Raw genomic sequence first — 115,343 nt, forward strand, 5'->3', positions numbered from 1 at the left:
CGAGATGCCCACCGCCGAGGCGATCCGCGGTCGGGGGCTGGCGATCGTCGCCCGGATCTGCGACGAGGTCGCCGTCGAGCCCACCCCGGCCGGCACGGTGGTGCGCCTCCGGTTCCGCCTCTGAGGACGGTCAGCGCAGCACCCGCACGGCCAGGGTGCAGGTGTCGTCCTCCGGGCTGGGCTGGTGCAGCACGTCGCGCAGCCGCGGCAGGGTCCGTGCGTCGGGGTCACGGGAGATGTCGGACAGCGTCCGCATCACCGGGCCGAGCAGGTCGACCGTGTCGCCGACCCGGCGTTCCACCAGCCCGTCGGTGTAGAAGAGCAGCAGGTCGTCGCCGCGCAGCCGAGGGGTGACGACCGGGTAGGTCGAGTCGGCGTCGGCGCCCAGCAGCATTCCCGCGGGCCGGTCGAGTTCGGCGGTCGTCCCGCCGCGCGCCAGCAACGGGGCCAGGTGGCCCGCCTGCGCCCAGGAGAGCGACCGGGTCGCCGGGTCGTAGACGGCGACCACCGCGGTCGCGGTGATCTTCAGCTGCCCGCAGAGCCGGTTCATGTGCCCGAGCAGCGCTCCGGGGTCCCGGATGCCGATCGAGAGCCAGGCGACCAGCGCGAACCGCAGGTGCGCCATCCCGCTGGCCGCCTCCAGGCCGTGCCCGGCGACGTCGCCGACGGCGAGCGCGACCAGCCCGTCGGGCAACGTCTGCGCGTGGTACCAGTCCCCGCCGACCTGCGCGGCGCTCTCCGCCGGCAGGTAGCCGACCAGCACCTCGAGGCCGGCCAACGGGACCGGCTCGCGGGGCACCGGCTGGATCAGGTTCTGCAACTGCCGGGCCAGGCGGTGCTCCGCCAGCGCCGTCAGCTCCCGGGTGTGCAGCTGGTCGCTGAGCCGCTCGATGGCGGTACGCGAGTCGACCCGGGCCGTCACGTCCTGCACCACGGCGTAGATCTTCACCGGAGCACCGTCGGCGTCCCGGGCGACGTCGGAGAGGATGCGGAGGTACTTCACCGACGAGCCCGCCCGGAAGCGCACCGTGACGTCCGACGCCGCACCGCTGTCCAACGTCTGCCAGGCGGCCTCCCGCAGCCCATGGTCGTCGGGGATGATCGCCGCGGACTGCTCGGCCCGCGACAGCGGGCCCAGCGAAGGATCACGCTCGAAGATCCGGTACATGCCGGGCGACCACTCGCTGAGGCCGGTGATCAGGTCGTACTCCGCCCAGCCGAGGCTGCCCAGCAGCTCGGTACGCTCCATCCGACGCTGATGCTCGTCGAGCCGCTCCCACCACACCAGCAGGCCGCCCAGCACCGGCTGCACGCTGATGTCGAACAGCGAGTCGGCGACCACGCCGGCCTGCTTGCCCTCGTACCGGAAGTCCGGCACCCGGGTCGGCACGCCGCTGGCCAGCACCCGGTGGTACGCCTGCCACAGCACGCCGCCGACCATGCCGGGATAGAGGGCGCTGAGCAGCCCGCCGACCCGCCCGGCTCCCCGGCCGTAGACGTCGCGGCCCTGTTCGCTGGTGGCGGCGACGCGGAAGTCGACGACCTCACCGTCCTGGGTCACCGGCAGCAGCCAGGTGCACCCGGACGGCATCGCCGCCAGCACCTGCCGCACCGCCGCCACGATCGGGTCGTCCACCGACCATGTCACCGCCTCGGCATGCCCGGTCCGCACGCCCTCGTCTGCCATGCGAGCAGCGTAACGATGCCTCCCCGGGGACAGCGGTCCCGGCGACCCCGCGAGCCCTCGACAGCCCACCTCGCGGTAACTAACGTCTGGGCTATGACTCCTTACCAACTTGACGTGCGGGCATGGCAGGAGAGCTGGGACCGGCAGCAGGAGGCGTACCTGCCGGACCGGGAACATCGCTTCGCGGCGCTGCTCGACGCCGCCGACGCCGTCGCCGGTGACGGACCGCTGCGGCTGCTCGATCTCGCCGGCGGCACCGGCTCCATCAGCCTGCGCGCCCTCGCCCGCCACCCGGACGCGCAGGTCACCCTGGTCGACCTCGACCCGGTCCTGCTGACGATCGCCGAGGCCTCCCTGGCCGGCCGCGCCACCGTCGTCACCGCCGACCTCAACCGTCCCGACTGGACGGCCGCGCTCCCCCACCACGGGTACGACGCGGTGCTCACCGCCACCGCCCTGCACTGGCTCGACGGCCCCCGCCTGGCCACCCTCTACGGCGAGATCCGCGCCGCGCTGCGCCCCGGCGGCGTGTTCGTCAACGCCGACCACCTGCCCGACGACGCCCTGCCCACGCTGACCGCCCGGCTGACCGACCGCGCCCGGCAGCGGCGTACGGCCCGCCACGCCGCCGGGGCGGCCCAGTCGTGGAGCGGGTGGTGGGAGCAGGCCGCCGAGGATCCGGCCCTCGGGCCACTGGTGGAGAAGCGGCGACAGATCTACCCGACCGGGCACAGTCCGGAGTGGAACCCGCCGACGGACTGGCACCTGGCGGCGCTGCGAGACGCCGGCTTCAGCGAGGTCGGCGTGCTGTGGCGCAACGGCGCGGACGCCGCCGTGGCCGCCCTGGCCTGACCGGCCGCGCAGGGGCCGGGCCACCTCACCCGGCACCGATGACGACCACCCGCGCCCAGTCCGGCGGCGAGTCCGGCACGTAGTCGGGATCCTCCTCGTTGACCGGCCGGGCGCGGGGAAACAGCCCCACCACCGTCCGGCACGACGGCCGCGAGGTCGGCCAGGGCGTCTGCCCGTCCGTCAGCACCACGACGACGTCCGGTCGGGGCCGGCTCCGCAGGGCCCGGGCGAAACCCGTCCGCAGGTCCGTTCCCCCGCCACCGACCAGCGGGATGTCCTCGGCGCGGCACAGCGGATGCACGACCCGGGCCGCCGCGTCGCACGGCAGCACGCTGACCAGGTCCCGCCGCCCACCCACGGCCCGGGAGATCGCGGCGACTTCCAGCAGCGCGCTGCCCAGTTCGGCGTCACTGACCGACCCCGACGTGTCGATCACCACGCAGACCCGAGGGGGCGTGCGCCGCAGGCTCGGCAGGATGGCGCCGGGCACGCCGGCGGAGCGCCGCGACGGGCGTCCGTAGGTGTAGTCCTCCCCCACCCCCGGGGCGGAGGCCGCCGAACGGACCGCCGCGCCCAGCAGTTCCCGCCACGGCTGCGGTGGGTGGAACGCCTCCTCCGCCCACCGCCGCCAGCCCGCCGGCGTGGTCCCGGGCCGGGCGGTGATGCCCTCGGCCACCCGGAACCGGACCGCGTCCCGCTCCTGCGCGGTGAGCCCGTGCGCGCCGTCGGGTCCCAGGTCCCACCCGCGCTCCAGCCCGTCGGCCCCGCTGCCGCAGTCCAACCAGGCCAGATCATGGGTACGCGGCCCGAGCCGGAACTGGCGCAGGTAGTCCTCCATCAGCTCGCCCTCGGGCAGTCCCAGGTGGCCTGGATCGACGGCCCCGTCGGGCCGGGCCAGGCCGGCACCGAACACGTCGTCGTTGATCTCGAAGTCGGCGGCGATGTTCATCCGCAGCCGTTCCCCCGGCCCGGTCAGGCCGCGTTCGCGGGCCACCCGGTCGCTGCGCCCGTGGTGGTCGCGCAGCAGGTGCGAGACCTCGTGGACCCACACCCCGGCGAGTTCCTCGACCGGGGTCCGGTCCACGAACGCCGGTGCGACGTAGCACCGCCAGTGCGGGTCCACGGCCATCGTCGGCACCTGCCGCGACGGCACCACGTGCAGGGCGAACAGCGCCGTCGCCAGGTAGGGCCGGACCCGGGCGGCGTGCAGCCGGGCGGCGAAGAGCTTGTCGAGGTCCAGCACGCCGGTGCGGTCCGCGGTCACCGGCCGGCCCCCGCGGCGGCGGCCATCCGGGCCGCCGCCTGGTCGGCCCGCCGGGACAGCGACACCGCGCCGGCGAGCCGCTCGATCGACGCCGGAACGTCCCAGTCCTCGCGGCGCAGCGCGGCGAGGGTGGACGCGGGGACGACCACCAGGTCCGGGGCTCCCGTGTCGAGCGCCCGGACCAGCAGCGTCCACGCCGCGTCCCAGCGGGACTTCTCCGGACGCCGGCGGACCGCCTCCACCACGCCGTCCAGCACAGCCTGGCGCAGGTCACCCCGCTCCGGCAGGACGGCGGCGGCCGGATCGGCCAGCAGCACCTCCGGGTCCGGCAGGTCCATCCGGTCCATGCTGGCCAGCAACTCCAGCCCCGGGCCGTCCCCGACGGCGCCCCGGACCAGCATCGACAGCACGTCCCGGGAGGTGCCCGCCGCGGTCGCGAAGGCGATCAGGCGCAGCGTCATCTCCCAGCTCCGCGGCGACGGCCAGGGGCCGCCCCGGCGGCCTTCGGTGGTGGGCAGCCGGTGCACGAGCGTCGGCCGGGCCGACAGCAGCCCGCACACCGCGCGGCGGGCGAAGGCGACGGCCGGCGACAGCCGCCGCGGGTCGAGCCGGGGCAGGGCCGCCCTGGGCCAGGTTCCGCCGAGGCCGCGTACGACGACCTCGTGGTCGTGGGTCCACTGGAGATGGACGAAGCGGTTGGCCAGCGGCGGGCTCAGCTCCCAGCCGTCCGCGGCCGAGGAGCGCGGATTCGCGGCGGCCACGATCCGCACGCCGGACGGCAGTCGGAGGGCGCCGATGCGGCGTTCGAGCACCAGGCGGAGCAGGGCGGCCTGCACGGCCGGCGGCGCGGTGGACAACTCGTCGAGGAAGAGCAGCCCCCGGCCGGCGCGGACCAGGCGCACCGCCCAGTCCGGCGGGGCCATCGGCACACCCTGCACGGCCGGGTCGTCGCCGACGACCGGCAGCCCGGAGAAGTCGGACGGCTCGTGGACGCTGGCGATCACCGTGGTCAGCGGCAGGTCCAGGGACGCGGCGAGCTGGGTCAGGGCCGCGGTCTTGCCGATCCCCGGCTCGCCCCAGAGCAGCACCGGCAGGTCGGCGGCGACGGCCAGCGTCAGGGCCTCCAACTGGGTGTCGGGGCGCGGTTCGGTGGTGGTGTCGCCCAGCAGGGCGAGCAACTCGGCGGCGACGTCGAGCTGGGCGGCTTCGACGGAGATGTCGGTCGACATGGGCATGTGTGATCACCTTTGGGTTCGTGACGGGTGGGGACAGCGCGGCGGGCTCGGGCCCGCTGGGTCAGCGCGAGATGCCGTGGCGCGGGCGGGAGCGGCGGTCACGGGTACGGCGACGGTCCGAGCGGGCGGGGCCGGGCCCGCTTCCGGCCAGCCCCGCCCGGAACAGCCCGTACGTGACCCGCCGCGACGCGGCCGTCTCCAGTTCGTCGCGCAGCGCACCGGCGCGCAGCAGCGCGTCGGGTCCGAGCAGCGCCTCGACGGCGGCCAGCGCGCCGGCGGTGTCGCCGTGGTCCAGGCGGGCGCGGACGTCGTCGAGGCATTCCGGGTGGCGGTGCGCCTCGTCGATCGCCCGCAGGCAGGCGAGCGGGGTGCCGGTCAGCGCGGCCAGCATTTCCTCCCGGCGGATCTCGGCCGGGCCGTGGTCCAGCGCGACGAGCACCCCGTCGACCAGGCCGATCCGGTGCTGGGCGCCCCGGCACCGCACGAGCCGTGGCTGACCGGCCCGCTGCGGGACCCGCGGCACGCCGGCCGCCCGACGCTCGGGTGCCAGCGCCGAGGCCACCAGCGGGTGCAGCCGGTCGACCTCGATCAGCCCGGCGCGGAGCAGTGCCAGGTCCGGTAGCACCCAGGTCGCCGCGTCCGGAAGCACCGGCAGTTCCTCGGCGCCCCGCCGGGCGGCCAGCGCGGGCGACCGGAGGATGCCCCCGTCCGGAGCCAGCTCCAGGACGAGCCGACGCCGGCCGCCGAGTCGTACGGCGACGGCGTCCCCAATCCGGCCCTCGGCGCGGAGCAGGATCGCGGCCTCGGCCGCCCACCTGTCCACCGCGCAGTCGAGCCCTGGCGGCGCCGCCAGCGGATCGGCGTCCACTGTGGCGCGCCGGTCGGCGGGCAACCGGCCCGCTCCCGACCGCGTCCTCAGCTCGTCGGCCCGGCGCGCGTCCCAGAGGTGACGGTGCAGGTCGAGACGGAACCGACGGTCGGGGTGTGGATGGGGGTGACGGCCGTCCCGGTGGCCGTCCCAGAGCGCCAGGCTGAATCGCTGACCGGCGTCCGCCCAGGCCGGTGGCGTGCGGACCACCAGGTGCACGGCGGCGCCGTCGCGTCCGGCCTCTTCGTACCGGGCGAGCGCGATGGTCAGGCCGGGGCGTAGCAGCCCGTCAGGGGCGATCCTCGGCAGGTGCCAGCGCAACAGGTCGGGCGCCAGCTGGCGAAGGTCGGCCCGGACCCGGGCCGCGAGTTCCCGACCGTGGGTGCGGGCCACCGCGCGCAAGCTCGGGTCGACGTCGACGCGCGCGGCGGCGCACGCCCCGGCCCAGTCGCCGGCGCGGCGACGGGTGGTCGCAGTGTCGATCATGGACGGCGGCACGGCGAACTCGCGCATGCGCCGCCAGAGGGAAAGGCGAGAATCCGCATCCGCGGCCCGGGAGTGCATCAGCACTCACCTTGCGCGGACGGGACCCCCAATCTGCCACGAGGGGTCATCATCGCGAGGGAGCATACCGCTCCGCACGCCAGCCCTGCCAGGGTTTCGCACCGGCCCGGATGCCAGGCGCGCCCCCTTCGCCGTCACCCCGCCCGACCACGCCGTCCGCGCCCCCTCCGACTTTTATTGCGCCGTAATATTGACGCGCCCTGATGGGATTGGGAAGGATTCCTTACCGGGACGAGGGCGGTCCCGCACCGAGAGGGTGCGGGCGGCCGACTCCCGTAGGGAGGCACCACATGAGTTCATGCTGGCGCAGCCGCGTCGCACTCGTCGGAACCGTCGTCCTGGCCGCATCGCTGCTGCCGGCGTCGTCCGCTTCGGCCGCGAGCACCCAGACCGTCACCGTCGCCGCGGACCGGTCGGTCCAGACCGTCGCCGAGGGTGGCCGGGCGGAGTTCACCGTCTCGGTGACCACGTCGGACGGACACCCGTTGGCGGCCCCGACGACCGTCCGCTACACCACGGGCAGCGGCACCGCCACCGCCGGCGCCGACTACGCCCCCGTCGCCGGCGCACTGACCTTTCCGGCCGGCAGCCGGTCCGGCACCGCCCGACCGATCACCGTCACCGTCCACAACGACCGGACGGCCGAGACCGCCGAGACCATCCCACTGACGCTCGCCACGGCCTCCATCGGCGCCACCGTCGGCGGCCAGCCGGTTTTGGTGGTCAACGCGCACGGCCTGCCGTACCTCGACCGGAGACTGCCGGTCGACCGGCGCGTCGCCGACCTGCTCGGCCGGATGACGGTCGAGGAGAAGATCGGCCAGATGACCCAGGCCGAGCGGGCCGCCGTCGCGGCCGATCCCACGCTGGTCGCGCAGTGGCGGCTCGGTTCCGTGCTCTCCGGCGGCGGCTCGACGCCCGCCACCAACACGCCCGCCGCCTGGGTCGACATGGTCAACGAGTTCCAGGCCCAGGCGCTGAGCACCCGGCTGCAGATCCCGATGATCTACGGCATCGACGCCGTGCACGGGCACGGCAACGTGTACGGGGCCACCGTCTTCCCGCACAACGTCGGCCTCGGGGCCACCCGCGACCCCGCCCTGGTGGAGCGGATCGGGCACGCCACCGCGACCGAGGTGCGCGCGACCGGCATCCCGTGGAACTTCGCTCCGTGCGTGTGCGTCTCCCGCGACGAGCGGTGGGGGCGCAGCTACGAGAGCTTCGGCGAGGATCCCGCGCTGGTCATCCCGATGGAGACCGTCATCGACGGCCTGCAGGGGCGCCGCGCCGGCCAGCTCGACGACGCCGACCGGGTGCTGGCCACCGCCAAGCACTACGCCGGCGACGGCGACACCAACTACGACGAGGCCACCGCGGCCGCCAACGAGGGCAAGCCGTGGTGGGAGCAGCGGTACCCCATCGACCAGGGCGTGACGGTGACCGACCGGGCCCACTTCGCCCGGACCGACCTCTCGCCCTACGGTCCCGCCCTGTGGCGACACCACGTCGGCAGCGTGATGCCCTCCTTCTCCAGTGTGGACTGGGCCGAAGACGGGCTCGGCAACCCGACCAAGATGCACGCCAACCGGGAGCTGCTCACCGACGTCCTGAAGGGCCGGATGGGCTTCGACGGGTTCCTGATCTCCGACTGGGAGGGCATCCACCAGATTCCCGACCCGGCCGAGCCGACCAACACCGGCCTGACCGCGTACAAGGTCCGGGTCGGCGTGAACGCCGGCACCGACATGTTCATGGAACCGAACACCGCCCCGCAGTTCGAAGAGCTGCTCCTGGCCGAGGTGACCGCCGGCCGGGTCAGCCCGGCCCGTCTCGACGACGCCGTGCGGCGCATCCTGCGCAAGAAGTTCGAGCTCGGGCTCTTCGAGCAGCCGTACGCCTCGGCGGCGAACGTCGACCAGGTCGGCAGCGCGAAGCACCGGGCGATCGCCCGGGACGCGGTGGCGAAGTCGCAGGTGCTGCTGAAGAACGCCGTGCGGGCGCTGCCGCTGCGCCGCGACGCCAACCTGTACGTCGCCGGTCGCAACGCCGACGACATCGGCAACCAGGCCGGCGGCTGGACGATCACCTGGCAGGGCCAGTCGGGCGACCTCATCCCCGGCACCACGATTCTGGAGGGCATCCGGCAGGTGGCGCCGCAGGCCCGGGTCACCTACAGCGCGGACGCCTCGGCGCCCACGGCCGGCGCCGACGTCGGCGTGGTGGTGGTCGGCGAGACGCCGTACGCCGAGGGGTACGGCGACGTCGGCGGCCCGGAGTGCGGCTGGTGCTCGACGCCTCAGCAGGAGGAGAAGTCGCTACGCCTGCAGCCCGCCGACCAGGCCGTGATCGACAAGGTCTGCGCCGAGATCGAGACGTGCGTCGTCCTCGTGGTCTCCGGACGGCCGCAGATCGTGACGGACCAGCTCGGCAAGATCGACGCCCTGGTGGCGTCATGGCTGCCCGGCAGCGAGGGCGCGGGTGTCGCCGACGTCCTCTTCGGCCGGCGGCCGTTCACCGGCCGCCTCCCGGTGACCTGGCCGCGCAGCGAGGCCCAGGTGCCGATCAACGTCGGCGACCGGGACTACCAACCGCTGTACCCGTTCGGCTGGGGACTGCGCACCGACCACGGCCGGTCCGGACTGGCGGACGTGGCGGACCAGCGGCCGGAGCTGCGCGCGGCACTGGCGCCGGGCAACTGGAACGCCGACGGCTCACTTGACAACGCGCCGGAGGTGCTGCGGCCGCTCGGCCGGCAGCTCGGCACGGGTCACGGTTCCGCCGCGCGGAACGACGCGATCCTCGCGGTGGCCCGCGAGGCCGCCCAGGCCGCGGTCGTCCGGGGAAGCGCGCCGGCGGACTGGGCGACGCTGATCGCCGAGGCCGACCGCGCCCAGCTCGCCGACGATCCGGTCCGGGCGTTCACACTGTTGGTCCGCGTCGCCACCTGACCGGGCCGACCGCGCCGGTGACCGGCGAACTCCGGGTGCCGCCCACACGGCACCCGGGGTTCGCCGGGCGGCCCGAGCGCCCCGACGTGCGGCCGCCGGGGACGGCGCAGCGCTTCAGCGCGAGGGCGGGTACGACGCGCCCACCCGCCCCTCGGGGCGGGCCCGCCTGGCCAGCCGCGCCCGCCGCCGGGTGCCGGTGATCCTAGTAGGCCGCGGCCGGCGCAGCTCCCGGCGCAGCTCCCGGCGCAGCGGCGGACGGACCTCGGCCGCCCCGGCCTGCGCCGCCTGGCGCACCATCCGGTTGGCGTCGTCCGGATGGCACCCCGTTCCCCGCAGCAGGTCACTGGCGGCGGTACGAAGATCGGTGACGAGGGCGTCCCCGTACGACCGCACCCCCTCCGCCGAGGCTCGGCCGGCGAGGTGGGCGCTTTCCCGGACCAGCTGCCGGGTCCGCTCGGGCTCCTGATCCGCCCGGCTCTCCCGGCGCAGCTCCGCGATGCCGTCACCCAGCCGACGAACCGCCCGGGGCAGGTGCGCCGGGACGGGTTCACCGTACTGGAGGGCGGTCGCGCTCCAGCGGGCCAACGCCCGGCTGGTGAGGATCAGGCGCTCCAGATGTTCCGCGCTGCGGGCGTAGCGGTGGAACCGCGCCCGGCGGTGCCAGCGGGCCGGCGCCAGCGTCACCACCTCCTCCGCCCCGCTGAGCGACTCGTTCAGCCGCCCGATGTCCGCGTCCAGCCCGCGCAGCCGGTCCAGCGCCCGGATCACGGCGTCGGCGTCCCGGCGGGACAGGGCGTCCGCCACCGCGTACAGCTGCTCGGTGACGGCGGCGAAGAGCGGCGCGGCCGCCCGGTCCAGCACCCGCAGCGGATTGATCGGCAGCAGCAGCGCCACCACCAGCAGGCCCACCACGCCGCCGACCAGCGCGTCGAAGACGCGGGGCAGCTCCAGGCCCCGTTGCATCGGGGCGAGCGTCGCGATCAGGACGGCGGTACCGCCCGCCTGCCCGACCAGGGCCCCGCCCCGGCCGGCCACCAGCAACGCGCTGGCGATCGCCAGCGCGACCACCGCCCCGGTCTGCCAGGGCCCGGAGCCGAGCAGGAACCGCAGGCCGTCACCGATCATGATGCCGATCCCGACCCCGCCCAGCAGTTCGAAGGTACGGCGGGCGCGCTGCCCGATGGCGGTGGCGATGGTGCCGACCGCCGCGGCCGGGGCGAAGACGTGCGCACCCGGGCCGAGCAGGTACTCGGCGAGCAGGGCCGCGAGCGCCGCGGCCAGTCCGGCCTGCACCGCGATGACCACGGTCACCTCGAGCTGGCGCAGCCGTACCCGACCGCCCGCGCCGCCGCGCCGGCGGGCCTCGGTCACCGACCGGCCGGTCCGCTCGGCGACCGCGTGGAGCGCTGAGCGCACGGAACCGTCGCCCGGACCACGATGGGCCATGGCGGCGTTTACCCGGCAGGCGCCTCGCCAACCTCCCACCGCCGCACGCGCCCGTCACGAGGGCGGGGCGTCCCGATCACGCCGGTTTGGGCGGTGTCGCCGCTCGGGATGGGCGGGCCGGACCCGGTTCAGGCCCCGGGATCACCGCTCAGACGGGTACGGCGGGCCTTGGACCCGGCCTCGTACGCGGCCCGGGCGGCCCGCGTCCGCGCGGTGGTGGAGACGGCGGCGACCGGCACGTCCCACCAGGCGCCGCCGTCCGGGCCGGCCTCGAACGGGTCGGTCTCGACGTGGACGACCGTGGTGCGCTCCGCCGCCCGGGCGGTGGCCAGCGCAGCCCGCAGCTGCGCCGTGGTGGTCACCCGGATCAGGTCCGCGCCGAGGCTCGCCGCGTTCGCGCCCAGGTCGACCGGGAGCCGGCCCCCGGCCCGGTCGCGGTAGGCGGTGCCGAGCCGCTGCGCGCCAACGCTCTCCGAGAGCCGGCCGATCGAGGCGAACCCCTGGTTGTCCACCAGCACGACGACCAGCTTGATCCCTTCCGCCACCGCGGTGGCCAGCTCACTGGGCAGCATGAGGTAGGAGCCGTCACCGATGAGCACGAAGACCTCGCGGTCCGGCGCGGCCAGCCGGACCCCGATCCCGCCGGGGATCTCGTAGCCCATGCAGGAGTAGCCGTACTCGACGTGGTAGCTCTTCGGGTCGGCGCTGCGCCACAGCCGGTGCAGGTCGCCGGGCATGGACCCGGCGGCGCAGACCACCACGTCGCGCGGCCCGGCGGCGTCGTTGACCGCGCCGATCACGGCGGTCTGGGTGGGCCGCGCCTCGGGGTCGGCGTGCCGGGCCCGGTCCGCCACGGCCGTCCACCGCTCGGTCAGCTCCGCCACGGACGCCCGGTACGCCGGCTCGGTGCCCCAGCCCGCGCACGCCGCGTCCAGAGCCGCCAGGCTCTCCCGGGCGTCCCCGACGACCTGCACGCCGGAGAGCTTCGCGGCGTCGAAGCCGGTGATGTTGACGTTGACGAACCGGGCGTTCTCGCCGAAGAGGGTGCCGGAGGCGGTGGTGAAGTCGCTGTACCGGGTACCCACCCCGATCACGAGGTCCGCGCCCGCCGCGATCTCGTTGGCGGCGGTGGTGCCGGTGACCCCGACCGCGCCGAGCGCGAGCGGGTGGCCGTGCGGCAGCGCGCCGGTGCCGGCCTGGGTCTCGGCGACCGGCACCCCGTGCTCCTCGGCGAACCGGCGCAGCGCCTCGCACGCCCCGCTGTAGATCACCCCGCCGCCGGCCACCACCAGCGGCCGCCGCGCCGCGGTAACGGCCCGGGCGGCCCGGGCGACCGCCGAGGAGTCCGGGCGGGGACGCGGCACGTGCCAGACCCGTTCGGCGAACAGCTCCGCCGGCCAGTCGTACGCCTCCGCCTGCACGTCCTGGGGCAGCGCGAGGGTGACCGCGCCGGTCTCCACCGGATCGGTCAACACCCGCATCGCGGCCAGCAGCGCCGCCGGCAACTGTTCCGGCCGGTTGATCCGGTCCCAGTACCGGGAGACCGGCCGCAGCGCGTCGGTGACGCTGACCTCGTAGGACCGGGGGTCCTCCAGCTCCTGCAGCACCGGGTTCGCCACCCGGGTGGCGAAGATGTCGCCGGGGAGCAGCAGCACCGGCAGCCGGTTGACGGTGGCCCCGGCGGCGCCGGTGACCAGGTTCGTCGCGCCCGGACCGATCGAGGTGGTGCAGGCCAGGGTGCTGAGCCGGTCGGTCATCCGGGCGTATGCGGCGGCGGTGTGCACCATGCCCTGCTCGGTGCGGCACAGGTGGTACGGCAGCTCCGCGCCCGCCGGCCCGGCCAGCGCCTCCCCGATCCCGGCGACGTTGCCGTGGCCGAAGATGCCGAAGCAGGCCGGGATCAGCCGCCGCCGCGCCCCGTCGCGTTCGGACCACTGCCGGGCCAGGAACGTCACCAGGGCCTGCGCCACCGTCAGTCTGGGCATCACGCCTCCCGCGTCGTCGGGCCGGTCAGCGGCAGCCGCGGGTCGACCGGCTGGTCCGCCCAGCTGCCGCGGACCCAGTGGTGCCGGGGGTCGTCCACACAGGCCATGCTCCGCTCCGGGCCGGGCCCGGCCAACACGTTGAGGTAGTAGAGGTGGTAGCCGGGCGCGGCCATCGACGGCCCGTGGTAGCCGTACGGGACGAGCACCACGTCCCCGCCGCGCACCTCGGCCAGCACCTCGATCGGCCGTCGGGCGGTGCCGTAGACGCGCTGGTAGCCGACCGGGCCCCCGGCGTCGCCGGGTACGCCGCCGGCCACCTCGAAGTAGTAGATCTCCTCCAGCTCCGCCTCGACCCGGCCGTCGTCGTGGGTCCGGTCCTCCTCGTGCTTGTGCGGCGGGTAGGACGACCAGTTACCGCCCGGGGTGAGCACCTCCACGGCGACCAGCCGGTCGCAGTCGAACGCCTCCGGGGAGCAGAAGTTGTTGACCTGTCGGCTGGCCGGGCCGGCGCCGCGCAGCTCGACCGGCACGTCGCGGGCGGCGCCGTAGCGGGGCGACAGCCGGCGGGTGGCGCGCGTCGACGGCAGGGCGAACCGGCCCTCGCCCCGCACCGTCACCGTGGCGTCGCGCGGCAGGTACGCGAAGTCGGTGACCGCGGCGAAGACCGAGGCGCGGCCCGCCAGGGTCAGGCTCAGCCCGTCGCAGTGCACCGTCGCGGCGCCGGCCAGCGGCACGACCAGCATCTCCTCGTCGCCGGTGTCGAAGCTGACCGCGCCACCGGGGGGCAGGGTCAGCACCCGCAGGCCGGCGTAGCGCCAGCCGGCCCGCTCGGGGGTGACCTCCAGCGCCCACGGCGCCCGGGTGGTCGTGCCCCAGGGCAGGTGCGCCTCGACCGCGCTCACGCCTGCTGCCCGGTGGGCAGCAGCGATCCAGCCAGGTCCACGGCGGCGGCCACGTCGTCGTCCGGCGGGTAGAGCAGCGCCCGGCCGACCACCAGGCCGCGCACACCGGGCAGCCGCAACGCCCGTGCCCACCGCGCGTACACCACGTCCGGCGCCTCCACCGGGTCGCCGCCGAGCAGCAGCACCGGCAGGGTGGTCGCGGCGATCACCCGCTCCATCTCGTCGATCGCCGGCAGCTTCAACCAGGTGTACGCGGAGGTGGCGCCGAGAGCCTGGCCGACGCTGACGCCCTTGATGATCGCCTCGGGGCGCAGATCGGCGTGCACCCGGCCGTCGGTGCGCGCCACCCAGAGCGGCTCGACGAGGGCCACCGTCCGGTGGGCCGCGAGGGCGGTGACCGCCCGGGCGCAGGCCTGCAGGGTCGGTGCGGTGCCCGGGTCGTCCGGGTCGATGCGGCAGAGCATCTTGCCGCCGTCGTAGCGCATGGCGGCGATGCTGTCGGCGTCGTACGCGGTGAACCGGTCGTCGAGCTCGAAGGTGGCGCCGGAGAGGCCGCCGCGGTTCATCGAGCCGATGGCCAGCCGGTCCTCCAGCGCGCCGAGCAGCAGCAGGTCCTCCAGGACGTCCGGGGTGCCGAGCACGCCGTCGACGCCGGGCCGGGACAGCGCCAGGCGCAGCCGGTCGAGCAGGTCGGCGCGCCCGGCCATCGCCATCGGCCGGTCCCGCACGCCGAGGGCGCCGCGGGCGGGGTGGTCGGCGGCGATGATGAACAGCGGCCGGCCGTGGTCGGGCCACGGTCGGCGGGTCCGCCGGGCGGCCGCCTCGGCGATCGCCTGTGGCCGGTGGGCGCGGGTGAGGGTCAGCGCGTCGTACTCGGTGCTCACCGGTCTTCTCCTCCCACGGCGGCGGTCGACGACGCCGGTTCCGACTCGACGGCACGGGCCAGCGCCGCGGTCTCGGCGTGCTCGGGCATGGCGGCGGAGCAGGCCAGGCGGGAGGCGACGATGGCGCCGGCGGCGTTGGCGAAGCGCAGCGTCCGCTCCAGCGGCCAGTCGCGCAGCAGGCCCAGACAGAGCGCGCCGCCGAACGCGTCGCCGGCGCCGAGCCCGTTGACCACCTCCACCGGCACCGGCGGCACCCGGACGGTCTCGGTGCGGGTGCGGGCCAGCACCCCGGCCGGCCCGAGCTTCACCACCGCCAGCCGGGGCCCGCGGTCGAGCAGCAGCCCGGCGGCCCGCTCGGGGTCGCGGGTGCCGACGGCGATCTCCACCTCGTCGAGGTTGCCGACGGCCACGGTGACCCGCGGCAGCACCTCGGCGACCGCGGCGGTGGCCGCCGCCGGGTCGGACCAGAACATCGCCCGGTAGTCCAGGTCGAGCACGGTGTGCGGGCGCCCGTCGCGGGCGACCAGCGCGGCCGCGTGGGCGTCCCGGCTCGGCTGCTGGCACAGGCCGGTGCCGGTGAGCCAGAAGACCCGGGCCGCGGCGATCGCGTCCAGGTCGAGTTCCTCGGGGCGGATCTGCAGGTCGGGGGCGGTCGGTGTGCGGTAGAACCAGAGCGGGAAGTCGTCCGGCGGGAAGATCTCGCAGAAGGTCACCGGGGTGGGTAGCCCGTCGACCGGGTGGACCTGGCTGTCGTCGACGCCGAAGTCGCGCAGCGCCCGGTGCACGTAGTCGCCGAACGCGTCAGCGCCGGTGCGGGTGATCACGCCGGCGCGCAGCCCCTGGCGGCTCGCGGCGACGGCCACATTGGTGGGACTGCCGCCGAGGAACTTGCCGAACGTCTCGACCTCGGCCAGCGGCGTGCCGATCTGCAACGGATAGATGTCCACCCCGACCCGGCCGATGGTGAGCACATCGAGCATGCGGCGTCCTTCCCCGGCCGGCGATGCCGTGCCCGCCGGCCCTGCCCCTGATTGGTAACAGCGCTCTACGAGTTCTGTCAATGTGTTGTCATGACATCCGCGCTCTGCGTTCGGTGACCGCTTCGGTACAGTGGCGCCCATCATCGTGCCCCGAGATCCCGCTCGTGCCCAGCGAGGAGGTGCCGTGACCGGACCCGAGATCGCGGTCGACCGGAGCAGCCCGGTCCCGCTCTACTTCCAGGTCGCGGAGCAGTTCGCCGCGGCGATCCAGCGCGGCGAACTGGCGCCCGGCGACCGGCTGGACAGCGAGTTGCAGCTCGCCGACCGGCTCGGGTTGTCCCGCCCGACCGTGCGCCAGGCGATCCAGCACCTGGTCGACAAGGGACTGATCGTGCGCCGTCGCGGGGTGGGCACCCAGGTGGTGCGCGGCGAGGTGCGCCGGGCGGTGGAGCTGACCAGCCTCCACGACGACCTGCTGCGCGCCGGCCAGCAGCCGTCCACCTCGGTGCTCGAACTGGCCACCGTGGCCTGCCCGGCCGAGGTCGCCGCCGCGCTCGGCGTACCGGCCGGCAGCGAGGTGCAGCACCTGCGCCGGCTGCGGTTCTCCGACTCCGAACCCCTCGCGGTGATGGAGAACTGGCTCCCGCCCGACCTGGTGCGGCTCAGCATGGACGCGTTGCAGGCCAAGGGCCTGTACGCGATCCTGCGCGCCGGCGGCATGCGCATCCGCGGCGCCCACCAGCGGATCGGCGCGCGGGCGGCGACCGCCGCCGAGGCGCAGATGCTCGGCGAGCGGCGCGGCGCGCCCCTGCTCACCATGACCCGCACCGCCTACGACGACCAGGGCCGGTACGTGGAACACGGCGCGCACCTCTACCGGGCCAGCCGCTACTCCCTTGAGGTGACCGTCGCCGAGCGGTGACGGTGGATGTTTCGGGCTCATTTCAGTGACAGGTATTTACGTCGTCAGGCTGTCATGACATTGTGGCCGCAAACACCGCCGGCGGCGGACGTGCGGCCGGCGGGCGACCCGCGAGTCTCTTCGAAGTCTCCTTGCGAAGGGAAGCAGCCCATGACATCCAAGCCGAGACGCGCAGCGGGCGTGCTCGCCGCGTTCACCACCCTTGCCCTGGGCCTCACGGCCTGCGGCGACTCGTCCGAGCCCGCTGGTAAGGACGCCAAGAACATCACCCTCACGATCTCCGCCAACTCCATCGTGGGCGGCAAGAACTCCGCCGGCGCGGAGTGGATCGAGAAGTGGGTCATCCCCCGGTTCGTCGAGGCGCAGAAGGCCAAGGGCGTCACCGCCAAGGTGACGTTCGTGCCCAGCGGCGTCGACGACGAGCAGTACAAGACCAAGCTGGCCCTGGACCTGCGCTCCAAGGGCGGCGCCGACGTGATCGCGGTGGACGGCATCTGGGTGGGCGAGTTCGTCCAGGCCGGCTACCTCAAGCCGCTGTCCGAGGTGGCCGGCGGCCAGGCCGACTCCTGGGAGGGCTGGTCGCAGATCCCGGAGACCGTGCAGGGCCTCGGCAGCTTCGAGGACAAGCGCTACGGCATCCCGCTCGGCACCGACGGCCGGGTCCTCTACTACAACAAGAAGCTCTTCGCCCAGGCCGGCCTGCCCGCCGACTGGCAGCCGAAGAGCTGGCAGGAGATCCTCGACGCCGGCGCCAAGCTCAAGGCGCTGCCCGGGGTGACCCCGATCCAGATGAACGCCGGCACCGCGATGGGCGAGGCGACCTCCATGCAGGGCGCGTTGCCGCTGCTGGTCGGCGCCGGCGGCGAGATCTACAAGGACGGCAAGTGGGCCGGAGCCAGCCAGCCGGTCAAGGACATGCTCGACTTCTACACGAAGATCTACGGCGGCGGCCTGGGCGATCCCAAGCTGCAACAGGAGGCGAAGGGACGCGACAAGTCCTTCGCGGAGTTCGCCGCCGGCAAGATCGGCATCCTGGCCGAGGGTGACTACTTCTGGCGCAGCGTCATCAACCCGAGCACCGGCATCGCCAAGATGGCCGACCGGAACACCGCCGTCGGGTACGCGATGATCCCCGCCAAGCAGCCCGGCGCGGGCATCCGCGGGCAGGACTTCGTCAGCATGTCCGGCGGCGGCGTACGGGTGCTGAACCCGAACTCCAAGTTCCCGTCCCAGGCCTGGGAGCTGCTGTCGTTCATGCACTCGGCGGAGGCGGTCAAGGCCGAACTCGCCGGCGAGGCACGGATCACCGCGCGGATGGACGTCAACAAGGAGGTCCTCGCGGGCGACCCGATGCTGAGCTTCGTCACCGAGAAGGTGCTGCCGGTGACCGCGTACCGGCCGCCGCTGGCGGTGTACCCGCAGGTGTCGGTGGCGCTGCAGGAGGCGACCGCCGCCGCCGCGTCGGGCCGGAGCGCCGACGAGGCCGCCGGGGCGTACCAGAAGAAGCTGGAAGGGATTGTCGGTGGCGCAGGTAACGTCACCTCCTGACCAGGTGGTGGAGGGGAGGCGCCCGGAAACGGGCGCCTCCCCGGCCCCCGACGCCGCTGGCCTGGGCCGGGCCCGGGCCACCGGGTTCCTCGTGCCCAGCATGGTGCTGATCCTGCTCTTCCTCGTGGTGCCGGCCGCCTGGACGATCTACCTGGGCGTCACCAACTACCGGCTGACCGGCCTGGCCGCCGCCAACCCGGAGATCGTCGGCCTGGACAACTACACCCGGGCCCTGGGCGACGAACGGTTCCGCTCCTCGCTGGTGCTGACCCTGCAGTTCGTGCTCGGCTCGGCGGTCATCGGCCAGGCCGGGCTCGGCTTCGCCATCGCCTTCGCGCTGCGCGACCGGCGCGGCCCGCTGCGCCGGGTGGTCGAGGCGTTCGTCCTGCTCTCCTGGATCCTGCCCAGCTCGGTGGTGGCCTTCCTCTGGATCGCCCTGCTCGACCGGGACGGCGGCACCCTCAACACGCTGCTCGGCATCCCGGGCACGGCCTGGCTGCTCGACCACCCGATGCTGTCGATCATCGTGTTCAACACCTGGCGCGGCACCGCGTTCTCGATGATGCTCTACGCCGCCGCGCTGGAGAACGTGCCCCGGTCGCACCTGGAGACCGCCCGGCTGGCCGGCGCGTCCACCTGGCAGCAACTGCGCGACGTGGTCTTCCCCCGCATCCGCGGGCACGTGCTGACCAATCTCCTGCTGATCAGCCTCTGGACGTTCAACGACTTCGCGCCGTTCCTCATCACCGCCGGCGGCCCCGAGCAGCGCTCGGAGATCCTCCCGGTCTACGTCTACAAGGTGGCGCTCTCCGGCGGTGAACTCGGCTTCGGCGCCGCGATCTCGTTCATCATGCTGCTGATCAACCTGGTCATCGCGCTGGTCTACCTGCGCATGCTGGGCCGGCGGAAGGAGACGGCGTGAGCAGCGCGACCAGCACGGCGCCCGCGCCGACCACCGACCCGAAGGCCGGCACGGAAGCCGCTCGGCACCTGCTCGGCCGGGTCGCCCGCTACACCTTCCTCTGCGCCGTCCTCGGGTTCTTCGCGCTGCCGCTGCTCTGGCTGGCCACCGCCCCGTTCGACGACAATCCGACGATCACCGCGTCGCTGCCGCGGTTCACCCTGGACAACTTCCGCGCGCTGCTCGACAACCCGTACGCGCTCAGCTCGCTGCTCAACTCCGTCTACCTGGCCGCCGGCACTGCGGCGCTGGTGGTGACGTTCGGGGCGTTGGCCGCGTACGCGCTGAGCCGGGTCCGGGTGCCCGGCCGCGACGCGCTGCTCTACGGGCTGCTGCTGCTCTCGTCGATCGTCACCGGCACGGCCACCATGGTGCCGCTGTTCGAATTGGCGTTCCGGCTCAACCTGATCGACTCCCGGCTCGGGGTCATCCTGATCCTCACCGGCGGGCTGCTGCCCGCGGCGATCTTCATCCTCAAGGACTTCATGGACGCCACCCCGACGTCCTACGAGGAGTCCGCCCGGGTCTTCGGCGCCAGCCCGCTGCAGATCATGCGGCACATCGTGGTACCACTGGTCCGCCCCGGCCTGGCCACCGTCGGGGTGTGGGCGGTCGCCAACGTCTGGGGCAACTTCCTGGTGCCGTTCCTGCTGCTGCGCGGGCCGGAGAAGGCCCCCGCCGCGGTGATCATGTACACCCTCTACACCGAGGGCGGCCAGGCCGACCTGCGGTTGCTCTCCACGTTCTCGCTGCTCTACTCGCTGCCGGTGGCGCTCATGTTCGTCTTCGTCAGCAGCCGGTACGGATTCCGCTTCCACGGAGGGATCAAGCGCTGATGTCCGCCATCACCATGCGCGACCTGACCAAGGTCTACCCCAACGGGGTGCGGGCCCTGGACGCCCTCGACCTGGAGATCGCCGACGGCGAGTTCTTCGCGCTGCTCGGGCCGTCCGGCTGCGGCAAGACCACCCTGCTGCGCACCATCGCCGGGCTGGAGGTCGCCTCCGGCGGCAGTGTGCACATCGGCGACCGCGCCGTGACCAACCTGCCGCCCGGCAAGCGGGACGTGGCGATGGTCTTCCAGGACTACGCGCTCTTCCCGCACATGACGGTGCAGGAGAACATCGCCTACCCGCTGCGGATCAAGAAGATGGACCGTCGGGGCCGCGCGGAGAAGGCGGCGGAGACCGCCGACGAGCTGGGCCTGTCCGCCCTGCTGCAACGCCGCCCGGGGCAGCTGTCCGGCGGGCAGCAGCAGCGGGTCGCGCTCGCCCGGGCGATGGCCTGCCACCCGCAGGTCTTCCTCCTCGACGAACCGCTGTCCAACCTCGACGCCCGGCTGCGGCTGGAGGCGCGCACCTTCCTCAAGCGGCTGCAACGCGAACTGGGCGTCACCACCGTCTTCGTCACCCACGACCAGGCCGAGGCGCTCGCCCTCGCCGACCGGATCGCCGTCATGGAGGGCGGCCGGATCCGGCAGGTCGGCACCCCGACCGAGGTGTTCCGCCGCCCCGCCAACACCTTCGTCGCCGGCTTCATCGGCTCCACCCCGATGAACCTCATCGACGCCGAGGCGCACGACGGCGAACTGGCCGTCGCCGGCACCCGGCTGCCGATGCCGGACGACGTCCGGGACCAGGTCAGCGCCGGCGAGAAGCTCGTCTACGGGGTCCGTCCCGAGTACCTGGACTACTCCGCCGAACCGGTGCCGGGGGCGCTGAGCGGGCAGGTGGTCGTGGTGGAGAATCTCGGCAGCTTCTCGCTGGTCTCCCTCGACATGGCCGGCGGGGACGTCGCCCGGGCCGCGGGGACCAGCGTCCAGGTCGTCGTGCCGGAGGGGCGCGAGCCCGAACCCGGGGACACCGGCTGGGTGGTGCCCCGGCCCGGCCGGTCACTGCTCTACCGGGACGGCGAGTTGGTGAGCGGGGCGGCGGCGGCCGTGCCCGCCGCGCGTACCGGCGCGGAGCGGTGAGCCATGGCGGTGCACCGGGGCAGGTGGACGCTGGCGGACCGCGCCGAGAGTGTGCTGCGGACCCTGCCGGTCACCGTGCCGCCGGGCACCGCCGCGCTCACCGTACGACTCGACTATCCCCGGCAGGCCGGGGTGCTCGACCTGGGCTGCCTCGGGCCGGCCGGCTTCCGGGGCTGGTCCGGCGGTGCCCGCGACGGCTACACCGTGGCCGCCCACTGGGCCACCCCGGGCTACCTGCCCGGTGAGCTGGAACCCGGCGAATGGCAGGTGCTGCTCCGGTTGCACCGCATCCCACCGGAGGGCCTGAGCTACGAGGTCACCGCCACGACCAGCACCACCGGGGCGGACGCCCCGACGCCGCCGGCGGCGCCACCGCGCCCGGACCGCCCGCCGCGCCGCGCGCTGCCCGGGGTGGACGGCCGGCGCTGGATCGCCGGGGACCTGCACGCGCACACCGTGCACAGCGACGGCGCGGCCACCATCGACGAACTGGCCGCCCTCGCCGCCGCCCGGGGCCTGGACTTCCTCGCCGTCACCGACCACAACACCGTCAGCCACCACCCGTGGCTGCCCGCCGCCTCGGCCCGGTACGGCCTCACCCTGCTGCCCGGGCAGGAGGTGACCACCGACCGGGGACACGCCAACGTGTTCGGCCCGGTCGGTTGGGTCGACTTCCGGCAGCCGCCCGACGAGTGGCTGGCCGGCGCGGAGCGGGCCGGCGGGCTGATGTCGGTCAACCATCCCCTCGGCGGCGACTGCGCCTGGCGGCAGCCGCTGACCACGCGTACCCGGCTGGCCGAGGTGTGGCACTCCGGCTGGTGGGACCGCACCTGGGGCGCCCCGCTGGCGTGGGCGCGGGCCTGGCGCCCGGACGTGGTCCCCGTCGGGGGCAGCGACTTCCACCGCCCCGGCGACGACGCGCCGCCCGGCTCCCCCACCACCTGGCTGCTGGTCGACGACGACCGCGAGCCGCAGGCCGCCGTGCTCGACGCGCTGCGGGCCGGTCGTACCGCCGTGTCCGCCGGCCCCGACGCGCCGCTGCTGCTGCGCCTCGGCGACGAACTGTTCGCCCTCGACGCGGACGGCATGCTGCTCGGCTACCCCGACGGCAGCCACCGCGTCGTCCACGGCGACCGGTGCCGGCTCCCGGCCGGCGACGGCCTGCACGTCCTGGAATCGCACCGCATGGAGGTGATCGCACTGTGCAGCTGAGCGGACGCACCCGGGTGGCCGGCGCACCGGTCAACCACGGCATCTACCAGCACGACGACACGCTCCTCGACCCGGACAAGCTGCTCGCGGCCCTGTCCCGCGACGGGTACGACGGGGTGGACTCCGGGCCGATCGGCTACCTCGGCACCGGCGAGGTGTTGGCCGACCGGCTCGCGGCGAACCGCATCGGGCTCGCCGGCGGCTGGGTCGACCTGCGCTACGCCGACCCGGACGGCTTCGGCGCGGACCTGGTCCAGCTCGACGCGGCGCTCGACGCGTTCACCGCCGTACCGGCCGACGACCCCCGGTTCGCCCCCCGGCCCACGCTGGCCTGCCCCGGCAACCCCGGCCGGATGGCCCGGCCCGGCACCCCGCCCGACCTCACCTCGGCGCTGCCGGCCACCGCCTGGCCGGAGTTCGCCGCCCGGGTGCAGCAGGCCGCCGACCGGTGCCGGGACCGGGGTCTGGAACCGGTGTTCCACTACCACCTCGGCACCGACGTGGAGACCGAGGCCGAGGCCGACCGGCTGCTCGAACTCACCGACATCGCGGTCTGCCTGGACACCGGGCACCTGCTGCTGGCCGGCGGAGACCCGGTCGCGGCGGTCCGCCGGTGGGCCGGCCGGATCGGGCAGGTGCACCTCAAGGACGCCGACCTGGCCGTCCACGAGCGGGTCCGGGCGGCCGGCGGTGGCCTCGCCGACGTGGTCGCCGCCGGTGGCTTCTGCGCCCTGGGGACCGGCGACGTCGACTTCGCCGGGGTGCTCGCCGGCCTCGACGCCATCGGCTACACCGGCTGGCTGGTGATCGAACAGGACGCGCCGGCGCATGGGCGCGACCTCGACCGGACGCTGGCCGACCAGCGCGCCAACCGGCGCTGGCTCGAGGAGGCGCTGCGATGACCGAACCGGGCAAGCGGATCCGGATCGCGGTCGCCGGGCTGGGCATCATCGCCCGTACGGTGCACCTGCCGCTGCTGCAACGCCGCAGCGACCTGTTCGAGATCGTCGCGCTCGGCGACCTCTCCCCCACCCGGGTGGCCGAGCTGGGCGGCCGGTACGGCGTCGAGCCGGGCCGCCGGTACACCGACGCCGCCGCGATGCTGGCCGACGGCGGGTACGACGCGCTGCTGCTGGCGACCTCCGGCTCGCACGGTGAGCTGGCCGCGTCGGCGCTGCGCGCGGGCCTGCCGGTGCTCTGCGAGAAGCCGCTGGCCTACACCCTGGCGGAGGCGGCCCGGCTGACCGAGCTGAGCGGCGGCGCGCCGGCGCTGATGGTCGGCTACATGAAGCAGTACGACCCGGCGGTGGCCGAGGCCGTCCGGCTGCTCGACGAGTGGGGCGGGGCCGAGCGGATCCACGCCGTGGAGGTGACCGTGCTGCACGCCGGCGGCGATCGGCAGCTCGTCTTCGCCAACCTGCCGCCGGCCCCCGCCGACGTGCCGCCCGCCGAGGTGGCCCGGCTGCGCGCCGTCGACGCCGCGCTGCTCGACGCGGCGGTCGGCGGTGACCCGGGCGCGCGCACCCTCTACCAGATCCTGATCAACAGCATCTCCCACGACCTGTCCCTGCTGCGGCTCTTCACCGGCGCGCCGGCCACCGTGGAGCACGTCGCGACCTGGCCACTGGCGCCCGACGGGCCGGCGGAGCCGTCGGTGGAGATCAGCGGGCGGCTGCCGGGCGGGGCCCGCTACGGCATCCGCTGGCTGAACCTGCCCGACTACCCGGCCTACCGGGAGACGGTGACCCTGCATCACGCCCGGGGCTCGCTGGAGCTGGTCTTCCCGTCGCCGTACCTGCTCAACGCGCCCACCACGTTGACCCTGGTCCAGGCGCACGGCGGCGGTGAGCGGCGGGCGGCGTTCCGGTCGGTGACCGAGGCGTTCGAGCAGGAGCTGGTCGCCTTCCACGCGATGGTCACCGCGGGCGCGCTGCCGCTGACCGGGATCGCCGAGGGCGCGACCGACGTACGGACCAGCCAACAGGTGGTACGCCGCTTCGGTGAGCTGACCGGGGCGGCGATCGGCGGAGAGGCGGCCAGCTCATGACACGACCGACCGACATCATCGTCGTGCCGCACACCCACTGGGACCGGGAGTGGTACGAGCCGTTCCAGCGGTTCCGGCTGCGGCTGGTGGCGCTGCTGGACGACGTGTTCGATCGGATGGAACGCGACGAGCGGCAGCGGTTCACCCTCGACGGGCAGCTCGCCGCGGTCGACGACTACCTGGAGGTGCGTCCGGAGCGGCGCGAGCAGGTGATCGCCCTGGTCCGCGCCGGACGGCTGGCGGTCGGGCCGTGGCAGATCCTGCTCGACGAGTTCCTCTGCTCCGGGGAGAACATCGTCCGCAACCTGGAGCGTGGGCTGACCCGCAGCGCGGAGCTGGGCGGGGCCATGCCGGTGGGCTACCTGCCCGACATGTTCGGCCACATCGCCCAGATGCCGCAGCTGCTGGCCGGGGCCGGGCTGGCCCACGCCTGCGTGTTCCGGGGCGTACCCGACCGGGTGCGCACCCACGCGTTCGCCTGGCAGGCGCCGGACGGCACCACGGTGCGCACCGAGTACCTGCCCGGCGGGTACGGCAACGCGGCCGGCCTGATGGACGACGCCGCCCTGGTCACCCGCCGGGCCAGCGACCTGGCCGACCGGCTCGGCGGCTGGCGACCCGAGGGCGCCGGCGGACCGACGCTGGCCATGTACGGCACCGACCACGCGGCGCCGGCCCCGGACGCCCCCGACCTGCTCGCCGCCGCCGACGTCGACGGCATCCGGTTCCGACTCGGCACGCTCGCCGAGTACTTCGCCGCCCAGCCGACCACCGTGGACGGGCTGCCCACCGTACGCGGGGAGCTGCGCTCGCACGCCCGGGCGAACATCCTGCCCGGCGTGATCTCGGTGCGCGCCCACCTGAAGCAGGCGATGGGTCGCGCCGAGCGTCGGGTGGAGCGGTACGCCGAACCGCTCGCCGCGCTCTGGCACGACCCCTCCGTGCAGCGCTTTCTGGACATGGCGTGGACCCGGCTGATCGACGCGAGCTGCCACGACTCGGTGACCGGGTGCGGCTGCGACGAGACCGCCGAGCAGGTGGCCGCCCGGCTGGCCGAGGCCGACCAGCTCGGCCGCGCGGTCTGCGACCTGGTCGGGGCTCGGCTGGCCGCCGCCGTGCCGCGCGACGGGTACCTGGTCTTCAACCCCAGCCCGACCGCCCGGACCGCGCTGGTGCGCCTCGACGTCGAGGCGCCCGACGGCGCGGCGGCGGGGTTGGCCGGCGCGGACGGTACGACGGTGGCCGCGCAGGTCCTCGACCGGGCCCGGACGCTGCTCGCCGACGACCTGGTGCCGGCCGTCGACCTGCCCTCGGTGCTCACCCGGGTGCACGGCCGGGAGCTCTACGGCCAGGAGGTGACCCGGTGGTCGGTGTCGCCGGCCGACGCCACCCTCACCTTCGAGGTGGCCCGGCACGGCGACCCCGCCTTCGACGTGGAGGACGTCCGGCTGGCGCTGGCCGACGCCGGCCGGCCGGATCACTGGCGGGTCCGCATCGTCGCCGCGCCCCGGCTGACCGTCGCCGCGCTGGTCGACGTGCCCCCGCTCGGCCACACCGCGGTGCGGCCGGTGCCGCTGCCGGCCGGCGCGGCGCCCGGCCCCGACACGGTCACTCCGCTGCCGGCCGGCGCCGCCCCGGTGCCCGCCCCGGTCAGCGTCGCCGACCGGAGCCTGGACAACGGACTGCTGCGCGTCGACGTCGCCGAGGACGGCACGCTGCGATTGTCCACTCCGGACGGTGTCACGGTGGACGGGGTGGGCCGGATCGTCGACGGCGGCGACGTGGGCGACAGCTACAACTACGCCCCGCCGGCCGCCGACGAGTTGGTCGACAAGCCCCGCGCGGTACGCACGGTGGTGCGGCACGCGGGTCCGCTGGTGGCCGTCGTGGACGTGGCGCGGGAGTACCGCTGGCCGGTGGCGGCCGACGTGGACGCCGGCTCCCGGGCGGTGGACCGGGAGGCCGTGGCGGTCACCACCCAGGTCGAGCTGCGCTCCGGCGAGCGGTTCGCCCGGCTGCGGATCGAGTTCGACAACCGCTGCGACGACCACCGGGTGCGGCTGCACCTGCCGCTGCCGTCCCCGGCCCGCGCCTCGTACGCCGAGGGGCAGTTCGCGGTGGTGGAGCGCGGGCTGACCGCGGAGGGCGGCGGCGGTGAGGTGCCGCTGCCGACGTTCCCGGCGTCCGGGTTCGTGGCCGCCGGCGGGTCGGACGGCGCGCTGGCGGTGCTGCTGAACCAGCCCACCGAGTACGAGCTGACCGACTCCGGGCGCGAGCTGGCCGTGACGATGCTGCGGTCGATCGGGATGCTGTCGCGCAACCGGCACGCGCTGCGGGACGAGCCGGCCGGCCCGCAGCTGCCCACCCCGTCGGCGCAGTGCCGGGGCGAGCGGACCGTCGAGCTGGCGGTGCTGCCGTTCCGGGGCGAGTGGCACGGAGCGGGGGTGACCGAGGCGGCCGAGGCGTACCGGCACGAGCCCCTGGCCTTCGCCGGCACGGCGCAACCGTCCGTCGCGCTGCCGGCCCCGGCCACCGGACTGTCGGTGACCGGCCCGGGGGTGGCGCTCACCAGCGTGCGGGACCGGCAGAGCCGGGTCGAGGTGCGGGTGGTGGCCGAGACCCCGACCGACACCGGCGCGGTCATCGGGGCCGGGCGGGGTGTCCGGGGAGCGTGGCGGGCCGACCTGCTCGGCCGGCCGGGCGAGCGGCTGAGCGTCGACGCCGACGGTCTGGTCCGGCTGCCGTTGCGCGCCTGGGAGATCGCCACGGTGCACCTCGACCTGACCTGAGCACCGGACCCGACCCGGACGGGTGCCCCCACCCGGGGGCACCCGTCACCGCTCGCCCCGCCGCGCCGTCACCCGGCGGGCGACGGTCAGCAGGTACTCCTTGCGGTCGGTCGGGTCGTGGTCGGTGCGGGGGCGGGTGGGCGGCTCCCCGTGGACCGGGCGGTGGTGGTCGAAGGTGGACTCGAAGATCCCCTCTCCCCGGGTCAGCGTCGGCAGCCGCTGCTGCACGGCGTGCACCCGCCGCGCCGGGACGTCGCCCTCGACCACGTACGACGAGCCCCGCGTCAGCGTCGCGTGGGGCACCGCGTCCAGCCTGGCCAGCACGGGCAGGACGGCGCTGAGCGCGTCGCCCGGGATCTCCAGCCGGAACCGGTGCATCGGCTCCTCCACCCGGGTGCCGGCGCGCCGCAGCGCCTCGACCAGCACCAGCGGGGTGAGGTTGCGGAAGTCCCCGGCGGTGCTGGACATGCTCTTGTCGAAGGTGCCGTGCGAGTGGCTCTGCCGGGCCCAGTACCCGGCGTGGGTCATCGTCACCTCGCAGTCGAGGACCTGCCAGCCGCGCAGTCCCTGGCGCAGCGTCGCCCGGACGGTCTCCTCGACCGCGGTGAAGAAGGCGGGCGGCATCGAGCCGAGTTCGACGCCGAGCCGGAAACGGAACCCGGTGCCGGTCGCCGTGGGCGCCACGCGCAGACCCACGGTGGCCAGGAACGGGTTGGGCGCCACCCCGATCAGCTCGACCGCCGCTCCGGTGCCGACCAGCCGTTCCACGTAGACCGTCGTCGTCTCCCGGAAGCCGACCGCCACGCCGTACTCCTCGGCGAGCGTCGCCTGGATGACCTCCTTCTGGACCTCGCCGTAGAGCGAGACGGTGATCTCCCGCCGGATCTCGTCCACCCGAACGTTGATCAACGGGTCCTGCTCGGCGAGCTGGCTGAGCGCGGCGTGCAGGGCGCCCCGGTCCGCCTCCCGCTCGGGGACGACGACGGTCTCCAGGGTGGGCAGGGCGAAGTGGTGGCCGCCGCTGGGTCCGATGCGCCGTACCGCCCCGACCGGGTCGCCGATCCGGACGTCGCCGAGGCCGCGCAGCAGCGCGATCCGGCCGGCGCCGACGGCGTCGTCGCGGACGGTCGCGCCGCGGTCGAAGACCTCGATCCCGGTGACCGTGGCGAGGCGTCCCGCGCCGACGGGCAACCGGTCCCGCACCCGTACGGTGCCACCGAACAGCCGGACGTAGGCGATCCGCTCACCCGAGGGGCCCCGCTGCACCTTGAAGACGGTGCCGGAGGGCGGGCCGTCGGCGCCGTCCTCGGCCACCGGCAACAGCTCGGTGAGGCCGGCGATCAGGGGTGCCACGCCCGCGCCGGTGATCGCGGAGCCGGCGAACACCGGGTGAACCAGCGCCTGCCGGGTCTGCGCCGCGAGAGCCCGGCGCAGTCGCCGTCCGGTCAGTCGCCGCTCGTCCTCGACGTACTCGGTCAGCAGCGCGTCGTCGTGCGCGGTGAGCAGGTCGAGCAGCCGCCGATTGAAACTCGGGTCGGTGTCGGGGTGGGGTACGCAGCGCGCCGCCGGCGTACCGGCGTTGTGCACGGCGCCCGTCGCCACCACGGCGGGGGTGAGCCGGGCGGCCAGGTCGCGCAGCACCCGGTCGGGATCGGCACCGGCCCGGTCGATCTTGTTGATGAAGATCAGGGTCGGCAGGCGCAGCCGCTGGAGCGTGCGCATCAGCACCCGGGTCTGTGCCTGCACGCCCTCGACGGCGGAGACCACGAGCACCACACCGTCGAGCAGGTCGAGGACCCGTTCCACCTCGGCGATGAAGTCGGGGTGGCCGGGGGTGTCGATGAGATTGACCGTGACGCCGTCGACGACGAAGGAGGCCACCGCGGATCGGATGGTGATGCCGCGTTGCCGCTCGAGGGCCATCGAGTCGGTGCGGGTGGTGCCGTCGTCCACGCTGCCCAGGTCGTCGATGACGCCGACGGCGTGCAGCAGGCGTTCGGTCAGGCTGGTCTTGCCGGCGTCAACATGCGCGAGGATGCCGATGTTCAAGGTTTTCACGGAGCGTCATGTCCTTAGGGTTGATGATCATTCCCAAGTGGTTGGACATGAACGCAGCTCGCATCTCTGATCCTTCGCGGTCGGTGGCGTGACCCACCCAGTCGACCAGCGCGTCCGGCGGCCGGCAACCGAATAACACCGCCGACCCCGGCCCGAGGCCGGCGCTGGTGAACCGCGAGCCAAATCTCTCCTTTCGGAGCTAAAGGTACGCATCGATCCCCGGCGCGTGTCCTGACGCGGCGCGAGTGGTTGTACTCGACGTGACGGGACACTCACCCACCACCATGCCGGCTCGGGCGCCCCGATGGCGGGTCACCTGGGCGGAGCGCGAGAACGAGCGCCGGCGGCGCGCGTTCGACAGCGCGACCGCGGCCTGGCACCGGCGCAACGACCACCTGGTACGGCTGCGGATCGAGGCCGCCGGCTTCCACGGGTACGCGCACCCGCGGGACAGCCTGCCGATGGACCTTGGCCGCGACGAGGTCGTCTACCGGGTGCTGCCGACCGCGGAGCTGGCCGAGGCCGGGGCGCGGCACATCGCCGGACTGCCCGCGCCGGAGCTGACCGTCACCGTGCCGGGCGCCCACCCGCCCCGGCGCGGGCTGCCGACGGGCCTGCGGGTCGTCGACGCGGGGATGGCCGTGGTGACCAACCACCGGGTCGTCTTCTCGGGCGGCGCGAGCTGCCGGGAGTGGACGTACGCGGACATGGTCGGGCCGGCACACCACCCCGACATCCCCCTGACCCTGCTGCACACCGCCGACGGGAATCCGCTCGCCGGGCTGCGCGTACCGGCCAACGCCACCGTGAACTTCCGCTTCTACCTCACCCTCGCCTTCGCCGCCGCCACCGGACAGCGGGCCGCCGTCGCCGCGCAGGTCGACGCCCTGCTCGCCGGGCACCAGCACACGCGGCCGACGCCACCGGCACCGGCCGACCCGGCCCGGGCCCCGCTGGCCGCGGTGCGCCCCGACCGCCCGGCGGTCGCCGCCGCCGCCGCAGTCGTCACGTTGGCGTACGCGACATTGTCCGCCGGCACGTCGTCGATCGAGCAGGCCGGCCCGCCGTACCGGGCGGCTCTCGGCGGCAGTAGCAACTCCGGCACCGACGCGCCAGCCGCCGAGCGGGGCACCCCCCCGAGCGCCTCCGCCACGCCCGAAGCCCCGGACAGCGGTCCGGCCCCCGCGCCGACCGGCCCGGCGACAACGGTGCCGCCCGACGGCGACACCCCCCGGGTGATGGGACCGATGCCGCGCCGGCCCCGGACGAGCGTGGCCGCCGCCGCGGCCGAGGACGCGCCGACGGACCGAGGTCCCGGCCCCGCCCCCGTGCCGGACCCGACCACCACGCCGCCCCCAACCACGACGCCCGCCCCCACGACGCCGCCCCCGACCGCTGCTCCCAGCCCGACCACCGCGCCACCGACGCCCGAGGCCCCCATGCTCGACCTCTGCCTCGAACCCCTGAAGCTGCCACTGGTGCAGCGGCTGCTGTGCCCACCGACCAGCCGCTGAGCGGGCGGTAACCGCGTCCGCGTCGCCCGCCCGTCGACCGGCAACCGCCATCGGCGCGACGGGCGCGCCCGCCACCCTGATCGCCGGCTCAGCGCCCGCAGCCGCGTCGGCCTACAGTGTGCCCATGTGGGAGTCGATCGCCGCGCCGGCGGTGGGCCTGATGGCCGCCATGGCAGCGGCTGTTCCGACGCCGCCGCCGTCGGTGGACGCCGCGCCGGTGTTGACGTCGACACCGTTCGGCGCGCTGCCCGGGCAACAGGTCACCCACACCGTCACGATCTCCGGCAGCGGCACCCTCACCAAGACGAAGGTCACGTTCACCACGACGGTCGATCTCGACGGTGTCACCGCCCGGGCCGAGCCGGGTCGGTGCGCGGCGTCCCCGCGTACCGTCGTCTGTGACCTCGGTGACCTGCGCCTGGGCACCGCCGGGGCGGCGCCGCGGATCACGATCTCCGGGCGGGTCCGCCCGGGTGCGGCGCCGGGCACGGTGGTCCGCAACCGGGTCGGTGTCACCTCGGTGGAGACCACCGCGACGGGCGCCCGGACCACCAGCAACGCCTACCTGCTCCCGGGGTCCACGGCCACGCCCACCGATCCGCCCCTGGGATCGACGGCCATGGCGAGCGAGGTCCCGCCGTCCGGACGGTCGATGCGGGTGCCGGCCATCGCGGCGGCGGTGGCCGGCGCGGTCGCGGCGGCGGCCTTGCTGGCCCGTCGGCGGCTGCGGCGGCGTCCGGGGGCGCCGCCGGCCGATTCGGCTGTAACGACCGGGCACCCCGACCCGATGTAGCAAGGGGACGACACGAGCCGGCGGCAGGAGTACGGCATGGAGCAACGCTGGTGGAGGCGGGCCACTCTGGCGACCGTCGCCGGGTCCGCCACGCTGATGATGACCGCCCTCTGCCTGGATGCCGGAACCGCGAGCGCCGGGGCACAGAGCGCAGCGCAGGGACCGCTGCCGCTGCCGACCCTGCTGCCCCTGCCGAGCCCGTCGCTGACCGTGTCGCTGCCGCCGATAGAACCGCCGAAGGTGACGCTGCCGCCCCTGAAGCCGCCCCCGGTCAAGCTGCCGACCCTCCCGCCGGCCACCGGGTCGCCCGGACCGACGGCGCCGCCCGCGACCAGCCCGCCAACCGGCGGCACGCCACCGCAGGTGGGTGTCCCGGGCCCGCCCGGCAGCGGCGGGTCGATGGTGGACCCCGGATCGGCCCCCGCGCTCATCGCCGACGACCCCGGCGCCGACCTCTACCCGCAACCGCCGGTGGACGCGGCCGGCACGCCGCAGGCCCGCCAGGTCGCCGCGCTCGGCGACGTCCAGCACCGGATCCAGTACCTGGAGAACACCCTCGCCCGGACCCGCGCCGACCTCGCCAAGGTGCGGCGCGGACCGGATCCGGTGCTGCACCTGCTGACCACCCTGACCGCCGGCGGGGACGCGGATGCGGCCTCGCCGTTGACGGTGACGGACGCCGGGGACGTCGTGGACACCCCCACCGACCGCGCCGTCGCGCTCTCCGGCGCGATCACCGCCGGCCAGGCCGAACTCGTCCGCCGCCGGCAGGAGGAGACGCGGCTCCGGCAGGAGATCGACCGTCGGGTACGCGCCCTGCCCGCCGTGCCCGCCGTGGCGGTACCGGCCCGCACCGTGGCCACGGTCGGTCGCGGCCGGCTCGGCCGACCACTGGCGGGCCGACTCACCAGCCGGTTCGGCACCCGGTTCGACCCGTACTACCGGGTCTGGCAGTTGCACCCCGGTGTGGATCTCGCCGCCCCGACCGGCACCCCGATCCTGGCGGCCGCCGACGGCCGCGTCTCGCGCGTCGGCTGGTACGGCGGCTACGGCAACTACACCTGCATTGCGCACGGCCGGGCGGACGGGCAGCGACTGTCCACGTGCTACGGCCACCAGTCCCGGCTGCTGGTGTCGCCCGGCCAGCGGGTCCGCGCCGGTCAGGTGATCGGACTGGTCGGGTCGACCGGCGCCTCCACCGGCCCGCACCTGCACTTCGAGGTTCGTCTCGGCGGCCGTCCGGTCGACCCGCTGCCCTGGCTCTGAGCCGCGCCCGTCCTACAGGTGGGACGGGCGCGATCACGCGCCGACTCGGCGTTCCCCAGCCGGCCGGACCGTGCGGGTCGGCCCGGGAATCCCGTTCGCCGGTACCAGTTCCCGCGCCTACCATCGGCGGTCATGAACGACATGAGCTGGGCGGACGGCGTGACCAGGGTGGCGGTGCTCACCGGGGCCGGCATCTCGACCGACTCCGGCATCCCCGACTACCGGGGCCCGTCCGGGGTGTGGACCCGCGATCCGGCCCTGGCCGACGCGTTCACCCACCGCTCGTTCCTGGCGGACCCGGCGGTGCGGGCGAGGTTCTGGCAGACCTATCTCGGGCATGCCGCGTGGCAGGCCGAGCCCAACCCGGCGCACCACGCGCTCGCGGAGTTGGAGCGGGCCGGGGTGGCGGTACGCGTCCTCACCCAGAACGTCGACGGACTGCACCAGAAGGCCGGCTCCAGCCCGCGCAAGGTGCTCGAACTGCACGGCACGATGCACGAGGTGGTCTGCACCGGCTGCGGCGCGCGCACGCCCAGCGGGCGAACCCTGGCCCGGGTGGCGGCCGGCGACGGGGATCCCCGGTGCCTCGACTGCGGCGCCATCCTCAAGCTGGCCGTGGTGCTCTTCGGCCAGCACCTCGACGCGGCGACGATCGGCCACGCCGAGCGGATCGCCGCGCACAGCCAGCTCATGCTGGCGGTCGGCAGTTCGCTCCAGGTCGAGCCGGTCGCCTCGCTGTGCGCGGTGGCGGTGAACGCGGGTAACCGGCTGGTGGTCGTCAACCGCGACCCGACCCCGTACGACGACCTCGCCGTCGAGGTGATCCGCGACCCGATCGGCACGGCACTCCCCCGGATCTGCGCGGCGCTCGCCGCCCGGGCCGCGTCCGGCGGCGCGACGATCTCGCGGTAGTCGGCCGGTCCACTGGCGACAGGGCGGCCAGGCGGGGGTCAGTGGCCGCGGTAGAGCGCCTCGATGTCAGCGGCGTAGCGCTCCTGGACCGCCTCGCGTTTGATCTTCAGGGTGGGGGTGAGCTCCCCGTCGGCTTCGGTGAGGTCGCGAGGCAGGATCCGGAATTGCTTGACCTGTTCCGCCTTGGACACCGTCTGGTTGGCGTGGTCGACCGCGCTCTGGATGTCCTGGCGCAGCTCGGGGTCGTCCCGCAGGTCGGCCACGTCCGCGTCCGGGTGGCCGTGGGCGGCCCGCCACCGCTGCCAGGCCGGCGGATCGATGGTGACCAGGGCGGTCACGTAGGGGCGGTCGTTGCCGACGAGCATGCACTGGCCGACCAGGGGGTGCGCGCGGACCTGCTCCTCGATCGGAGCGGGGGCGAGGTTCTTCCCCGCCGCCGTCACGATGATCTCCTTGATGCGGCCGGTGATGCGCAGGTAGCCGTCGGGGTCGAGGCTGCCGAGGTCACCGGTGCGCAGCCAGCCGTCGTCGGTGAGGGTCGCCCGGGTGGCGTCGGGGTTGTTCCAGTAACCGCCGAAAACAATCTCGCCGCGGACGAGGACCTCCCCGCCGTCGGCGATGCGGATCTCCACGCCGGGCAGCGGGCGACCGACGGTGCCGATCCGCATCGCCGAGGGCACGTTCGCCGTTACCGCCGGAGCCGTCTCGGTCAGCCCGTACCCCTCCAGGACGGTGATGCCGGCGCCGCGGAAGAAGTGCGCCAGCCGCTGTTCCAGCGGCGCACCGCCGGAGATCGCCAGCCGGCACCGTCCGCCGAGGGCGGCGCGCAACGTCCGGTACGCCAGCACGTCGCACCCGGCGCGCGCCAGCCGCAGCAGGATGTTCGGACCTCGCTCGGTGTCCAGGGCGCGGCTGTACCGCACGGCGACGGCGTCCGCGATGGCGAACAGCCGCCCCCGGTGGGTGTCCTCGGCGTGCCGTCGGGCCTTGGCGTACATCTTTTCGAACACCCGCGGCACCGCGAGGATGAACGTCGGGCGGCACTTCCGCAGCTGCTCGAAGACTCTGCCGGGGTCGGCGCTGTGCACCATCGTCGCCCGGGTGCGCACCACACCGACCTGGATCAGTCGGGCGAACACGTGCGCCAGCGGCAGGAACAACACGGTCGACGCGCCCGGATGCAACACTTCCGGCATCACCGAGGTGGCGTTGGTGACGTCGCAGTAGATGTTGCGGTGGGTCAGCGCGCAGCCCTTCGGCCGGCCGGTCGTGCCGCTGGTGTAGACGATCGTGGCCAGGTCCCCGCCCGACACCCCCCGCCGCCGCGCCTCGACCTGCCCGTCGTCGACGGTGCGGCCCTGCCCCGCCAGGGCGATCAGCCCGCCGCCGTCGATCTGCCACGTCTGGCGCAGCGCCGGCAGGTCGTCGCGCAGGCCGGCCAGCATCACGTCGTGCGCGGCGGTCTCCACCACACACCCCACCGCGCCCGAGTCCGCCAGGATCCACCCCAACTGCTCGGCGCTGGAGGTCTCGTAGACGGGGACGGTGACCGCGCCGACGGACCACAGGGCGTAGTCGACGAGGCTCCACTCGTAGCGGGTGCGGCTCATCAGAGCGACCCGGTCGCCGTGCCCGACACCGGCGGCGATGAACCCGCGCGCGAGGGTGAGCACGTCGTCGCGGAACTGTTCGCACGTCACCGGCAGCGCCCGGCCCTGCACGGACCGGCGCGCCGGCCACGACCGGGAAATCGGATCCGGACGGACGAACTGCACCACGTCGGGCACCTGTCGGGCGTTGTCCCACACCATCTCGGCCAGGCCGGGCACCTGTGCGCCGGTGACCACCGGCTCGACCGTTACGTCCTGCACGACCGCTCCCCCGCTCGCCGTACCGCCGTCCGGACGGCACCCGGTCATCATGACTTGACCAGCAGCTCAACCGGCCGTGAACGGGAGAACTTGCGCCCCGCCTGGACATGGGAAAACGGCGAGCCGGATTCACTCATGCCGGACGGGCACACCTGGGTCAAAACTCCGGGCGGTCATGTCCACTGCGGGACGTAGGAGTCGCGGCCGACCTACTCGTCGGACACCAGCTGCGCACCACCGACGGGGACACCGTCACCGTCACCGCCGTCCGGAACTACACCGGCGGCAAGGACATGCGCGACCTCACCGTCGCCGACATCCACACGTGCTATGTCGTCGCCGCTGGCGTGCCGGTCCTGGTGCCCAACATCGGCTGCGAGATCGACAGCTCTACGCCGAGTCCGGTGACCATCACCATCCGGTGGGAGCAGCGAATGCCGAAGAGCCAGTTCCGATTGAAGGCGGCGGCGATGCAACGGTTGAGCGACGAGGGGGTTTTGTTCAAGGCGCTAATCCCGTCTCCCGCGCCGACGGGCTTACGGGAAAGGTTCACTGACGGGAGGTGGCCGTAGGGAATGGAAATCGACGTAAGGGTGATGCATGAAGACAACTCTGGCAACTACTCGACCTACTCCATAGCGCTCTACGAGGCATGGAGCGAAAGAGCCGACGGGCTTGAGTTCCAGCGTGATCTCCGTGATCACACCGACCCTCGAGCATGGACGCCGCCAGTCTTCTGCACGGTCAACAGCAGGCACGATTCGGTATTCGGAGGAATTCTTCGGGCAACTTGGTACCCTTACCCCTCGGCGTGTTCTCTTCTGTTCACCGAGGAAGCCGTGAAATCGCTCGGCCTGAGCGAAAGGGAACTGACCCTCAACATACATCTGCCTCAAGCCGAGATCGATGTTGTCCAGCCTGGGCTGAGGAGGATTTTCTCCTTTGGAGACGAAAGGTCCCTTCCTCGTCTCGAGGGATTCGAGTGACGGCTTCCTGGGCCGTCGCACTCGAGAGCTCTCGATCCACGTGAACGCCAGTTAGGCTGGCCCATATAAGTAAGGGCACATAGCTTGGTAGGAAGTAGTCAGGGTGGAGGGTGCATATGCTGCGCGGTTGGCAGAGGGCTACCGGGGCTGACCGAGGTCTGAGCCCGTCCGACCGGCGGCACCGGGCACGACGCGGGCTGGTCAAGATTCGGCGGACCGGCCGGAGGGTAGTGGGTGCGGGTGCCTCCTACCGGTAACAACGACAGCGCTGCCCCCGTACCCGGATCGACCGGTGCCCAGCCGGCGCGGAAACGTCGGCGCAAGCGCCTCCTGATCGTCCTGGCCGTGCTCGCACTGCTCGCCGGCTGCGGTCTCACCGCCGGGGCGTACTACGTCGACAGCGTGCCCACGCCCAGCGACCTGGAGCTGCCGGAGTCGACCACGGTCTACTTCGCCGACGGTCGCACACCGATGGCGAAGCTCGGCACGGAGAACCGCACGATCGTGCCCTACCCGGAGATGAACGACGCCGCGAAACAGGCGATCGTGGCGACCGAGGACCGCACGTTCTGGACCAACGAGGGCATCGACTTCAGCGGGGTGCTGCGCGCCGCCTGGTCGAACGTCACCGGCGGCCAGCGCCAGGGCGCGTCGACGATCACCCAGCAGTACGCCCGGGTGGCCGCCGACCTCAAGGGCGTCTCCTACTCGCGCAAGCTCCGCGAGGCGGTCATCGCGTGGAAGCTCGACGACAAGTACAGCAAGGAGGAGATCCTCGGCTTCTACCTGAACACCGTGCCGTTCGGCCGGGGCTCCTACGGCATCGAGGCGGCCGCGCAGGCGTACTTCGGCAAGACGGTGCGCCGTGACGCGCCGGCGGCGAACCAGCTGACCACGGCGGAGGCGATGGTGCTCTGCGCCATGGTGAAGCAGCCGGAGGCCGACCCGGACGACCCCGAGGGGCACCCCGGCTACGATCCGCAGCGCAGTCCGCTGGCGCGGCAGAACTCGATCGACCGGTGGAACTACATTCGCGACGGCATGGTCAAGCTGGGTTACCTGTCGGCGGACGAGGCGGCCAACCTGGCGTACCCGGACACGGTGAAGCCGCTCGATCCCGCCGCCGGCCGGTCCAACCTCGACCGGCCGACCGGCCTGGTGGTCAACCACGTGCTCAGCGAGCTGCGGCAGAGCGAGGCGTTCCAGGGCAAGCCCGCCGACTACATCCGCAACGGCGGCTTCAAGATCGTCACCACCATCGACAAGCGAGTCCAGGACGCCGCCGACGCGGCCGCCGACCTCCGGCGCGACACCGCCCCGGAGGCGGTCCGCGGGCAGCCGAAGAACTGGCAGGCCGCGCTCGTGGCGGTGGAACCCGGCACCGGCCGGGTGCTCGGCTACCACGGCGGCAGCGACGGCTCCGGCGCCGACTACGCCGGCTGGTACCAGGACGAGAACGGCGAGGCCCGCGGCTTCGGCCAGCACCCGCCGGGGTCGTCGTTCAAGGTGTACGACCTGGCCACGGCCGTACAGGAGAAGATCTCGGTGAAGCAGCACTTCGACTCGCCGGAGACCAAGGAGTTCCCCGCCTCCGGCCGGACCAAGGGCAGCCCCGCCGGCCCGATCCGCAACGCCGAGCGGGCACCGTGCCAGCCGGACTGCGCGCTGTGGGAGGCCACCGTCGCCTCGCTCAACGTCACCTACTTCGCACTCACCGAGCAGCTCGGCACCGCGAAGGTGATCGACATGGCCACCAAGGCCGGGGTCGACTCGATGTGGGCCAACGAGAAGGGCAATCCGCGGCCGAAGCGGATCGAACTGCGCGGCCACTCGGGTGAGGAGCTGGCGCGGAACTTCTCCACCGAGGTCGGCATCGGCCAGTACGGCATCACCGTGCAGGACCACGCGAACGGGATGGCGACCTTCGCCGCCGGCGGGAAGCGGGCCGACGCTCACTTCGTCCGCGCGGTGACCAAGGGCGACGACAAGATCCTCGACGAACAGCTGGTGCAGACCGACATCGGGCTCGACCGGGAGGCGGTCAACCAGCTCAACTGGACGCTGAGCCGGGTGAAGGCGGCCAAGCTGGACAACGGCTGGGACTCCGCCGGCAAGACCGGCACCTGGCAGGCCGGGACGAGCACCACCCAGAACGTGCACACCTGGATGGTCGGCTACACGGGCGCCCTGGCCGCCGCGGTCTGGCTCGGCACCGTCGACGGCAAGCCGCTGAAGACCTCCGACGGCAGCTACGACGTCTACGGGTCCACCGGCCCCGGGCCGATCTGGCGGCAGTTCATGGAACAGGCCACCGCCGCCCTCAAGCTGGACCCGGACAAGTACCGGTTCCAGGAGCCGGCGTTCCCGGACGACACCCCGTCGCCCACCGCCCCGGCGACGCCGAAGCCGACCTCGGCGCAGCCGACGCCGACCGCGACCCGGCCGACCTGCGACCCGGGCACGTGCGTCACCGCGAGCCCGACCAGGAAGCCGACGCCGACGCCGACCGGATCGCCCAAGCCGAGCCCGTCGCGGAGCCCGAAGCCGTCGCGGAGCGCGGAGCCGTCGCTCACCCCGCCGGTCTTCGATCGAGCGTTGCGCTGACAACGCCATCCTCGATGCGTCCCCCCGATGCGGGCGGGCGACGAGCCGACGGAGGATAGGGTCGGGGTTCATGCGGACGAAGCAGGAGCTGACCGCGGCCATCCGGCGGGACCGGAGGGCGGCGCTGGTCATCAACGCGGGCTCCCGCCGCGGCCGGGAACACTGCGAGCGGGCCCGGGCCAGGTTGGTCGCCGCCGGCTTCGACCTGCTCGGCACGTACCGGACCGACCGGCCCGGGCAGCTGGAGGAGAGCGTCGCCGCGGCCGCCGACCTCAAGCCGGACGTCCTGGTCGTGGGCGGCGGCGACGGTACGCTCAGCACCGCGGGGCGGCTGCTCGCCCACCGGGACATCGCGCTCGGCCTGCTGCCGCTGGGCACCACCAACAACTTCGCCCGCACCGTCAGCGTCCCGCTGGACCTCGATCACGCGATCGCGGTCCTCACCCAGGGCAAGGTCATCGACGTCGACCTGGGGATCGCCGGCGAAAGGCGATTCACCAACCACGTCGGCGTGGGCCTCTCCGCCGACATCATGCTCCGGACGCCGCCGCGCCTGAAGCGGGTCTCCGGTCGGCTCGCGTACCCGCTGACCGCCCTGGCGCTGCTGGGCCGGCACCGGCCGCTGCGCGCCACCGTCCGCGCCGGTGACACCACGCACGAACTCGTCACCCATCAGCTCTACGTGGCCAACGGCGGGTTCCACGCCGGCCGGCCGATCACCGCGGACGCCGACGCCGACGACCGGCTGCTGGTGGCGTACCCGGTCGGTGGGGCGACGCGGCGGGGGCTGATCCGCGCCACCGTCCGCAACGCCGCCACCGGGCACCGGCGGACGCTGCGCGACGAGCCCTTCCTCGCGGTGGGCGAGCTGTGGCTGGAGACCGACCGGCCGGCGCGGGTCGAGGTGGACGGGGAATTGTGCGGGACGACGCCGATCCGGGTCGGGGTCGATGCGAACGCGTTGCGGGTGATGGCGCCGGCGGACAGCCTGGACCGCTGACTGCGGGCTCAGGCCCACTCGCCCGAAAAGAGCGGAGCGACCGGACGCTCCCGGCGCCCAATCCGCAGATCCCCGAAGATGGTGCTCCGGGCCGCGCGCTCGACCTCCGCGTCCAGGTCGATCTCCAGCTCCTCGGACGCGTCGTGGGCGGCGCCGATGAGCACGAGTTCGGTCCCGGGGTGATCGAGGAAGCCGGGCGGGTCGAGCGGGGCGAAGCGACGACCGTGGAACTTCTTCTGCAGCGCAGCGGGCAGCGTGACCTTCCGGGACCCGCGCAGGCCCACCCCGGGCGGGGAGGGTGCCTGCGGGTTCTTCACCGTGACGATGTAGCTCGGCTCCGGCTCGATACTCAGCTCGCGCTGCGCCTCGCCGAGCCGCAGCGGAAGTTCGAGTTCGTACGCGAGATGGGTGTGGTCGTCGTGCCGGGCGATCACGTACGCGCCCTCCGCCACGGGCCGGGCCGGCGGCTGTTCCCGCTCGCCGCGGGTCCTCGTCCGGTACGTGCGCGCCTGCAGCGCCTCGTGCAGCTGCTCGGGCCGGTCCACCACCGCGTCGACGAACGCCCAGAAGCGGTCGTGCTCCTCGATACCGGGCAGACGTTTCCGCCCGACCACCAGGAGTCGCAGGTGCCGCCCCCGCCACGGGTGCATCACCACCAGCAGCCGCTGCACCTCGTTCAGGGAGTCGACGTGCTCCTCCTCGACCCGGGGACGGTAGAGGAAGTAGATGTCGCCGTCCTCGAGCAGTTCCGCCATCCGCCCCGGGTACCCGAAACCACCGGCGAGGAACGGGCGAGCCGGCCCGGCAGCTGGATGTCCGCGAACCCGCCCTCGCCGCGGTCCGGACTACCCCCCGGCCATCGCGCCCAGGATGATGAACGGTTCCTCGCCGGCGATGACCCGCTCCGGCAGTGGCGCGTCGGGCGAGTCGTTGGAGAGGTCGTCCTCGCAGGCGTAGAAGCGGACGAACGCGCGGCGCTTGCCGCTGTGGCGGTCGCGGATGGTGCCGAGCAACATGGGGTATCGCGCCTCGAGGGTGTCCAACACCAGGCGCTGGGTGACCCGCCCGGCATCCGGACCGGGCACCTCGAGACGTACCTCGCCGGTGACGTGAGCCAGGTTCTTCAGGTGGGCCGGGAGGACGACCCGGATCACGGCAGCACCTGGGCTTCCACGGAGAGCACGGCCGGCAGGTCCCGGACGATCGGCGCCCAGCTGTCGCCGCCGTCCGCCGAGTGGTAGACCTGACCGCCGGTGGTGCCGAAGTAGATCCCGCACGGGTCGAGCGTGTCGACCGCCATCGCGTCGCGGTACACGTTGACGTAGCAGTCGGACTGGGGCAGGCCCCTGGTCAACGGCTCCCAGTCGTTGCCACCGGTACGGCTGCGGTAGACGCGCAGCTTGCCCTCCGGCGGGAAGTGCTCGGAGTCGCTCTTGATCGGCACGACGTAGATCGTCTCCGGCTCGTGCGCGTGCACCGCGATCGGGAACCCGAAGTCCGACGGCAGGTTTCCGCTGATCTCGCGCCAGTTCGCACCTGCGTCGTCGCTGCGCATGACGTCCCAGTGCTTCTGCATGAACAGGGTGTCCGGCCGGCTCGGGTGCTGGGTGATGTGGTGCACGCAGTGGCCGACCTCGGCGTCCTGGTCGGGGATCTCCCCGGACCGCAGACCCTTGTTGATCGGCAGCCAACTCGCGCCGGCGTCGTCGCTGCGGAACGCGCCCGCCGCCGAGATGGCGACGTAGATCCGGTCCTTGTTCGCCGGGTCCAGGATGATCGTGTGCAGACACATGCCGCCGGCACCGGGCTGCCAGGTCGGCCCGGTCGGGTGGGTACGAAGGGCGGTGAGCTCCTTCCACTTCAGACCGCCGTCGCTGGAGACGTAGAGGGCGGCGTCCTCCGCGCCGGCGTACACGGTGTCGGGGTCGTCGCGGGATGGCTCGAGGTGCCAGATGCGCTTGAACTCCCACGGGCGCGGGGTGCCGTCGTACCACAGGTGCTCACCGACCTCGCCGGAGTAGGCGAAGTCGTTGCCGACCGGGTTCCAGGTCCTGCCGCCGTCGTCGGAGCGCTGGATCAGCTGCCCGAACCAGCCGCCGGACTGGGACGCATAGAGCCGGTTCGGGTCCACCGGCGACCCGTTCAGGTGGTAGATCTCCCAGCCGCCGAAATGGGGTCCGTCGACCGTCCAGTCGCCGCGCCTGCCGTCCGACGTCAACGTGAACGCGCCCTTGCGCGTGCCCACCAGCACCCGTACGCCGCTCATATCCTCATCCTTCCCACTCGTTTCCCTTGGGTAGACCGTCCACGAAGCCGATAATCGTCGGTCTCCGTCAGTCGTACTCCCCGGCTACGACGAATCGACGTCTCCGGCCTGTCGGAGGGGCCGGCTAGCGTCGCGCACATGACTGGCCCTGGGGACGTCCCACCCGAGATCCTCCACCGGCTCCGGCCCGTCTGCCTCGGGCTGCCGGAGACCTACGAGGAGCCGGCGTGGGTGGGCACGCGCTGGCGGATCCGCAACCGCACGTTCGCCCACGTGCTCACGGTCGACCCCGACCACCAGGCGGCCTACGCCCGGGCTGCCGCGACCGACCAGCCGATCTGCGTGCTGACGTTCCGGTCGCCCGGCGACGAGATCGCCGGGCTGATCGCCAGCGGCCACCCGTTCTTCAAGCCGGGCTGGGGCGCCGACGTCGTCGGCATGGTGCTCGACGACCGGGTCGACTGGGACGAGGTCGCCGAACTGCTCACGGAGAGCTACTGCGTCCTGGCGCCGAAGCGGCTGGCCGCCCTGGTCGACCGGCCGATCGATCTCGGGTAGCCGAACTCCGGGCGTCCGACGCCCACGAATCGCCAGCATCATCGATCACCGCCGTAGGCTCTCCGCGTCACGCCACGCCGTCGACACCGGTGCTGGCATCACGCTAGCCTTCGGCGTAGACGAGGTCCATGGTGTCGGCGTGTCCCGACCAGTGGAGTTCGAGGTGCCAGCAACCGGCCCGCGGCATGTCGATGATCGACGGGCCGGGGCCGCCGGCGACCTCCCGCGTCACCCGCGTGTCGGTGCCGTCCAGCGTCGCGGTGATCGTCAGGGTGGCGGGCGACGCCGTGTCGGACGACATCGCCGCCGGCGCGGAGACCCAGAGGATCTTGTTGGCGGGCCCCTCGTCCCGGCCCAGCGCCAGCGGGTGACCGAACAGCACCGCGACGATCTCGCCCTTCGCGCCGAAGACGTGTGGGATCCGGGCCTCCCCACTGAACCCGGCGTCCGCCCAGTCCGGCAGGACACCCGTCTCGACCCGTGAGCCGCAGCCCGACGCGGCGCTCGCCGGAGGATTCGCCGGGGCCGTGGTGGCCGGAGCGCCGACCGGCGTGGCTGACCGCCCCGTGGTCGTACAGGCCGCCAGCAGGACCGCCGACCCCAGCAACACCCTGCCCCATGAACCCATCTCGCGCCCTCCGGACAAACGTCGTACCCGCTGACCCCGTTCGTGCCTCGCACCATTCAGGACACCGCTCGGGCCCTCGGGGTTCCCACCCGATCTGCCGGCTCGACTGGCACCACGAAAGCGACCGCCGTCCCTCGCTCAATTCAGCGAGTTGGCGATCTCGATCGCGTCGCCCTTGGTCAGGTCGCCTTCGAGCCGGTAGCTCACGCCGGCCTCCTCCCAGATCAGGGTCGAGGCGGCGAGTCGCGCGCTCTCCACACGGACCGTGCCCGCACGATCCACGTAGGCCAGCGCGTGTGGGCCGCCGATCCAGACCGCGAAGCCTGCGTCGACCTGGACCCATTCCACTCCTGGCCCGGCGGCCTGCTTCTGGAAGACCGGGTCGAGGCGACCGTCGAAGGCATCGACGCGCAACGCACCCCCGCGGTAGAGCAGGGTGACCACCCGGTAGGAGCCGGTGCCGTCGACGTCGGCGACCAGCACCTGCTCGGGCGGACCCAGCTTCGCCGGCAGGCGGATCGGGAAGCGGAGCTTCCTCTGCGCCTCGTGGAGGGAGGCGGGCCGCTGCGACGGCAGCGGCGACGGACTGCCGGTGGGCGAGATCGGCGCCGATGACGTGTCGATGATGATTCCGGAGAAGCGCAGCAGCCCCGCCACGGCGTCGGCGAGGGCGGCCCGCCCCGGCGGCAGCACCGCGACGAGCAGGGCGACGAGCGCCACGGCGAGGTAGTAGCGCCACCGGCGTCGCCTTCGCGCGGGCGCGGCCAGCCGGGCGCGTACGCGGTCGGCCACGTCGGGCACGGCGGGTGTGTCCAGCCACTCGGTGAGGTCACGCAACTCCCGTTCGAGGTCATCCACGGCGCACCTCCTCGCGGTCGAGCAGGGCGCGGAGCTTCGCCAGCGCTCGGGACGTCCGCGACTTCACCGTGCCTCTGGGCCAGCCCAGCATCGTCACGGTCTCCTCCTCGCTGAGATCGAGGAGGAACCGGCACACGATCACCTCGCGGTCCTTCACCGGCAGCTGCCGCAGGGCCCGCACCAGCGTGGCCCGGCGCTCGGCGGCGAGGACGCCGCCCACCGCGCCGTCCTCGGCGATCTGCGACTCCGGGTTCGCCGCCGCGGCCCGCAGGATGAGCCCGTCCCGCCGGCTGCGTGAGCGGTGCATGTTGCGGGTCTCGTTGGCGACGATCGCGAGAAGCCACGCGCGGAAGGACGACTCTCCCCGATAGCGGGACAGCTTGCGGTATGCCTTCACGAACGCCTCCTGGATGACGTCCTCCGCGTCCGAACCCGCGCCGAGCAGCACCGCCGTCCGGTAGGCGGACGCGGTGTGCCGGGCGACCAGGAGGTCGTACGCCCCCAGGTCACCTGCCCGAGCGCCGGTGACGAGCTCGTCGTCGTCCAGTGGAAACCTCCAGTTGGATCACACTCATGACACCGCCCGCACCGGATGGGTTCCAGGGATGGGGATGGAACCTCGGCGGGTGTGACGGTGTCACCGGGGCATGCTGGCAACGACAAGGATCTCGCGTCGCACACTTCTGACCATGCTCGCCGGTGCGGGCACCGCGGCGTTGGTCGGCTGCGATCGAGCTCGGCACCCGGGTCAGGCCCGTGCCGTAACGATCCCTGACCCTCTGCTCGTCGAGGTCGACGGCGGGCTTGGCCTACTGCGTGGTGCGGACCGGCAGACGATCCCGCATTCTCTCGCCACCGCCGACGGGCGGGCGATCTACGCGACCGCACCCGACGGCGCCGACACCGCCCTGTGGCGGATCGACACCGCCACGGGCGGCACCTCCACGCGGGTCAAGCTGCCCGGACGGTGGGTGCCGCAGGCCGTCTCAGCCAACGGTACGGTGGCGCTCACCTCGAACGAGGTGAATGCCACCAAGGGGCGCCCGGAGGGGCGGGACGTGACCCCCGTGCTGATCGCCGACGTCACCGGCGTCCAACACCGGCTGGAGTTGCGGGGCAACTTCGTACCGGAGACGTTCACGGCGGATCTCGCCGGGCTCTTCGTCCTCGAGTGGCTCCCGGCGACGGCGCCGGACCGCTACCGGGTCCGCGTCGTCGACTTCGCCACCGGGACACCCGGTCCGCTTTACACCCGTACCAAGACGCCGGTGCCGCCCGGCGCCGAGGAGGAGATGCGCGGCGACGGACGCCAGGCGGTGCTCTCGCCGGATCGCACCACCCTCTACACGCTCTACACCCACCAGCCCGACCACCAGCACACCCGCAACCTCGTCAGCGGGCGGCCGGGCAACGTGCACGCGTTCGTCCACACGCTGCACCTCAGCGAGCGATGGGCGTACTGCATCGACCTGCCACATCCGTTCGGTGAGGCGGCCGCGATCGGCCACGCCATGACGATCAGCCCCGACGGCGGTCGGCTCTTCGTCGCCGACGTCACGTCGGGCACCATCGCCGAGATCGACACCGGGGAGCTGACCGTACGCCGGACAGACACGCAGCCCAGGGGCGTCGGGACCGCACACGCCGCCGCCGACAGCAACCGCCTCTTCATCGGCGCCGGCACGGTGGTACGGACGATGGATCTCACGCGCCCCGGCCGCGCGGCTGACTGGCGGGTCCGCCAACCCGTTTCCGGCCTCGTGCTGAGCCGCGACGGCAGACGCCTCTACGTGGGCCAGAAGGATGGCGTGAGCTGGCACGATCCCGGCACCGGCACCGAACTGGGCCGGGTCGCTGTCCCCCGCCTCGTCGGCCTGCACGGTCTGGCCTGACGTGGGCAACCTGCGTCCGGGGGTGCCGAGTCAACCGAAAGGTCACCGGCGAAGAACTCGGGCCTGCGTGGCCGGTCGAACGGTGACGAGGAACATGGCCAGGGCGACGACCTGGATGCCGGCGACGGTGACGATCACGGCCGTGATCGAGTAGTCGTAGAGGGCGCCGGTGAGCAGCCCACCGACCAGGGTCGCCCCGCCCAACCCGGCGGCGAAGATGCCGTAGGCGGTGCCCCGCCGAGCGGCGGGGACGATGTCGGCGATGGTCGCACGCATGGTGGATTCCTGGATGCCGAGCACGGCACCCCAGGCCAGGACCCCGGCGACCGCGGTGGCCGGGGTGGTGGTGAAGGCAGCCAGCGGGATCAGGGCGGTCAGCACGGGTACGGCGGCCAGTACCCGGACGCCGGCCCGGTCGTACAGCCACCCGGAGGCCAGCGCGGCGAGCGCGTCGACGCCCATCGCGGCGGCGTACACGACCGGGACCACCGCCACGGGTACGACGTGCCGGGTGGCGAGGTGGAAGCTGAGCACCCCGAAGGTGGCGTAGCCGGCCGTGGTCACCGCCGTGAACGCCAGATAGGTCCAGAACACGCGGGGTAACCGGCCGCCCGGCGGGGCGGGGGGCGCGCCGGGTCGAGGGCCCGGTTCGAAGCGACGCGGGTCGGGCACGCCGGCGCGTAGCCACAGCAGCAGGAGCATCGCCGCCACGGCGGGTACGGCCAGGGCGAGGAACGCGGGCCGGTAGTTGTGGGCGGTGACGGCCAGTACGGCGGCGACCAGCAGCGGCCCCGCCACCCCGCCGGCCTGGTCGAGCGCCTCATGGACGGCGAAGCCCTTGCCGCGGCCGACTGCCGCAGCGGCGTGCGAGAGCATGACGTCCCTCGCCGGGCCGCGGATCGCCTTGCCGGCGCGCTCCGCGACGAACAGCGCCGCTGCCAGCCACAGTGCGGTGGCCAGCCCGAGAGCGGGCACGGCGACCATGGTCACGGCGTAGCCGACCAGGAGGAGCGGCCAGTAGGCGCGGGTCCGGTCCGCGAGGGGTCCGGTGGCCAGCCGCCCGGCCAGGGCGGTCGCCTCGCCGGCGCCGGTGACCAGCCCGACGACGGTCGCGGATGCGCCGAAGGTGGCCAGATAGGGGCCGATGACCGACCGGGCGCCCTCGTACACCACGTCCGACAGCAGGCTGACAACACCGAAGGCGGTCACGAACCGCCACGGCGTCCACCTGATGGTGAGCGCGGTGACTCTCACCCGTGCAGTCTGGCCTACCGGCAAGCTGGCCGGGCGTGGATCGCCGGACTACCGTTTGCCGGGGAGAACCGAGGAGCCGAGCCATGCAGGCAACCACAGTCGTCAACCTGAAGGGCCACCGCGACGACCCGGCGTACGCCGACGTGGTCTACGTCGGGCGCGCCATGTATCGCGGCGGCTGGCAGCTCCCCCGCTCCCCGTTGTCCAGCCCGTACCGCCCCGGCCGGGACGGCACCCGGGACGAGGTCGTCGAGAAGTACCGCGCGTACCTGCTCGACAGCCCCGAACTCCTCGCCCTCCTCCCGGAACTGCGCGGGCGCAGGCTCGGCTGCTGGTGTGCGCCGGAGCGCTGTCACGCCGAGGTGATCGCGGAACTCGCCGACTCGCCGCCGGCGTCGAGCCCGCGGTCGTCGCTGCCGAGCTCGACCTGATCGGAGGCACCTCCGTGGCTTCGAGATGGCCGCTGCGGTGAAGGGGCGCGGTGTCGGCTGAGAAACGGCTACTCCCGGCAGGGCCTCACGGTGCGCTGTTCGCGCCATGGCGGGCAGAACCCGGGGTCGGAATCCCGCCCGCCATAGACGTCGCGAACGCCGGCCTCTAAAGGAACAGGCGTCAATGGTTGGGGTGCTGTTACGGGGTGAGCCGCGGCCGGGACGTCCCGGTCGGCGTCAGGTGCGGGGTGCCGCCACGGCGGCCTGGGCGTCGACGATGCCCCAGCCGTAAGCCGGCGTGTGGACACCGCGCAGGCCGACGACCGGGGTGCGGGACGTCGACATCAGGACCGAGTAGACGTTGTCAAGGCTGCGCTGCTGGGCGAAGAGCAGGGCCGCGACTCCCGACACGTAGGGGGTGGCCATCGACGTGCCGGCGTAGGCGTCGTAGTCGCCCTGCCCGCAGCCGGCCGAGCCGGTGCCCACCGGGACGCTGGACCACACGTCGTCGTCGCAGTTGACAAGGCCGGCGCCACCGGGAGCGGCAACCGCCCTCAGGTCGGCTTTCACGCCGAGGTTGGAGTACCACGCCTTCGCCTCGTTCCGGTCGGTGGCGGCGACGCAGAGAGCTCCAGGTTCCCAGGCCGGGGTGTCGCAGAGCGGTGCCGTCTCGTTGCCGGCGGCGGCGATGACCGCGACGCCCTTCGCCTGCGCGTACGCGATCGCCTCGGTCGCCGCCGACTCCAGGCCGGTGAGGGTGAGCGCCTGGGATCCCGGCAGCGCACCGAGGCTGAGGTTGATCACCTTGGCACCGTGGTCGGCCGCGTAGCGAATGCCCGCGGCGATGTCGGCGAAGCTGCCGCTGCCCGCTTCCAGCACCTTGATCGGCATGATCCGCGCGTCGGGAGCGACGCCTGCGACGCCGACCCCGTTGCCGGTGGCGGCGGCCGCGATGCCCGCGACGTGCGTGCCGTGCTCGTCGCTGGCGTCGGGCTTGCCGTTCGGACCCCGCCAGTCGCCGTTGCCGCAGGAGGTTGAGCCACAGTCGACGAAGGTCGCGCCGGGCACAAGCTTGGACGCCAGATCCGGGTGGTTGAGGTCGACGCCGGTGTCCACGACCGCGATCACCACACCGGCACCCGTGCTGGTCGCCCAGGCCTGTTCGGCGTGGATCTGCCGCAGGCCCCACTGCTTGTCGTACAACGGATCGGTGACGGCTGCCTGGGCGGGTGTCGCGGCGACGACGACGAGCGCGGTGGCCAGGGCGGTGCCAGCGAGTTTTCTGGCGATCGACATGAGACGTCTCCTCAGGATGCGACAGCGCTTCATCTATGAATCGGTGATCGCGCTCGAAACGCAACAGCGGCGGCCGTGTCTCATCGGCGAGGGCGACCTGTGGGGATCGTCGAGAGATAGGCGGTGCCGATGAGTGACATCGGCCGGGCGGGGCGCCCGCGGCCGTTGAGCCCGAGAGGCCGGCGTTGACGAGGCGACCGGTCGGCGGGCCAGCATCCGTAAGCCCCGACGTGGCGGCCAGTCTGCCGCGGCACGGGTTCCGTCCTGCCGGCCAATTTCCTGCGGTGGGGCGATTCTGCTGCTGTGCGGCGCGCTACTCCCCCGCCACCCGAGGCCGACGGGACCACGCAGCGCATCCACGATCTGTTGCGGGAGCAGGTTCGCCTCGCCCGCGGCCGTACCCGCAGCCCGTCGGCGATGGTGGTGGACCCGCCGAGCGTGAAGACCTCCAGCAACGTGGCAGAGTCCAGCCAGGGCATCGACGCGGCAAGAAGAGCAAGGGACGCAAGCGACACATCGCCACGGATACAACACCGCCGTACGCGCCCATGGTGCCCGGGTCGCTGCATTGGTCTTGCTACCGGCGACCGGGCGGTGGGACCGGCACCGGAGCCGGGGTCGGTCGCCCACCCGAGGAGTTCGCGGCGGTCCTGGCCTCCTCGGTTGCTCAGGTGTTCTGTGGGAAGCCGAGGTTCACGCCGCCGTGGGACGGATCGAGCCACCTGCTGGTGACCACCTTGGCCCTGGTGAAGAAGTGCACGCCGTGCGGCCCGTACGCGTGCGAGTCACCGAACAGTGAGTCCTTCCAACCCCCGAACGAGTAGTACGAGACCGGAACCGGGATCGCCACGTTGACGCCGACCATGCCGACCTCGATTTCATTCTGGTACCGCCGCGCGGCGCCGCCGTCGTTGGTGAAGATGGCGGTGCCGTTCCCGTACGGGTTGGCGTTCACCACTTCGACCGCTTCGTCGTAGCTGGGGACCCGTACCACCGAGAGCACCGGACCGAAGATCTCGTCCGTGTAGATGGACATGTCCACGTCGACGTGGTCGAAGAGGGTCGGTCCCAGCCAGAAGCCGGCGTCGTCACCGTCGATCGAATGACCGCGTCCGTCGACCACCAGCTTCGCGCCCGCGGACCGGCCGGCGTCCAGATATGACCGCACCCTGTCGCGGTGCGCCCCGGTGACCAACGGTCCCATCTCGCAGCCCGGGCGGCGACCGTCGCCGACATGCAGTCCGGCGATCCGCTCGCTGATCTTGCCGACCAGCTCATCGCCGACCGGATCCACCGCCACGACGACGGAGATCGCCATGCAGCGCTCACCGGCCGAGCCGAAACCGGCCGAGACGGCGGCGTCCGCGGCGAGGTCGAGGTCGGCGTCGGGCAGCACGACCATGTGGTTCTTCGCGCCGCCGAGCGCCTGCACCCGCTTGCCGTTACGCGTTCCGGTCTGGTAGACGTACCGGGCGATCGGCGTCGACCCGACGAACGAGACCGCCTTGACCTCCGGATGCTCGAGGATCCGGTCGACCGCCTCCTTGTCGCCGTGCACGACGTTGAACACGCCATCCGGTAGCCCGGCCTCGGCGAAGAGCTCCGCCAGGAAATTCGCCGCGGAGGGGTCCTTCTCGCTCGGCTTCAGCACCACGGTGTTGCCGCAGGCGATGGCGTTGGGCACGAACCACAGCGGCACCATCGCCGGGAAGTTGAACGGGGAGATCACCCCGACCACGCCGAGCGGCTGCTGGATCGAGTACACGTCCACCTTGGTCGAGGCGTTCTCGCTGAACCCGCCCTTGAGCAACTGCGGGATGCCGCAGGCGAACTCCACCGCCTCCAGCGCACGCTGTATCTCGCCCGCCGCGTCGGAGAGCACCTTGCCGTGCTCGGCGGTGACGATCTCGGCGAGGTCGGACTTCCGGGCGTTGAGCAGTTCGCGGAACGCGAACATCACGTTCGCGCGTTGGGCGAGGGAGGCGTTGCGCCACCGGGAGAAGGCTTCGCGGGCGGCGGTGACCGCCTCGTCGACGTCCGAGGCGCTGGCGAAGTCGACCTGCCCGCCGACCTGACCCGTCGCGGGGTCGTACACGTCACCCGTGCGCTGGGCGATGCCGGTCCATGCCTTGCCGCCGATCCAGTGCGTGATCCTCATGCCGACACCGCCTCAATTGCCTCGGCGAGGATGCCCAGCGCCTCGTCGGCCTCGTCCTCGGTGAGCGTCATCGGCGGCGCCAGCCGGATCACGTTGCCGTGCAGGCCGCCCTTGCCGACCAGCAGTCCGCGACTGCGCGCTTCCTCCAACAGGGCGGTTGCGGCCCCGGGGTTGGGTTCGCCGGCCGGGCCGACGAGCTCGAGGGCGAGCATCAGACCCTTGCCGCGTACGTCGCCGACCACCGGATGCGTCGCGGCGACCGAGCGAAGGCCATGGATCAGGCGGTTTCCCAGCTTTGCGGCGTTCGCCTGCAGGTCGTGGTCGAGGAGGTAGTTGAGGGTGGCGAGGGCCCCCGCGGTGGAGATCGGGTTGCCACCGAAGGTGGAGATCGAGTTGGCCTGCAGGCAGTCCATGAGTTCCGCGCGCGCGACGACACCGCCGATCGCCAGACCATTGCCGAGTCCTTTGGCGAAGGTCATCGCGTCCGGCACGACGTCGTGCGCCTGGATGCCCCAGAAGTGCTCGCCGGTGCGGCCCCAACCGGTCTGGACCTCGTCGGAGACGAGCAGGATGCCGTACTCGTCGAGCACCTTCTTGAACTCGCGGAACAGGCCGTCGGGCGGGGAGGCGAACCCGCCCACGCCCTGGATCGGCTCGACGATCATGCACGCCACGTCGCCGGCGGTCGCGGTCTCGATCACCTCGCGCAGGTCGGCGACGCACGCCTTGACGTAATCGGCGTCCGACAGGTCCTTGAAGGGGCTGCGGTACCGGTAGCCACCGTGCACCCAGCTCACCCTGATCGGGCTGAGTTCACTGGCCGACCAGCCGCGGATGCCGGTGATCGCGACGGTGGCGAACGCGCGCCCGTGGTACGAGTTGCGCAACGCGAGCACCTGCCCGCTGCGCCGGTACTGCGTGGCGAGCATCAACGCGGTCTCGTTGGCCTCCGTACCCGAGTTCGTGAAGAACACCTTCGCGTCCGGGATCCCGGACCGGTGCGCGATCTTCTCGGCGAGCTCGACCTGCGACTCGATCAGGTACAGCGTCGAGGAGTGCAGCACGCCGGTGTCGATCTGCGAGCGGACCGCGTCGCTGATCTCGGCCACGTCGTAGCCGACCGAGTTGGTGAGAATGCCGCCGAAGAAATCGAGGTACGTGCGGCCCTCGCGATCGGTCACCCGGCGACCGTGCGCGCTGGCGATCTCGATCGGCTCCTCGTAGTAGAGGGCCAGCCACTTCGGCAGCACGGACCGGTGTCGATGCAGCAACTCCCGATGCGCCATCGCGTCCTCCGTATCTCGTGACTGAGCCGAGTGTCGCGATACTTCGGTGCTCGCCGCCACCGACAACCTGTACGGGTCGGCATCGATGGCACTACGTTGTGTGCATCCCCGCACGGGAGGCCGCATGTACCCCTCAGTCGCCGAAGCCATAGCGCTGCCCGTGATCCGGCGCGCCACGCCCCGCGTCGTCGCCGGGTCCGCCGGCTTGCAGGGGCCCGTCCGCTGGGTCCATGCGGCGGAGGTCGCCGACATCGCTCATCTGCTGCGCGGCGGCGAGCTCGTGCTGACCACCGGCATCGCGCTACCGGACGAGGAAACGGCGCTGACGACGTACGTGGACGACCTGGCCGCGGTCGGCGCGGCGGGGCTCGTGGTGGAGCTGGTCCGGCGCTGGAGCGACCACGTGCCGGACGCGCTGGTGGCGGCTGCGGAACGACACCGGCTTCCATTGATCACGCTGGCACGGGAGACCCAGTTCGTGTCCGTCACGGAGGCGGTCGTGGCGTTGATCGTGGACGCGCAGCTCGCCGAGCTACGGGCGGCTGAACAGGTGCACGAGACGTTCACCGCGCTCACGGTCGCCGGGGCGGAGCCGGCCGAGGTGTTACGCGAGGTCGCGAGGATCTCCGGGCTGCCGGTCGTCCTGGAGACGCTGGGGCACGACGTGCTCGCGTACGACGCGGCCGGGCAGGACCCGATCGAGCTGCTGACCGACTGGGGGCAGCGATCCCGGTCCGTGGCGGTGTCCCAACGGACCGCCTACGACGAGGAAGCCGGCTGGCTGATCACCGCGGTCGGCGCGCAGGGCGCCGACTGGGGACGGCTGGTTCTGCTCTCGCCGGCCCCTCCTCCGCACCGGCACGTGGTGGTCGCGGAGCGGGCCGCGTCGGCACTGGCGGTGCACCGGCTCGTGGCGCGGGATCGGGAGAGCCTGGAGCGGCAGACGCACCGGATGTTGCTCGCGCAACTGCTCGGCCAGGCCCTGCCTCCTCCTGATCTGACCACCCGGGCGGCCGCGTTGGGCGTTGCGCTGGAGCGGCGGAAACTGGTCGGGGTGGCGATCCGACCGGGGAGCATCACGCCGCGCGCCCCCGCACTGGCCACGCAGGAGGTGTTGCGGGACCTCGCGGAGGCCACCGCGTTGGCCGCGCGGCGGGTGAGCGTGCCGGCGTTGGTGGGCGTCGTGGACGAGACGAGCGTGCGCGCGTTGTTGTCGTTGCCCGCGCAGGCGGCGGTCGACGCGGTCCTGCGGCGCCTGGCCCGAGAGGTGCACCGCTCGGCCGCCAGTGCTGTGGTGGTGGCCGTCGGGACGACGGTGTCGCAGGTGTCGGACGTGCGGCGCAGTCTGGGGGAGGCTGCTCACGTCGCCGGTGCTGCGCTGCGCTCCCCCGGCACCCAGCTCTACCACCGCTTGGATGACGTGCGACTGCGCGGCCTGCTGCACCTGCTGCGCGAGGACGAGCGCGTCCTGGCCTTCGCTCACCGGGAGCTCGGACCCCTGTTGGCGCGCGATGACAGCCAGGGCACCCGGCTGGTGGAGCTGCTGCGCTGCTTCTGCGAGCAGGGCGGGAACAAGTCGGCGGCGGCCGCCGTGGCGCACCTGTCACGTACGGCCTACTACCAGCAGCTGTCGCGGATCGCGCAGGTGCTCGGGGTGTCGCTGGAGGACCCGGAGTCGATGTTGTCGTTGTACGTGGCGCTGCTGGTGCACGAACTCGACGACGCGTGACGGGTCAAGGGTCCGGCAGGCGGCCCGATTCCATCCACCGCGGCGATTGACAGCTCCGCGCGGGCATGCCCGTGGACAGAGTGTGCCCCGATCATGGCAAGCGTGGACACTTTGCCGCTGCCCGTGGCGGGTCCGGGACACCCACCATTCCGAGATAAAGATCGTGCTGATCCGCCCCCACCCGCAGCACGCGCCGGTTGGACGGCCGCTGTTGCGGCAGCGTGACAGGGAGGTGACCGATGGCCGTTGAACCCCTGCCCCCCGCCGAGACCACCGCGGCCGAGCCGGGCACACAGATCACCCATCCGGATGGCCGAGTCGAGTTGCGTGACTTCTCGACGATCGCCGACAGCCGGTACTTCAACGAGGAACTCGCCCCGGTTCCCATCGAGAAGCGCACCTGGAACACGTACAACTTCGCGGCGCTGTGGATCGGCATGGCGCACAACGTCCCCACCTATCTGCTCGCCGCCGGGCTCATCCAGCTCGGCATGAACTGGGTGCAGGCATTTCTCACGATCACGCTGGGCAATCTGCTCGTCCTGATCCCGATGCTGTTGAACAGCCACGCGGGCACGAAGTACGGGATCCCCTTCCCGGTCTTCGCCCGCGCGTTCTACGGAGTCCGCGGCGCGAACTTCCCGGCCCTGCTCCGCGCCTTCATCGCGTGCGGCTGGTTCGGCATCCAGACCTGGATCGGCGGCGAGGCGATCTATGCGATCGCCGGCAAGCTGCTGGGCTCCTGGTGGGTCGACGCGGCGACGGTGATGGACTACCCGTGGACGCTGTGGGCCTCGTTCTTCCTGTTCTGGGCGATCGAGATGGCGATCATCTGGCGGGGCATGGACACCCTGCGGCGCTTCGAGAACTGGGCCGCACCGTTCGTCATCGTGGTCGCCGTCGCCCTGCTGATCTGGGTGATGGTCGAGGCGGGCGGGCTCGGCCCGATCCTGTCCGAGCCGTCGAAGCTGGGCTGGGGTGCCGACTTCTGGAAGCTGTTCGCGCCGTCACTGATGGGGATGATCGCCTTCTGGGCGACGCTGTCGCTGAACATCCCCGACTTCACCCGGTTCGGCGGCAGTCAGCGGCAGCAGGCGTACGGCCAGATCCTCGGCCTGCCGACCACGATGTCGTTCTTCGCCATCCTGTCGATCATGATCACCTCGGGCACGGCCGTCATCTACGGTGACGCGATCTGGGACCCCATCCAGCTCGCGGCCAAGTTCGAGAACCCGGTGGTCGTAGCGCTCGGCCTGTTCACCGTCGTGGTCGCCACGCTGTCGGTGAACGTCGCGGCGAACACGGTCAGCCCGGCGTACGACTTCTCCAACGCCGCGCCCCGACTGGTGAGTTTCCGGACCGGGGGCCTGATCACCGGCGTGCTCGGCATCCTGATCCAGCCGTGGCGCCTGGTGCAGGACCCCAACATCTACATCTTCGTCTGGCTCGGGTTCTACGGCGGCCTGCTCGGCGCGGTCGCCGGCGTACTCATCGCCGGGTACTGGATCCGCCACCGCACCAGCCTCCAACTGCCGGCCCTCTACCGCCCCGAGGGCAGGTACTGGTTCTCCGGCGGGTGGAACTGGGCCGCCATCGTCGCCACCGTCGTCGGCGCGGTGCTCGCGGTGGGTGGCGCCTACTCCGCACCCGGCAAGGGGCCGTTCCCGTCCGACGGGCTCATCCCGTTCCTCAAGCCGCTCTACGACTACAGCTGGGTGGTCGGTCTGATCGGCGGGTTCCTCGTCTACCTCGCGCTGTCGATGCCGCGCACCGCGCACGCGAAGGGGGAGAAATGAGCAACATCATCCGAGCCGGGCTGGTGCAGCAGAAGTGGACCGGCGACAAGGAGTCGATGATCGCCAACGCGGTCGAGGCCATCCGCAGCGCCGCCTCGCAGGGCGCACAGGTGGTCTGCCTGCAGGAGTTGTTCTACGGCCCGTACTTCTGCCAGATCCAGGACGCGGACTACTACTCGTACACGGAGGCCATCCCGGACGGGCCGACGACCGCGCTGATGCGCGAGGTCGCCGAGCAGCACGGCGTGGTGCTGATCGTGCCGATGTACGAGCAGGAGCAGCCCGGTGTCTACTACAACACCGCCGCGGTGATCGACGCCGACGGCACCTACCTGGGCAAGCACCGGAAGAACCACATTCCGCAGGTGAAGGGGTTCTGGGAGAAGTTCTACTTCCGGCCGGGAAACCTCGGCTATCCGGTGTTCGACACCGCCGTGGGGCGCATCGGCGTCTACATCTGCTACGAGCGGCACTTTCCCGAGGGCTGGCGGGCGCTCGGCCTGGCCGGCGCGAAGATCGTTTTCAACCCGTCGGCGACCAGCCGCGGCCTGTCGGAGTACCTGTGGCGGCTGGAGCAGCCGGCGGCGGCGGTGGCGAACGAGTACTACGTCGGCGCCATCAACCGGGTCGGGGTGGAGCCGCTGGGCGACAACGACTTCTACGGCCAGTCCTACTTCGTCGACCCGCGGGGCCAGTTGGTCGGCGACGCCGCCTCGGACACCGAGGACGAGGTCGTCGTCCGCGACCTCGACATGGACAAGCTGGCCGAGGTCCGCGACCTGTGGGCCTTCTACCGCGACCGCCGTCCCGACACGTACGAATCGCTGGTGAAGCCGTGAGCATCGTCATCCGCAACGGAACAGTCGTCAACGCCACCGGGGCGTACCCGGCGGACGTGCTGGTCGAGGGCGAGCGGATAGCGGCGCTCGCCGCGCCCGACTCGGGTCTGGCCGAGCAGTGGGCGTCTGGTGCCGAGCGCGTGATCGACGCCGCCGGGAAGTACGTGGTGCCCGGCGGCATCGACGGCCACACCCACATGGAGATGCCGTTCGGCGGCACGTTCTCGGCGGACAATTTCGAGACCGGGACGATCGCCGCAGCGTGGGGCGGCACGACGACCATCGTCGACTTCGCCGTACAAGGCAAGGGCACGTCCGTGCTGTCCGCGCTGGACAAGTGGCACAGCAAGGCCGACGGCAACTGCGCGATCGACTACGGGTTCCACATGATCGTCTCGGACGTCAACGACACGTCTCTGAAGGAGATGGAGACCTGCATCGACGCGGGCGTCAACACGTTCAAGATGTTCATGGCCTATCCGGGGGTCTTCTACGCCACCGACGGGGAGATCCTGCGGGCGATGCAGAAGGCCCGGGACACCGGGTCGATGATCATGATGCACGCGGAGAACGGCATCGCCATCGACCAGCTCATCCTCCAGGCGCTGGCCAACGGTCAGACGGACCCGGTGCAGCACGGCCTGACCCGGCCGCCCGAGCTGGAGGGCGAGGCCACCTCGCGGGCGATCGCGCTGGCCAAGGTCACCGGCGCGCCGCTGTACATCGTGCACCTGTCCGCCGCGCACGCCCTGGACGCGGTCACCCAGGCCCGCGACACCGGGCAGAACGTGTTCGCCGAGACCTGCCCGCAGTACCTGTTCCTGTCGCTGGAGGATCTGGCCAAGCCCGACTTCGAGGGCGCGAAGTACGTCGCCTCTCCCCCGCTGCGCCCCAGGGAGCACCAGGCGGAACTGTGGCGGGGCCTGCGCACCAACGACCTGTCGCTGGTGTCCACCGACCACTGCCCCTTCTGCTTCAAGGACCAGAAGGAGCTGGGCCGGGGAGACTTCTCCAAGATCCCGAACGGGATGCCCGGCGTCGAGCACCGGATGGACCTGCTCTATCAGGGCGTCGTGAAAGGCGAGATCACCCTGCCGCGCTGGGTGGAGATCAGCTCGACCACGCCCGCCCGGATGTTCGGCCTCTACCCGCGTAAGGGCGTCATCGCGCCGGGCGCCGACGCGGACATCACGGTGTACGACCCCACGGCCCAGCAGACCATCTCGGCCAGCACGCACCACATGAACGTGGACTATTCCGCGTACGAGGGCATGGAGCTGACCGGAAAGGTCTCCACCGTGCTGTCCCGTGGTCGGGTCGTGGTCGACGACAACGCCTTCCACGGCGCGGCCGGACACGGCAGGTTCCTGAAGCGCGATCTCAGTCAGTACCTGGTCTGAAAAGGAGAAGCGGTGGACTTCGGTGTCGTACTTCAGACCGACCCGCCAGCTCGCGACGTCGTGGCCAGCCTCACCGCCGCCGAGGACAACGGGTTTCGCTACGGGTGGACGTTCGACTCCTGCGTGCTGTGGCAGGAGCCGTTCGTCATCTACTCGCAGGTCCTCGCCGCGACCAAGCACCTGATCGTCGGGCCGATGGTGACCAACCCGAGCACCCGCGACTGGTCGGTCACCGCGTCGCTCTTCGCCACGCTCAACGACATGTTCGGCAACCGCACGGTGTGCGGGATCGGCCGCGGCGACTCTGCCCGGCGGGTCATCGGCCAGCCGCCGGCGAGCCTGGCCACGCTGAAAGAAGCGATGCACGTGATCAAAGAGCTGGCCGAAGGCAACGAGGTCGAACACCACGGCACGCCGGTGCGCATCCCGTGGGTGCGTGACGGCAGGCTGGAGATCTGGATGGCCGCTTACGGCCCGAAAGCGCTGCGGCTGGTCGGCGAGCAGGCCGACGGCTTCATCCTGCAGACGGCCGATCCCGACATCGCCCGCTGGACGATCGGCTCGGTACGCGATGCGGCCACCGCAGCAGGTCGAGATCCCGACTCGATCACGATGTGCGTGGCCGCGCCGGCCTACGTGGGCACCAACCTCGCGCACCAACGGGATCAGCTGCGCTGGTTCGGCGGCATGGTCGGCAACCACGTGGCCGACCTGGTCGCCCGCTACGGCGACTCCGGGGTCGTGCCCAAGGCGCTCACCGACTACATCACGGGCCGCGAGGGCTACGACTACGCACACCATGGCCGCGCCGGCAACCGGTCCACGGACTTCGTCCCCGACGGGATCGTCGACCGGTTCTGTCTGCTCGGACCCGAGTCGGCCCATGTCGACCGGCTGCAGGAGCTCAAGGAGATCGGGGTGGACAACTTCGCCCTCTATCTCATGCACGACGACAAGGAGAAGACCCTGACCTCGTACGGCAAGAACATCATCACGCAGGTGTGAGGTCGGCGCTGCGTACCGCATCGCCCTGGGGAAATTGGCAGGATGGGGCCATGGCCACGGTCGCTGTGATCGGTCTGGGTGGGATGGGTAGCCGGATGGCGGGCCGGCTGCTCGATGCCGGCCATGACCTCGTTGTCTGGAACCGCACGCCGCAGCGGGCCAGCGATCTTGTGGCACGTGGCGCCGTCGCTGCCGACAGTCCGGCGGAGGCTGCCCACCGCACCGACCTGGTCATCACCATGCTGTCCGATCCGGCCGCGCTCCGAGAGGTGACCGAGGGCCCGCGGGGCATCCTCGCGGGTGCCGCCGCGTCGACGACGCTCGTTGAGATGTCGACGGTCGGACCGGCCGCCGTGCGACGGTTGGCAGCGATGCTGCCGGGTAGCGTTGGCCTGCTCGACGCGCCGGTGCTGGGCAGCGTCTCGGAGGCCGAGTCGGGCTCGCTGCGGATATTCGTCGGAGGGCCGCAGCCGCTTGTCCAACGGTGGATGCCGGTGCTGGGCGCGCTTGGCTCGCCGATGCATGTCGGACCGCTCGGTGCCGGCGCGGCCGCCAAACTGGTCGCCAATTCGACCCTCTTCGGGGTGCTCGCGGTCCTCGGTGAGGCGCTCGCTCTCGCGGACGGGCTTGGTCTGCCGCGCGACGTCGCGTTCGAGGTCTTGTCCGCGACGCCCGTCGGCGCGCAAGCGGATCGACGGCGGCCAGCGGTCGAGTCCGGTCAATTCCCGCTGCGGTTCGCGCTGTCACTGGCCCGGAAGGACGTCGATCTGGTCGTGTCGGCCGCCGAGTCGGCAGCTGTCGAACTGCCGGTCGCGGCGGCCGCCCGGCAATGGGTCGTGGCAGCACAGGAAGCCGGCCTCGGCGACCGGGACTACTCGGCCGTGCTCGCGCACATCACCGACACTGCCCGGTCAGCCTGAACCCCGGCCGGGCGGCAGGCCCGTCAGGTGGCCGCTGAACTCATTCCTACACCGCCAGCCCGGACGGAGACGCAACCTGTTCCCCGCCGGCGCGGGCTACCCCCCAACGCTCGCGTCACCCACACGATCGCCAACGGCACCGTCGGCTACGAACGCTCCTGAGGAAGCCGCTACGTCCGCACCCGTAGCTGTGCGGGTCGGAGGATCGCGTGTCTCGCTATCGAGGTGACGGCCGGTGTCAGCCCGCCACCCGACACAGCCGCCGCGCCGGGTGGGCGGCCGTCGCAGCGGCGCGCCTTTGACAAATGCGTTAGCCGTGGCTAACGTGTTTCTGGTGATCGACGCGTTGTCTGCCGCCGCTGAGCCCACCCGGCGACGGATCTTGCAGCTGCTCGCGTCACAGCCCCGCACGGTGAGCAGCATCGCGGCGGAGTTCACGGTCACCCGGTCGGCGATTTCCCAGCATCTGTTGTTGCTGGCGCAAGTCGGCCTGGTGGAGGCCGAGAAGGTCGGCCGGGAGCGCATCTATCGGGTCGTTCCCGAGGGACTCCGTCGGCTGCAGGCCGAGATCGACCGGTTCTGGACCGCCGAGCTCGACCTGTTGGTCGCCGACGCACACGCCCTGAAGGCTCAACGGATCGAGAGAGACCACTGATGTTCACCAAGACCGTCATTCTTCCCGTCGACATCGACGAGGCATTCGCCCTCATCACCGAGCCGGAGCGGCTGCGCCGCTGGCAGACGGTGTCCGCCCGCGTCGACCTCCGCGTGGGTGGTGACTACCGCTGGACCATCACCCCCGGCCATGTGGCGGCGGGCACCTTCCGGGAGGTGGAGCCCGGCAAGCGGGTCGTGTTCGGTTGGGGTTGGGAAGGCAACCCGGGCCTCGCCCCCGACACCTCGACCGTCACGATCACGGTCGAGCCGGTCGCCGGCGGCACCAAGGTCACCCTCACCCATGAGGGGCTGACCGATGAGCAGGCGGCGATGCACGCCGAGGGCTGGAACCACTACCTCGGCCGTCTCGAGAAGGCTGCCGTCGCCGGGGACGCCGGCCCGGACGAATGGTCCGCCGCTCCCGAGCGGCTCGACGAACTGTCCGCCGCCGACGCCACGCTGGCCGTGCTCCAGACGGTCCTGCGCCAGCTGACCCCTGAGGACCGGCCGAAGCAGACCCCGTGCGCGGACTTCACCTGCCACGACCTCGCCGAGCACCTGTTCGGCTCCATGGTCGCCTTCGGCTCGATGGCCGGCGTCGAGGTCGTGAACCCCGAGACGGGTTCGCTGGAGAACCGGGTGGCCACCATGGCGGCGCAGGCCATCGAGGGGTGGCGGGCACGCGGCCTCGACGGCACCGTCCCCGCTCCCGGCGGCGGCGAGATGCCGGCCAGGTTCGCGGCGAGCATCATGCCGGTGGAGTTCCTGCTGCACGCGTGGGACATGGCCCAGGGCAGCGGCACCCCCCTGGTCGTCAGTGACGAGGTCGTGTCCTACGTCCACAAGCTCGCCGAGCAGCTCGTCCCCGGGGCCCGCGGTTCCTCGTTCGCCGACGAGATCACCCCGTCCACCGATGCCGACCCGATGGAGCGGCTGGCCGCTTTCGCCGGCCGTCGCCCGGTCGCTGCGTGACAGGATCCGACCATGCAGATGCCCAAGCCCACCGACGCTGACAAGCAGTTCTTCCGCTCCCTCGTGCCGGAGGCACCGGGAGTCGAGGTCAAGCCGATGTTCGGCAACCTCGGTGCCTTCGTCAACGGCAACATGTTCGCCGGCCTGTTCGGCTCGTCGATCGGCGTGAAGCTCGCCGCCGACGACCTGGCCGAGCTGGCGATGATCGAGGGAGCGGGACCGTTCGGCCCGGCCGAGCGGCCGATGGGTGGATACCTGTCGCTGCCCTCGTCGTTCACCGCCGAACAATCGACCCTGTGGGTCAACAAGGCGCAAGATTACGTCGCGACGCTGCCGCCCAAACACAAGAAGAAATAGCAGTCATCAGGGGCGGCGACACGTCCCAGCGGGCGGGAGTCGCTCGACGATCAGCGGACGTCCACGGCAGGACATCTTCCACGGCGTCATCGTGACCCCGCCCGGGCCGGACCAGTCCCACCGCGAGGCGACGGCGCCGAGCATCGTGGCGACCACGAGGCCGTGATTGTGGCTGGCCACGATGCATCGCGGCGCCGTCCACCGGCGGGCCACTTCGGACGCCACTATCGGGTCACGCCGTACGCAGCCAGCCGAGGGTCTTCATGGTGGAGAGGCTGGTCGCCTTGAGGCCGGCGTCGGAAACGGTCCAGAGGACTCCGTCGACGACCAGTGAGCGACGGATCGGCGCCAGCTCCTCGGAACGGCGCGTGCCCAGCGTGTGGTCGACCGTGCCGACCTCGGTGAACCCGCCGTCGCCGACTCGCAGCGCCAGCGCCACGTTGCTCGGCAGGCCTGTGCCGTAGACGGTCAGTGGGACCACGACCAGGCGTTCGGCTGGCCAGTAGAGGAACGCGTGCGGGTCGAACTCCGCCTCGGAGTGCCCCTGCTCGACGTGATACTGGGCGATCCGGGTCGGCTTGGCCGGATCGGAGACGTCGAAGAGCGAGAGCTGGGTGCCCTGGACACGGCCCCGGTCGGACGCCTCCTGCCCGACACCGAGCAGCCGTCCATCGCCGGCCGGGTGCAGGTACGCCGAGTACCCGTTGATCTTCAGTTCGCCGCTCACCTTCGGCGCCCCCGGATCACGCAGATCGACGGTGTAGAGCGGGTCGGTCTGCCGGAAGGTGACGACGTACCCGGTGCCGCCGACGAACCGTACCGCGTATATCCGTTCCCCCTTGCCCAGTCCGGTGACCTTGCCGACCTGGGTCAGCGCCGTGCCGTCGGCGCGCAGGACGTAGACGGTGGACGTCGAGTTCGGCTTGTCGCCCCAGGTACGGCCACTGGTGGTGGCCACTCTCAGGTGCCCGTCCCACTCGGACATGGCGTACTGGTTGATGAGCCAGCCCGGTACGGACGCGGCGGCGGCGTACCGCGGGGCACCCGCGCCTGAGATGTCGAACTGATAGATCTCGGTGGTCTCGTCCCTGGGATCGGGTGCGATGTTCCGCGCGGTCGCCATCGGCAGCACCCGCCAGCGCTGGTCGTTGGCTACGTACAGCCGGGGTCCGTTGCTGTAGACGGTGTCGCCGTCGGCGATCACGGTGACCGGGTCGCCAGCGCCGAGCGTAGCCGCACCGAGGTCGAAGCTGAGCACGGTCACCAGCGATGTGCCGGAGTAGGCGGCCGGCCGGCTCACCCGTTCGCAGCCGACCCGTCCCGCGCTGGTTCGCCCGCCGGAGGTGACCTCGTACCGGGGCAGCCAGTCGTCGGCGGTGGCGTTGTCGATGATCTCGCGGTTGGCGGTGGTGCGCTGCTCATCGGTGGCCCGTTCCCGGTACGGGAAGTTCAGCCGGGGCGCGGAGCGGACCACGACCCGGACCTTCGTGCCCATCTGGCGGGCGTCCACCAGGTTGCCGTCGATCCGGTATTCGCCGATGATCTTCGGTTCGCCGGACAGGTCGACCATGATCAGCTGGGGGCCGACGATGCCGTCCGGCATCGGGGCGTCTCCCGGGACGGTGCGCGCGCCTCCCCCGGGGACGGCCGGTTTCGCCACCGCGGCCCACCCGTCGCGGCGCAGCACCAGCGCCCGGTCACCGTGCAGCAGCAGGCCGTCCTCGGCCCCGCCGATCCCATCGGCACCCGGTGCCAGTTCCAGCTCTCCGGTCAGCCGGCGGGTGGCCGGGTCGACCACGTACAGCTTGCCGTGGCTCACGGTGACAATCCGCTTGCCGTCGGTCTTGACCAGGTCCGGTTCATCGGCCCCGGCCTCGTGCGTGTTGGTGCCCGAGTAGCCGGGGGCGGCAGCTTTGGACGCCGCATCCGCCCGCCCCGCTGCGGCGGGCGCCTCAGCCTGTTCGGCGCGGCCGAAGGTACGCATGTCCCCGATCGGCCCGAACCCCCAGGGCCCGACGTAGGCCTTGGCAGCCGTCTTCAACTGCCGCAGCGCCTCCGGGCAGGAGTCGAACGCGACGAGCCGGAACCCGCCGGCCGGCACTCCCCGGTCGCGTGGCGGCACGGGGACCGGCTCCGCCGTACAGCCGGTGACCAGCGCCAGGCCGGCGACCAGGGCCAGTCCCATGACGCGAGCTGGAGTCACGACTCGGGGGACGCCGGTGGCGGCCGTTGGCTGGGGTACGTGGGCGCTGCTACCCGTCATGCCCCCTACGACGTGGCTGACCCGGGCTGGGTTCCCACCATGCAGACCCCGCGCCGAGTTGCCGACCGGGGTGCGGGTGTCGGTCGCTCAGCCGGAGGCGGCGCGACCCATCTCGGCGAGGATCCCGGCGCCCTGACCGAACTCGATCAGCCTTGTCGCAAGGATTGAATGGTGGTTCAATCCTTGCGTGGCGTACCGAAGCACCGAGCGGGTGAAGGCTCGGCTGAGCGCCTCCCGGGAACGGATCATCGCCGCGGCGCTGGGAATCATGGCCGAGCACGGGTACGCCGGCTGCTCGGTCGCCGCCGTCGCCGAGCGGGCCGGCGTGGCGACCGGCAGCGTCTACCGCCACTTCCCGACCAAGGCCGACCTGTTCGCCGAGGTGTTCCGCACCGCCTCCCAGCGCGAGGTGGACGCGGTCGCGCGCGCCGCAGCGCTGGAGACCTCCGCCGCCGAGCAGATGGCCGCCGTCGTCGAGACGTTCTCCGGCCGCGCGCTGCAGTCCCCACGGTTGGCGTATGCCCTGCTCGCCGAGCCGGTCGACCCGGCGGTCGACGCCGAGCGGCTCGTCTTCCGCCGCGCGTACGCCGAACTGATCGCCGGGTACGTCGCGGCTGGTGTGGCGAGCGGTGAACTACCCCCGCAAGATCCGGAGCTGACCGCGACCGCGCTGGTCGGCGCCCTGGCCGAGGCCATGGTCGGTCCGCTGGCCGCCGGGGTCGCCGGCCCGGAGACCATCCCCGCCCTGATCGCCTTCATCCACCGCGCGCTGGGAGTATCGCCGTGACGACACACGAGGTCTTCAACCAGGTTCCCCCGCTCGCTGGCTACGACGCGGCGGACGACCCGGCACTGCTCGACGGGCTCGAGCGGGAGGGCGCCGGCTGGGCCGCCGCCGAGCTGCACCAGCTCGGCCGGCTGGGCGGCAGCGAGCAGGCCATCGAGTACGGGCGGCTGGCCAACGAGCATCCGCCGGTCCTCCGCACCCACGACCGCTACGGCCATCGGATCGACGAGGTGGAGTTCCACCCCGCCTGGCACGAGCTGATGCGCACCGCGGTCACGCACGGCCTGCACGCCGCACCGTGGGCGGACGACCGACCGGGCGCCCACGTGGCCCGGGCCGGCAAGTTCTACACGTGGCGGCCCGACGCCGGCCACGGCTGCCCGATCTCGATGACCTACGCGGCAGTGCCGGCGCTGCGGCACAACCCGGAGCTGGCCGCGCGGTACGAGCCGCTGCTCACCGCCACGACGTACGACTTCGGGCTGCGTCCGCCGCTGGCCAAGCAGGGGCTGCTGGCGGGCATGTCGATGACGGAGAAGCAGGGCGGCTCGGACGTGCGCGCCAACACCACCACCGCCCGCCCTGAGCCGGACGGCACCTACCGACTCGTCGGGCACAAGTGGTTCACGTCGGCGCCGATGTGCGACATCTTCCTCACCCTCGCCCAGGCACCGGGCGGAATCACCTGCTTCCTCGTCCCGCGTGTCCTTCCCGACGGCACCCGCAACCCGATGCGGCTGATGCGCCTGAAGGACAAGCTCGGCAACCGGTCCAACGCCTCGGCGGAGGTCGAATACGAGCAGGCGGTCGCCTGGCGCGTCGGAGACGAGGGCCGTGGCGTGCGCACGATCATCGACATGGTCAACCTGACCCGCCTCGACTGCGTCATCGGCGCGGCGGCCGGGATGCGCCAAGGCGTGATCACCGCCGCCCACCACGCCACCCACCGGCAGACCTTCGGCCGGTACCTCATCGACCAGCCACTGATGCGCAACGTGCTCGCCGACCTCGCGGTCGAGTCCGAGGCCGCCACCGTCCTCATGATGCGCCTCGCCGGAGCGACCGACCGATCCGCGCGCGGCGACGCCAACGAGACCGCGTTCAAACGGCTCGCCCTCGCCGTCGGCAAGTACTGGGTCTGCAAGCGCTGGCCGGCACACGCCGCCGAGGCCCTCGAATGCCTGGGCGGCAACGGCTACGTCGAGGAGTCGGGCATGCCGCGGTTGTTCCGCGAGTCGCCGCTGAACTCGATCTGGGAGGGCTCCGGCAACGTCGCCGCACTGGACGTCCTGCGTGCTCTCGTCACGGAACCCCAGGTCATGGAGGCGTTCCAGGCCGAGCTGAGCGCCGCTGCCGGCGCCGACGCACGGCTCGACGCCGCAGTCCGCCAGGTGCGGGCCGACCTGTCCGACCTCGACGACCTCGAACTGCGGGCGCGGCGCGTCGTCGAACGGCTCGCCCTGGTGCTGCAGGGCTCGCTGCTGGTGCGGCACGGCCACCCCGCCGTCGCCGACGCCTTCTGCGCGTCCCGGCTCGGCGGCGACCACGGCCAGGCGTACGGCACCCTGCCGAGCGGCGTCGACTTCGCCGCGATCATCTCCCGCGCCACGCCAAAGGTGGGCTGACAGGAAGCTCCCCCGCCGCCACGACCTCCTCACCAACCGCACGGGCGAAGGCTTGGCTGCTAGAGCCTGTATCGAAGTCGGCTGTGGCGTCTGAGCTGTCATGCCGTGGCGCAGAAGTCCGGCGGGCGGCCGCCCCGACGTGACAACCGCTGCCGACGCCTACCGGACCGGTCCCGACTTGGCTCAAATTAGTGCGCACCTTGGGTGATCGCGGCGCCGGCGGTGCGGAGGTCGTCGGGTAGTAGGTCGGTGGCGGTGATGGTGTGGTTGCCGGCCTGAATTTCGATGACGCGGTAGCGGCCGGCGGTGCGGACGAGTCGTCTGATCGACCAGGCATTGCGGTCGGCGATCCAGCGGCGGGATAGCCTACCTGCGGTGCCTCGAACCGCGTGACCGGAGGAGTCGATGCTGGGATGACGGTAGGGCGACCGATGCCCACACAGGACGACGTGCTCGGGTACTTCAACACGCTGTCGAACTGGGGACGGTGGGGCGACGAAGACGAGCTCGGAACTCTGAACCACATCACCGACGACGTCCGGCTGGCGGCGGCGCGGGCCGTGCGCCACGGCAGGAGCGTGTCCTGCGCATGGGAGGTTGCCGTACCGGAAGACATGGAGCGGTCGACGACGACGTGCCCGTGCGCCGCCGACATGCCGGGTGCCGAGAACATGCCGGTGCCAGGCTTCCACGCCGACCGGCGCTGGGGCTTTTCGTCCGAGCGGCTCGGCATCACGTTCCACGGCAACACCCTCACCCACGTCGACTCGCCGTGCCACATCTTCTGGGACGGCACGATGTACAACGGGCGGTCGCACTCGTTGGTCGACGCCGCAACGGGATCGGCGTGGGCGGCCGTCACGGCGGCGGCGAACGGGATCATCACGCGTGGTGTCCTGCTGGACATTGCGAGGGCCCGCGATGTGCCGTGGTTGGAACCGGGGCAGGGTGTGTTTCCCGACGATCTCGAGGAGGCCGAGCGTCGCCAGGGTGTACGGGTGCGATCCGGCGATGCGGTACTCCTGCGGACCGGCTATGGCCGCGTCCGGCACGAGGCCGGTGAGGCCAGCGGTTTCACCCAGGCCGGCTGGCACGCGTCCTGCCTGCCGTGGCTACATGAACGCGACGTCGCGCTGATCGGCGCTGACACCCCCCAGGACGTTCAGCCGTCGGGGTACGAAGACGTGTTGATGCCGGTTCACGCCGTGAGTCTCGTCGCGATGGGTCTGTGGCTGCTCGACAACTGCGACCTGGAGGTGTGCGCGACAACGGCTGCCGAGCTCGGCCAGTGGGACTTCCACCTCGCAGTCGCGCCGGTCCGCTTCGCCGGTACGTCCGGCAGCCCGGTCAACCCGATCGCCACATTCTGACCGCGGTCGCACCAGATGCGGGTCTTCACCGTCCGCACGTACGGGGCCACCCGGCCACCTACGACCCACGATTAGTGCACACACCCGACCCCAGCGAGCCAAGAATCTGCTGGTCAGCCGAACAAGGCCACACGGAACCCATAATCGTGAGCCACGTCAGGTCTGAGCTGTCATGCCGTAGCGCAGAAGCCCGGCGGGCGGCCGCCCCGACGTGACAACCGCTGCCGACGCCTACCGGACCGGTGGCTAGAGAATCAGGAATGCCCTTGATCGACTCCGTCCGTCGACTCGCGGCGGTTCTGGCGCGGCTTGCGCCGCCGTATGGGCCGCTGGAGCTGCCACCGCCGGTCCCCCCGGACGAGCCACTCGACGACATCGCCCCCGGTTATGCCGAGTTCCTCCGCCTCGCCGACGGGGCTACCTGTGGAAGCACCGGCGACATCCGGCTGTGGTCGGCAGCATCCGTGCGCCAGACGCCGTGGATGGCTGAAGACCTGCCGGGCGGTGCTGCGCGCTGGTGCGCGGTCGCGGACGTCCTGCAGAACCCCGTCTTCGTTGAGCGTGCAACCGGCGAGGTGTGGTGGTTCTCCGACCTGAACATCGTCTGGTACACCGACACCGAGCTTGCCAGTTTCGCCAAGCTGGCCGACGACGTTGCCGGGTTCATCGACTACCTCATCCTCGGTCCTGGGTACGTCCAGCACCTCTCCCAGCGGGCGAGACGACCCGTGGCTGGAAGCGCTGTCAAGCAGTGAGTGAGGTGCGCCCAGCACGACTGACTTTGACACAGTCCCTAATGGGCCGGAGCGCTGGCACGCCGAGGTGATCGCGGAACTCGCCGACTCGCTGCCAACGTCGAGCCTTCGGTAGGAAGCCCGGCGGAGATCTGCCTAGTGGACGTGGTCTGCGTCGGGCACGGTGTCGAGATAGAGGAAGTCGGTCACGCCGATCACCCCGACGAGCTGGCGGACGACCGGCGGCATGCCCCGCCGGGTGGGGTCGTGCACGAGGCGGGGACGGGTGAGAGGCACTCGCCGGCCGCGGATCTCCAGCTCACAGCCGCCGGCCGCCATCACGTTTCTCGCCCAGTCGGTGACCCCGTAGGTCAGCGCGGCGACGTAACCGTCGGACGTCCGGAAGATATTGATCGGCGTCCGGTACTCCCGACCGGAGCGGCGGCCCCGGTGGATGATGACGCCGAAGCCCGGCAGCCGCCCGGCCAGCGGACCGGTCACGCGGTTGGTGACGACCCGGTTGAACCGCGCCAAGCGTCTGGGCAACACCATGGCCACCATGTTCCCCCGAGCGTGATCGAAGCGTCGGCCGACACTTCGATCGCTGCACTGGTGTTGCTACCGGCCGACCGGGCCGACGGCACCGTCGTCTACGAACGCTCCTGAAGCGGCCGGGTCGGGCGTCTGCCGACCGGCTCACCGAGTGCGGCGGAAGCAATAGCCCGATTAATACCATTTGGCGGCACATGTGGCGTTGCAAACATGGCAGAACCCGTATGGCCAGCCAGAGAGATGTGAAGCAGCATGTAGGCAAGGCTAATGGGGTGGTTCACGTGGTCAGTACCGGTAAAACAATTCGGAATTTTCGCCAGTTTCCTGTGGAAGCCCAGCGATCGGCGGATGCGGCAGCACAGGAGCGTGAGCAGCGCGTCCGGACGGTCACCAAGAAGCGCAGTAGCAAAGCCGCGAAACTGTCAGCTCATGCAAGCCAGCGGCTGCAGCGCCTGCTAGGAGACGACAACTGGGCGGACTTGAGGAAACTGATGCAGCAGGAGCGGTTGGCTTTTCGTGACCTGCTTCAGCCGCCGCAAGGGCTGGAGTCGCCCTACGAGAAACTCAACAAAGCCAGGAAACATAAGGCCGACGCATTCCTGCGAAGTCGAGACGTCAGGCGCGAGGCCATTGCCGCAATAGCGACGGACTACCACGACTCAATAATCGACGTCTTCACGGTCGACGACAACATCAGCACCGGATTCCACCTCTCGAACAACCTCGACAAATGGTTGAGCCTGTCTCCGTTCCACGATCACGCGCTCCCCTGGGGAGTCTTCGAACCCGACGACAGCCAGGGCCCGCACCGGTGGGAGGTGTTCCGGCCGCCGTTCTTCGGGTTCAACTTCGGCTTCACGCCGGTGCACAACGACAACTTCGTCGTTGATCGGATTCACACGCTCAACCCGTCGGTCGGAGACGTGGGCATCTCCATCACGATGGACAACAGCGACGCCAGCGACTTCGACTACGCATCCGGCGACGCATTCAGCGCCATAGCATTCGCTTTCGTGCCACCGACGACAGGGCTGGTCGAGGTCCTCATCGACGCGCAATGCGTCGAGGCAACGCACCGCTTGGAAACAGAGGACGAATGGGGATGGTCGAACTCCCGCACCGGACAGCGGAACTTCCTGATGCTCGACGTCCTGCATCCCAACGTGTCCGAGCCCTCATATGCCGAGATGTCGGTCCTCGACGAGGAGACCGACGATGACGAGAGCTTCCTGCAGGAGAAGTTGACCCGTGGTGCCCACTACTTCGCGCAGCTGTTCAGCGCGGGACCGGTGCCGGCGGGTCAGTCCGTCGTCGTGTGCGCCGGGACGCGTTCGTTCGACAAGAGCGGCACAAACGACGTGTCCATTCACAGCACGTCCGACTTTCGGTGGTTCATCAACTCGGTAGAGGTACGAGTCTCGCCGTAGGACACCTCGAGCACCAGCTGCCCATACGGCTGGCCAGCGGGGGGTAGCTGCCCGGCGGGTCAGCGGGGTCGACTCAGCCGCTGCCAGGCGCGGCGCAGGTCCGCCTGCACCGGGTGGTGAGCCGCTTCCTCGACCACGCCGGCCGGCGGGTCCTCGCCCGGATCGTGCATTTCGGCACCGGGTACCGACAGCACGACGCCCCGCTCGTACAGGTCGGCGATCTGCTCCCGGTAGGCGAAGCGGTGGGACTGGTCCGGACCCGGCGGCGCCACGATGACGCCGTGGAAGATGTCCCACCGTTCGTCGGTGAGCACCTGCTCGACCACGCCGACGGGTGCCGAGTCGACGTCGTAGACCCGGGTGCCGACGGCGAGCGCGAGGTACGAGACCTTCGCGCCGAGATCCTCCACGACGTTCACGGTACCCGCCGCCTGATCACCATGGGCCCGATCACGATGGCTGGTCTGGCCATGACCAGGGCTGCCGGCGGCGCCGATCGTCAGACTCAGGCGGAGGCTGCTCGACCCATCTCGGCGAGGATCCCGGTGGCCTGACCAAGCTCGATCAGGTAGCCGTCCGGATCACGCAGGTAGCACCGGATCTCGACGCCATGGTCCTTCGGCTCGGTCAGGAACTCCCCACCCCGTGACCGCCACTGCTCATAGACTGCGCGGACATCGGTGACCCGGACGTTCATCGCGCTGCTGAGCGTCTGCGAATCCGGCGGCGCCTGTGCCTGCACGCCCGGCTTGTCGTCGGTCGGACCACCTTCGTCGTTGATCACGATGTAGCTGTTGTGGAACCGCAGGATCGCCGGCTGGCGTTCCCGCACCACCGTCGCCCCCAGCACCCGCTGGTAGAACTCCCGGGAACGGTCCACGTCCCGCACGATCAGCAGGTGCGTGAGCACCAGCCCAGCCTCAGGCTGAAAGTAGTCGGGCGCCTCGCTCGCCATCACGCCTCCCCCGGGTCCGCTCGGCAGGGCCTACCCGCGTGCGGCGCCGGCACACCCACCGGCCACAACGAGTCACCCAGGACGGGTGTCGGCTGTTACGGTCGGGCCTGTGCCCGCCGACGAAATCCGGCACCGGGTCGGGTCGGCCAGGGTGGCCCGGCTGACCACCGTCCGACCGGATGGGCGTCCACACCTGGTGCCCGTGTGCTTCGTCCTGCTCGACGATGTCGTGTACCACGCGGTGGACGAGAAGCCCAAGCGCCACCGGCGGCTACGCCGGCTGGAGAACATCCGGGCGACGGGGCATGCCTGCCTGCTGGTCGACGAGTACGACGAGGACTGGTCGCGGCTGTGGTGGGTCCGGCTGGACGGGCACGGCCGGCTGGTGGAGGACCGCGCGGAGGAGGCCGCGGCCCGCGCGGCGCTGGCCGACAAGTACCCGCAGTACGTCCAGCGGCCACCAGCCGGGCCGGTGATCGCGATAGCGGTGACCGCCTGGTCGGCGTGGTCTGCGACGGATGCGGCAGCCGACCCGGCCGGATGAGCGCCGGTCCGGGCGTGTCAGTGGGTCGGAGCGAGGGCGTCGAGCACCTCGTCGGCCCGTCGCAGCGACGCCTGCGCGTCCGCGCGGGGTGAGCCGATCTCGGGATCGAAGTTGAGGTCGACGAACACTTCCGTGATGCCGGCTTCGGCAAGCCTGCCGAGATCCGACCGGATCTGCTCGAGCGTGCCGGTGAGCGGCTCGCGCTCGGGCGGGCCCGCCGGGCGTACGCGGACCGCGCCGCGGCAGACGAATCGCAGTGAGCGGGGATCGCGGCCGGCCTCCACAGCGGCGGCCTTGACGGTCGCGACCGCCTCGCCGATGCCCGTCAGGTCCGCCTGGCTGCCACTGACCCAGCCGTCGGCGAGCCGGCCGGCCCGGCGCAACGCGGCGGGCGCCTGGCCGCCGAGCAGAATCGGCGGGTGTGGCCGCTGCACGGGCTTCGGCGCCAGGCGCGTCGGCGGGACCTGGTAGAACTCGCCGCGATGCTCGGTGACGTCGTTCTGCCAGAGGGCGCGAAGAACGGCGAGGAACTCCTCGGCCCGACGGCCCCGCCGATGCTTGCTCGCCCCCGTCGCCTGGTACTCCTCGTCCGCCCAGCCGAGGCCGAGTCCCACGTCGAGCCGTCCGCCGGCGAGGATGTCGAGGGTCGCGGTCTGCTTGGCCAGCAGCACCGGAGAGATGAACGGCATGTTGAGCACCGCGACGCCGAGCCGCACCCGCGTGGTGTGGGCCGCCAGGAACGCCAGCGTGGTCAGCGGGTCCTGGACGCTGTGGTAGGTCTCGCTCCAGCCGAGGTCGGCAGGGACCAGGAGCCGCTGGAACGTCCAGAGCGAGTGGTATCCGAGCTGCTCGGCGCGGCGGGCGATGTGGATCATGTTCTCCGGTGTGGCCCACGAGCCGGAGACGGGCGGGGCGAATCCAACCTCCACCCGCGCACCGTACCCAGATCGGGCCAGGAAGTGGCTCGGTTCAGGCCCCGACGCTGCGGCCCACCGGATGAAGCAGCTGCCGGATGTCCTTCGGCAGCTCGGATTCCAGGTTCTCGAGGTCTTCGGCGCTCACCGCCTCGCGCAGGGTCGTCAATACGGCGCGGGCGCCCTCAATGGGCCGCTCGTCATCCGTTCCCGCGCGGACCCCCACCTCATTGAGGAACTCCACGAGGTCGAGCTGTTCGGCGAAGTCCACTTCCTTGTGCAGGTACCCTCGCAACTCCTCGGGGAGCTGCGTGGCCAGGTGCCGCGCCTCGCCGCCACTGACCCGTTCCGCCAAGGTTGTCAGCGTGGCTCCGACGATGTTCGCCGCCTCCGCCGCCGGCATTCCGGCCCGCTTCCCCACCGCTTCGAGAAACTCGGCGTAGTTCACAGGTTCTCCTTCCGGACCGGCCGGGGTGCGTCGCGGCGTCCGTGACCGGCGTCGAGAGTTCTTCTCTCCCGTGCGTCCACCTGCGGGCGCCGTTCCACGCCGGCGCGCGCCCCGACCGGCTGCGGCCGCACCTGCTCCTGCCTCAACTGCGCGTGCTAAGAGCCTGGGCGCTGCCTGCCACCGGCACCCACCGGCTCGATCACCTGCCGGAACTCCTTCGGAAGCTGGGCCATCGCGTCCTCGAACTCGTCACGGGAAACAGCCTCACGGAGCGTGGTGAGTACCGCGCGGACCCCGGCACCGGCGAGCGCACGGTCGATGGCCGGGTGGTCCGCCACCCGCCGCACGAACTCTTCGAGCCCGAACGGCTTGGCATGTTCCCCTCTCCCCCTGAGCGGTGGGGGTTTGCGAAGGTGATCGTCAAGCCCGTCGGGAAGCTGATAGGCAAGGTCCTCAGCCTGGCCGGCGCTGATCCGATCTGCCAATGTCTCCAACGTCGCGCTGGTGAGTGTCGCCGCCTGATCGGTCGACACCTTTGCCCGCGTGGCCACTGCGTTGATGAAATCCTCGTATTCCACCTGGTTCTCCTCTCCGGCCCGATCGCCGTCGAACCGCCAGTTACGAGCCCCTGACCTCAATGCGCCGCGATGGCACACTTCACCTCTCGGGTGCCGAGCGAACTGGTACCTCGACAGCCTCCTGGGACGGGGGGTGACCCTGCCTCATCCCGATCGGGCGAATCCGGGTCAGCGGCGCAGTCGGCGGGCGCAGGGGCCGTCGTGGTCGGCGCGGAGCAGGCAGCGCCGGCCGCCGGGCATCAGCAGGTCGCAGAAGACCCGATGACGTACGTTCTGGTGGTCCTCGGCGGAGACGGTGGTCTCCCCCGGGTCGGTCTGCGGCAGCACCAGCAGCCAGCGGCCGATCACCCGGGCCAGGCGCTGCGCGGCGGGCAGGTCGGTGGTGACCACCGGCAGGTGGATGACGTACCGCTGGGTCATGCCTCGGGTCCGTGATCGGCGTGGTCGCTCCGCTGGCGACGCAGCGCGTCCTTGGCGGAGGCGGCTTCCCGCCGGCTGGCGGCCAGGGCCGCGTAGACGGCGGCCAGGTCCACGGCGACCCGGTCGAGGAAGGCGTACACGTGGTCGGGCTCAAGGCCGCGGCGTCCGAGCCCGACCAGCTTGAAGCGGCGCTCGCGCACCTGCCACGGCAGCAGCGGGGTGTACGCGGCGTCCAGCCGTCTATGGGGCGGGAGCCATATGAGGGAGGCCGGTTCGGTAGGGTTGGCGTGATCATGGGGAGGGACGGTTGTCCTGGCCGGGTGGTGGACCGTGGGTAGTTGCCGCTACCTCGACAAGCGTGAGCTGGGAAGTGGCTGCGGCAGCCATTTCCGCGGCGTCGAAGGTGCGAGTGGCGGTACTTCATATCGCCGAACGCAGGCATGACGACAGCGCCCCTTGTCAGCTACTGAGCGACAACCTCGCCACGTACGTCGAGGTGCATGCCGGTGGTATCGACGCGCCGCGCCCCGACGACCTCGTCGGAATCACCCAAGCCCTGGCACGGACCCATGGCCTGATCCTGGTGGGCGCGGCCCACGGGCTCCTCGTTCCGCTGGGCCGCGGCGGCTGGACCCTCGCGGATCTGGCCTGGGCGCTGCGGGCGCCCGTCGTCGTGGTGACCGACTCCGGACCAGACTCGACCAATCACACCACGCTTGCCCTCGATGCCCTCACCAGCCGTGGCCTCTCCGCCTCCGTGATCGCCATCGGCGACGGCGGTGACCTCACCGGATTGCCGGTCGGGCTGGCTGGTCGAATTCCCGCCGGCGCGGCTGACCAGCCTGAGCTGTTTCGAGCGGAGGCGGCTGGCTGGCTCGACCCGGTGCTGCAGGCGACCGGCGGTAGGGCGGTGGCTGCCGACGATTCGCCCTCCGGACGTGCCGTCGCCATGCCGGGGTCCAACGACGCGGTGCCGGCGGCGCGGCGTGACCAGGACGCGCCACCCTCGACGGTCATCGGCAAGCGGCTGCTGATCGTCCTGCTCGCGGTCTTTCTGCTGTTGGTGTTGGTGCTCTGCGCCGTCACCACCTTCGGATCGGATCGCACAAGCGTCAACGACGCGAGGGTGTCCATCGACCCGGGACCGGTGCCTTCCGTACGGCAACCAGTTCCGTCCTACCGCACTGTCCCCAACACGGGCTATGCGAAGGCGCCGTCCCGACCGTCTGCCGCCGCGGTCTGCCCGCAGTACGCCGGAACCCTGGTCGCCGCCGAGCCCGACGCTGCGACCACCGCCCGGGTCAACGCTGCCTGGAAACGTATCGAGAAATGGTTAGCGGCGCACGCGCCCCGCACGCGCGCCTCGCTGCGGCCGGCCGCGCCACCGGAGCGGATCGCCGCGCTACAGGCGCGGATGTCGGTCCCCTTCCCGCCTGATCTGGTGGCGTCGCTGCGGCGGCATGACGGGGTCGCGGCGGTTGACAGCTTTGATCTGCCACCGTTCTATCGACCGATGCCACTAGACCAGATCGTGGCCGACTGGGAGGTCAGCTGTTCCGTCTTGGCGGGCGGACCGCTGGACGATGACTGGTGGCACCGAGCCTTCGTGCCGTTTGCGACGGCGGGCGATGGTGGTTGTCTGCTGGTCGACCAGCGTCCCGGTGGACACGGCAGGGTGGGCGAGTTCTATCCAGAGGATGGCACCGGCTTCGACCGTTGGCCGGCGTCGATCGCAGAGCTCTTGGAGGGCGCGGCGCGGTCGTTGGAGACCGGCGATCCCTACATGCAGCGATATCGTCCGGGCGTAAAAGCTGGCCTGTTGGAGTGGACGATCGAGGCACCGCGATAACGCCGTCACGGCCGCGTACCTTCCCGCATAGATGAGCGCCGCGCCGCCCTCGATCTCCCTCGAGGTCGGTTTCTCACTCAGTGACAGCCACGCCGCGTGAAACGGCGGGCGCAGGGGCCGTCGTGGTCGGCGCGGAGCAGGCAGCGCCGGCCGCCGGGCATCAGCAGGTCGCAGAAGACCCGATGACGTACGTTCTGGTGGTCCTCGGCGGAGACGGTGGTCTCCCCCGGGTCGGTCTGCGGCAGCACCAGCAGCCACCGGCCGATCACCCGGGCCAGGCGCTGCGCGGCGGGCAGGTCGGCGGCGACGACCGGCAGGTGGATGACGTACCGCTGGGTCATGCCTCGGATCCCCGATCGACGTGGCCGCTCTGCTGCCGACGCAGCGCGTCCTTGGCGGAGGCGGCTTCCCACCGGCTGGCGGCCAGGGCCGCGTAGACGGCGGCCATGTCCACGGCGACCCGGTCGAGGAAGGCGTACACGTGGTCGGGCTCAAGGCCGCGGCGTCCGAGCCCGACCAGCTTGAAGCGGCGCTCGCGCACCTGCCACGGCAGCAGCGGGGTGTACGGCATCGCGCCGTAGCTCGACCGTTGATTGCGGACGCTCATCTGCCGCCTGCCTCTCCTGTCGGATGGAAGGGGTGGGGCCACTCGTCCTCCCCGCACGCGCGGACCCACCCCGCCCTGCCACCGCAGCTTGCGATCAGCGGTACGGCACCAGGGCCTTGTAGCCATCGTGTGACAGTGCGCAGTGGAGACGCAACGTTCCACAGCAGAATTCTTGGCCCAGGCCTTGACTTCTTTTACTGCAACCGATATGAGTTACGTGGTCGCGTTACGCAGTGTTGCGGGATGGAATCAGGGAGTGTTCGGGTGACAGAGGACGTCGGATCGACCGTGCCGCGGCGGCAGCTCGGGCGGCTGCTACGCCAGTTCCGGACCGAAGCCGGGGTGACCCTGGACGCCGCCGCCGAAGCGCTTGAGTACAGCCGGCAGAAGATCTGGCGGATCGAGAGCGGCCTGGGGCCGGTGCGGGTGCTCGACGTCAAGGCGATGTGCGAGCTCTACCACGTGTCGCCGGAGATGACCGAGGCGATGCGGGGGCTGGCGGCGGAGACGAAGTCCAAGGGGTGGTGGCACGCGTACGGGGACGCGGTGCCGAGCTGGTTCGAGCTGTACGTTGGCCTGGAAGCCGCCGCGTCTCGCCTTCGTGGCTACGACGAGTCGCTGATCCCCGGCATCCTTCAGACCAAGGAGTACGCCCACGCGCTCTACCGCCTCGGCCGGACGCTGAGTGACGAGGAACGCGAGCGGGCTGTCCAGGTGCGGCTACAGCGGCAGGCGCTGCTCATGCGACGGCTGCCGGCAGCTCCCCGGCTGGAGTCGGTGTTGTCCGAGGCGGTGCTCCGACGGATCGTCGGCGGCCCGGCGGTGATGACCGCCCAGCTCGACCACCTTCTCAAGCTGTCCGAGCTGCCGAATGTCTCCGTCAAAGTGCTACCGCTCGCAGCAGGGCCTCAGCCCGGTGCAGTCGCCGGCACCTTCATGATTCTCGACTTCCCGCCGACCAAGGGTGGCCGGGCCGCACCGGAACCATCGGTTGTCTACTCCGAGTCGCTAACCGGGGCGCTCTATCTCGACAAGCCCGACGAGCTAGCCGCATACGAGCGCGTCTGGAAGGGTCTGGATGCGCTCGCCCTCGGCGAGGCAGAATCGAAAGACATGATCAAGAGGATCACCGGGGAGACGTGGCATGGCTGATCTGACCGGCGCCGTCTGGCGCAAGAGCACCCGTAGCGGCGACAACGGCGGCGCCTGCGTCGAGGTCGCCGACAACCTCCCCGGCATCATCGCCGTACGCGACTCGAAGGACCGGGCCGGAGCCGTGATCACCTTCACGCCCTCGGCCTGGTCGACGTTCGTCGCCGCGGCCGGCGCCTGCCCCACCGATGGGCCGACGACGGTCACCGCCTGACGGTTCTCGCGGGTTCGCCGCCCTGCTGGCGAGGACCCACTCGGACGTCGGAGGCTGGTGGCATGGGAATGATGGTGGCTGCGCGACGAATCGAAGCCGCGACCAACGAGGTCCGATACGAGTTCGGGTTCGAGGACAGGTTCGATCGGATTCTCGTGATCGATCCCGGCACTCTCGCGGCACGTGTCGAGGACGGCCACTTCAACTCGGCGGCCAGCGCCATCACCGCGAAGATCGTCAACTCCTGGCGGTCCAGTGGTGAGTTCCCCGCGAGGATGCTGTTCGCCGGCTAAGTCGCACCGGGAAAGTCCGGCGCAGAGCTGCGGCAGCCGATGCTCCCGGCAGGAACGACGATCGTCTACTCGACCAACGCCGAGACGCGCGTCTGGCTCGCGGGGCTGGTGGCGGTGCGACAGCCGGTCGAGGTCGCGCACGGGCGCATGAGAACCCACAGCGGCGGCAACGGCGTCAAGGTCGCCATGAACCGCCCCGGCATCGTCGCCGTACTCGAATGACCCGGCTGACGGTTCTCGCGGTTCGCCGCCGAGCGCGGTACCTTCCCCTGCTGGCCTCGGCGGGTCAGCACGGAGAGCCACCGATTGGTAACGTGACGGCGGTTCGCGCATCCGCACCGGCAACTGGATCGACGGCCGTCTCGGCGTGGTCAGCGCCGGCCTCGACGCCCTCGCCTTCGTCTCCGACCAGGGACGTCCCTACCCGGCGACCCGTCACGATATCGACGCCTTCGAAGATCGGGCCTATGCGCATGAGGAACAGTGGTGGACCAACCACTCGGTCAGGCCGGAGGGAGCGCGCTGATGGCAACGTTGGATGAATGGCTGACGGCCTACGACGTCGTGTACCGAGCGCTGCCGGCGGCCTCCGATCTTGCCTGCCCGAACTGCGGACACCGGACGCTCCGGATCGTCTTCACGGCACGACCCGCCGCCGAACACGGCTACGCCTCGTTCTGGTGCGACACCTGCCTTGAGGGGATCTACGTGTCGCGAGCCCCCATTCCAGCCGGAGTCACCGCCCGCTCGACGGACGAACCGGCCGACGACCGCAACCGCGGGATACCCGACTACCGCCTTGTGACGTAGCGCCGGAGCCCAGATCGATCGGGACAGGTGCAAGCAAGAGGGCAATTGAGCCTGGTGACGCTCGTCAGCCGAGGGTCAGGCGTCCCTCCTGGTCGAAGCGAAGGCGACCGCTGGTTACGGCGACGTGCAGCCCGTACCGGAGCAGCTTGTCGATCTTGTCGGTGCGCCGACGGTAGCCGAGCCGCTCCAGGCCGGCGCGCAGCAGCCGCTCCTCGTCCATGCTCGGTACGTCCTGCAGCACGTGTACGAAGGCGTTGGCCACCTCCTCGGGCGGCACCTCCTCGAACGCCCGATCGTTGCTCGCCTGGGTGACCCGGTACGCGCGGTACGTCTGCGGGTCAGCCCCATCGGGCCAGGCGTATCGGCTCACGGTCGGGTGCGCGTACAACCGGCGGGAGTCGACCAGCGCGAGCACGGCGGTGCGGCGGTCCTCCCTGGTCCGGAGGAAGCCGAACCGGGCGAGGGCCAGGCGAGCGAGCCGGTGCTGCTCGACGGGCCCCTCCGCCTCGATGATCTCGCGGAGCGCGGTCCGCATCAGATTGCGCACCCGCTGGTCGGTGGCGAGCAGGTCGAGGTCGGCCTGGTCGCCGAGCAAGGTCGGCAGGTATGGAACGAACGGACTGACCGCGATGGTGCCCGTCTCTGTCGCTGGCGTGGCCGTCACCTGCGGCGGCGTGGACGCAGCGACGAGCCCGGTGACGAGCGCTGGCGACGCGCCGAGGAGGGGCTCATCGTCCGCGGCGAGGCGCAATGGTGACAGCTCGGCGGCCAGCATCGGGCGCGTCGGCGACAGCTCGTCGTCTGTCGCGGAGCGCGGCTGCGGCAGGTCGGCGTCCCCGTGCGGCGCTGCGGCCTGAGCCTGCCCGGGCTCCGGTTCGACGGTTACGGGGGCTTCAGCTCGGGTGACCGCTTCGTCGACCCGGTCGAGCAGCGCCGACCGGTCGTGGATCCACGCCGGCAGCCAGAACCGCACGACCTCCGGCCAGCCCATGATCGACCGGAGGAGCGTTGGCGCCGAGTCCCGGTCGGCCACCGTCGGGCGAGCACTCCAGTCCGGGCCGTCCAGCATGACGGCTACCTGCCACCGGGGCGAGCCCGGCTTGCGTACGGCGATGTCCACGGTGAAGTCGGAGAGGCCGTGCGAGGTGTGGACCTCGTGGCCGCGGCCGCGCAGCGCCGTGGCCACCTCCTCGCGGATCCGGCTGCGCCGCTCGGCGCGGTCGGTGGCCAGGTCACCCAGGCGGTCCGCGCCGGCGGCGGCCATCTCGCAGTACGCCCGCAGGTGCTGCGTGCCCAGCGCGGAGGTGCGGGACAGGTCGATGTCCGACGGGTCGAAGGAGGAATACAGGACGACCTGGCGGCGGGCCCGGGTGATGGCCACGTTGAGCCGCCGCTCGCCGCCGGCCTGGCTGAGCGGACCGAAGTTCAGCGGAAGCTGGCCGGTCTCCGGGTTGGTGGAGAAGGCCAGGGAGAACAGGACGACGTCCCGCTCGTCGCCCTGCACGTTCTCCAGGTTCTTGACGAAGATCGGCTCCGGAACCGCCCCGGAGAGGTGCTCGCGGATGATCGGATCGGTGCTCTCCTCCAGCAGGTTGAGGATGAGGTCCCGCTGCTGGATGTTGAAGGTGACCACGCCGATGGACTGGGTGGCGTTCGCCGGGTCGTGCAGCCGCCGGGTGATGTCCGCGAGGATCGCCCGCGCCTCGACCTCGTTGGTCCGGGAGCCGCCCCGGTCGTACTGGCCGTCGACGCGCCGCCAGCTGACGCCGGCGGAACTGGTGGCACCGGGCGACGGGAGGCTGGAGAGCTTGTTGTCGTAGTAGTAGCGGTTGGAGAAGGCGATGAGTGACTCGTCGTGGCTGCGGTAGTGCCAGGAGAGCCATCGTTGCGGCAGACCCGATTCGACGGCCTCGCTGAGGATACTCTCCAGGTCCTCCGGCACCGGGCCGTTGCCCTCGTCGACCTCGTCGGCGGTGTGACTGGCCTGCATGATGCTGCTCGGCGGCATCTGCCGGGAGTCGCCGACCACCACGACGGCGCTGCCGCGACCCATCGCGCCGATCGCCTCGGCCACGCGGATCTGCGACGCCTCGTCGAAGATGACCAGGTCGAAGCGCTGACTACCCGGTGCCAGGAAGTTCGCCGCCGACGCGGGGCTGACCAGCACGCACGGGGTCAGCGCCAGCACGGCGTCCGGGTACTGCTCGAACAGCTCCCGGAAGGACCTGCCGCCCCGCTTGCGGCGAAGCTCTGCGGCGAAGTCGGCGAAGCGGTCGCGCCGGTCGGTCGGGCTGAAGGGGCGACGGCCGATCAGCACCGACGGCAGCTGCGTCGGGAGCGCGGACCGCAGCTCGGCGGCGGCCGCCTCGAACTGGCTGATCTCGTCGTCGTGCAGCTCCGGGTCGAAGTACTGCAGGCCGCCGGCGCGTACCCGATCGGCGAGGGACGCCGCCGCGACTCCCCGCCGGTAGACCTCCTCGGCGAGCTGCGCGGGCACCTCGGCGCGGAGCAGTTGGTCCCGGTACTCGGTGAGGCCGGCCGAGGCGAGCACGTCGGCGTGGGTCAGGACGGTCGCCCACCGGCGGAGCGGGAACAGCTCCTCGGCCTGCAGCTCGTGCAGCCACGCCGCGCCGTCCCGCTGCCAGGCGTCGACCCAGTGTGCACCAGCCGCCCACAGCGTCAGCTCCGGCCCGGCCGAGCGCAGCACTCCGCGCCAGGCCCGCCACCGCGAGGCGACCCGGTCGAGAAGGGCCGCGCCGACGTCGGTGAACCCGTCGTGGAACAGCTCCCAGGCCTGCGGGTGCCGGGCCAGGAGCGTCCGGCCGGCCCGGGTCGCCTCGATCGCCTCCGCCAGCCGCTCCTGCGCGTTGGCGTCGGTCGGCTGCCACGCCGGCAGCCGCAGCCCGCCCAGTGCCACCAACTGCTGGTGGAGCGCGGCCGCCTGTGCCTGGGCGGCGACCAGCCGACCGGTGGCCACCTCCACCCGCTCGACGTCGAGCGTCGCACCGGCGACCAGGTGCACCGCCAGCCGGTCCGCGATGGCCTGCCGACGCTTGCGCTTACCGAGCAGTCTCTTCGCCGCCTCCTGGGCCTCGCCGTGCCAGGCGGTCAGCTCCGGGCGGGCGAACACGTCCGGCCGGAAGGTGGCCAACTCACCGGCGAAGCCCTGCCGGAACGCCGCCAGGTCCGCCTGGAGACGAGCCACCGCCTCGTCCCACCGTCGGTCGCTGGCGCGCAGGGTGGTCTCCCGGTCCGGCAGCAGCCCGCGTACGGCGAGCCAGCCGCCCACCTGCAGCTCGCCGACGGTCTCCGGGGCGGGCAGCGTCCGCAGCAGCCCGACCAGGTGCGGGTGAGCGGTGAGGTCGGCGCGGAGCCGTTCGAGCTCGGCGGCGATCTCGGTGACGGCAGCGCCGTGCAGCCCGTCGAGGGATCGGCACCCACTGAGCGCCCAGGGGTGCGCGGCACGGATCCGCGCCGAGCGTGCGGCCGCTGGGAACTCCCGCAGGGTTGTCTCGACCCGCGCGCGTGCCTCGGCGGGCGCGTGCAGGTAGCTCACCGGAATGGGGGCGACCGGGCCGTCCCCGTACGCCAGGACCTGCTCGTAGGCCGACCAGAGCGACATCCCGACGGGGTTGGCGGTGTGGACCTGCGCCGGGTACTCCGTCAGCGGGGCGAGCCGCGTCCGGTAGGCCGTCTCGACGGCCGTCCACGTGCCGTCGCCACCCTGGTCGTACTGGTCGAGGGCGTCGCGCAGCTGTTGGCGGATCGCGTTCAGGGACTGCTTGCGCCCGTGCAGGTCGAGGGCGAACGGCCCGAGGCCGATCTGCTTGAGACGGCGCTTCACGACCTCCAGCGCGGCCTGCTTCTCGGCGACGAACAGCACCGATCGGCCGGCGGTGACCGCCCGGGCGATCATGTTGGTGATGGTCTGCGATTTGCCGGTGCCGGGTGGCCCCTCCAGGACGAAGGAGTGGCCGCGCTCGGCCCGCACGATGGCCTGCATCTGGGACCCGTCGGCGGGGATCGGCAGGTGCAGGTCCGCCTCGTCGACGGCGACGTCGGCGTCGTGGTCGGGGCGAGCCGGGTCGTCGAACGTGGCGCCGGAGGACTCGACCAGATGCCGGACGACCGGGTTCTCCATGAACCGGGGCCAGTGGTCGGTGAGGTCCCGCCACATCTGGAAGGTGGAGAACTGCAGCAGTCGGAGGCTGGCGGTCTCGTCGATGCGGTAGTTGAGCCGGTTGTCGACCAGGCCGGTGTTGATCGCGGCCAGGGTCTTGGCGACGTCGATGCCGTGCTCGTCGAGGACCGGCTGTTCCAGCTCCGGAATCCGGACGCTGTGCTTGACGCGCAGCCACTCGATCAGGCAGTAGTTCGGGCTGGCGACCTCGGTGCCGTCGATGACCATCGCGTACGGGCGGCGGCCGGTGCCACCCTCGATGCGCACCGGCAGGAGGAACAGCGGCGCGTACGCCTCTCCCCCGGTCGCCTTGGTGTGCACCAGCGTGCCGATGGTCAGGTAGAGGTAGTTGCTGCCGGTCTCCTGCTCCATCGTGCGCGCCTCGCGCTGCAGCGCCCGCATCGCGGTCTTGTAACGGGCCTCGGTGACCGCGCCGTAGACCCGGCGGTCGGTGCGCAACTCCCGGGTCAGGATCTCGGCGTTGAGGTCCTGCGCCCGGCGCGCCCCGGCCAGCTCGTGGACGTGGCTGATGTCGTCCTGCGGAATGACCTGCACCTGACGGCCGTCGTGGATGAGGTCGTCGAGCAGGGCCAGCGCACCCACCGGCACGTGCAGGTCGAGGCCGCGGCCACGCTTGGGCAGGTTGAGCAGCGGGTTGCGCAGGCTCAGGTCGAGCAGCGACTTCTTCCACTGCTGGACGCGCGCCGGCGAACCGTCGGACTGCTGCGGCACCTCGTCACCCTCGTCCGCAATCTGCCGTAGCTTCGCCGCGGCGACACCGGGCGGAAGGTCGAGGGATGCGGTGGCGTCGGGCGCGCTCTCGGCGTCGATCGGGGCGGGCGCGACCAGTTCGTCGGCCGACGGCAGCGGCCGGATGCCGGAGCGGTGGGCCAGGTGCACGTCGACGACGCCCTGCAAACGCTCACCGTCGCCGCGGAAGTGGCCAAGCCCGACCCGTACCGCCTCGGTGAAGGTCGCCGACTGCGCGCCGGGTCCGATGCGGGTCAGCTCGACCGGCACCGCCCGGCCGGAGTCGACCATCGAGATCAGCAGGTTGGTCTCGGTGACCGCCGCGGAGCCGAGCCGCTCCTCTTCGAGCAGGAAGCCCCCGAAGGCGTGCCCCTCGCTGATGAAGATGAGCGGGTGCAGCCCTGCCGCCTCCAGGCAGGCCGCGTAGGTGACGGACAGGTCGAGGCAGTTGCCGAGCCGCCCGTCCAGCACCGCGGCTGTCGTCCGCACCTTCTGACCGCTGTTCTCGAACGACGCCGGCAGGGTCTGGTAGGTGATCTCGAGCTGGCGCAGCGCCTCGTACACCGCGCCGGCGATCAGCGCCGCCCGCTCGGAACCCTCCTGATAGCCCTGCAGGGAGCCCGAGCCGGTCCGCGCGAGCAGGAGCTGCGCGGCAGCCCGCAGAACCGCCTCAACCGCCCGGGTGTTCGGCTGCACGAAGGCCGCCAGGCTGTCATACAGGGCGGGGCTGTTGAACCACTCGTTGTGGGCCAGCACCGCCGACGGTGCAACCAGCCGCAGCGCCGGCCTCTCGTGCGCCTCGACGGTGAGCCGGTAGTCGACCGGGAACGCCTCGTCGGTGCGGTACAGCAGCCCGCGGTCCGGCGTGACGTCCCGGAAGTCGTCCCAGCCGGTACTCGCCCCGGACCGCAAGGGCGCGGTCAAAGTACGCCTCCAAGGCTCGATCAGCGCACCTTCGGGGCCGAGCAGCTCCAGCGTCAGCGTCACGTCGGTCAGCGGCGCCGGACCGCGGTTGACCAGCGTGAGGTGACGGACCAGCGGCACCCGGTTGTGCACCAGGGCGGCGTTGATCGCCGGCTGCACGAGCAACGCGACGGCAAGCTGGTCGTCGTCGGCGGTGAACTGCGCGAAGACGCTGTCGGACATGGGCGTTTCTCCAGGTGGCAAGGCCAGGACTCGTCAGCCTAGCGGTCACCCGACCGGTGGATCCGCCCCCGGCCCGTATGCCGATCTTGGTTGTCGTACCCCTGGTGCAGGATGTGCGCCATGACGACGCACCACCTGAACAGCCTGCGCCTGGTCTACGGCCACGCCACGAACCACGACTGCCTCGCCTTCGTCGACGCCGACACCGCCGCCGGGGAGGCCGCCGAGATCAGGGCGCTCGCCGCCGCCCGTACGTGGGGCGAGGCCCGGCAGGTGCAGATGACCCGCCTGTGGAACCCCGCCGGCCCCGAGTGCTACGACGAGGACGACTACCCCGACGACGAGCCCTTCCGCATCGCCGAGGTGGGTGCGGTCGTGGACATGAGCTGGCCCAAGATGGTCGCGGCGCGGGCGCTCGACGTGCTGCCGGAGGACCTGCAGGACCGGTACGGCAAAGTCGTGCTCACGGTTCACGACGGTGAGTACCTCGAGATCCCGCTCGACGGCGAGACTGAACTGGTCGCGGAGCTGCGCGAGCGTGGCTACGAGGTGACCCGCGACGACGACCTCATCAACCTGCTCGACGGCCTCGGCCTCGGCTCGGCGACCGCCTGAGGAACGACGGAGACGCCGGCATCGCTTCCGAGGACCGGTTCGCTACGCGTGCCCGGCCGGCGTCTCCGTAGCTCCTGCTCACCGGCGGCGCTTGTTCAGGCTCGGTAGGCCGCCGGGCACGGTCCGCACGCTGCCGTCCGGGTTGCTCCGGCCCGGCTTCTGCAGGCCCTCGGTGACCCGCCGGCAGGCGAGGTCGGAGGCGCTCAGGTTGACGACGACCCGGTCCGACCCCCGCCAGCTCCGTAGGCGAGCCAGAGCCTGGTGGCTGTCGGCGATGCCGGTCAGCGCGCGGATGGCCGGCATCGCCCTGGACCGGTCGGCGAGCAGGAGTTGGGCGACGTCGGCGGGGCTCAGCCTGCACGGCGAGGTGTTGCCCACTGGAACGAGTGAGGCGTAAACCTTCCCGTTCTGGAGCCACAGCCACACCGGCCTCTTGCCGTCGCCGGCCCGCACGACCTGAGTTGTCGGCGGGGCACTTCGTGTGGTGGAGGCCTGCTTGGTCGAAAGGTGGGCTTGCAGAGCGGCGGTCGGCTGCGCCCGTCGCCTGGACTGTGGCGGGACGCCGACAGCCGGGCGGGTCGCGGCCGCCCCTCCCGTCGGTGTTTCCTCGCCGGGTTGTGGCGGCTCGGCCGGCGCCGCTTGCCGTTCGCGCACGAACGATTCGGCGAGCTCCCACTGCTCCGGCGTGAACCTGACCGGGATGACCTCGGTCAGGTGCGGTGCCGACGGGTTCCGGACGGTGAGTTGTGCGCGCCGCTTCGCGTGGTCGGCGCGGTGGGTGCGCCGATCTCGATGACCGTGGCGAGCGGAATGTGCCTGACATCCGCCTTCAGCCATGGCAGCAACCGCCGACGCCGGACGACAAGATGCTCCGTCTCGAACCAGGCGTCCCAACGCCGAGCCAACCCGACCACCTCCCGTGCTGCGCAGGTTAGCGGCCTGATGATCACCACTGCACTCGGCGCAACGGCCAGTCAACGCGCCGGATCGTCTGATGGGTCACTGCGCAGGCGGCGCGAGGACCGGACAACCTGCCGTATCCCCCATGCTCGACCCGGAGCAGCGCCCGGGCCGAGTCCCCGCCGGCCATCAGTGGCAGACACCTAGTCAAGAGGCCCGGTCACGCCTGCCAGTCTCGGCTTCCGGCTCGTCGTACGGCGGCTCCTCGTAGTCAAGGATCTCAGGGCCGTAGTCAGGTCCCCAGTCGGAAAACCTGCTTGGTTCCCGCCGGAGTGGCGGGGGGTGCTCCGTCTCCGGCTTGTCTTCCAGACTCGGTCGCTCAGTGGTCACCAGCGAACGCTAACGGAATCGGATGACGTGCGGCGTCGTGGCCCGGCCATCGGGGGCCGGCCGGGCCCTCTCGTCGGCCAGGACCGTACGCCGCCGGCTCGGCTCTGGGACAACCGGACCAGCGGCGCAACCGCCTGACCTTCAGGACTCAGGTGATGGCGAGGGCGGTGAGCACCGGAAGGTCGTAGGGACTGACCAGCCGCAGCGGCTTGTCCCTCCTCCGACCGTTCTCGGTGATGATGAGGGCCGTGCTCAGGTAGCCGGCCTGCCTCTTCCGGCTGAGCCGGTCGATCGCCTCGACCACGGTGATCGCCCGCGGCACCAGAACGGCGTCCTCAGCCGGCTCGGCAAACTTCAGCACTTGACTGACCGGCTCCTCCTCGGCGATTCCCGTGTTGTCAGGGTCGATGGACTCCTTCCACGGCCCGGCCGGTCACCGGCGGAGGCGGCGGGTGCAGGGGCCGTCGTGGTCGGCGCGGAGCAGGCAGCGCCGGCCGCCGGGCATCAGCAGGTCACAGAAGATTCGATAGCGTACGGCCACCGCGCGAATCCCCCGTTCGGCATCAGGTGGTGCCGATGGAGGGCGGGCGGCGGAGGGGTTCGCACAATATGATGTGTGTCCGTCGATGGTTTACGGCTCGAACCTCGGCCATATGGGCGGCGCGGGGGGGTCAGGAGGTCGGATGGATTCCAAGACGCTCTCGCTCAGCAGGATCCTGACCAATGAGGTCCGCTACACCGTGCCGCTGTTCCAGCGGAAGTACGTCTGGAACGAGCAGGACAACTGGTGGCCGTTGTGGACCGACGTCGTGGAGACGACGTCCCGGCTGATGACCGATCGGGAGCGCGGCGTCGACGCCACCCGACCGCACTTCCTCGGCACCGTCGTGCACGAGGGGCTGCTGTCCAAAACGGGGCAAATGCCCGAGCAACGCATCATCGACGGTCAGCAGCGGATGACTACGTTGCAACTGCTGCTCGCCGCGACCCGCGTGGCCGCCATCGACTGCGGTCTCAGCAAGCACGCGAGCAAGATCGGACGCCTGATCGAGAACCCGCACGACTCGGTGAAGGAGGTGCACGACCGGCACAAGGTCTGGCCCACGAACGCCGACCGGGAGTCGTTTCAGCGGGCCATGAACGACGACCCGGACCATTCGCTTCTCGGCAGCGCGTACCGCTTCTTCCGCGAGAGGGTCATCGGTTTCGTCAACACGGCCGACGGTGGTTCCGGCTGGGATCCCGGCGACGAGGACGACTGGGCGGGCCCGTCGATCAGCGCCGAGGCCGAGGCCGCCTCCGCCGAGGATCGTCTGGCCGCACTGATCGACACGCTGCGGGATCTCATTCGCATCGTCGTCATCGAACTGGACCCGGCCGAGGACGACGCCCAGGTCATCTTCGAGACGCTCAACGCCCACGGCACGGCCCTCCTCCCGTCGGACCTGGTCAAGAACCACATGTTCAACCGGGCTCAGGTGGCTGGGCTCTCGGTCGACGCCCTTCACGGCAAGTACTGGGCGGCTCTTGAGGACGAGTGGTACTCCCAGGAGGACTCGGTAGGACGGACACGCCGTCAGCGTCTTGATCTCGCGATCGGCTTCTGGGCCGCGTCGGCGAGTCCGCGCGGTGCGGACGTCGCACAGGCCCACCTGTTCTCGACGGTCCAGGAGATCGCTCGCGCCCGGTCGGGCCCGATGTCGAGGCCGGACCCGGAGGGGGTAAACCGGCTGTTCGCCGAGATCGCCCACCATGTCACCACCTGGCGGCGGCTCCGGAGCGCCCCGTACGGCACCGCCGAGGGTCGCTTCATGTCCAGGCTCCACGATCTGAACACCACCACGCCCATGCCCCTGGTGTTGTGGATGGCGGCTCAGGTCGACGGACAGGTTCCCCGCGCCGAGTTCGAGCGGGCGCTGGTGTCCGTCGAGTCTTACCTCGTCCGGCGTGCGGCCTGCGGTCTCACAGCCAAGAACTACAACCGGGTCTTCGCAGGCGTACTTGCCCGCGCCAAGAAGGCCGACCCCGCGGCTGTTGGCGAAGCCGTGACGAACTCCCTCGCCGACCTGACCGACGACTCGTCCAGGTGGCCGGAGGACTGGGAGTTCGAGTCGGCTCTGACCGACGAGCCCCAGTACCGACGTCTGCTGCGCGCCTCCCGTGTTCGCATGGTCCTGGAAGCCCTGGAGTCGGCGATGCTCGGCCCCGACGTGGAGCAGTTGGCTCCGCCCGGGGCGTCTGTCAGTGAGGACGAGGCACCCGACGGAGGCGGCCGCACCCGCAAGGGAAAGGCGTTCACCGTCGAACACGTGCTGCCCCGGGCCTGGGAGACGAACTGGCCCCTTCCGCCCGGCCTCTCTGATCCCGATCGGGCGCGGGAAACGCAGCGGCGCAACGACGATCTCGAACGCCTGGGCAATCTCACGCTGGTCACCGGTGCGAAGAACTCCCAGATGAGCAACAGCGCCTGGCAGACGAAGCGCAACTATCTCCAGACGAAATCGCTGTTGATGCTCACCCAGAGCACCATCCTCGCCCGGCCCCTCCGTCCCGGAGAAGTCCGCACGCATGACGCCAAGGCTCAGGCAGCCGACGAGTTCTTCGCCGACCTCTGGGCCACCGAGCCCTGCATGGCGATAACTGTCCGCGGTGCCTGCCTGGCGCAGTGGGCGCTCAAGGTGTGGCCTCGTCCGTGACCTGCCGCCGGGCTCCGGCTTCCGGCGGAGGTCAGTAGCTGTACGTGGGCTTGAACGTGAACCCGTGGTGATCCACGACGCCTCGCTCCTTGATCGTCGCGGCATCGCTCTCGGTCACCTGCTCCCATTTCTGGGCGCCCAGGAACTTCATCTGGTTCTGTTGCCGGGCACCGAGCACGTTGATGAGCAGCGCCTCCACCTCGCGGATAACCGTGTCGCCCGTACTGGGAACCGGGTGATCCCGCTGGCTCACCACCTTCCACCCGTCAAGGTCACCTTCCACCACGTTGTCGAAGGAAAACCAGCAAAAGCGGGACCATTTCCCCGTTAGGTGATCCGAACGATGGTCCTTGAGCCGCCCACCGAGTCCCCCTCTTCCCCGCGCCAGACCCACATACGCCGGACCGAAGTCGTCGAAGAGGATGTAGACGCCCCTGGCCCGCCTGAAGTCGCACAGCCGGATGCTTCCCGCGTTGTGGTTCTGGCGGCCGAGCAACTGCCAGGCACTCGGTCCTGACCCCGGACTCCAGGAGACCTCCCCGGCCTCCCAGAACATCCCATAGGCACCAAACAGGTGACCACCAACAGTCGACACAGGACGATTGTGACACCCTCCGAGGCGCCATCCACTCTCCCGGCCCTGCACGATTCAGCGCATCGGCGCCCGGGCTCATCGGCGCAGGCGGCGGGCGCAGGGGCCGTCGTGGTGGGCGCGAAGCAGGCAGCGCCGGCCGCCGGGCATCAGCAGGTCGCAGAAGACCCGATGGCGTACGTTCTGGTCGTCCTCGGCGGAGACGGTGGTCTCGCCCGGGTCGGTCTGCGGCAGCATCACGGTCCAGCGGGCGACGACCCGGGCGAGGCGCTGCGCGGTGGGCAGGTCGGCGGCGACGACCGGCATCCGCCATGTACGCCAGACTCGCAGCGGCACCGCCGCATCCCGCTTCTCCCGCTTGAGGATCGCCTCGGCGACGATCACGTCGGCGTGGTGGCCTTCGACGACCTCGACCAGCTCCGCACCCGCCAGCAGGTGCTGTCGCACCCGACGTGCGCCGCCGACCCCGAACTTCAGCAACCCGCGATGCCGGACCAGATACAGCAGGTAGTAGTGCTTTGTTAGGTCGGCGTGTCGCTGGGGAGTGAAGCGGTTCGGGATAGTTCGATGTTGTGGTGACCCCTGAGGAGCTTTCCGTTGTGCGGCAACGGCTTGAGGCGTTCGCCGTGGATGTGTTCACCCCGTTGGTTCGGTCTGATCAGCGGGCCAAGGGTGAGACGTATCTGCGGGGGCTGCTGCTGGACGGGCGGCGTAAGTCGATGCAGCCGATGGCGCAGCGGCTCGGGGTGGATCATCAGGGGTTGCAGCAGTTCGTGACGACCTCGACGTGGGACACCACGGCGGTGCGGGTGCGGTTGGCCCGCCGGGCGGTTGACGTGGTCGGGCCGGTGGCGTGGGTGGTCGATGACACTGGTTTTCCGAAGGATGGCAAGGGATCGCCGGGCGTGGCCAGGCAGTATTCCGGCACCCTGGGGAAGGTGGCGAACTGCCAGATCGGGGTGAGTGTTCACGCCGTGACCGACACCGCGTCGTGCCCTCTGGATTGGCGGTTGTATCTGCCGACGTCGTGGGATGGGCAGAGCGTTGACGAGGCTGACCGTCCCGGGGTGGCCGCCCGGCGGGCCCGGTGCGGGATACCTGATCAGGAGCGTCATCAGCCGAAGTGGTCGCTGGTGGTGGAGATGCTCGACGAGCTGGCCGGTCACGGGCTGCGTCCGCCGGTGCTGGCCGCGGACGCCGGCTACGGGGACAACAGCCAGTTCCGCAGTGCCTTGGACGAGCGCGGGATCGGCTACATCATGCAGGTCAAAGGCGACGCCCTCGCCCACGAGCCAGACGTGCAGCCGGTGGCGCGGGTGTGGTCCGGGCGGGGCCGCCCACCGACCCGCACCGACCCGCGCTACCCGAAGACGGCGATCAGCCTGGTCGAACACGTCCGCGCCGCCGGACACGCCGCTACGGAGACGATCACCTGGCGGGAAGGCTCGAAAGGCACGATGAGCTCCCAGTTCGTCTTCCTGCGCGTGCGTCCGGCCGGGCACCGCGTCGCCCGTGATACCGACGGCACCCTGCCCGAGCGGTGGCTGATCGCCCAGTGGCCCGACAACGAGGCCGAGCCGGTCAAGTACTGGCTGTCCAGCCTGCCCGCCACCACCAGCCACACCGACCTGATCCGCTACGGCAAGATCCGCTGGCGAATCGAACACGACTACCGCGAGCTGAAGACCGGCCTCGGCCTGGACCACTTCGAGGGCCGCTCCTGGATCGGCTGGCACCGCCACATCACCCTCGTCACGGCCGCGCACCTGTTCATCACTGAACTACGCCTGGACCCAAAAGCGGCTGCGCCGGCCTGACCCTCTACACGGTCATCCGCGAGCTGCAACGACTCCTCGCGACCTGGACCGGCGCCTGCCTCACCTGCCACCAACCCGTGAAACCGCTACACCGCAACAAACGCCACCGAACCTAACAAAGCACTAGTAGGACGTGTCCCGCAACGCGGCGAACGATCGGTCGCCCTGCTCCGGCGGACACTCCGTACATGCCCGGCCGCCGAGCCTCTGCCATGACCCGCACCGGATGTGAATACCCCAGGTTCCGTGGGACGAGATTCCCCGCTTCTCGCCGTACCACGGGAGCCCGTGGACGTCACCAGCCAGGTCGGTCCAGCCGTCGCGGCCACGCCGGTCGAGCTCCTCGCCGAGAGCGACCGCGGCCTGAAACTCGGCGGCGGCACGCACGGGGATGGCGGCGGTGGCGGTCAGGCCGGCGAATTGGCAAACCTGGTCCGCGAGAGCGGGCTCGTGCGCCAGCCGGGACAGCAGCTGCTCGCCGGCGGCAAGGGCTAGGCCGGAAGAGCGCTCGTCCAGGCAGACGTGGCACCGGGTCCGCCAGCCGGTACGGCAGACCCGGTGGGTGCCGCAGTACCGGCACTGGTGGATGTTGACGCCACTGTGCGTCGGTAGGTAATCGAGCGGTTCCATCTGGTCGGCGGCCAAGGCTGCGCACGGGCGACAGTGGACGAACCACGCAATGTCCGGACCGCGGTGGCGCGAGTTCGCCCGGCCGTAGACGTGATCGCCGCAGTTGACGCAGGCGAATTCAGTAGGACGACTCGCGCTTCTCACTCGATTCGGTCATTCACCCGAATCGACGCGATCACGGATGCCGCGCCGGTCCGCACCGGCGGCGATTGCCTGCGGGGTGCCGCGTCGACCCCCTTCCTCCCACGACACCTGGCTGTAGTCGTCCCATCGCTTGTCGAGCTGGGCTGGCACAGCTTGCTCGTCTGGAGTGACGGTGAAGTCGCAGCCGATCGCCTCCATCTGCATCCAGATCGCGTTCACGATGTCTGCGTACCGCTCCTCGCTCACGACGCCAAGGCGGATTGTGATCTCCCGCATCTCATCCCTTCCTGCTGTGATCACTGTCTTGCCCTTCTCCTTCGAGTTCGACCCGACGTCCCTTGCCTTGATGCCTCAGTGCTACAGCTCCGACGAACCGGCATGCACGAATCACCTGGACTGGCCCCCGGAGACGAACGACAGGAACGGGCTGGGCAGCCCACTCCACGACACGTGCAGGGCCTCCCGGGCCCGCGTGCTCGCGACGAAGAGGAGGCACCGTTCCCTGAGCATGTCGCTCTCGTGCTGCAGCTGATCGACCTCGCTCGGCGTGACCTCCTTGGCGAAGGGAACCGCCCGTGCCGTGGCGCCCACCACCGCGACGCAGCGAAACTCCAGGCCCTTCATCGCGTGCATCGTGGCGAGCCGCACCCCGTTGACGTCCGCGCCGGGCTGGTCCCGCACCCGCACCGCCGGGATCCCAGCCCCGGTCAGCTCATCCTGCACGCTGCTGAGCACCGTGTTGAACCGCGCGCAGACCGCGATCTCGCTCGGCTGGACGCCCTGTTCCAGCCACTCCCCCACCCGCTTCACGAGCGCCGCGACCTCGGCCTGGCTCGTCGGATAGCCGTTCGCCTGAGGTCGCTTGCCGTGTAGCAGCGACCGGTAACCGGCGAGGCTGTCCTCGCCCTCACCGCCGAGGTCCTCGACCCGCGACCCGACCAGCACGCTGATGGACCAGGACAGGATCTCCTCGGTGCTGCGGTAGTTGATGCGCAGCCGGCTGCTGCGCCCCGCGACGGAGATGCCGAGGGAGCTGAGCGATACCCGGGAGTCGTAGATCCGTTGGTGCGGGTCGCCGGTGATGAACAGGTCGTCGGGCCCGGGCGCCACCGCGGCACGCAGCACCCGCCACTGGGCCGGGTGCAGGTCCTGCGCCTCGTCCACCACCACGTGGTCGAAGCCGTGGACGCCGAGGTCGGCTTCCCCGAGCAGTTGCGCAGCTCGCGCGCACACCTGGAGGTGGGTGATGATGCCGGCCGCTGTCAGCTCGGTCGAGAACATCTCCACCGCGTCCCACACCCGGTCGCGCTGTCGCGGGCCCAGCGCCGACCCTCTCCCCCGCCGGCTGACCGCGCGGTACTCCTCGCGGTTGCGCACGTCGTGGGCGAGGATGACGTGCCGGTACTCCTGGGCGAGGAACTGCTCGGTCCAGGGCAGGGTCAGGCGCCGGCACACCCGTCGCCAGATCTGCCGCTCGTCCACGTCCCCGATCGGGGTGGGCACTCGCCCGGCGAGGTTGCGCACGGCGCGGTTGGCGAAGGCGTTGACCGTGGTCACCTCCACCCGCGCCAGCTGCTTCTCGTCGCCGAGGAGCAGCGCCAGGTTCTCCCGCAGGGCGGCGGCCAGGGCATTGGTGTACGTGGTGAGCAGCACCCGACTGTCGGCCGAGCGGGACAGCAGGTGCCGGACCCGGTGCAGGGCAACCACCGTCTTCCCCGTTCCCGGACCACCCGTCACCTGCGCCGGCCCCTTGTACGAGACCCGGTACGCGAGGCGCCGCTGCGACGGATGAAGGAACACCCGCCAGGCGGCGAACGGCTTGTCGAGGATGTCGGCCAGCTCGTCGGGCCGGGTCACCAGCATGATGCGGCTGGTGGTGTTGGCGATCGCCGCCGCCAGGCTCTCGCTCGGCTCCGGCGTCGCGGCAGCCGGCCGGCGCTCGGCGACGAGGTCGCGGTGGACCTCCTCCGGTGAGAAGCCCTCGGCGAGGTACTGCAGAACTTCGAACTGGTCCTCGGGCAGCAGTGTGCCGAACGCTTCGAGCTGCGGCTTGTCAATGATCGTACGGACCGCCCGCAGCACCTGGTCGTCGATGCCGAGGTCACGCAGCACCGTGTCCGAATGACGGGCGAAGAGCAGCGTCGGTGCCTGTGCCGCCGCTTTCTCCAGCGCCGGCGTGAGCTGCTCGATGGCGTCGACGTTGCGGACCTCCAGTGCCCGCGTCGCCGTGTTGACCGTGTAGAGGCGCTTCGCCGCCCAGGTGTACGCGCCGTCGTGCGGCACCACGCTCAGCAGAAGGAAGGTGTCGCTGCCATCGTCCGGCGCCAGCACGACCCCGCGCCAGAAGTCGTTGATGCGGATGGTCCGCATCCTCGGGTCGCGGGCGTTGTTCACCGACTCCAGATGCAGGCCCTTGTCGGCGTGCAGTTCGGCGATGGTGAGCTGCTGAAACTTCGCCATCGCCTTGCGTACGCCGGCCTTGATCGGCTTCTCCAGGACGTCGTAGCTCTCCCAGAAGCTTTTGGCGAAGGCGAGCTGGGGCACGGGCGGGGACCTCCAGGGGTGGTGGGTCGATGGCGGCGGAGGCGAACACTACCGGCCGCGGCAGGGCAGGTCCTCGTAGCGCCCGGCGGAGTCATCGGGAGCCGGGCCGGCGCAGCCCGGAGAGCAGGTCGGCGATCTCCCGGGCGCTGGGGTGGGTGGCGCTGTGCAGGCGGGTCAGATCCGCCAGGAGACCGGTCAGGCTCTGTTCGGCGGCGTGCCGCTGCCCGGCGCCGAGCTGGAGCAGGCCGATCTGGCGGCGCAGCTCCAACGTGCGCGGGTCGTCCGCGCCGAACGCCTCGGACTCGTCCCGTACCAACGCTTCGAGCTGCCGCAATGCCTCGCTCGTCTCGCCGAAGAGGGCCCGGCAGGTGGCACCCCTGAGCCGGCAGTGCAGCGAGAGATCGGCGTGCGACCCCTCTTCCCGGGCGACATCCTCGGCGAGTTCCTCGTACGCCGGGGCGGCCCGCCGGTAGTCGCCCTCTTCGAAGAGCGCGTCGGCCAGTTCGAGCCGGACGCGCACCACGTCCTCGTCGGTCCTCCCGAGTGCGGTGATCGCCGGCGTGACCGCGGCGGCGAGCACTTCCACCGCCTGGCCGTAGCGGGACGACCCGACCAGCCGGCCCGCTTCCGCTCGCGCGCGCCGTAGATCCGAGCGCCCCATCCCCGACTTTTCACTGGGCCGCCGCTGGGGCGGTGCCGGCGGCTGCGCCTGCTCAGCGGGCGACGTCGGCGGCCGGATCGGCTCGGCCGACGGCACCGGAGGGGCCGAGGTGAACACCCTCCCCAGCATCGAGCCGTACATCCGGGTGGGGCTCACCGTCGCCGGCGGGTGGAGAATCCCCGGCAGCGGGCCGAGGCCGGTGGCGAAGGGCAGGAGACGGTCGTAGACGACCTGGGCGCTCTCCGGCCGGTCCTCGGGCTTCTTCTGCAGCAGGTGCAGCAGCAGTTCTTCCAGGCCGGCGGGCACGTCGTCTCGTACGCCGCGCACCGGTAGCGGCTGGTGCGTGACCTGCTTGCTCCACACGTCGTAGGAGGTGGACCCGCTGAAGAGCCGCTCCCCGGTGAGCATTTCGTGCAGCGTGCAGCCCAGCGCGTATAGGTCGGTGGCGGGGCCGGTGATGTTGGTCTCGATCTGCTCAGGTGCCATGTAGGCGGGCGTGCCGAGCGGCAGCCCGGTCGCCGTGATCTTCGAGAAGTCGGAGAGGGTGGGTGCTGCGGCGAGTCCGAAGTCGAGCACCTTGACCGCTCCGTCGGGCTGGAGCATGAGGTTGCTCGGCTTGAGATCACGGTGCACGAGCGAGGCCTGGTGGGCGGCGGTGAGGACCGCACAGACCTGGGCGGCGATTCCGGCCGCCCAGCCGATGGGCAGCGCACCCTGCTCGGCCACCAGGTCGGCGACGCTGATCCCCTGGATGCGCTGCATGACGAGGTAGGGCCGGCCCTCGTGCGACCCGACGTCGTAGACGGCCGGGACACCGGGGTGCTCCAGCCGGGCGGTGATCCGGGACTCGCGGACGAACCGGCGGATGTAGTCCTTGTCCTGCTCACCGTTCGGGAAGCGGATGAACTTCACCGCCACGTGCCGGTCCAGTTTGGTGTCGTGCCCCAGCCACACCTCACCCATGCCGCCACGGGCGATGGGCAGGTCATCCAGCTCGTACCGGCTGTTGATCAGCGTCCCCACCGCGACAGCCCTCCCCGTTCTCGATCCCCCAGCATGGGCAGGCTAGTCCGCCGCCGTCGTCGGACGCAGGCTCCCGTCGCCGAGACCGAGGAACCCGCGCTCGACGAGTTCCTCCCCCAGCGCCGTCGTCTCCCGCAACCGCACCTCGAACGCCATCAACCGTCGGAACGCCTCCCCGAGGCTGCGCTGTGCGGAGAGGGGCAGCCGGGGTATGCGGGTCCGCCGGATGTCGAGTCGGCCGGCGAGAGAGGAGCCGCCGGAGGCGCCGCGCTGCGCGGTCCGCAGGAAGCCGGCCAGGAAGTAGGGGTCTACCTGCTCCGGGTCGACCCGGAGCAGGTAGAGCCGCGGGCCGAGCAGCGGGCCGCCGTCGGTGACGACCCGTACGGCGGGCGCACGCGGCGCAAGCGGTGTCACCACGTCGCCTGTCCTGAGAGTGACCGCACCGGGCAGGGCCACGGCTGTCCCGGAGGCGGGGCGCCCGAGGCGGACGTCCCGGGCGGTGAGCACCGGCGTGGGTCCGCCCTCGTCCGTGCCCATCTTCATCGGAGCCTGCCGGATCGTGACCGCGCACGTCCTGACCAACTCGCCGATGGTGGTCATCACCGGGGCGTCGGGCGACGGGATGCCAACCAGGTCGGGCAGGGTCGGCACGAGGGCATCAACCGCGGCACTCAGCGACGCCAGAGCGGGTGGAAAGGCTGACGAGGGCGTGCCGGCGGCAGCCAGGTGCCGTGCCGGGGCGAGGTCCACGTGGTCGTCCAGCAGGTCGATGATCTGGACTGCCCGGCTCCCGCCCGGCAGGTCGGATCCGGCGGAGAAGGCGGCCCAGGCCCGCATGGCATGTGCGGATTCGGAGCTGGCATCGACCATGAGCACCTCGTCGGGGCGCCGTGCTCCGTCGGGGCGCCGCATCAGCCACAGATCCGGCGCCACCGCTCCGGTCGGTCCGGTCGCGGGCAGTGAGATCACTGTGCGCAGCGCCCCGGCTCGAAGCAGGTTGCCCCGGATGCGTCGGCCCGAACGCCTGCTGGCGGCAGCGCCCGGCATGAGGATCGCGACCCACCTGCCGGGCTTGACGTGCCGGAGACAATGCTGCACCCAGGCCAGCTCCGGTTCCCCCCGGGGCGGCAGGCCGTACTCCCAGCGCGCGTCGCCGGCCAACTCGTCGTGGCCCCAGGACCGGTCCGCGAAGGGCGGGTTGCACACCACCGCATCGAACAGGGCCCCCGCGTAGGCGTCGGATCGCAGCGAGTCCGCCAGGGCGACTCGGGAATCGCCGGTGTGCAGCAGGAGCCGGGCGGCGGCGATGCGGGCTGTCGTCCGGTTCACCTCCTGGCCGCGGAACTCCTTGACGCTGCCCCCGGCAGCGCCGAGCAGCAGGGTGCCAATCCCGCAGGCTGGGTCGAAAATGGTTTCCGCCTCCGACGCGGCCAGCGCGACCATGATGGAGGCGAACGCCGCCGGTGTGACGGTGTGGCGGCGGGAATGGACCTCCAGGTAGCGCTCGCAGAGAAAGTCGAAGGCGGCCCGGGATCCGTCCTGGTCGGCCGCTTCGGCGGCCATGCGGACGATGGTCACCGTGTCCGGGCCTGGCAGGTCGGTGATGAGGTGTCCGAATTCCGGTACGGCCGTGCGTATGGCCTCGACAAGCCGATCCGCCACCACGGCGTCGGACTGGTCGGCGAGCGCCTTCCATCCGGCCGGATCCCGTTCGAGGAAGACCAGGAAGCCGCCGAGGTTGCCGATTCGGTCACCCAGCTCCAGGTCGGCAGCGGAGCCTCGCAGCGACTGCCAGACCCGGTCGACGGGGGTGAGTCGGAACGGCTTGTCGTGTCGGCTCAGCCAGGCCTCGACCTCCGCCACCGCGAACAAAGGGCTCGCGGAGCTGCCGCCGACGGGCTGCGGAAAGTCGGGGAAGCGCCGGCGCCAGTTGCTGACCGCGGCCCGCCCGACGCCCGCCAGCCGGGCGATGTCGCCGGTGGCGACGGTGGGGCCGTCCGAAGCCGGCATGGTCACCACCCCTGCCCGGACGTCTGGAGCCGGGCCAGCACCCCACGGGTCTGCAGCTCCGCGATGTGCTCGGCCGCCCGCTGGGGTGCCGTGCCGCCGCGCACCAACAGCCCCGCCTCGATGTTGCGGTTGACCCCCGACTGAGTGAGGTTGGCGCTGGACACCAGCAGCAGCCGGCGATCGGCGACCGCGATCTTCGCGTGCATCTTGGCGTGGTCCTCGGCTCGCCGCTCGACCGGCCAGTGCCACAACTGCACACCGAGCAGGTTCGCGAAGGCGGCGGCGGGTTCGGCCCCGTTCAACGCGCCGCCCGCCCCGGCCAGCGTCTCGACCACGACAGTCACGGCCACACCGCGTCCGACCGCCGTCCCCAGCGCCGACAGCAACGGTGGGTAGGGCTTCGCGGAGTACGTCATCAGCAGCAGCTCGGCGTGGGCCTCGGCAACCAGGTCGACCAGCACCTGGGCGGTGGCGCGGACCGGCACCGGATGGGTGCTCGGCCCGCTCCACACCGACTCGATCCGTACCGCCGCCGACCGCTGCGCGTGCCCGGCGGCCAGCCCGCGCAGGTAGGCCGCCGCTTCCACGCCCGGCAACCCGGAGGCGCGCTGGCCGGCCAGCACCGCCCCGGCCGCCTCGGCGAAGCCGGGCACCGGGACGGCGTGCCGGACAGCCTGCTCCGGCGAGCCGTCGCCGAGGCGGTCGGCCAGCACCCGGAGGTGTCCCGGGCCGAGCCGGTTCACCGCAGCCTCCGCTGCCGCCTCGAACGCCGGATGCCAGTTCACGGCAGCTCGGGGAAGAGTGCCAGGTCCGGCCTGCCGATCGGTACGACGAACCGCCGGTCCAGGAACCGGTTGCCGCGTTCGCAGGTCGTCTCGGAGACGAAGAGGCAGACGTGGCAGGCGGCGCCGTGCAGGAAGTCCGCCGGGTCCTGGGGCAGCCGTTCGGCGCAGAGCGGGTCCGACGAGCAGTGCATGGCGTCGGCGAGGGCCCGCCGGGTGAGCCGGACAAGCGAGTCGTGCTCGGCGAGCGACACCAGCCCGCCGAGAGTGCCCTCGGCGTCCGGCACGGCGGTGTAGATGAGGATGCCCGCACGCTGCGGGTCGGCGTCGGTGCCGGAGTAGATCCGTTCGGAGAGACTGGCCGAGCTGTAGCCACACTCCAGGGAGATGGTGCGGATCAGCAGGTGCGACAGGGTGTGCAGGGCGATGTAGCGCTCCCCCGGCCAGAGGTGCATCGGGTCGAACGGTCCGGCGATCCGGCCGGAGTAGCGGTTCTTGCGGAACCGGGCGTATGCGTCCCGGTGTTCCTGCATGACCTCGGTGTACTCGATCCGCTGCTCCCACGCGCCGAGCAGGTCCTCCGGCAGGCGCAGGAAGATGCCCTCTCCGCGTACCTCGCTGGCCGGCACCCAGGTCGCCGCCCCCTTGGACAGCGACGCGCGGGTGACGAGGTCGGGGTCTTCCGGGTCGGGCGAGTCGAGTCGGGTGAACCCCACCAGCGCGCGGACTTCGCGCAGCCGTTCGGCCTGGATGACGTCGGCGTAGACGTTCTTCAGCTCGCCGGGCACACCGTCCGGGTCGCGGCGGAGGGTGAAGTCGTCTGTGGCCGGCGGCAGCTGCCCGGCGGAGAAGATCTCCCATTCCGGCGTACGCAGGTCGGGGTAGCCCTTCTCCTCCTCGTCGCCCTTGGCGCCGGTGCGGTGCCGCTCGATCGCCCCCCAGATCTCCTGGTCGCTCCACTTTTCCAGCTCGCGGAACGCCGGCACGACCGTCCGCAGGTACGGCAGCATGGCGACGTTCGGAACACCCTCCAGGGCGGTCCAGTGCTGTTCCACCTTGGCCTGGAGTTCGCTCGCGCCGGTACGCGGTACGGCCAGGGCGGAGAGGGTCTGCGCGAACCACTGGTTGGACGCGCCGACGACCAGGAGCTTCAGCTCGGCACCGCCGCAGCCCTTCGGGCCGAAATCGCCCAAGTGCGGCCGACGGCCACGGCAGAGGGGAAGCTTTTCCGCGCCGCGTGGACCGAGGACCTCCTTCATGTTGCGGCGGGCACCGCAGGGGGCGCACTTGATCTCGACGTTGGCGCCCAGGTTGCCGCCGCGGTCATCCATCTTCAGTTTGGGATGGCTGGCGTTCGGGCAGGCGCCACCCTGGTGGACGAAGTGGGCGTACGGGAAGTCGTCGAGGTGGCCGGCGGTGCAGGCAAGCACGAACCGGGCACCCACCGCCATCGGTCTGCGCCCCGACTTCTTGCGGCTGCACACGGTGTGGAAGAAGCGGGCCTCGTGTGGCTTACGCGGCTTGGAGTTCTCGAAGCCGAAGACGTTCGAGTCGATCGGTGCCAGGTCGTCACAGGCGGTGCAGCGCAACCAGCCGGGAAACGGCGTGATCGGCACCCCGACGCGACCGGCCGGGCCGGTCGGCTCCCGGTCGGTACCGTCCAACCACGGCGCCGGACGCAGCTCCTTGACCGAACGCAATCCCAGCGCCCGCACGGCGGCGAGCAGCCGAGGCTCCACGATCTCCTCCCAGTCGGGGACGACCGAGTAGTTCCAGTCGTCGAGCCCCCGGACCAGGACGGAGAAGTTGGGCAGGTCGACGATCGCGCCGACGCCGGTAGTGAACATCAGGTGGCTGGGGCGGACGGCACCGACCCGCCGGAAGTAGTTGGCGGCCATCAGTTGCCCTTCCCGGTCAGCGTCGACTCGCCGAGCTCATCCCCGTCGGGCAGGTCCTCGGCCCGTTTGACATCGGTCTGCGGGCCGAAGGACCACTCCGGCGTGCCGTACTGCGGGTTGAAGATCTCCCCGCCGGCGGGCAGCACCAGGTTGATCTCGTTCTCGGTCTCCCGCATGGACTGCCCGACCGTCAGGTCGGTCCATCGGCCGCCACCGGCCACGGTCAGCAGGCCATCCAGCTTCTGTTGTTTGAACGTCCCCTCGGAGTAGCCGAGCCGGGACGAGCCGGTCTTCTTCTCGTTCCACTTGTCCCGGAGCCGGTTGATCCGCTCCTGGAGGTAGTCGCGCCCGCGCGTCCCGCTGATCGCCTCGGCGCGGGCCAGCAGCCGGCCGATGACCCGCTGCACCTCCGGACCGTCGAGCGGCACGTCGTGGGCGTCGGTGTTGCGGGAGAAGCTGTCCTCGCCGTTGCGCACGGCCGCGACGAGGGTCGCGGTGGTGCCCCGGTCCAGCGCCCGCCGGGTGTACGGGGTGACCGACAGCGCCTCCACCTGGCGGTAGAACGTCGCGTGGTAGTACTCGAAGTCCTCGTAGTGGGCCAGGTCCCGCGGCCTGGTCCAGTTGTAGAGGGTGACCACCAGGCCGGGCCGCTTCGCGTCGCGGCCGACCCGGGAGGACGCCTGGATGTACTCGGCGGTGTTCTTCGGCTGCCCGGTGACGACCATCAGGCCGAAGCGGGACACGTCGACACCGACCTGGAGCATCGAGGTGGCGAGGACCGCGTCGACCGGCACCCGGTTCTCGTCCTGCCGTTGGTAGAAGCTCTGGGTGACCGGGTGCAGGGACAGCTTCGGGTTCGACGCGGTCTTGGCTTTGAACGCGTCCCGCATGTCCTCCAGCACCGCCCGCCGTCGGGCAGAGGTGTCGAGCTCCGGGTCGAAGCCGTTCTCCAGCCGCTTGAGCACCTCGCTGATGTCGGCGGAGGAGACCCGGGAGGTGAGTTCCTGCACGTTGAGCATCTGCGTGCCGGCGATCCGGTCGGAGAGGCCCTTGCGCCGGCCGTGGCTGCGGACGCGGGTGGTGACCTGGTCGTCGAGGAGACGGCGCATGCCGGCCAGTTCACGGGTGGCGCTGAAGTAGCCGACGGTGGTCATGTACGGGTCGGCCGGCTGCCCGTACGTGTCGAAGAGGGTCTGCCCGGCGATGAGCAGGATCTCGGAGAGGCGGATCTCTGCCGACTTCATCCGGACGCCGTGCGCGCAGACGCCCAGGTAGCGGCGGCCGGGGTTCTGCACGGTGACCGGTACCTGCCGGCTGAAGAACGTGTCGGTGATGTCGATGACCGGAGGCGGGAAGACGGCGAGCTGTCGGCCGAAGACGCCGAGCACCTGCTCCCGGGCCCGCTTGGTGGTCGCCGTGGACGCCACGATCTTCGGCCCGGCCTCGCGGCCGCCCGGGAGCGACCAGGTACAGAGCTGGTCGACGGCCGCCTCGAACAGGCCGACGATGGTGCCGAGCGCACCGGAGATGAGGTGCAGCTCGTCCTGGATGATCAGGTCCGGCGGGCGCAGCCGGACGACCGGCTCACTGGTGACGGCCGGCAGCTTTCCCTTCTTGTTGTGCCGGGCCCCGCAGGCGGTCTTCGCGTCGAGGTCGTCGTGCCGGTAGCCGTGCCGGGGGCAACGCTCCCGGACTCGGCCGAAGAGCATCCCGGCGAAGCCCCGCCAGGGCAGCTGGGCGAGCTTGTCGACGGTGGCGATGACCAGGCTGGGCGCGTACCGATAGATCTCCTCGTCGATGGTGAGGATCGGCAGGCCCTCGGCGGAGCGGGTCCGGGAGAACGGGCAGGCCTCCGCGCCTTCGGCCTCGGGGCAGAAGACCAGGACGCGCCGCTCGTCCTCGCGGACGGTCAGGTCACGCTCGGCGCGCAGCTTCGACCCACACCACGGGCAGCTCAACGTCTGCAGGACGTTGGTGAACTTGCCGTTGCCCACCTCACGCGCCTCCGCGATCTGCTCGGAGGCTTCGGTGAACCAGTTCGGCGACACCCCGCCACCGACCCAGAGGCCGATCCGGAACGGCTCCGCACCCCAGGTGCTTTCCGCCTGCCGACGCAGCACCTCGGCGGCGCAGACCAGGGCGGCGGCCCGCTGGAACTGTTGCGCGGTGAGCAGCCGCAGCGTGTACCGCATCAGCACGGCCACACCGCCCGCGCCGCTGCGGGCGTCCGCACCGGCCCCGACCACGCCCTGGAGACGGCGGATCGCGAAGGTGAAGGCGGTCAGCCCGAGGTAGGCCTCCGTCTTGCCACCACCGGTGGGAAAGAAGAGCAGGTCGACGGTGGCGTCCCGGTCGGCGGCCCGCTCCGGATGCGCCGGGTCGGTGATCGACGGCAGATTCAGCAGTACGAACGCGAGCTGGAACGGGCGCCAGGAGGCGGCCGCGGCGCCGCGCGCGTCGATGGCTGCCCTGGCCTTGGCATACGACAGGCCCTGCTCCTCGCGGAGCCGGGCGACCTCGCTGTGTCGACGTTGCAGCGCCATCGCCTCGTTGGCGAAGCGGAAAGCGGCGATGGCGTCGGCGTGCTTCTCGGTTTCTGGATCGGTGAGCAGCGCGATGCCGGCCCGGATCCGCTCGGCCGCCCGGCGCGCGTTGAAGACGGCGGTCACGGCCGCCGGGCGCAGCGGCTCCGGCAGGCCAGGGATCTTGGCCTCCTCGTCGTCCAGCCAGTCCTCGTACCCGTCGGCCAGCGGCGCGAGCCGGGTGCGGAGCCGGTCGATGTCGGCGGTGGCGAGGGCGTCCATGGACAGTTCCACGCCGGCCAGGCCGCTGTCCGCGCCGACCTGGGCGACGGTCGCCGGCACGTTGTGGGTGGGCAGCCAGGTGGTGGCGAGCTGGTGCGCGCAGCGCTCGCCCTCGCGTACCGACGGGTGGACGGCGACGTTGCGGCCGGAGGCATAGCGGCGCTGCGACCGGTAGAGCAGCCGCAGGTGCGTCTCCTCCAAATCGTCACCGACGCCCTGCACCCCGTCCAGCGGGTCGTCGATCGGCAGGAAGACGGCGGCGGCGCCGTCCAGCGCGCTCACCGTCAGGGCGGCCTGGAACAACCAGGTTGTGTCGCCGTTGCTGGGCACCTCGGACTGCGTGTTGATCAGTGCGATCTGCACCACCCGGCGGCCATCGCGCGGCCGGACCTCGACGGCCAGGTGCACTCCCGGATCGTCCTCGTCCGGCACGGTGAGCGGCATTCGGTAGGACGACTCGCTGTCGAGGCGGACCTCCTTGCGGTACGACACCGGCTCGCGGTACCAGATCCGGCGCTTCTTGCCCTTCTCGTCCTCGGACTCGCGCAGGTCGTAGCGGCCCCACTCGGCGGTCACGGTGAGGACGTCGACGTCGCCGGGGACGGCGAACGACAGGCCCACGGACGAGGCCCACATCTTGCCCAGGTTCTGTGGGGTGACCACCTCGGGCAGTTCGGGCTCCGCGCCGTCGCCCTGGACGGCGGCGTCCACGTCCGCCACCTCGGCCGCCTCACGACGGTCCGAGCGCGGGCGCTGCTTAGGGCCGAGCATGCCGACGAGGTAGCGCTCACGCGGCCCCATGGCGCCGGGCCGGAACTCTTCGTGCTCACCGTCCCACGGCCCGAGCAGGTCCCGCCCGATCAGCTCCTCCAGCTCGTCGCGCACCTGGTAGGAGCTCGCCTCGGGGAACGTCTGCGGTACGTCGAGCGGCGGGATGAGCGCCTGGTGGTCGACGTCGTCGCTGCCGGACAGGGACAGCGCCTGCTGCTCGCCACGGGGGTGCGGAAACAGGCTTTCCTGCTGACGGGTCATCGAACCACAACCTGGGTGTCCAGAGCGGGTATGGAACGCTGCTCCTGCATCGGCCGAGCCTTCCTGTGCCTCATGGTGTTCTGGTCTACCGTTGTCTCATGAATGAAGTGGCCTCGATCGACTACGGGCCAGTCCGTCGTCGCTTCCCGTGGGTCGGGCTCGTCAACACCGGCGAGCAGGACCTGTCCGCCCGGTACCGCGAGATCATGGCCGAGGCTCGCCGCGATTCGACCGGGGAGACCGCCACCACGCGCACTGCGTTCGGCTGCTGACCGAGTGGCCCGGACAGCTCCTGATCCCCTGAGCCTGTGCTCGGGGAGACCTGCAACTTCCTGCGCAACCACGTGCGCAACGGACCTGCGCTGGAACTGCAGTTTCTCGATGCGGTGACGAGCGCCGGGACCGACTACACCATCATCAGCCCGACCGACGATGACCGCCGCGCGGCTGGCCTGGTACGCCAACTCGTGTCGGCTCCACTCGGCTACGTCGATGCGATGGTGCTCGCCGTGGCCGAACGTCTGAAGGTCGTCGACATCGCGACGGTCGACTTCAAATTCGTCGGTATGGGCAGCCGGGTGAGCGCGATCAAGCCGATCCGCTGGGTCATGCAGGAAGGCTGGTCGTAGCGGTCGTTTGGCAGTCATGCAACCACCTGCCGGACGAGCTCGGCGACACCAACGAGGATGGCACCGCCGAGGAGAAAGGCAGCCGCGCACCCGCTCTTCTTCTCGGCAACCGGCGCCTTTCGGGCACCCGGCACCGGACCGGGTTGCATGTGCCGAGGGGCAGGCACGGTGATCCGAATTTCGCGGTTGGCCTCATCCCAGTCGTCGCGGCGGTCGACGAACCGGGCGCGGTACTCGGCGGGGGTCAACTCCCGAGGCCGCCAGAACTCGTGCCACTCGGGCCGGGAAGACCGGGTGGCGGCGGCTCGTTCGGCGGCGAGCCGGCCGGCGACCTGCTCACCGGCCGAGTCGACGAACAGCCCCCCACCGACCTTCGCGGCCTCGCCTTCGAGGAGCTTGCGCGCCTGCTCCACCGTCAGCACGTCGACGCCGGCAGCGAGCGCCTTGGCGATCCGCGGATCGTCCGGGGCGGCGCCGTCGCTGACCACCAACCGGACCGTTTTGGTGAGGTTCACGGCGACCTTGGCGCCGTGTTCGACGGCGTAGTCGACCACCTCGGTCATGGCGGCCGAATCGCCGACCGGCATGATCCGCCAACCGCGCAGCGGCCCGCTGTTTTTGGCCCGGTTCGCGGCGGCGGCCTCTTCCAGGTCACTGATGAGATGCGATGCGGCGAGTTCCTTGGCGGCCCGCTGGAGCTCCCTGAGCTCCGCGGTGGTGACGACTCCGTCGGCTTCGGCGCGGGCGCGCGCGTCGGCCAGGAACTCCTCATGCACCTGACGAGCGGTCGTCTGGGTGAGCCCGGCCCGGATGGCGAGGGTCGCGAGCTGGGCGGCCTCCTCGCCGACGATCCGGCCGTCAGCGAGCGCGTGGGCGAGCAGCGCCCGGTAGTCCCGAACCCCGTCGGGTCGCGGTCGCGGCGGGTTCGCCAGGTACGGCAGCCGGGCTGTGAGGGTGGCGAGCCATCCGTCGCTGCCCTTGCGCAGCCCGACGACGCGTGGTGCGATGGCCACTCCGCTGCGGGGCAGGCTCGGTAGCGGCTCCGGGCGCGGTCCCTGCCAGTGCAGGGGTTGTGGTGACTCGCCGACCAGGCGGGCGATCGTCCCGGCGAGCGCCCGGGCACCGCCGAGCGCGGAGGGCAGCGCGGACGGCCACTCCCCGGTGACCAGGTTCGCCACGTGGTCCAGCTTGTATCCCCATCGGTCGAGCTGTGTGCGAGCGGTGACCAGCGAGCAGAGACCGGGAATCGGCGGCAGCGCCACGCCGAGGCGGCCGAACTCGGCGCTGAGGAATTTGTCGACGAACTCCAGGGGGTGGCTCACCACCACCGCGCCACTCAGGTAGGCCACCACGTCACCGGCGATCTGCGGGAAGGTCGGAGCGCCCTTGACGTCGGCGTTGGTGATGCCGTGGAACTCGTCGTTGGTGATCCGCAGCCCCGGGTCGACCAGGGTGGCGTACTCGTCGAGGACCACGCCGTCGCCGCGCATCCGCACGATGGCCAACTCGCAGATGCGGGAGCCCCGGTTCGGGTGCAGGCCGGTGGTTTCCAGCTTTAGGACGGCGAAGGTCAGGGCGCGCGGGTCGACGCCCTGCTGTCGGGTGAGGTGCCCAGGGACGAACACGGAAGCTACCTCCGGTCGGGGTGAGGGGCGTCAGAAGAGGCCGGGTTGCGTCTTGCGTCCGGCCTTCTTCTTGTCGTGCAGGCCCTTGGCGTCCTCCTCGGCGTAGCGCTGGTGGTTCAGCTCCAGCAGCCGGTCGAGGATCTCGCGCTGCACGGCCAGGCCGACGGTGTAGCGGGTGTAGGCGCCGGCCTGGTGGAAGCCGTGGTCGAGGCCCTGCACGACCAGGTCGCCCCAGTCGTAGGCGCGGCAGACGGCCACATCGATGTCGCGGTGGATGCGCCGCAGCTCCACCATGTCCTCGTCCTGGCAGGAAGGGTCGAAGGCCAGGTTGTACGTGGCCGTCAGCCCAGCCTGTCGGCTGAGCATCACGTCGCGGCGGTAGGTATCGAGCCGGTCGCCGAGTACGCGCAGCTCAGGCGTCAACCCCGGCAACGCCATCGTCTCGAACACGTCCGACGGCGCATAATTGAGATCCGCCTTCAGTGTGGAGCTACGACTTGCTGCCCACCAGTAGTGCGGCGCACTCGACAGCAACGCAAGCATCGCCGCGTCATCCGTGGCGAAAACGACGACCTTCTCGTTAAGAACCTGGTTGGTCGGGACCAACACCGGCATGACCGTTTTGCTCACGCGCGCAAGCACAACGACCCGCTCCAGCCCCGCAATCGCCCGAACCATTCCGGGCCGCGAGTTCCAATACTTCCACCATTCGTAAACCATGCGCGGATACTTCTGACCGTCCTTCGTGACGCGCTCAGGCTTAACCAGCTGCTCGACCCGGCGCCAAAGATCCGGCCACGACCTCGCCTCCTTCTCGGACCGCTCGCCGAAGTTGATGATCCAGCGGCTCGCGGAGCCGTCGGGGCGGGAGTTGAGGTCCTGCCCATTCAGGTAAGGGAAGAGGACTTCGCGGTTGCGCTCGTCCTTGGCGATCAGCGCGGCAGCCTCACTCGGCTCCATCGTGAAGCCGAGCCCCAGAACGTTCGAGCCCTGAAAGGAGATGGCGGAGTTGCGCTGCAAGCGGTGCGGGTTGCCGGTCACCCGCGACTCGGCGTTCAGGGACGGCGTGATGCCGGCGACTACCACCCCGTCGGCACGTCGCTCGGCGATGGCTCCGAGCGCGGCCCGGCTGGTCCAGACGGCGCAGAACTCCAGCGCCGCCGACCGCGACGGCCAGGGCCGGCTCTTAATCGCCTGGCGGATGGTGACACCCCCGGCAACGAGCTGATCGAGCCCCACCTCGCGGGTATCACCCTGGGCGAGAGTGTTGGTGGCGATCAGCCCGGTCTGCCCGCCGGGACTGAGCAACTCGTGCGCGCGGAGCAGGAAATAGGCGACCAGATCGGCGTTTCCTTTGACGCCGCGTCCGAGCGCCGTGGCCAGGTACTCCCTATAGGCCGCACCTAACGGACCGCTGATCTTCTTTCCGCCGAGGAACGGCGGGTTGCCGATGATGGCGTCGAAGCCGCTCCGCGCGAAGACCTCGGGGAACTCCAGCGGCCAATGCAGCGGCTCCCGGTCGAACCCCCCGTCCGGCCGGTCGAGGGCCAGCCACGACCGGGCCTGGGCGGTTAGCGGATCTGTCTCGTCGCCACGCGCGAGGTGCTGCGCCAGCCTGCCGACCGTCTCGGCAACTGCGACGGGATCGTGGCCGCGCTTGACCGAGGCGAGCGAGGCCCCGACGACCAGATCGGCGTAGGCGTCGGCCCGCTGCCGCACCGCACGCACCTCGTCGAGGAGCCGCCGCTTCTCCGCCAGGTTCGCCAAGTTGTCGGGCAACGCGGCGAGTCGCCGCCGCAGGTCGAGCGCCTGGGACAGCTCCCGATCGAGGCGCAGGTCATGTCCGGCTTGCCCGGGCAGCGTCGCCACGTTGCCGAGACCGAGGAGCGAGTCGCCGGCGACCAGGCGGTCGTCGAGAAAGGTGAAGGGGCGCTGTGGGTCCATCGAGACCAGCCAGAGGGACAGCTTCGCCATTTCCACAGCCATCGGGTTGATGTCCACCCCGTAGAGGCAGTGTTCGATGACCTGTCGCCTCGCCTCGACCACGAGAGGATCCGCGTCGGCGTCCACGGCGCGGTCGACGCTCGGCCTGTCGTACGCCGACGCCCGCTCGTCGCTTTCCCGCACCCAAGCGGAGATGAGGTGCCCGGCGAGGTAGCGGGCCGCCGCCACGAGGAACGCCGCCGAGCCCATGGCGATGTCGGCGACCTTGAGGTCGAGGATCTCCTCGCTGGATTTGGGCTTCCACTGGGTCGTGTCCGCCGTCTGCAACGGCCCCGGCTCGTAGACGAGCGGCTCCAGCGCCGTCGCCACGACCTCCTCGGCGAGTTCCCGAGGGGTGTAGTGGGTGCCGGTGTTGCGGCGTAGCGCCGACTCGGTGACGAAGAGCGCGCCGGGCAGGATCACCACGGGCAGACCCCGGAGATCCTCACGGATGACACCGACAAAGGGCAGCAGCCGCTCGGAGAGGGGGTAGTCGCCGCTGGTCACCGCGAGCAGCTTCTTGCGGGCGTCCTCGCGTTCCACCCCGTGCAGCGGTGCCAGCCGTTTGGTCAGCGCCGCAACCGACCCAATCTTCGAGTCCTTGAACTTCTCGGCGAGCGCCTCGGCCAGCGCCGGCACGTCGTCGGCCAGCCAGCCAATGGCCTCTAGGTCGGCGAGCGGAACCTCTTCCTCCAGCCCTTCCTTGCCGATCAGTCCGACGGTCACGTCCTCGGCGCGGAAGCCCTCGAAGGAGAGCAGGCCCTCGTACACGTACCCGATCTGCTCGACGTCGAGGGCGCGAAAGCTGAGCGTGCGGCGCTCCCGGGACCGGCCGGTGCCGATCTCGACGTACTGCACGGCGCGGAGCATGTGCAGCACGGTCCGGTCGTCGATGGTCAGGGGCAGCCACGGGGTGGCTTCCGGATCGAAGAGCGAGCCATCGTGGCCGTGCATGGTGAGCCGGGGGTGGTTGACGCCCCGGTAGACCGCGTTGAACAGGGCGAGCAGCCGGTGCCAGGCGGCGGAGCTGTGCTCCAGGTCCTCCTCGCTACCCTCGATGACCCGCTGTTCCAGCTCGGCGCAGAGCCGCCCCGCTGAGTACGCCTTCACATACAGCTCGTTGTCGGCGGGGAGCAGCTTGCGTTCCTCGGCGAAGAGCAGGAAGACGATCCGCATCATGACGGAGACAGCGCCCCGGTAGACATCGTGCGCGTCGACGTCCTGCAGGCCCCGCCCGCCGAGTTCCCGGTCCCGCACGTCGGTGCGGCCCATCGCGGCCACCAGCAGTTCGACGGCCTGGCGGACCTGGACGCCGAGCGCCTCGGTGATCTCCTCCTGGCTGCCGAGGCTGGCCCGCAGCAGCGGCACCAGCCGCTCGGCATCGGGGACGCCGAAGAACCGGTGCCGGGACAGCATCGAGACGAACGCGCGGACCACGTCGCGTTCGGCCGCCTCGGGCCACGCCACGGCGTCGAAGACGGCAGTGGTGGTGACGCCGCCGCGCGGCGCCCAGACCAGCGTCCACCAGCGCCCGTCGGTGACCAGACCCAGCTCGATGTTGTGGTGCCGGCACAGGTGAGCGAGCCGGTCGACGGGGGTCGCCGCCCACGCGGAATCACGAGTCCGGGCGGTCGGCTGGCTGCCGGCCGGGCAGATCATGCCCAGCATTCGTACGCTGTCGGGCTTGATCTCCTCGCCCGGCTCGACGAGCGCGAACGACGGGCGCAGCTCGGTGTCGTGCTCAACGACGGTGTGCACGAGCGCATCGAGTCCGTCGAAGTGCAGGGTGTCGCCCCAGCCGAGCAGCTCACCCAGCACGTACTCGGTCCAGGGCTCCTGGCCCGCGGCAGTGTCGGCCTGCCAGGTGGCGTGCTCCTGCCGCAGCCGCTCGCGGGTCTTCTTGTCGAGCGCGTCCAGGGTCGGCCAGGTGGCGCGGAGCACCGGCAGGCTCAGGAACGGGCCGCTGACCTCGACCAGGCTCAGCCAGTTGCGGTGCTGCTCGGCGCCGTCGGGCGCGGGACGTCGGAAGGTACGGCTCATCGGATGGCCTCCCGCTTCGGCACGACGAAAACCACGGCCACCGGGAACCGGTGCGGCTTCGGGTCTCGGTAGCGGGCGGCGACGGCCGCGAGTTCGCGGTCGCGCTCGGCTTCCAGGGCCGACAAGCGTTCCTCCCAGGATTGACGATCCTTGCGGTACTGAGCGAGTTCTTCCTTGCTCTTCGCGGCGACGGCGACGCTGAACAGCGCATCCTCGGCGTCGTCGTCGGCGAGCGCACCGCGCAGGGTGGCGGCGAACTGGTCGAGGTTGTCGATGATGCGCTGCTGCTCGGTCTCTCGCCGCTGGTCGAGCTTGCGCTCCAGGGCCTCACGGCGGGTGGTGGTGCGCCAGTCGATGGCGGCGAGCAGGCTGTCGGCGACGCGGGGCCAACGCTCGGCGAGCCGGGCCTCAACCAGGCCGGAGGCCGAACTGCCGGTGGTGAGCGCCCGGTCGAGGATGCCGCCGAGGGTGCCGAGGTTCTCCAGCCGGCGGAACCGGCCGTGCTCGGGCGCCCAGCCGCCGGCGTAGAGGACCTCCTCGTGCAGCCGCACGCCGTCGGTGCCGACCAGCACGAACCGGGAGTACGCCCCGACCAGCACGTCCTCCAGTGCCGGGTCGTCGCTGACCACGGCGGTGACCCGGTGCAGCCCGATCTCCGGGTTGGAGACGGCGGCGCGCAGCAGCCGGGTCGACATGGCGACCAGCGGGTGGTTCAGGTGGGCGAGCACAATCTCGTCCTGCCCCTTCGCCACCGCCGGCTCGAAGGTGACCGGCAGTTGTCGGGGCGGCTCGTCGTCGCGCTGCAGCTTCGCGGTCAGCCCGGCGGCAGCCCGCTGCCAGGAACCGGTCAGCGGCGGGACGGTGTAGAGGCCGTCGACCAGGTGCCGGTCGTCGATGTGCCGCTTCAGCGGCTGCTGGCGGGCCAACTCCAGCGCCGTGTCGACGACCCGCTTGACGGCCGGCGGCGTGATGCCCAGCTCCTCGACGGTCTTGTCCAGCTCCGCCCGGAGCCGGACGACCTGCTCGCGCAGGTTGGCCTCCGTGGGCAGGCTGCGGGTGCTCTTGGCCTTACCCGCCTTGTCGATATCCACAGTGACCTGCTCGCCGAGCATCCGGCGCTGCACGGCCTCGGCCAGCACAGCGTTGACCGAACCGAGGTCGGCCTCCATCCGGGCCACCTTCGTGGCGACCCGGGACAGGAACTCCAGGTCCGCCTCGTAGGAGTCGACGGCCTTGCCGAAGCCGCTACCCACGAAGTGCTTGATCTCAGGGGCGGTCGTCTGGCCGTACCGGTCGACCCGACCGATTCGCTGCTCCAGCTTGTTCGGGTTGAACGGGATGTCGTAGTTGACCAGCCGGTGGCAGTACTTCTGCAGGTCGATGCCCTCGCTGGCGGCGTCGGTGGCGAGCAGGATGCGCACCGGCTGCTTCGTCGGGTCGGCCTGGAACGCCAGCCGCAGCTGCTCCCGCTCCTCGGCAGGCGTACCGCCGTGCAGCAGCACGAGCCCCTGCCCGGCCAGACCCTCCTGGCGGAGCAGCTCGGCCAGCCAGATCTGGGTGTCGCGGTATTCCGTAAAGACCACGACGCGCTCGTTGGTCCAGTGCCGGCCATCCGGCTTGCAGACCGCGCTGAGGTAGGTGATCAGCTCGCGGGCCTTGGCGTCCGGCAGCGCCTCCTTCCCCTCGGCCCACTGGTACATCTTCTCCAGCAGGGCCATCTCGTCGGCGGTGGCGTCGGGCTGCATGGCCCGGGTCCGGCCAAGCGCGTCGTCCTCGGCCTCGGCGAGCTGGTCGTCGGCATAGGTGGCGACGTCGTCGAAGAAGTCCTCCATCCACTCCGGTACGTCGTCGTCGGCCGGCAGGACGGCGGGCGCCTTGCGGCTGCGCAGGGTTTCCAGGTAGACGCCGACGGTGTGCGCGAACGCGGCAGGGCTGGAGAAGAGCCGCTTCTTGAGTAGCAGCGTCACCAGGTCGGTCGCCTTACGTCCACGCTGGGAGTGCAGCCGCTTACGCCGCAGCTCGGCGAACTCGGTGAGCAGGGCATGGATCTGCCGCTCGCTCTCCGGATAGGTGACCGGGATCGCGGTGGCGACCCGCTCCACAAAGCGCGGCTTTCCGTCGGCGTCCGTGACGTCGCGCTTGAGCCGCCGGACGACCGTGTCCCGCACCGCGGACTGGTCCGGCTCGACACCCCGGGCGAACCGCTGGTTGTCGAGGATCTCCAGCAGCGCGGTGAACGACGCCTGGTAGCCGTTGTGCGGGGTGGCGGAGAGGAACAGCCGGTGGGTGAAGTGCGGTGCCAACCGGCGGATCAGCTTGGTCTGCTGCGAGTCGACCGCGTAGACCTGCTTGGGGGCGGCCGGGGCGACGTGGTGCGCCTCGTCGAGGATCAGCAGGTCGAAGGTACGCGGGTAGGTGGGGCCGTCGGCCGGCAGCACCTCGTCGAGCAGGCGCTGCGCCTTCTGGCCACGCAGCCAAGGCAGGCTGATGATGCTCAGCGGATAGACCTCGAACGGGTTCGCCGCCGAGCCGTGGGTC

General features: G+C 71.4%; 97 protein-coding genes (2 of these 97 running past the window's edge). 50 read left to right on the forward strand and 47 right to left on the reverse strand.

All coding sequences use genetic code 11. From position 1 onward, the window contains the following. Positions 1–124: the 3' end of an ATP-binding protein gene (locus tag ACTWM8_RS16020; RefSeq protein ID WP_446209716.1), read on the forward strand. Its footprint begins 275 nt before the window's first position; only the last 124 of its 399 coding nucleotides appear in the window; its start codon lies off the left edge, out of view; its stop codon occupies positions 122–124. 6 nt (positions 125–130) lie between these two features. Here the strand turns inward: ACTWM8_RS16020 and ACTWM8_RS16025 are convergent, their stop codons facing one another. After that, positions 131–1,687, reverse strand: coding sequence for a PP2C family protein-serine/threonine phosphatase (locus tag ACTWM8_RS16025; protein WP_446209717.1), 1,557 nt, complete (start codon positions 1,685–1,687; stop codon positions 131–133). Between the two features lie 93 nt (positions 1,688–1,780). On the opposite strand from ACTWM8_RS16025, the gene ACTWM8_RS16030 reads away from it, so the two are divergent. Continuing rightward, entirely contained in the window at positions 1,781–2,539 is a 759-nt protein-coding gene (locus ACTWM8_RS16030) for a methyltransferase domain-containing protein (protein ID WP_446209718.1), read from the forward strand. Between the two features lie 25 nt (positions 2,540–2,564). On the opposite strand, the gene ACTWM8_RS16035 is transcribed toward ACTWM8_RS16030, so the two are convergent. The 3 genes from ACTWM8_RS16035 to ACTWM8_RS16045 all read right to left on the reverse strand — a co-directional run bounded on the left by ACTWM8_RS16035 (position 2,565) and on the right by ACTWM8_RS16045 (position 6,470). Next, a complete protein-coding gene (locus ACTWM8_RS16035; protein WP_446209719.1) occupies positions 2,565–3,803 on the reverse strand; it encodes a vWA domain-containing protein in 1,239 nt (412 codons plus the stop codon). Continuing rightward, the gene (locus ACTWM8_RS16040) at positions 3,800–5,038 is read right to left on the reverse strand and encodes an AAA family ATPase (RefSeq protein ID WP_446209720.1); all 1,239 of its coding nucleotides are present in this window, start codon (positions 5,036–5,038) and stop codon (positions 3,800–3,802) included. The genes ACTWM8_RS16035 and ACTWM8_RS16040 overlap by 4 nt, the downstream gene beginning before the upstream one ends. A gap of 61 nt (positions 5,039–5,099) precedes the next feature. Continuing rightward, the gene (locus ACTWM8_RS16045; protein WP_446209721.1) at positions 5,100–6,470 is read right to left on the reverse strand and encodes a hypothetical protein; all 1,371 of its coding nucleotides are present in this window, start codon (positions 6,468–6,470) and stop codon (positions 5,100–5,102) included. A gap of 290 nt (positions 6,471–6,760) precedes the next feature. Here ACTWM8_RS16045 and ACTWM8_RS16050 point away from each other — a divergent pair, with 290 nt between their 5' ends. After that, positions 6,761–9,418: a glycoside hydrolase family 3 N-terminal domain-containing protein gene (locus ACTWM8_RS16050; RefSeq protein WP_446209722.1), complete on the forward strand. Its 2,658-nt coding sequence runs from the start codon at positions 6,761–6,763 to the stop codon at positions 9,416–9,418. Positions 9,419–9,532: 114 nt separating this feature from the next. On the opposite strand, the gene ACTWM8_RS16055 is transcribed toward ACTWM8_RS16050, so the two are convergent. From ACTWM8_RS16055 to iolC, 5 genes are all read right to left on the reverse strand, one after another. Further along, positions 9,533–10,834 carry an FUSC family protein gene (locus ACTWM8_RS16055; protein WP_446209723.1) on the reverse strand — a complete coding sequence of 434 codons (1,302 nt, stop codon included), beginning with the start codon at positions 10,832–10,834 and terminating at the stop codon, positions 9,533–9,535. Between the two features lie 158 nt (positions 10,835–10,992). Continuing rightward, positions 10,993–12,849, reverse strand: a complete 1,857-nt coding sequence (gene iolD, locus ACTWM8_RS16060; protein WP_446209724.1) for a 3D-(3,5/4)-trihydroxycyclohexane-1,2-dione acylhydrolase (decyclizing) — start codon at positions 12,847–12,849, stop codon at positions 10,993–10,995. Continuing rightward, on the reverse strand, positions 12,849–13,751 hold the full coding sequence (gene iolB / locus ACTWM8_RS16065) for a 5-deoxy-glucuronate isomerase (RefSeq protein WP_446209725.1): 903 nt from the start codon (positions 13,749–13,751) through the stop codon (positions 12,849–12,851). Before iolB ends, iolD begins: the two co-directional genes overlap by 1 nt. Beyond that, complete coding sequence (locus ACTWM8_RS16070) at positions 13,748–14,635, reverse strand: Cgl0159 family (beta/alpha)8-fold protein (RefSeq protein WP_446209726.1); 888 nt, start codon at positions 14,633–14,635, stop codon at positions 13,748–13,750. Before ACTWM8_RS16070 ends, iolB begins: the two co-directional genes overlap by 4 nt. Next, positions 14,632–15,615, reverse strand: a complete 984-nt coding sequence (gene iolC, locus ACTWM8_RS16075) for a 5-dehydro-2-deoxygluconokinase (protein ID WP_446209727.1) — start codon at positions 15,613–15,615, stop codon at positions 14,632–14,634. Before iolC ends, ACTWM8_RS16070 begins: the two co-directional genes overlap by 4 nt. A gap of 184 nt (positions 15,616–15,799) precedes the next feature. Here iolC and ACTWM8_RS16080 point away from each other — a divergent pair, with 184 nt between their 5' ends. From ACTWM8_RS16080 to ACTWM8_RS16120, 9 genes are all read left to right on the forward strand, one after another. Then, complete coding sequence (locus tag ACTWM8_RS16080; RefSeq protein ID WP_377607242.1) at positions 15,800–16,537, forward strand: GntR family transcriptional regulator; 738 nt, start codon at positions 15,800–15,802, stop codon at positions 16,535–16,537. Between the two features lie 150 nt (positions 16,538–16,687). Then, on the forward strand, positions 16,688–18,085 hold the full coding sequence (locus tag ACTWM8_RS16085) for an extracellular solute-binding protein (protein ID WP_446209728.1): 1,398 nt from the start codon (positions 16,688–16,690) through the stop codon (positions 18,083–18,085). Next, positions 18,060–19,007: a carbohydrate ABC transporter permease gene (locus ACTWM8_RS16090; RefSeq protein WP_446209729.1), complete on the forward strand. Its 948-nt coding sequence runs from the start codon at positions 18,060–18,062 to the stop codon at positions 19,005–19,007. The genes ACTWM8_RS16085 and ACTWM8_RS16090 overlap by 26 nt, the downstream gene beginning before the upstream one ends. Continuing rightward, positions 19,004–19,882, forward strand: coding sequence for a carbohydrate ABC transporter permease (locus ACTWM8_RS16095; RefSeq protein ID WP_446209730.1), 879 nt, complete (start codon positions 19,004–19,006; stop codon positions 19,880–19,882). The genes ACTWM8_RS16090 and ACTWM8_RS16095 overlap by 4 nt, the downstream gene beginning before the upstream one ends. Beyond that, positions 19,882–21,018 carry an ABC transporter ATP-binding protein gene (locus tag ACTWM8_RS16100; protein WP_446209731.1) on the forward strand — a complete coding sequence of 379 codons (1,137 nt, stop codon included), beginning with the start codon at positions 19,882–19,884 and terminating at the stop codon, positions 21,016–21,018. Before ACTWM8_RS16095 ends, ACTWM8_RS16100 begins: the two co-directional genes overlap by 1 nt. Positions 21,019–21,021: 3 nt before the next feature. Beyond that, a complete protein-coding gene (locus tag ACTWM8_RS16105; RefSeq protein ID WP_446209732.1) occupies positions 21,022–22,230 on the forward strand; it encodes a CehA/McbA family metallohydrolase in 1,209 nt (402 codons plus the stop codon). Continuing rightward, on the forward strand, positions 22,221–23,132 hold the full coding sequence (locus ACTWM8_RS16110; RefSeq protein WP_446209733.1) for a sugar phosphate isomerase/epimerase family protein: 912 nt from the start codon (positions 22,221–22,223) through the stop codon (positions 23,130–23,132). Before ACTWM8_RS16105 ends, ACTWM8_RS16110 begins: the two co-directional genes overlap by 10 nt. Beyond that, complete coding sequence (locus ACTWM8_RS16115) at positions 23,129–24,277, forward strand: Gfo/Idh/MocA family protein (RefSeq protein ID WP_446209734.1); 1,149 nt, start codon at positions 23,129–23,131, stop codon at positions 24,275–24,277. Before ACTWM8_RS16110 ends, ACTWM8_RS16115 begins: the two co-directional genes overlap by 4 nt. Beyond that, positions 24,274–27,066: a glycoside hydrolase family 38 N-terminal domain-containing protein gene (locus tag ACTWM8_RS16120; protein WP_446209735.1), complete on the forward strand. Its 2,793-nt coding sequence runs from the start codon at positions 24,274–24,276 to the stop codon at positions 27,064–27,066. Before ACTWM8_RS16115 ends, ACTWM8_RS16120 begins: the two co-directional genes overlap by 4 nt. A 45-nt stretch (positions 27,067–27,111) precedes the next feature. Here ACTWM8_RS16120 and ACTWM8_RS16125 read toward each other — a convergent pair whose 3' ends face one another. Next, positions 27,112–29,124 carry a GTP-binding protein gene (locus tag ACTWM8_RS16125; protein ID WP_446209736.1) on the reverse strand — a complete coding sequence of 671 codons (2,013 nt, stop codon included), beginning with the start codon at positions 29,122–29,124 and terminating at the stop codon, positions 27,112–27,114. Between the two features lie 260 nt (positions 29,125–29,384). Here ACTWM8_RS16125 and ACTWM8_RS16130 point away from each other — a divergent pair, with 260 nt between their 5' ends. The 4 genes from ACTWM8_RS16130 (at position 29,385) to ACTWM8_RS16145 (ending at position 33,609) form a co-directional block, all read left to right on the forward strand. After that, positions 29,385–30,638 (forward strand): hypothetical protein, encoded by a 1,254-nt coding sequence (locus tag ACTWM8_RS16130; protein ID WP_446209737.1) that lies wholly within the window; start codon positions 29,385–29,387, stop codon positions 30,636–30,638. 124 nt (positions 30,639–30,762) lie between these two features. After that, positions 30,763–31,431, forward strand: coding sequence for a hypothetical protein (locus tag ACTWM8_RS16135; RefSeq protein WP_446209738.1), 669 nt, complete (start codon positions 30,763–30,765; stop codon positions 31,429–31,431). Between the two features lie 36 nt (positions 31,432–31,467). Then, positions 31,468–32,697, forward strand: coding sequence for a M23 family metallopeptidase (locus ACTWM8_RS16140; RefSeq protein ID WP_446209739.1), 1,230 nt, complete (start codon positions 31,468–31,470; stop codon positions 32,695–32,697). 132 nt (positions 32,698–32,829) lie between these two features. Next, complete coding sequence (locus tag ACTWM8_RS16145; RefSeq protein ID WP_446209740.1) at positions 32,830–33,609, forward strand: SIR2 family NAD-dependent protein deacylase; 780 nt, start codon at positions 32,830–32,832, stop codon at positions 33,607–33,609. A gap of 38 nt (positions 33,610–33,647) precedes the next feature. Here the strand turns inward: ACTWM8_RS16145 and ACTWM8_RS16150 are convergent, their stop codons facing one another. Continuing rightward, positions 33,648–35,480 carry an AMP-dependent synthetase/ligase gene (locus ACTWM8_RS16150; protein ID WP_446209741.1) on the reverse strand — a complete coding sequence of 611 codons (1,833 nt, stop codon included), beginning with the start codon at positions 35,478–35,480 and terminating at the stop codon, positions 33,648–33,650. 293 nt (positions 35,481–35,773) lie between these two features. Between ACTWM8_RS16150 and ACTWM8_RS16155 the strand changes: the two genes are divergently transcribed. From ACTWM8_RS16155 to ACTWM8_RS16170, 4 genes are all read left to right on the forward strand, one after another. Further along, positions 35,774–36,052 carry a hypothetical protein gene (locus ACTWM8_RS16155; RefSeq protein WP_446209742.1) on the forward strand — a complete coding sequence of 93 codons (279 nt, stop codon included), beginning with the start codon at positions 35,774–35,776 and terminating at the stop codon, positions 36,050–36,052. Between the two features lie 3 nt (positions 36,053–36,055). Next, positions 36,056–36,466: a hypothetical protein gene (locus ACTWM8_RS16160; protein ID WP_446209743.1), complete on the forward strand. Its 411-nt coding sequence runs from the start codon at positions 36,056–36,058 to the stop codon at positions 36,464–36,466. Positions 36,467–36,811: 345 nt separating this feature from the next. Next, on the forward strand, positions 36,812–39,070 hold the full coding sequence (locus ACTWM8_RS16165; RefSeq protein WP_446209744.1) for a transglycosylase domain-containing protein: 2,259 nt from the start codon (positions 36,812–36,814) through the stop codon (positions 39,068–39,070). Positions 39,071–39,140: 70 nt separating this feature from the next. Further along, positions 39,141–40,070 (forward strand): diacylglycerol/lipid kinase family protein, encoded by a 930-nt coding sequence (locus ACTWM8_RS16170; protein ID WP_446209745.1) that lies wholly within the window; start codon positions 39,141–39,143, stop codon positions 40,068–40,070. Positions 40,071–40,078: 8 nt separating this feature from the next. On the opposite strand, the gene ACTWM8_RS16175 is transcribed toward ACTWM8_RS16170, so the two are convergent. From ACTWM8_RS16175 to ACTWM8_RS16185, 3 genes are all read right to left on the reverse strand, one after another. Continuing rightward, positions 40,079–40,825 (reverse strand): hypothetical protein, encoded by a 747-nt coding sequence (locus ACTWM8_RS16175; protein ID WP_446209746.1) that lies wholly within the window; start codon positions 40,823–40,825, stop codon positions 40,079–40,081. A gap of 90 nt (positions 40,826–40,915) precedes the next feature. After that, complete coding sequence (locus ACTWM8_RS16180; RefSeq protein ID WP_446209747.1) at positions 40,916–41,224, reverse strand: MoaD/ThiS family protein; 309 nt, start codon at positions 41,222–41,224, stop codon at positions 40,916–40,918. Continuing rightward, positions 41,221–42,336 (reverse strand): WD40/YVTN/BNR-like repeat-containing protein, encoded by a 1,116-nt coding sequence (locus ACTWM8_RS16185; protein ID WP_446209748.1) that lies wholly within the window; start codon positions 42,334–42,336, stop codon positions 41,221–41,223. The genes ACTWM8_RS16180 and ACTWM8_RS16185 overlap by 4 nt, the downstream gene beginning before the upstream one ends. Before the next feature lie 138 nt (positions 42,337–42,474). Between ACTWM8_RS16185 and ACTWM8_RS16190 the strand changes: the two genes are divergently transcribed. Next, positions 42,475–42,894 (forward strand): MmcQ/YjbR family DNA-binding protein, encoded by a 420-nt coding sequence (locus ACTWM8_RS16190; protein WP_377607197.1) that lies wholly within the window; start codon positions 42,475–42,477, stop codon positions 42,892–42,894. Positions 42,895–42,997: 103 nt separating this feature from the next. Here ACTWM8_RS16190 and ACTWM8_RS16195 read toward each other — a convergent pair whose 3' ends face one another. From ACTWM8_RS16195 to ACTWM8_RS16205, 3 genes are all read right to left on the reverse strand, one after another. Continuing rightward, positions 42,998–43,504, reverse strand: coding sequence for a hypothetical protein (locus ACTWM8_RS16195; protein WP_446209749.1), 507 nt, complete (start codon positions 43,502–43,504; stop codon positions 42,998–43,000). A 156-nt stretch (positions 43,505–43,660) separates the two neighbouring features. After that, the gene (locus tag ACTWM8_RS16200; protein ID WP_446209750.1) at positions 43,661–44,380 is read right to left on the reverse strand and encodes a hypothetical protein; all 720 of its coding nucleotides are present in this window, start codon (positions 44,378–44,380) and stop codon (positions 43,661–43,663) included. Then, positions 44,373–44,828: an RNA polymerase sigma factor gene (locus ACTWM8_RS16205; protein ID WP_446209751.1), complete on the reverse strand. Its 456-nt coding sequence runs from the start codon at positions 44,826–44,828 to the stop codon at positions 44,373–44,375. Before ACTWM8_RS16205 ends, ACTWM8_RS16200 begins: the two co-directional genes overlap by 8 nt. Positions 44,829–45,069: 241 nt before the next feature. Here ACTWM8_RS16205 and ACTWM8_RS16210 point away from each other — a divergent pair, with 241 nt between their 5' ends. Further along, the gene (locus ACTWM8_RS16210) at positions 45,070–46,272 is read left to right on the forward strand and encodes a YncE family protein (RefSeq protein ID WP_446209752.1); all 1,203 of its coding nucleotides are present in this window, start codon (positions 45,070–45,072) and stop codon (positions 46,270–46,272) included. A gap of 42 nt (positions 46,273–46,314) precedes the next feature. On the opposite strand, the gene ACTWM8_RS16215 is transcribed toward ACTWM8_RS16210, so the two are convergent. Beyond that, complete coding sequence (locus ACTWM8_RS16215) at positions 46,315–47,526, reverse strand: MFS transporter (protein WP_446209753.1); 1,212 nt, start codon at positions 47,524–47,526, stop codon at positions 46,315–46,317. An 83-nt stretch (positions 47,527–47,609) separates the two neighbouring features. On the opposite strand from ACTWM8_RS16215, the gene ACTWM8_RS16220 reads away from it, so the two are divergent. Beyond that, on the forward strand, positions 47,610–47,957 hold the full coding sequence (locus ACTWM8_RS16220; RefSeq protein ID WP_446209754.1) for a DUF4326 domain-containing protein: 348 nt from the start codon (positions 47,610–47,612) through the stop codon (positions 47,955–47,957). A gap of 237 nt (positions 47,958–48,194) precedes the next feature. Here the strand turns inward: ACTWM8_RS16220 and ACTWM8_RS16225 are convergent, their stop codons facing one another. The 3 genes from ACTWM8_RS16225 to ACTWM8_RS16235 all read right to left on the reverse strand — a co-directional run bounded on the left by ACTWM8_RS16225 (position 48,195) and on the right by ACTWM8_RS16235 (position 52,697). After that, positions 48,195–49,253 (reverse strand): S8 family peptidase, encoded by a 1,059-nt coding sequence (locus tag ACTWM8_RS16225; protein ID WP_446209755.1) that lies wholly within the window; start codon positions 49,251–49,253, stop codon positions 48,195–48,197. Positions 49,254–49,920: 667 nt separating this feature from the next. Continuing rightward, a complete protein-coding gene (locus tag ACTWM8_RS16230; protein ID WP_446209756.1) occupies positions 49,921–51,411 on the reverse strand; it encodes a CoA-acylating methylmalonate-semialdehyde dehydrogenase in 1,491 nt (496 codons plus the stop codon). After that, entirely contained in the window at positions 51,408–52,697 is a 1,290-nt protein-coding gene (locus ACTWM8_RS16235) for an aspartate aminotransferase family protein (protein ID WP_446214573.1), read from the reverse strand. Before ACTWM8_RS16235 ends, ACTWM8_RS16230 begins: the two co-directional genes overlap by 4 nt. A 124-nt stretch (positions 52,698–52,821) precedes the next feature. Here ACTWM8_RS16235 and ACTWM8_RS16240 point away from each other — a divergent pair, with 124 nt between their 5' ends. The 9 genes from ACTWM8_RS16240 (at position 52,822) to ACTWM8_RS16280 (ending at position 62,372) form a co-directional block, all read left to right on the forward strand. Next, positions 52,822–54,426 carry a PucR family transcriptional regulator gene (locus tag ACTWM8_RS16240; RefSeq protein WP_446209757.1) on the forward strand — a complete coding sequence of 535 codons (1,605 nt, stop codon included), beginning with the start codon at positions 52,822–52,824 and terminating at the stop codon, positions 54,424–54,426. 239 nt (positions 54,427–54,665) lie between these two features. Further along, positions 54,666–56,222 (forward strand): NCS1 family nucleobase:cation symporter-1, encoded by a 1,557-nt coding sequence (locus tag ACTWM8_RS16245; protein ID WP_446209758.1) that lies wholly within the window; start codon positions 54,666–54,668, stop codon positions 56,220–56,222. Beyond that, positions 56,219–57,061, forward strand: a complete 843-nt coding sequence (locus ACTWM8_RS16250) for a nitrilase-related carbon-nitrogen hydrolase (RefSeq protein ID WP_154936700.1) — start codon at positions 56,219–56,221, stop codon at positions 57,059–57,061. The genes ACTWM8_RS16245 and ACTWM8_RS16250 overlap by 4 nt, the downstream gene beginning before the upstream one ends. Continuing rightward, positions 57,058–58,461 carry a dihydropyrimidinase gene (gene hydA / locus ACTWM8_RS16255; protein WP_446209759.1) on the forward strand — a complete coding sequence of 468 codons (1,404 nt, stop codon included), beginning with the start codon at positions 57,058–57,060 and terminating at the stop codon, positions 58,459–58,461. The genes ACTWM8_RS16250 and hydA overlap by 4 nt, the downstream gene beginning before the upstream one ends. Positions 58,462–58,473: 12 nt before the next feature. Further along, positions 58,474–59,466: a TIGR03842 family LLM class F420-dependent oxidoreductase gene (locus ACTWM8_RS16260; RefSeq protein WP_446209760.1), complete on the forward strand. Its 993-nt coding sequence runs from the start codon at positions 58,474–58,476 to the stop codon at positions 59,464–59,466. Positions 59,467–59,516: 50 nt separating this feature from the next. Then, the gene (locus ACTWM8_RS16265) at positions 59,517–60,386 is read left to right on the forward strand and encodes an NAD(P)-dependent oxidoreductase (protein WP_446209761.1); all 870 of its coding nucleotides are present in this window, start codon (positions 59,517–59,519) and stop codon (positions 60,384–60,386) included. Positions 60,387–60,720: 334 nt separating this feature from the next. Continuing rightward, positions 60,721–61,041 carry an ArsR/SmtB family transcription factor gene (locus ACTWM8_RS16270; RefSeq protein ID WP_350794506.1) on the forward strand — a complete coding sequence of 107 codons (321 nt, stop codon included), beginning with the start codon at positions 60,721–60,723 and terminating at the stop codon, positions 61,039–61,041. Next, positions 61,041–62,015 carry a TIGR03086 family metal-binding protein gene (locus ACTWM8_RS16275; RefSeq protein ID WP_446209762.1) on the forward strand — a complete coding sequence of 325 codons (975 nt, stop codon included), beginning with the start codon at positions 61,041–61,043 and terminating at the stop codon, positions 62,013–62,015. The genes ACTWM8_RS16270 and ACTWM8_RS16275 overlap by 1 nt, the downstream gene beginning before the upstream one ends. A gap of 12 nt (positions 62,016–62,027) precedes the next feature. Further along, on the forward strand, positions 62,028–62,372 hold the full coding sequence (locus ACTWM8_RS16280) for a TfoX/Sxy family protein (protein ID WP_446209763.1): 345 nt from the start codon (positions 62,028–62,030) through the stop codon (positions 62,370–62,372). Between the two features lie 232 nt (positions 62,373–62,604). Here ACTWM8_RS16280 and ACTWM8_RS16285 read toward each other — a convergent pair whose 3' ends face one another. Beyond that, positions 62,605–64,557: a beta-propeller domain-containing protein gene (locus ACTWM8_RS16285; RefSeq protein ID WP_446209764.1), complete on the reverse strand. Its 1,953-nt coding sequence runs from the start codon at positions 64,555–64,557 to the stop codon at positions 62,605–62,607. Between the two features lie 265 nt (positions 64,558–64,822). On the opposite strand from ACTWM8_RS16285, the gene ACTWM8_RS16290 reads away from it, so the two are divergent. From ACTWM8_RS16290 to ACTWM8_RS16305, 4 genes are all read left to right on the forward strand, one after another. Then, positions 64,823–65,422, forward strand: a complete 600-nt coding sequence (locus ACTWM8_RS16290; protein WP_354967408.1) for a TetR/AcrR family transcriptional regulator — start codon at positions 64,823–64,825, stop codon at positions 65,420–65,422. Beyond that, positions 65,419–67,047, forward strand: a complete 1,629-nt coding sequence (locus ACTWM8_RS16295) for an isovaleryl-CoA dehydrogenase (protein WP_446209765.1) — start codon at positions 65,419–65,421, stop codon at positions 67,045–67,047. Before ACTWM8_RS16290 ends, ACTWM8_RS16295 begins: the two co-directional genes overlap by 4 nt. A 431-nt stretch (positions 67,048–67,478) precedes the next feature. Further along, complete coding sequence (locus tag ACTWM8_RS16300) at positions 67,479–68,417, forward strand: cyclase family protein (RefSeq protein WP_322442123.1); 939 nt, start codon at positions 67,479–67,481, stop codon at positions 68,415–68,417. 260 nt (positions 68,418–68,677) lie between these two features. After that, positions 68,678–69,172 (forward strand): hypothetical protein, encoded by a 495-nt coding sequence (locus tag ACTWM8_RS16305; protein WP_446209766.1) that lies wholly within the window; start codon positions 68,678–68,680, stop codon positions 69,170–69,172. Between the two features lie 135 nt (positions 69,173–69,307). Here ACTWM8_RS16305 and ACTWM8_RS16310 read toward each other — a convergent pair whose 3' ends face one another. Further along, on the reverse strand, positions 69,308–69,700 hold the full coding sequence (locus ACTWM8_RS16310) for a nitroreductase family deazaflavin-dependent oxidoreductase (protein WP_446209767.1): 393 nt from the start codon (positions 69,698–69,700) through the stop codon (positions 69,308–69,310). A 275-nt stretch (positions 69,701–69,975) separates the two neighbouring features. Here ACTWM8_RS16310 and ACTWM8_RS16315 point away from each other — a divergent pair, with 275 nt between their 5' ends. Then, complete coding sequence (locus ACTWM8_RS16315; protein ID WP_446209768.1) at positions 69,976–71,130, forward strand: hypothetical protein; 1,155 nt, start codon at positions 69,976–69,978, stop codon at positions 71,128–71,130. A 59-nt stretch (positions 71,131–71,189) separates the two neighbouring features. On the opposite strand, the gene ACTWM8_RS16320 is transcribed toward ACTWM8_RS16315, so the two are convergent. Together ACTWM8_RS16320 and ACTWM8_RS16325 are read right to left on the reverse strand one after the other, a co-directional pair. Next, complete coding sequence (locus ACTWM8_RS16320) at positions 71,190–71,540, reverse strand: PRC-barrel domain-containing protein (protein ID WP_446209769.1); 351 nt, start codon at positions 71,538–71,540, stop codon at positions 71,190–71,192. 95 nt (positions 71,541–71,635) lie between these two features. Further along, positions 71,636–72,085, reverse strand: a complete 450-nt coding sequence (locus tag ACTWM8_RS16325) for a VOC family protein (protein ID WP_446209770.1) — start codon at positions 72,083–72,085, stop codon at positions 71,636–71,638. A gap of 109 nt (positions 72,086–72,194) precedes the next feature. Between ACTWM8_RS16325 and ACTWM8_RS16330 the strand changes: the two genes are divergently transcribed. Next, positions 72,195–72,629 carry a TIGR03668 family PPOX class F420-dependent oxidoreductase gene (locus ACTWM8_RS16330; protein WP_446209771.1) on the forward strand — a complete coding sequence of 145 codons (435 nt, stop codon included), beginning with the start codon at positions 72,195–72,197 and terminating at the stop codon, positions 72,627–72,629. A gap of 17 nt (positions 72,630–72,646) precedes the next feature. Here the strand turns inward: ACTWM8_RS16330 and ACTWM8_RS16335 are convergent, their stop codons facing one another. The 5 genes from ACTWM8_RS16335 to ACTWM8_RS16355 form a co-directional block, all read right to left on the reverse strand. Then, the gene (locus tag ACTWM8_RS16335) at positions 72,647–73,558 is read right to left on the reverse strand and encodes a TIGR03619 family F420-dependent LLM class oxidoreductase (protein WP_446209772.1); all 912 of its coding nucleotides are present in this window, start codon (positions 73,556–73,558) and stop codon (positions 72,647–72,649) included. 40 nt (positions 73,559–73,598) lie between these two features. After that, a complete protein-coding gene (locus ACTWM8_RS16340) occupies positions 73,599–73,991 on the reverse strand; it encodes a DUF2267 domain-containing protein (protein ID WP_446209773.1) in 393 nt (130 codons plus the stop codon). Between the two features lie 155 nt (positions 73,992–74,146). Beyond that, positions 74,147–74,569: a DUF2267 domain-containing protein gene (locus ACTWM8_RS16345; RefSeq protein ID WP_446209774.1), complete on the reverse strand. Its 423-nt coding sequence runs from the start codon at positions 74,567–74,569 to the stop codon at positions 74,147–74,149. 168 nt (positions 74,570–74,737) lie between these two features. Next, a complete protein-coding gene (locus tag ACTWM8_RS16350; RefSeq protein WP_446209775.1) occupies positions 74,738–74,989 on the reverse strand; it encodes a hypothetical protein in 252 nt (83 codons plus the stop codon). After that, complete coding sequence (locus ACTWM8_RS16355) at positions 74,986–75,249, reverse strand: DivIVA domain-containing protein (RefSeq protein WP_446214574.1); 264 nt, start codon at positions 75,247–75,249, stop codon at positions 74,986–74,988. The genes ACTWM8_RS16350 and ACTWM8_RS16355 overlap by 4 nt, the downstream gene beginning before the upstream one ends. 98 nt (positions 75,250–75,347) lie before the next feature. Between ACTWM8_RS16355 and ACTWM8_RS16360 the strand changes: the two genes are divergently transcribed. After that, the gene (locus tag ACTWM8_RS16360; RefSeq protein WP_446209776.1) at positions 75,348–76,838 is read left to right on the forward strand and encodes an SMI1/KNR4 family protein; all 1,491 of its coding nucleotides are present in this window, start codon (positions 75,348–75,350) and stop codon (positions 76,836–76,838) included. A 77-nt stretch (positions 76,839–76,915) separates the two neighbouring features. Here the strand turns inward: ACTWM8_RS16360 and ACTWM8_RS16365 are convergent, their stop codons facing one another. Then, entirely contained in the window at positions 76,916–77,179 is a 264-nt protein-coding gene (locus tag ACTWM8_RS16365; protein ID WP_446209777.1) for a hypothetical protein, read from the reverse strand. Then, the gene (locus tag ACTWM8_RS16370) at positions 77,176–77,445 is read right to left on the reverse strand and encodes a DivIVA domain-containing protein (RefSeq protein WP_446209778.1); all 270 of its coding nucleotides are present in this window, start codon (positions 77,443–77,445) and stop codon (positions 77,176–77,178) included. Before ACTWM8_RS16370 ends, ACTWM8_RS16365 begins: the two co-directional genes overlap by 4 nt. A 264-nt stretch (positions 77,446–77,709) precedes the next feature. Here ACTWM8_RS16370 and ACTWM8_RS16375 point away from each other — a divergent pair, with 264 nt between their 5' ends. The 5 genes from ACTWM8_RS16375 (at position 77,710) to ACTWM8_RS16395 (ending at position 79,914) form a co-directional block, all read left to right on the forward strand. Then, positions 77,710–78,597, forward strand: coding sequence for a helix-turn-helix domain-containing protein (locus ACTWM8_RS16375; protein WP_446209779.1), 888 nt, complete (start codon positions 77,710–77,712; stop codon positions 78,595–78,597). Beyond that, positions 78,590–78,811, forward strand: a complete 222-nt coding sequence (locus ACTWM8_RS16380) for a DUF397 domain-containing protein (protein WP_446209780.1) — start codon at positions 78,590–78,592, stop codon at positions 78,809–78,811. The genes ACTWM8_RS16375 and ACTWM8_RS16380 overlap by 8 nt, the downstream gene beginning before the upstream one ends. Before the next feature lie 62 nt (positions 78,812–78,873). Then, on the forward strand, positions 78,874–79,104 hold the full coding sequence (locus tag ACTWM8_RS16385; RefSeq protein WP_446209781.1) for a hypothetical protein: 231 nt from the start codon (positions 78,874–78,876) through the stop codon (positions 79,102–79,104). A gap of 39 nt (positions 79,105–79,143) precedes the next feature. Further along, entirely contained in the window at positions 79,144–79,326 is a 183-nt protein-coding gene (locus tag ACTWM8_RS16390) for a hypothetical protein (protein WP_446209782.1), read from the forward strand. 303 nt (positions 79,327–79,629) lie between these two features. Then, positions 79,630–79,914: a hypothetical protein gene (locus ACTWM8_RS16395; RefSeq protein WP_446209783.1), complete on the forward strand. Its 285-nt coding sequence runs from the start codon at positions 79,630–79,632 to the stop codon at positions 79,912–79,914. Positions 79,915–79,978: 64 nt separating this feature from the next. Here the strand turns inward: ACTWM8_RS16395 and ACTWM8_RS16400 are convergent, their stop codons facing one another. Further along, on the reverse strand, positions 79,979–85,990 hold the full coding sequence (locus ACTWM8_RS16400) for a DUF4011 domain-containing protein (RefSeq protein ID WP_446209784.1): 6,012 nt from the start codon (positions 85,988–85,990) through the stop codon (positions 79,979–79,981). Between the two features lie 120 nt (positions 85,991–86,110). On the opposite strand from ACTWM8_RS16400, the gene ACTWM8_RS16405 reads away from it, so the two are divergent. Beyond that, positions 86,111–86,605, forward strand: coding sequence for a hypothetical protein (locus ACTWM8_RS16405; protein ID WP_446209785.1), 495 nt, complete (start codon positions 86,111–86,113; stop codon positions 86,603–86,605). Positions 86,606–86,683: 78 nt separating this feature from the next. Here ACTWM8_RS16405 and ACTWM8_RS16410 read toward each other — a convergent pair whose 3' ends face one another. After that, positions 86,684–86,983, reverse strand: a complete 300-nt coding sequence (locus tag ACTWM8_RS16410) for a hypothetical protein (RefSeq protein ID WP_446209786.1) — start codon at positions 86,981–86,983, stop codon at positions 86,684–86,686. Between the two features lie 1,060 nt (positions 86,984–88,043). Beyond that, positions 88,044–88,256, reverse strand: a complete 213-nt coding sequence (locus tag ACTWM8_RS16415) for a hypothetical protein (RefSeq protein ID WP_446209787.1) — start codon at positions 88,254–88,256, stop codon at positions 88,044–88,046. Positions 88,257–88,578: 322 nt separating this feature from the next. On the opposite strand from ACTWM8_RS16415, the gene ACTWM8_RS16420 reads away from it, so the two are divergent. Beyond that, on the forward strand, positions 88,579–90,591 hold the full coding sequence (locus ACTWM8_RS16420; protein WP_446209788.1) for a DUF262 domain-containing protein: 2,013 nt from the start codon (positions 88,579–88,581) through the stop codon (positions 90,589–90,591). 31 nt (positions 90,592–90,622) lie between these two features. On the opposite strand, the gene ACTWM8_RS16425 is transcribed toward ACTWM8_RS16420, so the two are convergent. Continuing rightward, entirely contained in the window at positions 90,623–91,186 is a 564-nt protein-coding gene (locus ACTWM8_RS16425; RefSeq protein WP_446209789.1) for a hypothetical protein, read from the reverse strand. 75 nt (positions 91,187–91,261) lie between these two features. After that, a complete protein-coding gene (locus ACTWM8_RS16430) occupies positions 91,262–91,489 on the reverse strand; it encodes a hypothetical protein (protein WP_446214575.1) in 228 nt (75 codons plus the stop codon). 269 nt (positions 91,490–91,758) lie between these two features. Between ACTWM8_RS16430 and ACTWM8_RS16435 the strand changes: the two genes are divergently transcribed. Beyond that, the gene (locus tag ACTWM8_RS16435; RefSeq protein WP_446209790.1) at positions 91,759–93,000 is read left to right on the forward strand and encodes an IS701 family transposase; all 1,242 of its coding nucleotides are present in this window, start codon (positions 91,759–91,761) and stop codon (positions 92,998–93,000) included. A 288-nt stretch (positions 93,001–93,288) separates the two neighbouring features. Next, positions 93,289–93,495 (forward strand): hypothetical protein, encoded by a 207-nt coding sequence (locus tag ACTWM8_RS16440; protein WP_446209791.1) that lies wholly within the window; start codon positions 93,289–93,291, stop codon positions 93,493–93,495. Between the two features lie 288 nt (positions 93,496–93,783). Here ACTWM8_RS16440 and ACTWM8_RS16445 read toward each other — a convergent pair whose 3' ends face one another. From ACTWM8_RS16445 to drmA, 7 genes are all read right to left on the reverse strand, one after another. Continuing rightward, the gene (locus ACTWM8_RS16445; RefSeq protein WP_446209792.1) at positions 93,784–94,050 is read right to left on the reverse strand and encodes a hypothetical protein; all 267 of its coding nucleotides are present in this window, start codon (positions 94,048–94,050) and stop codon (positions 93,784–93,786) included. Positions 94,051–94,161: 111 nt separating this feature from the next. Then, positions 94,162–96,318: a UvrD-helicase domain-containing protein gene (locus tag ACTWM8_RS16450; RefSeq protein WP_446209793.1), complete on the reverse strand. Its 2,157-nt coding sequence runs from the start codon at positions 96,316–96,318 to the stop codon at positions 94,162–94,164. A gap of 91 nt (positions 96,319–96,409) precedes the next feature. Beyond that, a complete protein-coding gene (locus ACTWM8_RS16455; RefSeq protein WP_446209794.1) occupies positions 96,410–98,002 on the reverse strand; it encodes a protein kinase domain-containing protein in 1,593 nt (530 codons plus the stop codon). 42 nt (positions 98,003–98,044) lie between these two features. Beyond that, entirely contained in the window at positions 98,045–100,012 is a 1,968-nt protein-coding gene (locus tag ACTWM8_RS16460; RefSeq protein WP_446209795.1) for an N-6 DNA methylase, read from the reverse strand. A 2-nt stretch (positions 100,013–100,014) separates the two neighbouring features. Further along, complete coding sequence (gene drmC, locus ACTWM8_RS16465) at positions 100,015–100,797, reverse strand: DISARM system phospholipase D-like protein DrmC (RefSeq protein WP_446209796.1); 783 nt, start codon at positions 100,795–100,797, stop codon at positions 100,015–100,017. Next, positions 100,794–102,692 carry a DrmB family protein gene (gene drmB / locus ACTWM8_RS16470; protein WP_446209797.1) on the reverse strand — a complete coding sequence of 633 codons (1,899 nt, stop codon included), beginning with the start codon at positions 102,690–102,692 and terminating at the stop codon, positions 100,794–100,796. The genes drmC and drmB overlap by 4 nt, the downstream gene beginning before the upstream one ends. Next, positions 102,692–106,528: a DISARM system helicase DrmA gene (gene drmA, locus ACTWM8_RS16475; RefSeq protein ID WP_446209798.1), complete on the reverse strand. Its 3,837-nt coding sequence runs from the start codon at positions 106,526–106,528 to the stop codon at positions 102,692–102,694. The genes drmB and drmA overlap by 1 nt, the downstream gene beginning before the upstream one ends. Positions 106,529–106,626: 98 nt before the next feature. Here drmA and ACTWM8_RS16480 point away from each other — a divergent pair, with 98 nt between their 5' ends. Both ACTWM8_RS16480 and ACTWM8_RS16485 read left to right on the forward strand, forming a co-directional pair. Beyond that, positions 106,627–106,800: a hypothetical protein gene (locus ACTWM8_RS16480; protein ID WP_446209799.1), complete on the forward strand. Its 174-nt coding sequence runs from the start codon at positions 106,627–106,629 to the stop codon at positions 106,798–106,800. Positions 106,801–106,836: 36 nt separating this feature from the next. Next, the gene (locus ACTWM8_RS16485) at positions 106,837–107,157 is read left to right on the forward strand and encodes a hypothetical protein (protein ID WP_446209800.1); all 321 of its coding nucleotides are present in this window, start codon (positions 106,837–106,839) and stop codon (positions 107,155–107,157) included. A gap of 14 nt (positions 107,158–107,171) precedes the next feature. On the opposite strand, the gene ACTWM8_RS16490 is transcribed toward ACTWM8_RS16485, so the two are convergent. The 3 genes from ACTWM8_RS16490 to drmD all read right to left on the reverse strand — a co-directional run. After that, a complete protein-coding gene (locus ACTWM8_RS16490; RefSeq protein WP_446209801.1) occupies positions 107,172–108,782 on the reverse strand; it encodes a 3'-5' exonuclease in 1,611 nt (536 codons plus the stop codon). A gap of 30 nt (positions 108,783–108,812) precedes the next feature. Next, positions 108,813–112,583, reverse strand: coding sequence for an Eco57I restriction-modification methylase domain-containing protein (locus ACTWM8_RS16495; protein ID WP_446209802.1), 3,771 nt, complete (start codon positions 112,581–112,583; stop codon positions 108,813–108,815). A gap of 218 nt (positions 112,584–112,801) precedes the next feature. Continuing rightward, positions 112,802–115,343, reverse strand: the 3' portion of a protein-coding gene (gene drmD / locus ACTWM8_RS16500; protein ID WP_446209803.1) for a DISARM system SNF2-like helicase DrmD. Its footprint extends 584 nt past the window's final position; 2,542 of the gene's 3,126 nt are visible here — the last part of the coding sequence; the start codon falls outside the window, past its right edge; its stop codon occupies positions 112,802–112,804.

The sequence above is a fragment of the Micromonospora sp. IBSANI012 genome (assembly GCF_052814045.1).

Excerpts from the sequence above, each read along its gene's own strand:
- ACTWM8_RS16420 (WP_446209788.1), top strand. The coding sequence starts at position 88,579 with ATGGATTCCAAGACGCTCTCGCTCAGCAGGATCCTGACCAATGAGGTC.
- iolC (WP_446209727.1), bottom strand. The coding sequence starts at position 15,615 with ATGCTCGATGTGCTCACCATCGGCCGGGTCGGGGTGGACATCTATCCG.
- ACTWM8_RS16050 (WP_446209722.1), top strand. The coding sequence starts at position 6,761 with ATGAGTTCATGCTGGCGCAGCCGCGTCGCACTCGTCGGAACCGTCGTC.
- ACTWM8_RS16045 (WP_446209721.1), bottom strand. The coding sequence starts at position 6,470 with ATGCACTCCCGGGCCGCGGATGCGGATTCTCGCCTTTCCCTCTGGCGG.
- ACTWM8_RS16390 (WP_446209782.1), top strand. The coding sequence starts at position 79,144 with ATGCTCCCGGCAGGAACGACGATCGTCTACTCGACCAACGCCGAGACG.
- ACTWM8_RS16160 (WP_446209743.1), top strand. The coding sequence starts at position 36,056 with ATGGAAATCGACGTAAGGGTGATGCATGAAGACAACTCTGGCAACTAC.
- drmB (WP_446209797.1), bottom strand. The coding sequence starts at position 102,692 with ATGGCCGCCAACTACTTCCGGCGGGTCGGTGCCGTCCGCCCCAGCCAC.
- ACTWM8_RS16175 (WP_446209746.1), bottom strand. The coding sequence starts at position 40,825 with ATGGCGGAACTGCTCGAGGACGGCGACATCTACTTCCTCTACCGTCCC.
- ACTWM8_RS16105 (WP_446209732.1), top strand. The coding sequence starts at position 21,022 with ATGGCGGTGCACCGGGGCAGGTGGACGCTGGCGGACCGCGCCGAGAGT.
- ACTWM8_RS16480 (WP_446209799.1), top strand. The coding sequence starts at position 106,627 with ATGAATGAAGTGGCCTCGATCGACTACGGGCCAGTCCGTCGTCGCTTC.
- ACTWM8_RS16145 (WP_446209740.1), top strand. The coding sequence starts at position 32,830 with ATGAACGACATGAGCTGGGCGGACGGCGTGACCAGGGTGGCGGTGCTC.
- ACTWM8_RS16350 (WP_446209775.1), bottom strand. The coding sequence starts at position 74,989 with ATGACCCAGCGGTACGTCATCCACCTGCCGGTGGTCACCACCGACCTG.
- ACTWM8_RS16190 (WP_377607197.1), top strand. The coding sequence starts at position 42,475 with ATGACTGGCCCTGGGGACGTCCCACCCGAGATCCTCCACCGGCTCCGG.
- ACTWM8_RS16275 (WP_446209762.1), top strand. The coding sequence starts at position 61,041 with ATGTTCACCAAGACCGTCATTCTTCCCGTCGACATCGACGAGGCATTC.
- ACTWM8_RS16085 (WP_446209728.1), top strand. The coding sequence starts at position 16,688 with ATGACATCCAAGCCGAGACGCGCAGCGGGCGTGCTCGCCGCGTTCACC.
- ACTWM8_RS16040 (WP_446209720.1), bottom strand. The coding sequence starts at position 5,038 with ATGCCCATGTCGACCGACATCTCCGTCGAAGCCGCCCAGCTCGACGTC.
- ACTWM8_RS16185 (WP_446209748.1), bottom strand. The coding sequence starts at position 42,336 with ATGAGCGGCGTACGGGTGCTGGTGGGCACGCGCAAGGGCGCGTTCACG.
- ACTWM8_RS16265 (WP_446209761.1), top strand. The coding sequence starts at position 59,517 with ATGGCCACGGTCGCTGTGATCGGTCTGGGTGGGATGGGTAGCCGGATG.
- ACTWM8_RS16445 (WP_446209792.1), bottom strand. The coding sequence starts at position 94,050 with ATGCGGGAGATCACAATCCGCCTTGGCGTCGTGAGCGAGGAGCGGTAC.
- ACTWM8_RS16025 (WP_446209717.1), bottom strand. The coding sequence starts at position 1,687 with ATGGCAGACGAGGGCGTGCGGACCGGGCATGCCGAGGCGGTGACATGG.
- ACTWM8_RS16120 (WP_446209735.1), top strand. The coding sequence starts at position 24,274 with ATGACACGACCGACCGACATCATCGTCGTGCCGCACACCCACTGGGAC.
- ACTWM8_RS16365 (WP_446209777.1), bottom strand. The coding sequence starts at position 77,179 with ATGACCCAGCGGTACGTCATCCACCTGCCGGTCGTCGCCGCCGACCTG.
- ACTWM8_RS16385 (WP_446209781.1), top strand. The coding sequence starts at position 78,874 with ATGGGAATGATGGTGGCTGCGCGACGAATCGAAGCCGCGACCAACGAG.
- ACTWM8_RS16430 (WP_446214575.1), bottom strand. The coding sequence starts at position 91,489 with ATGCCGGTCGTCGCCGCCGACCTGCCCACCGCGCAGCGCCTCGCCCGG.
- ACTWM8_RS16285 (WP_446209764.1), bottom strand. The coding sequence starts at position 64,557 with ATGGGACTGGCCCTGGTCGCCGGCCTGGCGCTGGTCACCGGCTGTACG.
- ACTWM8_RS16170 (WP_446209745.1), top strand. The coding sequence starts at position 39,141 with ATGCGGACGAAGCAGGAGCTGACCGCGGCCATCCGGCGGGACCGGAGG.
- ACTWM8_RS16460 (WP_446209795.1), bottom strand. The coding sequence starts at position 100,012 with ATGCCGGCTTCGGACGGCCCCACCGTCGCCACCGGCGACATCGCCCGG.
- ACTWM8_RS16240 (WP_446209757.1), top strand. The coding sequence starts at position 52,822 with ATGTACCCCTCAGTCGCCGAAGCCATAGCGCTGCCCGTGATCCGGCGC.
- ACTWM8_RS16230 (WP_446209756.1), bottom strand. The coding sequence starts at position 51,411 with ATGAGGATCACGCACTGGATCGGCGGCAAGGCATGGACCGGCATCGCC.
- ACTWM8_RS16405 (WP_446209785.1), top strand. The coding sequence starts at position 86,111 with ATGACGACGCACCACCTGAACAGCCTGCGCCTGGTCTACGGCCACGCC.
- ACTWM8_RS16400 (WP_446209784.1), bottom strand. The coding sequence starts at position 85,990 with ATGTCCGACAGCGTCTTCGCGCAGTTCACCGCCGACGACGACCAGCTT.
- ACTWM8_RS16395 (WP_446209783.1), top strand. The coding sequence starts at position 79,630 with ATGGCAACGTTGGATGAATGGCTGACGGCCTACGACGTCGTGTACCGA.
- ACTWM8_RS16300 (WP_322442123.1), top strand. The coding sequence starts at position 67,479 with ATGCCCACACAGGACGACGTGCTCGGGTACTTCAACACGCTGTCGAAC.
- ACTWM8_RS16115 (WP_446209734.1), top strand. The coding sequence starts at position 23,129 with ATGACCGAACCGGGCAAGCGGATCCGGATCGCGGTCGCCGGGCTGGGC.
- ACTWM8_RS16100 (WP_446209731.1), top strand. The coding sequence starts at position 19,882 with ATGTCCGCCATCACCATGCGCGACCTGACCAAGGTCTACCCCAACGGG.
- ACTWM8_RS16235 (WP_446214573.1), bottom strand. The coding sequence starts at position 52,697 with ATGGCGCATCGGGAGTTGCTGCATCGACACCGGTCCGTGCTGCCGAAG.
- ACTWM8_RS16325 (WP_446209770.1), bottom strand. The coding sequence starts at position 72,085 with ATGGCGAGCGAGGCGCCCGACTACTTTCAGCCTGAGGCTGGGCTGGTG.
- ACTWM8_RS16030 (WP_446209718.1), top strand. The coding sequence starts at position 1,781 with ATGACTCCTTACCAACTTGACGTGCGGGCATGGCAGGAGAGCTGGGAC.
- ACTWM8_RS16250 (WP_154936700.1), top strand. The coding sequence starts at position 56,219 with ATGAGCAACATCATCCGAGCCGGGCTGGTGCAGCAGAAGTGGACCGGC.
- ACTWM8_RS16155 (WP_446209742.1), top strand. The coding sequence starts at position 35,774 with ATGCGCGACCTCACCGTCGCCGACATCCACACGTGCTATGTCGTCGCC.
- ACTWM8_RS16220 (WP_446209754.1), top strand. The coding sequence starts at position 47,610 with ATGCAGGCAACCACAGTCGTCAACCTGAAGGGCCACCGCGACGACCCG.
- ACTWM8_RS16370 (WP_446209778.1), bottom strand. The coding sequence starts at position 77,445 with ATGAGCGTCCGCAATCAACGGTCGAGCTACGGCGCGATGCCGTACACC.
- ACTWM8_RS16280 (WP_446209763.1), top strand. The coding sequence starts at position 62,028 with ATGCAGATGCCCAAGCCCACCGACGCTGACAAGCAGTTCTTCCGCTCC.
- drmA (WP_446209798.1), bottom strand. The coding sequence starts at position 106,528 with ATGACCCGTCAGCAGGAAAGCCTGTTTCCGCACCCCCGTGGCGAGCAG.
- ACTWM8_RS16135 (WP_446209738.1), top strand. The coding sequence starts at position 30,763 with ATGTGGGAGTCGATCGCCGCGCCGGCGGTGGGCCTGATGGCCGCCATG.
- iolD (WP_446209724.1), bottom strand. The coding sequence starts at position 12,849 with ATGCCCAGACTGACGGTGGCGCAGGCCCTGGTGACGTTCCTGGCCCGG.
- ACTWM8_RS16305 (WP_446209766.1), top strand. The coding sequence starts at position 68,678 with ATGCCCTTGATCGACTCCGTCCGTCGACTCGCGGCGGTTCTGGCGCGG.
- ACTWM8_RS16380 (WP_446209780.1), top strand. The coding sequence starts at position 78,590 with ATGGCTGATCTGACCGGCGCCGTCTGGCGCAAGAGCACCCGTAGCGGC.
- ACTWM8_RS16225 (WP_446209755.1), bottom strand. The coding sequence starts at position 49,253 with ATGTCGATCGCCAGAAAACTCGCTGGCACCGCCCTGGCCACCGCGCTC.
- ACTWM8_RS16245 (WP_446209758.1), top strand. The coding sequence starts at position 54,666 with ATGGCCGTTGAACCCCTGCCCCCCGCCGAGACCACCGCGGCCGAGCCG.
- ACTWM8_RS16210 (WP_446209752.1), top strand. The coding sequence starts at position 45,070 with ATGCTCGCCGGTGCGGGCACCGCGGCGTTGGTCGGCTGCGATCGAGCT.
- ACTWM8_RS16140 (WP_446209739.1), top strand. The coding sequence starts at position 31,468 with ATGGAGCAACGCTGGTGGAGGCGGGCCACTCTGGCGACCGTCGCCGGG.